Here is a 115,343-nt window from a genome sequence, read left to right as displayed (position 1 = left end):
CAACTGAACTTCCTTCGCCTTGCCATTCTCGGCCTGAGCATCTACCACGCTGCTTTCGTGTGCGAAGCGATCCGCAGTGGTGTCAACACTGTTCCGCTCGGTCAGGCGGAAGCAGCCCGGGCCATCGGGCTCAGCTTCCTGCCGGCGGCCCGCCTGATCATCCTGCCGCAGGCCCTGCGCGGTGCGGTTGCGCCGCTGGGCAACGTGCTGATCGCCCTGACCAAAAACTCGACTGTCGCATTCGCGGGATCGGTGATCGAGTCGTCGAACCTGATGAAGGAGATGATCGAGTTCCGGGGCGACCTGGTGATCCCCATCTTCTTCGTCTTCGCGTTGGGCTTCGTGATCATTGTGGTACCCATCGGTCTTTTGACGACCTGGTTGTCCAGGAGATTGGCGGTGGCACGATGAGCGCGCAACAGGTCCTCTTCGATGCGCCGGGCCCGAAAGGCAAACGCCGCATCCTCATCGGTAACATTGCCGGCGTCCTGCTGGTGGTCGGTCTGCTCGGTTGGCTGGTGTCAGCCCTCGCCGGTCAAGGACAGTTCGAGGCCGCAAAGTGGACCCCGTTCCTCGAAATGCGGACCTGGGAGTTCTTCATCCTGCCAGGACTGCTCAGCACTCTGAAAGCCGCAGCCGTTGCAGTGGTCACGTCGATCCTCTTCGGCCTGCTATTCGGCGTCGGACGCCTGTCCCACATCGCACCGGTCCGCTGGTTCGCCGGTCTCGTGGTCGAATTCCTGCGTGCGGTACCCGTCCTGCTGATGATGATCTTCCTCTGGTTGGGACTGGCCAGAGTGCCGTTCATCGAGGATCCGATCTTCGTGGCGGTCGTGACCGCTCTCACCCTGTACAACGGGTCGGTGATCGCCGAACTGGTCAGGTCGGGGGTGCACGGGCTGCCCAAGGGCCAGCGCGAAGCGGGCATGGCCATCGGCATGACTCCTGGTCAGTCGCTGCGCAGTATCGAAATCCCGCAAGCGTTGTTGGCGATGCTGCCGGCCATGGTCAGCCAGTTCGTGGTCATCCTGAAGGACTCGGCCCTTGGCTACATCATCGGCTACGCGGAGCTACTCCAGTTCTCGCGCCGCCTGGGTGTGGGCGAAGGAAATCTGCTGCAATCCCTGCTGATCGCGGCCTTGATCTTCATCCTGATCAACTTTGCCCTGTCCTCCGCTGCCAACAAGCTCTCCACCCTGCTGAGCTTCAGGACCGGCCGCAAGGTCAAGAAGGCCGAGGACCCCGAGCTGAACGCTGCGGCTTCGGTCAACTAACACGGCCCGGCGCCGCTGGTGGGTCAGACAGCTGCTGGTGACGACCGCTGCTGGTGCCGACATGAGAAGTGCGGCTACGCCCTTGGGTGTAGCCGCACTTTTCTGTGTGACGTTTGGTTGGACCCGCCGGGTCGTCGGTCGAACCGCCCGGCTCGGTGAGCAACCTGGACCGGAGGCGTCAACCTGGGCTTTGGTGCCGGACATGTTCCTCCCCGAGGTCTACTTTCACGCCCCGTGTCCGGCTCGCTCACCGATCCGATTCCGACGCCAGTCCGGACGCCGGTCCCCAATCCTGACGCAGGCCGCCGGTCCCGCCGGCCGCCGGCCTCGGGGCGCGCTAGCCGAGCCAGGCCTTCAGCGCTCGCAAGCACTCGCGGATTTCGCCGGCGCTGACGTGCTCGTTGTCGGAATGCGCCAGCAGCGGGTCGCCGGGGCCGAAGTTCACCGCCGGAATCCCCAGCTCGCTGAAGCGTGCGACGTCGGTCCAGCCGTACTTCGGTTTCGGTTCGGCACCGACCGCGGCCACGAAGTCGGCTGCTGCCGGATGGTGCAGGCCGGGACGGGCTCCCGCTGCGGCGTCGGTGCGCTCGATGTCGTAGCCAGCCAGCACGGCTCTGACGTAGGCTTCGGCGTCGTCGGGTGATTTATCCGGCGCGAACCGGTAGTTGACCTCGATCACGGTCCGGTCCGGAATAACATTTCCCGCGGTCCCACCCTTGATCATCACCGCGTTGAGGCTCTCCCGGTAGGCCAACCCGTCCACGTCAACGGTGAGCGGTTCGTGGTCACGAAGCCGGGCCAGTATGTCGGCGGCCGCATGAATGGCGTTCTCGCCCATCCAGGCGCGCGCCGAGTGCGCGGCCGTGCCAGTGGTGGTGACGTTGAACCGGGCGGTACCGTTGCAGCCGCCCTCCACCGTGCCGTCGGTGGGTTCCAGGAGCACCGCGAAGTCAGCCGCCAGCCAGTCCGGGAATCTCTCGACCAACCGGCCCAGGCCGCTCAGCGACGCCTCCACTTCCTCATGGTCGTAGAACACATAGGTGATATCCCGGGCGGGTTCGGTGAGGGCAGCGGCAAGCGCCAGCTGAACCGCCACCCCACCCTTCATATCGGTAGCACCGCGACCGTAGAGCACGTCGCCCTCCCACGTGCTGGGCACCGTTCCCCGGGAGCCTGCGACGCCGGGCAGGGGCACCGTGTCCAGGTGGCCAGCCAGGATGACCCGTTCGGCGCGGCCAAGGGAGGTCCGCGCGATGATCGAATCGCCGTCGCGCACTACTTCAAGGTGGGGGCAGTCCCGCAAACCGGTTTCGACTGCATCGGCGAGGGTCTTCTCGTTGCCTGAGACGCTCTCAATGTCGAGGAGCGACGCGGTCAGGAGAGCGACGTCGGCAGAAAGGTCAAGGCTGATGGGGAGGTGTGCGGTCATGGATCCAGCCTATCGCTCGGTAGACTTGAGGCCATGACTGAACGAGCCGCCGCCCCTACACCAGCCGATCCTGGCCCCCGATCAGCCCACGGACTTGGTCTTGCCACAGTCGATGCCGACGGGACTATTCTTGACGTGTGGTTCCCCCGGCCCGAGCTCGGTGCCTCGTCGCAGGAGGATCTGAGGGGTTCCCTCGACGCCTTGGCCGGCACCGATGAGCTGCGCGGTACCCGCCAGAAGGTCATCGAGGTGCACAGCGCCCTCGATGCTCCGCCGAAAGATGCTGCCGACGCCTACCTGCGCCTCCACCTCCTGTCCCACCGCCTGGCGGCGCCGAATACGCTGAACCTCGACGGTGTCTTTGGGCTCCTGGCCAACGTGGTGTGGACCAACTTCGGGCCTTGCCCCGTCCAGGACTTCGAGACCACCCGGTTGCGGCTCCGCGCCCGCGGCACGGTCATTGTGTACGCGGTGGACAAGTTCCCCCGCATGGTGGACTACGTGATGCCTGCCGGTGTTCGGATTGCCGACGCCGACCGGGTTCGGCTGGGTGCCCACCTGGCCGCTGGCACCACGGTGATGCACGAAGGCTTCGTCAACTTCAACGCCGGCACCCTGGGCCAGTCGATGGTCGAGGGACGCATCTCCGCTGGGGTAGTAGTGGGAAACGGTTCGGACATCGGGGGCGGCGCCTCGATCATGGGGACCCTTTCTGGCGGCGGGAAAGAACGCGTCGCCATCGGTGAACGGTGCCTCCTCGGCGCGCAGGCCGGCATCGGAATTTCCCTCGGCGATGACTGCGTTGTCGAGGCGGGCCTCTACATCACGGCGGGCACGAAAGTTACCCTCCCCGACGCGCGAGTGGTTAAGGCTGTTGAGCTCTCCGGCGAGTCCTCCCTGCTCTTCCTCCGCAACTCAGCGACCGGCGTCGTCGAAGCCCGGGAGCGCCGCGGTCACGGAATCGCCTTGAACTCAGTGCTGCACGCCAACTAGGGAACTATGGCGTACAGGAAGGCCGAGGCACGGAAGCGCCGGCGGGTGAAGACAACACTCGTCCTCGTGATCCTGTCGACTGTGCTCTCCGGCGGGATCTACCTGGCGGTCAACCAGGTGGGTTCCTCTGAGGTATTGATCCGGGAACGGTGCACCGCCGTCGTCGGCAATGACACCTACGAACTTGGTCTCGAGCAGGCGGAGAATGCGTCGCTGATCGCCGCGGTGGCCGTGACGCGGGGCCTTCCCGCCCGTGCGGCGTCGATCGCCCTGGCCACAGCGGTGCAGGAGTCAGGCCTGCGCAACCTTGATTACGGTGACCAGGCCGGGCCGGACTCCCGCGGGCTCTTCCAGCAGCGTCCCTCGCAGGGCTGGGGCACCGACGATCAGGTTCAGGACCCGCTCTACGCAGCTGGTGCGTTTTACGACGCGCTGGTGAAGGTGCCGGCCTACCAGTCGCTGCCGATCACTGAGGCGGCGCAGGCAGTGCAGCGCAGTGCGCTTCCTGATGCCTACGCCGACCACGAGGCGGAGGGGCGGGCGTTCGCCTCGGCCCTCACCGGCAACTCCCCCGCGTCCCTGAACTGCGTCCTGCGGGGCGCTGATCAGACCGGCGATCCGGCCTCCGTCCAGTCAGCTGCCGAGCGGGTGTTCGGGCCGCTCGAAGCACCTGTGGTAGACGCCGGGATCCTGTCGTTGGAGGTCACCAGCACCCGCGGCTGGGCCGCCGCGCAGTGGGCAGTCGCCAACGCGAAGGCGCTCCACATCGAGGCGGTGGCCTTTGGCGGGCTGCAGTGGACCAGGGCAGATCACGGCTGGGACGCCGCCGAGACTGCCACCGGCCAGCTGGTCATCCGGCTCGCCGGGGATCCCACAGCACCACCGGCAGTCTAGGCGAGCAGCTCAACGACAGGGCGCACATAGCTGCAAAACGCCTCCTCGTCGTCGGAGAGGTCCTGACTCATGAGCAGCGTGCCGGGCTCGACAAACCACGCCCGCGGCTCACTGAGGGGAAGCTCAACCACCTGCAGCGTGAACGCCCTGGCATCCCGAGCTAGCTCGAGCTCCCGCTCCTGGATCAGCTGCCTGAACGGATCCTGCGGCCTCAACCGCCCGCGACGCCGGGACAACTCCGTGTATTCGGTGATCCGGGCGCTGGACCACTCCATCGCTGAGCCATAGTGGGCGTGCGCGAGGAGCTGCAAGGCGGGCAGCGACTCCAGTTCAGGGAAGTGCGGCGGCGTGGCCTCCGGCGGGGGGTCTTTGCCCAGCAGTTGGCGCCACCACGTTTCCCATTCAATCCGCAGCACCGTCAACCCACCGGCGTCGTTCACCAGCTGACCCGGATCGGCCCGGGGCACCGGTGGGACCACCGTGGAAACCAGCGGGACCCCGACGGCGTCCAGTCCGAAGTCCAACCCGGCGGAGTCCCGCAGATACAGGGAAAACAACATTATCGGCGAAGTGCTCACAACTATCTGCCACCCAGAGTCACCGGAGGGCGTCATCCGCTCAACCTTCCCGTCGAATCCGTCCCGGACTCCCCGGCGCGGGTTCGGCTTACTCCTCAAGGGTAGACCGATCGCCCTCCACCCTCCAGCAGTGGACACCACGAATCCGCCGACAACAAACTAGGCTTGTCCTATGAAAATTCTGGTTACTGGCGGCAGCGGTTACATCGGTTCCCATACGACGCTCGCCCTCCTCGACGCTGGCCACCAGGTGGTAGTGGTCGACAATCTGATGAACTCCTCCGAGATCGCCCTCCACCGCGTGAGGGAGCTGAGTGGGAAGGACCTGACCTTCCACAAGGTCAACCTCCTGGACGAGGTGGCGTTGACGGCCGTGTTCGATACCGAGGCTATCGACGCCGTCGTCCATTTTGCTGGGCTGAAGGCCGTGGGCGAGTCGGTGACCCAGCCGCTGCATTACTACCACAACAACGTGGGCGGCACGTTGAACCTGCTCCGCGTGATGGAGGCGGCCCAGGTGCGGACCCTGGTCTTCAGCTCGTCGGCCACAGTGTACGGTGCCTCCGAAGAGGTGCCGCTGATTGAGAAGATGCCCCTGGATGCTGTCAACCCCTATGGGCGCACCAAGGAACAGATCGAGGACATCCTGACCGATCTCGGTGCCGCCGACGGTCGCTGGAACATTGCCTTGCTCAGGTATTTCAACCCGGTAGGCGCCCATGAATCGGGGCGAATTGGCGAGGACCCCACCGGAGTTCCCAACAACCTGCTCCCCTTCGTCGCGCAGGTGGCGGTGGGTCGCAGGGAGAAGGTCATGGTTTTCGGCCACGACTACCCCACCCCCGATGGCACTGGCATCCGCGACTACATCCACGTGGTCGACCTGGCGGCAGGCCACCTCGCCGCACTGGATTACCTCGCCACCCACGCCGGCGTGCACCGCTGGAACCTGGGCACGGGCAATGGGGCGTCGGTGCTCGAAGTGCTCGCCGCGTTCTCTGCCGCGGCCGGACACGAGGTTCCCTACGAGTTCGCCGACCGCCGACCCGGGGACGCGGCGGTGAGCTACGCGGACCCGTCGGCGGCGCTGGCCGACCTTGGCTGGTCGGCGCACCGGTCGCTGCGGCAGATGTGCGAGGACCACTGGCGCTGGCAAAAGCATAACCCTCAAGGCTACGAGAGCTAAGAAGACGCCCGACGACGACGGCCGGTCGCCCTTCCGCAGGAGACCGGCCGTCGTCGTAGATCAGAGACGCAAGGGGTGCGTTCGGTGCTGCTAGCGCGCTGGGTAGTTGCGTGCGCCCTCGCCGGTGTAGAGCTGCCGAGGGCGACCAATTTTGGTCTGCGGATCCTGCATCATCTCGCGCCACTGGGCAATCCAGCCCGGCAGTCGCCCGATAGCGAAGAGCACTGTGAACATCTTCTCGGGGAAGCCCATCGCCTTGTAGATCAAACCGGTGTAGAAGTCGACATTCGGGTACAACTTCCGTTCGATGAAGTAGTCATCGGCGAGGGCCTTCTCTTCTAGGCGCATCGCGATGTCCAGGAGTTCGTCGTTGCCGCCGAGCTTGCCGAGAATGTCGTGGGCGGTAGCCTTGACGATGGTGGCGCGGGGGTCGTAGTTCTTATAGACGCGGTGCCCGAAGCCCATCAGCTTCACGTTGTCTTCCTTGTTCTTGACCTTCTCCATGAAGTCTTCAGGCTTCATGCCCTTGCCCTTGATGTCGCGGAGCATATTCAGGACCGCCTCGTTCGCCCCGCCGTGCAGCGGCCCGAACAGTGCGTTGATGCCAGCCGAAACCGAAGCAAACATGTTGGCATGTGAACTACCAACCAGACGCACCGTCGACGTGGAGCAATTCTGCTCGTGATCGGCGTGCAGGATGAGCAGCAGGTCGAGGGCTTTGACCATCATCGGATCCAGGTCGTATGGCTCGGCGGGGAGACCGAAGGAGAGCCTGAGGAAGTTCTCCACCAGGTTCATCGAATTGTCTGGGTAGAGCATCGGCTGCCCGATGGATTTTTTGTGCGCGTAGGCGGCGATGACAGGGAGCTTCGCCATCAGGCGGAAGGTGGAGAGTTCCACCTGCTCGTCGTCGAACGGGTCCAGGGAGTCCTGGTAGAACGTGGAGAGCGCCGAGACGGCTGACGACAGCACCGGCATCGGGTGCGCGTCACGGGGGAACCCGCCGAAGAAGCCCTTGAGCTCCTCGTGCAACAGGGTGTGGCGGCGGATCCGGCCGTCGAAGGATGCCAGTTCGGCGGGGGTGGGAAGATTCCCGTAGATCAGCAGGTAGGAGACTTCGAGGAAGCTGGAGTGCTGGGCCAGCTGGTCGATCGGATACCCGCGATAGCGCAGGATGCCCTGGTCGCCGTCAATGTAGGTGATGGCCGACGTGGTGGCGGCGGTGTTCATGAAGCCCGGGTCAAAGGTGACGGCGCCAGTCTGCTTGAGCAGCTTCGACACGTCATAACCATTGTTGCCTTCAGCGGCATTGACCATCGGAAGGCTGAGTTTGCCTCCGTCATAGTGCAACGACGCACCGTTCTGCTCGGTCATTGAACTCTCCTTCAGGAGTGGTGGCATGCATTGGCTGACGTCACTGTCACACATTCAGCTAAAACGCTACCGGTAGGGGCGCCCCGAGCGCTAATCGGAACACCGGGGTCGTCAGGTCGCCGCCTTACCGTGCTGCGGCGAGCCTTTGGACTGCTGCGTCGATACGCTGATCGGTGCCAGTCAACGCCACGCGGATGAAGCCTCGGCCGGCGTCGCCGTAGAACGTCCCGGGTCCCACGATGATCCCGAGCCCCGCGAACCGTTCGACAGTGGTCCAGGTGTCTTCACCGGCTGTGGCCCACAGATACAGGCCAGCCACCGAGTCCTCGATCCGCAGCCCAAAGCCCTGCAGCGCCGGGATCAACCGATCCCGGCGCAACCGGTAGAGGTCCTTTTGGGCTTGCACATGCTCGTCGTCGCTCAATGCGGCGCGCATGGCCTCCTGGACGGGGAACGGGACGATCATTCCAGCGTGTTTGCGGGAGTTGACCATCGTGGCGATTAGAGCAGGATCGCCAGCGGTGAACGCGGCCCGGTAGCCGGCCATGTTGGATTGCTTGCTCAGGGAGTAGACGGCCAGCAGATTGGTGTGGCTGCCGCCATTCACCCGGGGATCCAGCACACTGGGCACCGCTTCGCCGCCGTGCGCGCTATCCCAGTCGTCCCAGCCCAGTTCGGCATAGCATTCGTCCGAGGCGACGACGGCGCCGAGCGCGCGTGCGTCCGCCACGATGATTGAAAGATCGGCCGCAGATAGCACCCGACCCGTCGGATTCGCTGGCGAGTTGACCCAGACCAGGCGGACCCGCGATCGGGTGTCCGCATCGAGGGTGGAGAGGTCATCGGCTGCCACGGCTGTAGCGCCCGCCAGCACCGCACCAATGTCGTAGGTGGGGTAGGCGACGGTGGGGCGGACAACGATGTCGCCCTTCCCCAACCCGAGGAGGGTGGGAAGCCAGGCCACGAGTTCCTTCGATCCGACCGTGGGCAGGATGTCCTTCGGATCCAGACCCGGGACCCCGCGGCGGCGGGCAAACCAGTCGCTGACTGCAGCCCTCAGCTCGTCAGTGCCATGTGTGGTGGGGTACCCCGGGGCGTCCGATGCGGAGGTCAGCGCCCGCTGGATGACGGCCGGGGTGGGGTCAACGGGTGTGCCGATGGAAAGGTTGACGGCGCCGTCGGAATGCTGGTTTGCCAGTGCCACGTACGGCGCCATCGCATCCCAAGGGTAGTCCGGCAGCGCGATACCGAACGGGCGGTTGCCGCCGTGAGCGGTCATGCGTCCTGGTTCTGGGGCGGCAATGCGGCGATGATGGGGTGGTCCTTGCCGATATTGCCGAGCTTCGCGGCACCGCCGGGAGACCCAATGTCGTCGAAGAACTCGACGTTCGCCTTGTAGTACTCGGCCCACTGGTCGGGGGTATCATCCTCGTAGTAGATGGCCTCCACCGGGCACACCGGTTCGCACGCGCCGCAATCGACGCATTCGTCCGGATGGATGTAGAGGGACCGTTCGCCTTCGTAGATGCAATCTACCGGGCATTCCTCGATGCAGGCCTTGTCCTTCAAATCCACGCACGGCTGTGCGATTACGTAGGTCACTTCCCACGCCTTTCCAGTTGGGGCTTCGTTCCGTTTCCAGCTTAACGCAACGACCCGGCGCAGCCGCATCGGGCGGCTGCACTGCCCTATGACCCCTGCCACTGCTGGTCCCGCCCATTACGCTGATCACATGGACTCCCCCGCGCAGCAGTTGATCGCCCTCCCCGTGGGCACACGCGTGGTGGTCCGGTATCGCATCGACGGCGGACTCACCGACGCGCTGGGTGATTTGGTGCAGATCGACCAGCAGAGCTGCACGGTGCGGACCCGCCTCCACGGCGACGTCGTCGTACGCCTGGACCTGGTGACGGCGGCCAAACCGGTCCCTCCCCCGCCCCCGCGGCGGCCTCGGCGGTTCTAAGTCCCCGCTCCTGCTCACGCCCCTGCCCCTGCTCCTGCTCCCGCCCCTGCTGCGGCCCGGCGGCGGCGCAATTTCCCACTGGGAGCACCCCGTCATTGGGATTGTCTAGAGGATCCCAGCCGTCGGGACTGATCGGTGGGAGCGTAGGCGGCGAGTGCCTGTTTAACCAGCCGTAGGAACTCTTCAGGGTGATCGACGAGCAACGGATAGGAGGCATGAAGTATTGGAACACGGCCTATCATCAGGAGGTTCCCGCGACGTCGGTCCTCTTCGAAATCTGCTGACCCGCTATGGAACCGACGCCCGTCGGCCTCGACCCCCAGCACCTTCTCTACCACCAGGTCGATCCGTCCGACCCCCTTGATGTAGACCTGCGACTGAAAGCTGTACCCGGCACGCCGAAGGTGGTACTTGGCGACCGTTTCCAAAATTGATTGGGAAAATGGGTCAATCTGATCAATAAGTCTTCGCAGGGAAACGTCCCTTCGACCGGCTGCCCGTTGTCGAAGTGCAGGGATACTTACGGCGTCCAGCATCACAGCAGATTCGACAATGCAGAGAGCATCCAGCTCGGGTAGACAGCGCATGCACTGCACACAGATGTCCAAAACCGTGAGCGGTTTTGCTGAGCGGTGGACCCTGAACCCACCGTCCAGCCCGTTGCCGTGGTCGACGCTGACATGAATCAAGGCCGGTGGACGGAGAATCCACAGCCCGCGGTGCTTCGCTGCGCTGATACAGGCCAGATCGGCGCCAGCGCGCAGTGCGGTCAGGAGAGACTGGTTTGCGTTGGGGAGGCAGTAGACACCCCGGCATGGCTTCGCCAATCGGCCGGCTGCTAGTGCCGCGCTCAGCTGGTGAGCACTCACGCCGTTGGACACCAGGTCCTTGCGGCGGGCAACACCACCGAGGGAAGTCAGCAGGCTAAAAAGGTCCATAGGTGATATCGTGCCCGAGTGCTGATGCCCGATACCTGTTAATCGTGCGGATGTGGACAATTCCACGCGACAATCCCACCAGCCGCGACCAGCCAGTGGGATTGTCTGGACTATCCCACTGGGAGCACCCCGCCACTGGGACCAAGCGACACAGGCGTGGGCGTGGGTCACTGGGCAACTTTGTCGGGGAGCTTCTTCATTCCCAGGAAACCGCCCCCCAGCACCGGAATGGACGCCACGACAGTGCCCACGACTCCGATCCACATGGTGGGGATGACGCCGATCTGCCCGCCCAGCACTCCGGCCAGAAGCCCAGCAATGGGCATGACACCCCAGACCACGAAACGGATGGACGCGTTCATCCGGCCAAGTAGCCGCGGTGGGCAGACCCGCTGACGCATGCTGACCTGCATGATGTTGTACGCCAGGACGCAAAAGGTCATCCCTGATTCACCGACGATCAGCAAAGCGAGGGCGGTAGGCTTCGACGGCGCGAGCGCAGCCAACGGGACCAGCACCAGGAACGCACTGCCGGCCAGCGACGCCAAGGGGATGATGGTGCCTTCGCCGATCCGCCCGGCGATCCAGGGAGTGGCCAGGGCGCCGAGGAAACCTCCCACTGCAGCAACGGACAGAATCAGGCCCAGCGCCACAGCGCCCAGGCCAAGATCCCGCAGGATCAGCAGCGGCAGCAGGGTAAAGACAAGCGACGCGAAGAAATTGACCCCGGCCGTGCATGCCGCGACCCGCCGAATCAGCTGGTGCCGCCACACGAAGGCTAAGCCTTCCTTGATTTCGACGGCGAGTGGGCGCCGGTCCGCAACGGGCGACCGCTGCTCCCGGTCCTGGGTCCTGGCAAGGAACACCGCCGACACCAGGTAACCCGCCGACTGACCAATGACCAGCAGCGGCGCGCTGACGATCTGCAGCAACCCACCGCCCAGCGCCGGCCCACCCAGGCGGGAAATCTGGGCGGTGGATTCCAGCTTGGAGTTGGCACTGGGCACCTGGTCGCTGTTCACCAGCACGGGAACGTAACTCTGGTACGCCACATCGAAGAAGACAGTTGCGACGCCGACGACGCCGGCCACCACACACAGGTGCCAGATGGTGAGGGTATCCGTCCACCAGAGAAGGGGTATGGCGAGCATCGCCACCATCCGCGCCAGGTCCGCCCCGATCATCACCCGGCGTTTGAGCCACCGGTCCACCCAGGCGCCGGCCGGTAACCCGACCAGCAGGAAGGCTGCGGTGCCGCTGGCGTTAAGCACTCCGACCTCGAATTCGGATGCGCCCAGCAGGAGAACGGCTATGACAGGGAGGGCCAGATGACCCAACTGGGTCCCGAATTGGCTGATGGCCTGCCCGGCCCAGAATCGGAGAAAGTTCCCGTCACGAAGCAGGGAGGGCGGTGGGGATACAAGCTCGGTGGTCACCGTCACAGTTTGCGGGTAGTGATTGATTACTGTCAATCACTACCCGGGTCTGACGTATCATCTAAGGATGGATACTGATGAGGATGTACAGGCGCGCGGCCGGGCGCTGAGCTCTCCCGTTCGGTTGCGAATCCTCAGGTTGTGCCTGCATAAAGGCAGAACAAACAAGGAGATCGCTGAGCTCCTCGACCTCAACCCGGCCACTGCCCTGCACCATGTGAGGACGCTCCTCGCGACAGGGTTTCTCGCCGCCGAAGAGGCCCGCACCGGAAACCGAGGAGCCAAGGAGATCCCCTACCGGGCGACCGGCCTATCCTGGCGCAGCCGGATCCCGAATGCCGCGCCGGTACTGGTGGAGACCTTCCTGCAGGAAATCGACGGGCTGAACCCGTCCGATATTGATGTGTGGCGGCTCGGGCTCCGCCTCAACGATACGAACCGTTCCGAAATGATGCGTCGGATCCGCGAGATCCTCGAGGAATACGCGATCCGCGATTCGGACACCGACGGCACCGCAACGTCCATCATGCTGGCTCACCATCTGGACCGCGGCGCGGACTAATCAAGCGCAACTTAGCGCAGCGCGGGGTAGGTACCCCGGGGCTAGGTAACCCGGGCTAGGTAGTGCGCGCGGCCCGCCGGGGACGTAGTACCCACCAGGACACCATGGATGCGAGCATCGTCACGATCGCCAGGCCAAACACCCAGATGCTTCCCGCAATGGCGACGGGCAGCAGCGGGGTCATCCCTAGATCGGTGAGCACCAGCTGCTGGTCCTCACTGGCGGCGAACAATCCGACCACCAGATAGGCAACCCCACCCACGGCTGGGCTGAGATACACATTCCGGGCCCACAGAGCGGCGAAAACCGCTGCACTCCCGGCCAGCAGTACTGCTGCTGCGGCCCCGACCGGAAGCGTGGCCCCGGGCAGCTCCCACACCTGGCTATGTAACGCCGTACCAAGGATGGCCACCGCCAGGCCCAGCACCACGGACATCGCGAGGGCCCACCACAGGGAAACCCTATGGTGGGGGGCCACACCGTAGCCGATGCGGGCCCTCGCCGAGGCCTCCCCCGGATCGCCGACGACGACGGCAGGGCGCCGAGCGTCGTCGTCAGTCAGTTCCGGCGGAGTGTTCTGCACGACTGTCGAAGACTAGACGCGAGCCCGTGAACGAGCCGCGCGCATCCGCTCGTTGGCGTCCAGGATCAGCTTGCGGATCCTGATCGACTCAGGGGTGACCTCGACGCACTCGTCTTCGCGCGCGAATTCCAGCGATTCCTCAAGGGTGAGCTTGCGGGGAGGGGTCAGGTTCTCGAAGGTGTCCGAGGAAGCCGCGCGCATGTTGGTGAGCTTCTTTTCCTTAGTGATGTTCACGTCCATGTCGTCGGCGCGCGAGTTCTCGCCAACAATCATCCCCTGATACACCTCGGAGGTTGGCTCAACGAAGAAGGACCCACGTTCCTGCAGGTTGATCATCGCGAATGGGGTGACGACTCCGGCGCGGTCAGCGATCATCGAGCCGTTGGTGCGGTACTCGATGTCCCCGGCCCAAGGCTCGTAGCCCTCAGAGTAGGACGCTGCAATGCCGGCACCGCGGGTGTCGGTGAGGAACTTGGTGCGGAAACCGATCAGGCCGCGGGCGGGAACGATGAATTCCATCCGAACCCAGCCGGTGCCGTGGTTGGACATGTTGGTCATCCGGCCCTTGCGGGTCGCGAGGATCTGGGTGACAGCACCCAGGTATTCCTCGGGCACGTCGATGGTCATGTGCTCCATCGGCTCGTGCACCTTGCCGTCGACCATGCGGGTCACCACCTGTGGCTTGCCGACCGTCAGTTCGAAGCCTTCACGGCGCATCTGCTCGACCAGGATGGCGAGTGCAAGCTCGCCACGACCCTGGACTTCCCAGGCGTCAGGACGCTCGGTGGCGAGGACCTTCAGGGACACGTTACCGATCAGTTCACGGTCCAGGCGATCCTTCACCTGGCGGGCGGTGACCTTCGCACCCTTGACCCGGCCTGCGAGGGGCGAGGTGTTGATACCGATGGTGACCGAGATGGCAGGGTCATCGACGGTGATCAGCGGCAGCGGCTGAGGGTTGTCGATGTCAGTCAGGGTCTCACCGATGGTGATGTCTTCGATGCCTGCGACGGCGACGATCTCGCCAGGTCCGGCCGAGTCGGTCGGTACACGGTCGAGGGCGCGGGTGGCCAGCAGTTCGGTGATCTTGACGGACTTCAGTTCGCCGTTCTGGCGGGCCCAGGCGACGGTCTGGCCTTTGCGCAGGGTGCCGTTGAAGATACGCAGCAGGGCGAGACGGCCCAGGAACGGGGAGGCGTCAAGGTTTGTGACGTGGGCCTGCAGCACGCCGTCCGGGTTGTACCGGGGTGCTGGGATGTGCTCGAGGATGGTCTGGAACAGTGGCTCAAGGTTGTCGTTCGAGGGAACGGTGCCGTCGGCGGGCTGCTCGAGGGAGGCTGCCCCTTCGCGGGCTGCGGCGTACACGACTGGCACATTGAGGACCGAATCGAGGTCAAGGTCAGGCACTTCGTCGGCGAGGTCCGAGGCGAGGCCCAACAGGAGGTCCATGGATTCGCTGACCACTTCGTCGATCCGCGAGTCGGGGCGGTCGGTCTTGTTGACCAGCAGCACCACGGGGAGCTTCGCTGCCAGGGCCTTACGGAGCACGAAACGGGTCTGGGGCAGTGGGCCCTCTGAGGCATCCACAAGCAGGACAACGCCGTCGACCATGGAAAGACCGCGTTCCACTTCGCCGCCGAAGTCGGCGTGGCCCGGAGTGTCGATCACGTTGATGGTGATGGTCTCACCTTTGGCGGAGGGTCCGTCGTAGAACACGGTGGTGTTCTTGGCGAGGATGGTAATGCCCTTTTCGCGCTCAAGGTCACCGGAGTCCATGACCCGGTCCGCCACGTCGCCGTGGGCGGCGAAGGAATTGGTCTGCCGGAGCATGGCATCAACCAGGGTGGTCTTTCCGTGGTCAACGTGGGCCACGATGGCAACGTTGCGGAGGTCGCTGCGAACAGCTGTGTTGCCTGTGGTTTCAGACATGCGTAATGGCTCAATTCAGTAATCTTGAGGGGAATCTAGCGTTATGAGGACGGCGCCTGCTTGTACCAGTCTAAGCTCTGAGGAAAAAATGGCCTAACGCGGGGCGCATATCGGGTCAGAAACGTCGCTGGCAACGGGCCTGAGGACAACGCACGACGGCGACCCACCCCCAAGGGGGTGAACCGCCGTCGCACTCACTCTCGATGGTGCTAGGGCTTCTTCGAGCGGGAAAGCTTCCAGCGTCGGGGCGAGCTGGTACCCGTTGATCCGGCGGCCTCCACCAGATGGTAGTCCTCCAGCTGATCCTGGATCTGCTGGTCCACCCGGTCGGACATGTGCTCGTTGACCTGGTCGGTCACCTGATCGGCAACAGCAAGGCGCGCCTGGCGCCGCTGGGCGCGCAGGAACTGCTGGTGCTCCTCGTGGAAGGCCTTCGCCGTGGCCACGCACATGAAGATCATCACCACACTGAACGGCAGTGCGGTCAGGATGGCGGCGGTCTGGATCGAGGCCAGCCCGTCATCACCCACCAGGAGCAAGGCGATCGCGACCGCGGCGGCAGCCAGAGCCCAGAAGGCCCGAACCCAGTTCTTGGGGTCGGGGTGCCCTCCCGTGGAAATCATGCTCATCACCAGCGCACCGGAGTCCGCCGAGGTGATGAAGAAGATTGCGATCAGGATAATCGCGCCAATCAGCAGGACCGGACCGCCCGGCAGCTCCGTAAGGAGCCCGAAGAGTGCATTGTTGGTGTCCACCGCACCGTCTTCGCCGACCAGACCACCGTTGCCGAAGAGCTCGCGGTAGAGGGCAGATCCGCCCAGGACCGAGAACCAGAGGAAGGTGAGCAGGGTGGGAACCAGCAGGACACCTGCAACGAATTCGCGGACCGTGCGGCCCTTGGAGATGCGAGCAATGAAGATGCCGACGAAGGGGGCCCAGGATATCCACCAGCCCCAGTAGAAGGTGGTCCAGGCGGACTGCCAGGCTTCGCCGTCGGCCCCGGCGAAGGCAAGGGTATCGAAGGTCAGGCCCACCACGTTCTGCAGGTAGTTGCCGATTGACTGAACGAATTCACGTAGCAGGAACAGCGTGGGGCCCGTGAACAGGATAACGAGCAGCAGCACGCCGGCCAGAACCAGGTTGGTGTTGGACAGCCATTTCATGCCTTTGCCCACGCCGGAGATGACCGATACGAGGGTCAGTGCGGTGATGCAGAGGATCAGACCGATCTGGGTGAACTTGGTTGCCTCCATAATGTTGGCGGTATCCAGCCCGGCCGACATCTGCAGCACGCCGAGTCCCAGCGAGGTGGCGACGCCGAAGAGTGTGCCAACCAGGGCGATGACGTCAATAGCATCGCCCCATTTGCCCTTGACCTTGTCGCCCAGGAGCGGCTCAAGTGTCCAGCGGATGGAGATGGGTCGACCTCGCCGATGCACCGCGTAGGCGATGGAGAGGCCGACCACCACATAGATGCTCCAGGCGTGCAGGCCCCAGTGGAGGAAGGTCTGGGTCAGGGCTTGCTGCGCGAGCTCGACGCCGGTTCCCTCGGTGCCCGGTGGGGGCGACGCGAAGTGGTTCAGAGGCTCCGCGACGCCCCAGAAGACCAGACCAATGCCCATTCCAGCGGCGAAGAGCAACGAGAACCAGGACATCATCGAGAACTCGGGGCGATCGTCGTCCTTGCCGAGGCGGATATCGCCGAAGCGACTCAACCCGACCCAGAGGGAGAACACCACGAACATCGCGACGATTGCCACGTAATACCAGCCGAAGCTGCTGATGACATTGGTCTGGATGCTGCCGAAGACCTCGGCTGCTGTGGAGGGGAAAATGAGTGCGAAGCCCACGAACACCACGATGAGCGCCGCGGCGGGGATAAACACGTTCTTCGCTAGTTTGGAGGGCGCGACCGGTTTTCCTTCCGTGGGGTGGCCGTCCGGCTCACCGGGTGGACTGTCGGTTGCCGGATTTCCGGACCTGAGGGACATTCGGTTAACTCCTCAAAAATTTCGATTTAGTTCAAATTAGCTATTGACACTCCGTCGAAATAGCAGTAAGACATGTTCCAGTTTACAGAGATGGGTCTCCAATTGCTAAGGAAGTCCTTAAACCGCAAACGACGGCGACCAGCCCCGGTAAGGGGACGGGTCGCCGTCGTCGGCTGATTGCGGCGCTGTACTACTCTGCTGACGCGAGCAGTTTCGCCCGTAGCTCGCGGCGCTCCCGCTGCTTCTCAGGGTTGGGTAGTGGGACGGCTGCGAGCAGCCGTTGGGTGTAGGGATCCTGCGGTCGGCGGAGGATCTGATCCCTGGTGCCCTGCTCCACGATTTTGCCGCGGCGCATGACACAGATCCTGTCGGACATGAGGTCGACGACGGCGAGGTCATGGGTGACGAACAGGCAGGCGAATCCGAGTTCCAGCTGCAGATTTTTCAGCAGTTCCAGCACCGTGGCCTGGACTGATACGTCGAGAGCCGAGGTCGGCTCATCGGCCACCAGGAGTTTGGGCTTCAGGGACAGCGCCCGGGCGATACCGACGCGCTGTTTCTGGCCGCCCGAGAGCTCGTGCGGGTACCGGTTGCGGTAGGCACGCGGGAGTTCGACCTGGTCCAGGAGCGTCTCGATGCGCTTCTGCAGATCGGCTCCCTTCGCAACCTTCGCGAGGAACATCGGCTCGCCAATGCTTTCGCCCAGGGGCAGCCGGGGGTTCAGTGATGAGGACGGGTCCTGGAAAACCATTCCCACGTTCCGGCGCAGCTCAAAGAGCTCCTTGCGGGTGGCATTCGAGATTTCCTTGCCGGTCACGGTCAGGGATCCTTCGGCAACCGGCAGCAGACCCACGGCGGCGCGGCCGATCGTCGTCTTGCCCGAGCCGGATTCACCAACCAACCCGAGGATCTCACCGGGATAAATGGCGAGGTTCGCCCCTTCAACTGCGCGGAAAGCCGGCACCCGGCCCTGCTTCGGGTACTCGATGGCAACATCGGTGAGCTGCAGGACCGCCGCGCCCCGGCTGGTATCAGCAGCACGTTCAGCCTCCTCCAGCTTCGCCTGGTTACTGCGCTCGCGCCGCATGAGCTCGTCGTGGTTGACCGCCCGGAGCTCGGTCTGTGTAGCGGCGGCCAGCGCCGCGGTGATGTCCACCTCTTCGGCGTCGTCACCACCCTGACCCAGATGGGGTACCGCTGCGAGCAGTTTCCGGGTGTACTCGTGCTGGGGGTGGTGGAAGATCTGCTCGGCCGTCCCCGCCTCAACGATTCTGCCCTTGCTCATCACCACGATGTGGTCGGCGAGGTCGGCGACCACTCCCATATCGTGGGTGATCAGCACGATCGCGCTGTTGAGTTTGCTGCGCAGGTTCCGCATCAGGTCAAGAATCTCGGCCTGCACCGTCACGTCAAGCGCCGTCGTCGGTTCGTCTGCGATCAGTAACTTTGGATCGCAGGAAAGCGACTGGGCGATCATCGCGCGCTGTCGCTGTCCGCCGGAGAGCTGATGTGGGTAGGACTTGAAGGCCTTGTCCGGGTCCGGGAGTTCGACCATGTCCAAGAGTTTCAACGCCCGCTCTTTGGCTTCCTGTGGCGAAATTTCGTTGTGCAGGCGGATCGTTTCGACGATCTGGAACCCAATGGTGTAGACCGGGTTCATCGCCGTCATCGGTTCCTGGAAAATGACCGCAACATCCCGGCCACGGATCTGGCGCAGCTTGCTTCCGGTCAGGCCGAGGATTTCCTTGCCGTTGAGCTTGACGCTGCCGGTCGTGCGGCTGTTTTCGGGCAGCAGCCCCAGGAGCGACATGGAACTGGCGCTCTTGCCGGAGCCGGATTCGCCCACGATGGCAAGGACCTCGCCGGCCCTGACCTCATAGTTGAGGTCAATGGCCGCTGGCACCCAGACCTTGTCGACGCCATAGTCAACGCCCAAGCCCTTGACTTGGAGCACAGGAACGTCGCTCCGTGGTGTCCGCCCTGAATCCGAATTCTCGATGACGCCGTTGGTCATGATTCTGCTTTCCTTCCGCCCGTGGCCTGCCACATTGTGGTGATTAGTGAACTGGCAAGGGATCCTGAAACTATATGGGTATGAGTAGCCCGAGCAATGCAGCCAACCCAGTCGTTTTCACGCCGCGGTTTGGCAAGTGGTTTGCGGGACTGACCTGGGTACTTGCCGCGATTGGCATTGTTTTGTCTGTGGTTGGCGACGGTGTTGAGGGTCTTCTCTCTGCCTGGCCGTTGCTGGCCCTGGCCTACTTCGGCTGGCTGCTGTTTTGGTACCCCTCGGTGGTGATCGACGACGACGCCGTCACCCTCAACAACCCGCTCCGATCCGTTTCCGTGCCGTGGACGGCGTTGATTCACGTCGACACAAAGTTCGCCCTGACGTTGGTCACCGTTCGCGGTAGCCACACGGCCTGGGCCGCGCCCGCGCCCGGCGTGTGGGGCACTCACCGCGGCAAACCTGAGCATGTCCAGGGCCTCCCCGAATCCAGCTATGGTCCTGCCCAGTCCATCCGGCCCGGAGATCTGAAGAACACCGATTCCGGCGCCGCAGCATTTCTGGTGCGAACCCACTGGGCCTCGCTGATTGAGGACAACCTGCTGGATGTTGACGCTACCGAAACCACCGCGGTCTCCACACGTTTTCACTGGCTCGCCATCGGCTGCGCAGTTGTCCTGGTCGCGGCGAATGTGATCGCCTTCTCCGTGGTCTAGCCGGTGAGTGCGGCGCCGTGGCTCCGCGCTCACCGGTTCGACCCTGCGTCCCGGCACTCTAGGCCTCGGGGCGGTTGGGGTCGGAGATGTCGCCGGAGTGCACTGCCTTCTTGGCGTTGAACTTCTTCTGGCGGGGGTCAAACGCATCCCGAAGGCCGTCGCCGATGAAGTTGATCGAAAGACAGATGAGGATGATAAACAGTCCCGGCCACCAGAACAGCCACGGCCGGGTATTGAACGCCTGCTGGTTGTCGCTGATCAGACTGCCCAGCGAGATGTCGGGCGCCCTGACACCGAGCCCGAGGAAGGAGAGAGCGGATTCCAGCAGGATCGCTGACGCCATCACCAGGGTGGTGTTGACAATGATCACTCCTACAGCGTTGGGCAGGATGTGCTTGAAGATGATCCGGGTATCCGATGCTCCGGCGATCCGGGCAGCGTCAACGAATTCACGTTCACGCAGGGACAGAAACTCGCCGCGCACCAGGCGGGCGAGACCGGTCCAGATGATCAGCCCGACGAAGACGCCCAGCAGGATCACCCCGGCGCTGCCCCCCAGCACATTCCGCAGGAACGTGCCGCTGCCGGTGAGGTTGTTGCCGACGCTACCCAGCACAGCGGCCAGGATGATCAGGGGGATGACAATGATGACGTCAGTGAAGCGCATCAGGACTGCTTCAACCCAGCCGCGAAAGTACCCTGACACTCCGCCGATGATGACGCCGAGGATACCGCCGAGGATACCGATGATGAACATAATCAGCAGGGAGAGCTGAGTGCCTCGCATGGTCATAGCAAAGAGGTCACGACCGACACGGTCCTGGCCGAAGGGATGATCCCCGAAGTCGAACGGCAACACCCAGGTGGGCGACCCGGTCGGCGTCGCCAACGGCGGGGTGTCCGTATAACTCCACTTCCACCAACCCGGAATTCCGGCATAGCCGATCGAACTGAACGCCAGGATGACGACGAGCACGAAAATGACCATGCTGACGACGGCGGCCGTGTTCCCGAAGAAACGCTTCCGGACGATCTGCCCCTGGCTGAGGCCGACTGACCCGTCTTTGGATTTCTCTGGCCTTACTTCTGCTGCGGTGCTCATGCTTTCACCCTCACTCGTGGGTCGAGTACCGAGTAGGCCAGGTCCGCAACGAGGTTGAAGACCAGGGCCAGCATGCCGGTAATCAGGAAGACTCCCATGATGGGATTCGGATCGACGCTACGGAGCGCGCCGACAAATAGTTGTCCCATGCCGCTGAAGGCAAAGACCTGCTCGGTGATGATCGCGCCGCCAATCAGTCCCCCGATGTCGAAGGCGACGAGGGTAGCCAAGGGGATCAGTGCGTTCCGGAAGGCATGGCGCATGACCACGGTCCGCTCCCCCAGACCCTTGGCGCGAGCCGTACGGATGTAGTCCTGGTTCATGATCTCGAGCATGGACGATCGCGAGTAGCGGCTATAGCCCGCCAGCGAGATGAGCATCAGCGCGATTGTCGGCAGCAGGAGGTGGGTAAACGTGTCGATCCCCATGATCCAGAAATCGCCATCAAGGTTGGGAGTTGACGAACCGAGGGTGGCAATTGGCCTGCCACGGATCCTGTTGTTGTCTGAGTACAGGGGCCAGGACTGCATGAACCGGTCGAGCAGGATGGTGAATCCCATAAGAAACGCGGTCAGTCCGCCCGCGGTCATGCTCTGCCTGCGGTCGTAGCCGCCCATGAAGTAGCCCACAGCAACGCCGACCAGCACTGTTGCGACGGCGAGCAGGACGATCATCAGCGGCGTCGCAAGGTCTAGCAGCGGCTGCACGGCGAAATAGGCGATCAGGCCGATACCCACGGTGATCAGCGCCGAGTAAAGAGCCTTTCGATTCTTCAATCCGGCAGTCAGCAGTGTGACCCCATAGGCGATTCCGACGCCCGCGATGACAATGACCACAGGTCCGAAGCCGGGTTCCAGGAACCAACCAGTGAGGTCGAGGAAGAACAGTATCGCCGCTGCGAAACCAAACCCTGCCGCCGCCGCGGTGAGTCGATTTTTTAGGGTTCCCCGGGCTATCAGGTACCAGATGAAGGCACTGATCAAACTGGTGATGATGATCGCGGTCAACGGGATGCTGGGATCCGCAAGGAAGGTGTTGAAGCCGATGGCCCCGTACTCCTTCAGCAGCACGGCTACCCAGAAGATGGGGAGGGAGAAGAAGAGGAACGCCATGAAAGTCACACCGTAGTCGAGCCCGCTGTACTGGCGCAGGGCGGTGATGATGCCTAGCGAGATGCCGATCAGGATGGCCAGGACTGTTGCGCCGGTGACCAACAGGATGGTTTGACCCATGGCCTGGCTGAGAAGTTGGGTCACTTCAATGCCAGCGATACTGCTGCCGAGGTCGCAGGTTGCAGCAAAGGGGATAAGGCAGCTCGCGGCTCCACCCAGCCACTCGAAGTACCGGATAGGGGCGGGGACATCCAGGCTGAGGAGGTCTGTCCGCAGTTGAATGAGTGTTTCCTTGTTTGGGACGTTGCTTTCACGCAGATCAGCCAGGGGATCGCCCGAGACTGCCGTGAGCAGGTACACGATAAAGGAAGCGCCCAACAGGATGAGCACGGCGGCAATCAAGCGCCGGACGATGTAGGTCACCATAGTTTTATAACCTCAATGTTACGGTTCCGGGGATCACCCGGCGTTGTGGCAAAAGTGTAATGCACCTAACAGCCAGCGGATATTTGGGAGATCCCAATCGCTTTATTCTGGGGTGCGAATCAGAGATTGTCTGGGCGCCAGAAAGCGCTGGAGCCAATATTCCGGCCCCAGCGCTTTCGTGGCTGGCGCATTAGGTCGTAGGTAGTCCTGAGTTACTCAGCGACGGTCCATTCCCAGAAGTTCCACCAGATGCCCTCTTGAGTCGGGCTGAAGCCCGGGCCCTCGATGGTGTCTGATGCTGCGCTGATGCCGATGGACTGGAATAACGGCAGGCCGTAGCCGGTCTCGAATAAGCGGGTGTCAACGATGGTCTGAAGCTCCTGCTGTTCAGCTTCGTCGGTGGTGATGATCAACTCGTCCATGGCGGCCTGCGCCTCTTCATCGCAGAAGCCGTTGAAGTTGGAAGCGGAGTCACAACCATACAACTGGGGGACGCCGGTTACTCCGACCCCGGTGCTCACCCAGCCGAAGATCGTTGCATCGTAGGTTCCGGTACCTAGAGCTGAACCCCACTCGTTGCCGGGAAGTCCACCATCAATGACCTTGAAACCAGCCTGCGTGGCGCTCTCGGCGATCAGGGTGTAGGCATCAACGCGGTTCGGGTTCTCGGTGTTGTACATGATGCGTACTTCTGGGGTGGCGCCGTCGAGCAGTTCCATGGCTCCTTCAACGTCAACCTCGTCGTACTCAGCGGAGCCGTTTTCTGGGACTGCCGCCTCGTAGCCAGGGGTGCCGACGTCGAAGATGTTCGAATTCCGGTGGTCGGCCTCTGGGTCGAGCGCGGCGATGGTCGATTCGATAATCGCGTCACGTGGGATCGTCTTCATGAACGCCTTGCGGACGTTCTCGTCGGCGAAGACCCCGGAGTAGTTAAGGTCGAGGTGATCGAACGAGAGCTCGTCGCCTTCGAATATATTGATTCCCTCGATGGCCTCAAGCGAGGTCAGGGTGTCGGCCGACGCCTGCGGCTGGATGACGTCGACGTCACCATTCTGCAGACCCTGGACCTGTGCCGTGGCGTCACCGATGTATCGGATCGTGATCTCATCGAGCTGGGTTTCAGGGCCCCAGGCGTAATCTTCGTTCTTGACGAGGGTCATCGACTGGTCGGGAGTCATTGAGTCAACAATGTAGGGTCCGCTGGACAAGTACATCGCAGGATCGTCAGGAAGCGTTGTGGTGTCGAATCCGGTGTTCCAGATGTCGGCCACAGCCTGGATTTCGGGGCGATCCTGGGGATCCTCGGGATCGCCTTCCGGAGTGCTCTGGATTAGTTCGATCAGTGCGGCTTCGTCGGCCAGGCCAGCCTGGGTTGCCACGACGTGGGCTGGGGTATCCAGAATGCCATAGGCAATCTCCCAGTCGGCGTAGGGCTCCGTGTATTCGATGGTGATGGACATACCGTCTTCACTCAGCTCGGGGAGGAGTGAAAGATCGAGTCCGGCAGTACTAGCCGCCGAGAAGTACGTGGTACCGGTGGTTTCGTCTTCCTCGCCCCCTTCAACCGGTGCTTCATCGTCAAAGTACCCGGAACTGATGGCCCAGGAGAGCATCAAATCGCCACCATTGATGGGCTCACCGTCAGACCAGGCAACACCTTCGTTAACCGTATAGGTGACCGTCAAGGGATCTTCGGAAACAATCTCGTACGTTCCGAAGTCCTCGTTCCGGATCACTTCGAGCTGGTCATCGATGTAGTAGAAACCCGACTTGGTGAGGTAGCTGACCTTGCCGTTGATGTCTACGTTGCCAGTGGCACTGTCGGAGTTAAACGAGGTAAAGGGGTTCACCTCGGCTACGCTGACGATTCCACCAGAGGCGCCTGCATCGCCGCTCGCATCTGGGTCAGTATTGCCGTCGCCACTGTCAGTGCTGGCGCAGGCGCTGAGTGCGAGCGCAGCAATTGCCGCGACTCCCACAGCTTTGGAAGTACGTCCGAAACGCATTCCGCCTCCTATTTCATGTTCTAGGAAAGAGCCCAATGTGGTTTACAGAGAGCTGGCACGCCAACCTTCGTAGAGTGGCGTGCCTCACATGTGTAGAAGCCTAGGGGCTAATTGTTACAGGCAGGGGACGTGGAGCCCATCGCAACCGTGTTGTTACCGAGATGCAACCAAATTCATTTCCAGCTTCCGCACAGGCTTCTCCCAGCCCCAAAGACGCCGTGCTGTTTGGCCTCCTCGGCACGGCCCAGCCACTCTGCCGGCGGTTAACCGTTCGCCGGCGTCCATAGGGCCCCACTGCTCAGCGCCAGGAATGTCACCTCTGGTCCACCACTGCGTCCGGTACACCTTGCCTTCGAAGGTCACACGACGTCCGTCGGTGTAGACCTCGTCTTTGCGCCATACGACGGGTTCTGCGGCAGCAGCCTCCTCGGCCGATAGAGAGGGTGCGGCAGTCGGAGCGGTTGACGCCGTTGCTTCCGGCGCCGTCATGCCGGATTCCGTAGCTGTTCCGCCTGGTGCCTTCGTCGCGGTGCTCGGTGGCTGGATCGCGGGCTCAGTCATCACCCGGTCGCGGGCCGGGCCTTCGGGGGTATCGCGCAGCTGATCGGACAACACGGCGAAGAGGGAGCCGTCCAGGTTCCCGGCGAGGTCCCACCACATTCCGCCACCGAGCCCCTTTTCCACAATGTAGTCGCTCTTCAGGCGCACGGTTTCGGGGTTGTCGTAGCTCCACCACTGATCGCCGTCGAACCGCCAGGCCACCCCAAGGGTCGGATCAGTAAACTCCTCGCCGACCTCGAGCAATTCGTCGTAGTCCTCGAGGCCTGGCTCTTCACCACCCGGCGCGGGTCCCGAGGCTCTACTCCACGGCTCCGCTGAGGTAGCACCCAGCCAGCCCCTGCCGAAGGCCGCGAGACCAAGCCCAAGCTGTGCGGGATCGATTCCGGCATCGAGATAGGCACTCACAGTCCGGTCGACCGAGAAACTTTCGCCCTCCTCGCGTGGATCTTCCGGGTCGCCGAAGAGGTTGCCCTGGTGGCCGGTGAGGCCCGGCTCCCACGTTCCCCACAAGTCGTAGCCCTGGATGTTTCCGAAGTCGAGGTACTCAAACAGTGCGGGGTCGTTCCAGCCGCCGGCTTCGATGACCACCGGATTTGCGGGAAGGAAGGCGCTCAGAGAGTAGGAGGCTCCGGTGCTGGCGCCGTGGGTGTCGAGTTGCTCCCGGAACTCCTGCAGCAGGAGACGGAAGTTCTCGGCGTCGTTCTCGGCGTCCACACCGTTTCCCTCAAGCCCTTTGTCGGTACCCGGCCACTCCCAATCGATGTCGATGCCGTCGAAGATACCGGCCGCAGCCCCGTCCCCTCCCCTGCCCTCGATCACCGGAAGGTTTCCCTTGATATACAGGTCGATGCAGGACGCGACGAGCGCCTTGCGGGATTCGTCGGTTGCCGCGGCGCGGGAAAAGTTCTTCGACCAGGTCCACCCGCCGATGGAGATCACCGCTCGCAGCCCCGGGTTGGCTGCCTTCAGCTGCCGGAGCTGGTTGAAGGATCCGGCCAGCGGCTGCTCCGCTGTGTCGGCGATGCCGGCGATGGAGCCGGCGGCGTCGTAGGCCATGCCGTAGTCAGCCCAGGCGTCGGAAGCGCCGTCGGAGCCGTCCGGACCACTTCCCTGGGCCTGGTTCGCCTCGAAACACGTCAGCGTCTCGTGGTGGATGTTGCCGAAGGCGTAGTTGATGTGGCTCAGGTTTCGAGCAGCGCCCGAATCCTGAAGAGTCTTCATAGAGTACTGACGCCCATAGACTCCCCACTGGGGGAAGTAGCCAACGCTGCGGTAACCGTTGATGCTGGCTGGAGTGGTGGCGGGATCGCCGGAACTCGTCTCCCCCGACGAGTCCTGGACGGAACAGGAAGCGATGCCGCTGATTCCCAGCAGGGCCACTACGGTCACGACGCCGATCCGCAACAGACGCGGGCGCACTCGTTTCATTCTTCCCTCCGGCATGGACGCGAACACCGGCAGACAGCGGCTCCTCTAGGCTACGGTAGAACGCTTGCCCAGACGTTGAAGCGTGTTCCTACGCCAAGGACTCGCCCGGAAGAGAGAGACCTGTTGAACAAGAAGCTCATAAAACTGATCCCACTGCTCGTCATTGCTATTGGCATTCTGGTGTCGGCGGGACTGTATACGGCGCTTATAACCACCAACTGCGGCACCGGCGGCGTCGCGGAACTCATCAATGATTTCCGGGATTTCCACAGTCAAGACGGATGCTGAGCCGGCGCAACCTCTCCCCCCGACTCGCGGTCTCACTCTGCTGACAGCGACTGGATATATCTGCCAATCACCGGTAGATCGACGATCATCGTGTCGCAGACCGCGCCGTAGTCAGTTCCCTCGTAGTGATGCGCCAGGCGGTCCCGCATCCGCTTGATCAATGACCATGGCACTTCGGGATGCCGGTCGGTCGTGGCGTCGCTCAAACGAGCCACATTCTCGCCAATCTTAATGATCAGTGACTCTGCCGCCATGCCCGGAACGTTGTCGGGGTCCCCGAGGTACCACTCGTCGCCGCGTGCCACGATACTCGCGCCGACGCCACCCAGTCGGATGATCTCCCGCAGCGCTGCGTCATCCCAATTATTCATACCGCGACAGCCGTCGCGGAGATCTCATGATCGGCACGCAGAACGCCGTCCGTCACCACATCGACCTCGACGCCTAGCTGTATTGACCTGAGAGGTTGGTATAACTAGCCGTCCAAGGACTTCCGGGGCCAGTGAAGTGCCATGCCCCCGGTGCACCCCATTCGTGTCCCAAATTGTATGCGGCACTTAGCAGGGTGCGAGGACCCGCACGAACGGGCCTATCAACGCGTCACCCAAGAGCAATAGGGTCTTGCACGGCCTTCACTCCAAGGATCTTTGCGGACTGCCAGGTCACGACGAGATCCCTCTGGTGAGGGCGGCGTCGAACAGCGTTCGAGCGACCTGCTCGGCCTTCCCCGTCGCCGCGGCACCGACCGGCTTCGCCTCGTAGCGGTCTTGGTTGCGAGCACGTCGCAGACGGTCGAACTCTCGTGCCGCCCTGTCCGCCGGAGGTGTGTCTAGAACCGCGCGCAAATATCGGCCGAGCGCCTCGTGCTGGCCGGGCCCATTGATGGTCCGGAAGCCGTAGGCCGCAAGCAATGCCTCGCCCGTGTCGTGACAGGCGTCGTAGGCAATGCCGTATCTGACGACGACACTGGTGAGCAGCGGCAGTTGGTTCAGGCGCTCTTCGGCCTGACGAAGAAACGCGGCCGCACGCGCGAAGTCCGCGGGCACGACGTCGAGACGTCGCGCCTCGACCAACGCGAGGACCGTAGCCTGCTGGACGCGGGTGAGCGGATTCAGCGCCACGGCAGTTCCCCGATCACGGCGACCATCGAGCCGCGGCGCACGTTGTCGAGGAAGGCGGAGGGCGCGGCGAACTCCTCAGGAGTGAGGATCGTCGGGTTCACGGGACGGTGCACCGCGGCCTCGGTCCGGGCGCACGCCTCGTACACCGCTTCCACGTTGGGCTCACCGAGCACCATGACGTCGATATCGTGCGGTGCGGGACCGGTTTCTCCTCGCATCCGCGCGGCGAAAGAGCCATAGAGGAACGCCGACTCGATCCCATCGATACGGGAGAACTCCTCGGCAAGGATCACCACGGGGCCGGTCGCGACCATGAGGATCTTGCGCAACGGGTCCACCAGCGGGCTCTCGTGGTTGGCGCGGATGAGCCTCGTGCGGCCCACATATCTCTCGCTCAGGATGCCTGCGTCCGCCAGCCGCGCCACCTCGCGGTGCGCGGTCGGGTAGGCCAGGCTGGCCCGATTGGCCAGATCGGTGACGCTCAGTTCGTCGCCAGTAAGCAACAACGTGGAGAGCATGCGGGCTTGTCCGTCCGACCGGAAGATCGGAGCGAGAAGCGGCGCCTCTGTTCTCATATAATGGATATTATCCTCCATTATATTGATCGTCAACGTCTCGGCGCCAAGTCTTCGTTCGGAACGCCGGTCTCGCCGTCCAGCGAGTGCTTCCCCGGCCGACTTGTCAGCTCGCCACGCATCGGATCGCGGACGTCGTCGTGCTGCGAACGCGTATCGCAGAGAACGCTTGGGCCTCGCGGTCTCACTCTGCTGAGAGCGGCTGGATGTATCTGCCAATCACCGGCAGGTCAACGACCATCGTGTCCCAGACCGCACCGTAGTCAGTTCCCTCGTAGTGATGCGCCAGGCGGTCCCGCATCCGCTTGATCAATGACCATGGCACTTCGGGATGCCGGTCGGTCGTGGCGTCGCTCAAACGAGCCACATTCTCGCCAATCCTAATGATCAGTGACTCTGCCGCCATGCCCGGAACGTAGTCGGGGTCCCCGAAATACCACTCGTCGCCGCTTACCACGATACTCGCGCCGACGCCACCCAGTCGGATGATCTCCCGCAGCGCTGCGTCATCCCAATTATTCATACCGCGACAGCCGTCGCGGAGATCTCATGATCGGCACGCAGAACGCCGTCCGTCACCACATCGACCTCAACACCGAGCAACTCGCTCGCGTCAGCAGCGAACGCCACGACCGTAAGCAACCCGGTGCCGGGCGATCGGGTGACCAAGATGTCCAGATCGCTGCCGTAACTGTCTGTGCCGCGCGCCGCCGAGCCGAAGACACGGAGATTGTCGAAGCCATACCGGCCCGCGAGGCTCACAAGGTCGGCACGGCGCGCAGCGAGCGCATCATGAGGCAGCGGCGGTCCGGAGGCGCTCAAGCATCTTGACCTAGACGCTGCGCCGCCCTGCCTCATAGGCGGCAACATTCGGCTGAGCAACCCCGGATCGTCGGGCAAGCTCTGCCTGGCTGAGGCCGGCAGCCTCTCGAAGCGCTCGAACTGGATTCACCATGATCGAATTATCTCGCATGATATGACTCTAGCGACAGCTAGACCGATTTGGACGCAACCGGTCACCTGAGCGCAGCCATCACCCTGAGAGTCACGAACAAGCACTTCGGTCCGGCTATCGCCCTCGTTCGTTCGGGCCCATCATTGCTCTCGCCCCCACGAGATTGATTTGCATTCTGTCCCCGAGCTCCACGCGTCACCATTGCTTGCAGCGTCGGGAAGTCCACTTGGCTTAGACAGTGAACCGGAATCAACTAGACATTAAATCTAAACTCCACCACGTCGCCGTCGGCCATGACGTACTCCTTACCCTCAATCCGGACCTTGCCTCGGGACTTGGCCTCGGCCATCGACCCGGCGTCGACGAGGTCGGAGAAGGAGACCACCTCGGCTTTGATGAAGCCGCGCTGGAAGTCGGTGTGGATGACACCGGCCGCCTCCGGTGCGGTGGCCCCCTTGGTGATGGTCCAGGCCCTGGTCTCTTTGGGCCCCGCTGTCAGATAGGTCTGCAGTCCCAGGGTGTGGAAGCCGACGTGCGCCAGCTGATCGAGTCCGGATTCGCTCTGCCCATTCATCTCGAGCATTTCGCGGGCTTCCTCCTCGTCGAGCTCCACGAGATCGGATTCAAGCTTGGCGTCGAGGAAAATGCAATCAGCGGGGGCAACAAGGTCGCGGAGCTCGGCCTGGCGTTTCTCGTTGCCCAGCACCGAGTCGTCGGCGTTGAAGACGTAGATGAAGGGCTTCGCGGTGAGTAGGCTCAGCTCCCGAAGGTGCTCCATTTCCAGTTTGTCGCTGGCCACTGAGGCGAAAATGGTGTCACCGCGTTCGAGCACCGACTGTGCCGCAACCATGGCGGCCAGCTGCGCAGGTTCGCGCTTCTTGATCTTGACTTCCTTCTCAACCCTGGGAATTGCTTTCTCAAGGGTCTGGAGGTCAGCGAGGATCAGTTCCGTGTTGATGGTTTCCATATCGGAGCGGGCATCGACCTTGCCGTCGACGTGGATGACGTCCGGATCGTCGAAGACCCGGATGACCTGGGCGATGGCCTCAGCCTCGCGGATGTTTGCCAGGAACTGGTTGCCCAGCCCCTCCCCCTCCGACGCACCCTTGACGATCCCGGCGATGTCCACAAACGAAACAGTCGCTGGCAGGATCCGCTGCGACCCGAAAATCCCGGCCAGCTGCCCCAGCCTGGCATCAGGCAGGCTGACCACCCCCACATTGGGTTCAATGGTCGCGAACGGATAGTTAGCCGCGAGCACGTTGTTGCGAGTGAGCGCATTAAAGAGAGTTGATTTGCCGACGTTGGGCAGTCCGACGATGCCGATAGTAAGAGCCACGGGAATAGAGTCTACCGTTTACCCCCGCTTCCACCGCGCCGCCGGCGGTCAACCAAAATGTCGGTGGGGACTGACATGGTGGTGCCATGGACGGATTCATTGTGGTTGTGGTTATTTTGGCAGTTCTCATTGGTGGCATTCTTGGTGCTGCGGGCATGGCGTGGACTGCACGGCCGAGAGTTCAGCGCCTGACTGAAGAACTGGACGACGTCGGCGAACGGCTGGGCAGCGCCAGCGCAGCGTTGGCCACCGCCTCAGCAGAGAATCGGCTGCTCGGGACGCAGAATCGCGAGCTCACGAATCGCTCAGCTGGTGACCAGTCGGTGCTGCGCGCCCTTGCTCCGGTCGCGGACAAGCTGAATCATCTGCAATCCCAGGTCGGGATACTGGAACGCGATCGGGTTGAGCAGTTCGGACAGCTTGCCGAGCAGCTACGCGAGGCACGGCACTCCGACGCGCAGCTTCTGTCCACCACGCATTCGCTTACCGCTGCGCTGCGGAGCAACAGTGCACGTGGACAATGGGGCGAGGTGCAGTTGCGGCGGGTCGTCGAGGCGGCCGGGATGCTGCCTCGCGTCGATTTTCTTGAGCAGGCCACCATCACGCTCAACACGGGCGCCAAGGAGACGTCCGCCCGGCCGGACATGGTCGTGCAACTACCGGGAGGGAAGCAGTTGGTGGTGGACGCGAAGGTGCCGTTGGCTGCCTTCCTCGACGCTCAGGAACTCCCCGAGGGACCCGAACAGGCGGAAAGCGGTGCCCTCAACCGGCGGGAGGCGTTGCTGCAGCAACACGCCAAGGCCCTGCGGGCCCACATCGATGCGCTGGCCCGGAAAAGGTACTGGCAGGGCGTCGACAACACCCCCGAGCTGGTGGTGTGCTTCATCCCCGTGGAGTCGGTGCTGTCCTCGGCCCTGCGCGCCGACCCGGGGCTCCTCGACTACGCCTTCACCCGCAACGTTGCCCTGGCATCGCCGGTGTCCCTCCTGACCATTCTCAAAGGTGCGGCCTACAGCTGGCGCCAGGATGTCCTGACCGAGAACGCCAAGGAGCTATTCGAGCTGTCCCGGCAACTTTATGACCGGCTCGGCACCATGGGGGAGCACGTGACGAAGCTGGGGAACTCTCTCAAGACCTCAGTGGAGAAATACAACTCGTTCGTCGGGACGCTGGAATCCAGGGTCTTGCCGACAGCCCGGCGGATCAACGAGTTCGACTCCGCGTCGCTTGCCTCGGCTCACCCGTCTGAGAAGTCAAGCCAGCTGCGCGTGCCGCCGGTGGAGTCAACCCCCCGGCTGCTCAGCGCGGCCGAGCTGCTTGACCAGGAAGACGAGGATTCCGACGACGACCGGCGCAGCGCCTGAGCTGACGGTCGACGTCGTAATCAGCCGTCTGTCAGCTCTGGGGGCGGGGGCCCCTACCCCCGACGCCGCTGGTGGAGTCCCCCATGGCTTTCAACGCGGCACGGATTTCCTTGGGCAGGGAAAAAATGATGTCTTCCTCCGCCGTCACCACCTCCTCGACGTCGCCGTACCCGTAGTCGGCGAGGAGGCGGAGCACATCCTGGACCAGGTTCTCGGGAACCGACGCACCAGAAGTCACGCCAATCGTTGCGACACCTTCGAACCAGCTCTCGTCCACCTCGTTGGCGAAATCGACCCGGTACGAGGCTTTGGCGCCGTATTCGAGCGCCACCTCGACCAACCGAACGGAGTTGGATGAGTTGGCCGACCCCACAACGATCACCAGGTCGGAACTTGGAGAGATCTTTTTGATCGCTGCCTGGCGGTTGGACGTGGCGTAACAAATATCGTCGCTCGGCGGGTCCTGCAGGGTAGGGAAGCGTTCCTTGAGAAGGTTGACCGTCAACATCGTTTCATCCACACTGAGCGTCGTTTGCGACAGCCAGATCACTCTGTCAGGATCACGCACCGTCACCTTGTCCACGTCCTCGGGACCGTTGACGATTTGGATGTGCTCGGGCGCTTCACCGGCGGTCCCTTCGACTTCCTCGTGGCCTTCGTGGCCGATCAGGAGAATGTCGAAGTCGTCCCTCGCGAACCGGACTGCTTCCTTGTGGACCTTGGTGACCAGTGGGCAGGTAGCGTCGATGGTCCTCAGGCCGCGGTCCGCTGCGGACTGGATAACTGCCGGTGACACGCCGTGAGCCGAGAAGACCACGAGGGCACCCTCGGGTACTTCGTCATTTTCCTCGACGAAGATTGCTCCTTTTTCCTCCAGCGTGGTGACCACATGAAGGTTGTGGACAATCTGCTTGCGCACGTACACGGGAGCACCGTAATGCTCCAGCGCCTTCTCGACGGCAATCACTGCCCGGTCCACCCCGGCACAATAGCCGCGGGGAGCGGCGAGCAGAACCTTACGCCCACCGAGGACGGGCTGCGCTGCGTTAATCTCCGCGGGCGAGCGCCGCCTTCGAGGCACAGAAGGCATGGGCACTGAAACTGCTGTGCTGGTCATCCTCCAATGCTAACGGCTGGAAGCCGTGCACCCCGAGGCGTCCGATGGCGATCCGCTCAGAGCTAAGCTGCCCTCGTCCTCAGTCCGCCACCCACGAGCCGTGCGGCGATGCCGATCACCAGCAGTACCACCCCGGCGCCGACCACGGCCAGACTGAGCGGCTCCCCGTTCGCCATCGACCTGGCCACCAGACCATTCTGAAAAAGCCCGGAAATTGAATCGTCGGGGCTTACGCTTCCCGCCCGCAGCCGATCCAGAATGTCAGGCAACGCCCGGACGCCAGCCCAATACAGCCCACCAAGCGCTACCGTCCCGAGACCGAGGAGGGCAAGGGTAGTGCCGCGCCGTCGCGCGAGTACCAGCGAGAGCAGGGCACTCACCCCTGCCCCGATCGCCAGCATCGGCCACAGGCCGGCGACCGCGGTCAGTTGGCCCAGGGATTCCTGGTGCGCCGGCGACCCGATCTCCACGAGGGTCTGTTCCGGCGCTGGTACTTCCACACCAAACCCCGAGCCCACCTCCTGAATGACGAGTGCAACCACCGGCGCGAGGTCAAGCCTCAGCGGCTGAGGCGACTGCACCCCCGTGGAGAGGGTGGCATCAGTGGGGAAGCTCAGGTCGTGGGACAGGCGCAGCGTCTCGTCCCACGCTGCGGGATAGTCGGGCAGCGCTGCAACGTTAGCTGCTGCATCAGCTATCAGCGGCTCAACAATTCCTACAACTGCTGGAGGAAGGCCAGCACTCGCTGTTGCTTCGGCAGCCAACGCCGAGGTCAGCTGGCCCTGAAAATTAGGATCAGCTCCGAGCGGCCCCGCCAATTCGACGAAACCTCCCACCTCGACAATATTTCTGTCGATCCAGGCGCCCGGTAGGGCAACCCCGGCCAGCACGAGTGCAATCAGCGCAAAGAACGCTGAACCAAATGTCCGCATAGTTAGTCCCCGACTCATTGTGAAAGAAGTATCGATTATGCCCTCACCCACTGGACTATTCCTCCACATTGGACCCGTGTGGACCCAGCGGGGGGCGCAAGCTGATAAACATTAAGGGAACACGGCGAGCTCGCGACGCCGTGTTCCCACCACAAGTTGGGAGTGTCACCTGATGAACGACGACGGCGCAGCGCAGCCACGCCACGCGCCCACCGGTGGGCACATGCAGGATCAGGACCCGGTCGCAGCGGACCAGGCCCAGCCCACCACGCTTCCGGCCACTGCTGCCGAAACGACCGCTGAGCGCCCCTGGCCACTTCACCTCCTCTCCGAGAAGCTGAAGGCCCATCTTGAGCGCGCCCCCGCCGCCTGGGTGGAGGGTCAGGTCATCGAGGTGAACCGCAGATCCACTATGTGTTTCGTGACGCTGCGTGATGTTGATGCCGAGGTCTCGCTGCCATTGACGATCCGAGCCAGCGTGCTTTCCCGCCTTGAGCTTCCCCTTGAGCATGGTTCTCGGGTGGTCGCCCAGCTGAAGCCCGACTTCTGGCTCAAAACCGGACGCCTGTCCATGCAGGCCTGGCAGGTCCGGCAGGTGGGTCTGGGAGACCTGCTGGCGCGCATCGAACGGCTGCGACAGTCCCTCGCCGCCGAGGGATTGTTCGCCGCACGGCTGCGCAAGCCCCTGCCACTCCTCCCCCACCGGATCGGATTAATCACCGGACGGGATTCCGACGCCATGAAAGACGTCCTCCGCAATGCCAGTCTCCGCTGGCCGGCAGTTGAGTTCGAGATCCGGGAAGTGGCGGTGCAGGGAGTGGGCTGCGTGGGCCAGGTGACAGCGGCTCTGGCCGAACTGGACGCCCTGCCCACGGTCGACGTCATCATCATCACCCGTGGCGGCGGCTCGCTGGAGGACCTGCTGCCGTTCAGCAGCGAAGAGATGGTTCGTGCTGTCGCCGCTGCGCGTACCCCCGTGGTCAGCGCCATCGGGCATGAGGCAGACCGGCCCTTGATCGATGAGGCGGCTGACCTCCGGGCGTCCACCCCCACCGATGCCGCCAAGCGGGTAGTCCCCGACGTCGCTGAGGAGCTCCAGCGGATCCGGCAGTCCCGCGGGCAGTTGTCGCGGGCCGTCGGCACCCTCATCTCGCGGGAAACGGAGCGCCTGACCCAGCTGCGCTCCCGGCCCGTGCTGTCACAGCCGGAGGGAATGGTGTCGGTACGGGTGGACGACGTCGAACGGTTGAGGGGGCGTACGCGCCTCGCCGTCACATCGGCGGTCGCCCGCGACGTCGACCGGGTGCACCACCTGCGCACCCAGATCCGGTCGTTGTCGCCCCAAAACACCCTCGACCGCGGGTACGCGGTCGTCCAGTTGGAGGGCGGCTCCATTGCCCGGGACGCCGCCGACGCACCGGCTGGGGCGCTCCTGAAGATCCGCTTGGCACGCGGGGAACTCGCCGCCACGGCGCTCGCTGCCACTTACGACGCCAGGTCCACCCACCCAAAGGAAAACCCATGAGCCAGCCCACCGCACCCATGACCGGAGATCAGGCAGCAGAACAGGACGTCAGCGGGCTGTCCTACGAGCAGGCGCGGGAGCAACTGCTCTCGGTGGTCAGCCAACTCGAAGCCGGCGGCGTGACCCTGGAACGTTCCCTGGCCCTGTGGGAACGCGGTGAAGCGCTGGCAGACCACTGCGAATCGTGGCTGGAGGGCGCCAAAAAGCGTCTCGCCGCGGCGCGTGACAAAGCCGAACAGACCGGCTGACCCTCTCAGAGAGCGGTCAGGACTGGGCCAGCCTTGCTCTTTCGGCCTCGACGTCGAAAGCCGCTGGCGGCCAACTGAGCTGCATGTCCTGGAGCGCGTCGATGATCAGCTGTTGCACAGCGATGCGGGCGTACCATTTTCGGTCCGCTGGGACTACATACCACGGCGCGTCAGTGGTCGCAGTGCGTTCGATAGCCAGCTGGTAGGCCGTCTGGTATTCGGCCCACAGTTCGCGCTCGTCGAGGTCGCCGGTGTTGTACTTCCAGTGCTTGTCCTCACGCTCAAGCCGGTCGGTCAGCCGTTTCTTCTGCTCCTCCGGGCTGATATGGAGCATGACCTTGATGATGCGGGTTCCTGCGGCAACCAGGGACGCTTCGAAGTCGCGGATGGCGCCGTACCGTTCCTCGATCACCGCTGGCTCGGCGAGTCCGCGCACGCGCTGGATGAGGACATCCTCGTAATGGGACCGGTCGAAGACACCGATCATCCCAGCCCTGGGGAGTTGCTTCTTGATGCGCCAGAGGAAATCGTGGCGTTTCTCGGCAGCAGTGGGTGCCTTAAACGCGTAATGCTTGACGCCCTGTGGATCGACCGCGCCGACCACATGGTGGACGATCCCACCTTTTCCCGCAGTATCCATCGCCTGCAGAACCACCAACAGCGAAATCTCGCTGCCAAACCTGCTTTCGGCAAACAGTTTCGTCTGCAGTTCCGAGAGCTGGGCGCGTTCCTCGGCCAGCTTGATCTGGCCCATCTTCTTGCCCCCCGAAAAGCCGGGGGTCGACCGGGGCTGGATCGACGCGAGATCTACATCCGGCCCAGCGAGCAGTGCCTCGGTGGGGCTGGTGGTGAATGCTGAAGTAGACGGCATGGTGTCCTTCCAGGGGCGCTTTAGGGCTTGTAGGTGCTGAGGAATTCGGCGAGCCTACCGATGGCGTCCTCAAGGTCGTCGACGTTGGGCAGGGTAACCATCCGGAAATGGTCAGGGTTGATCCAGTTGAAGGCCCTGCCGTGGGAGATCAGGATCTTCTGCTGCTTCAGCAAGTCGAGGGCAAACTGCTCGTCGTCCTTGATCGGGTACATGTCCGGGTCGAGACGGGGGAACAGGTACAGTGCTCCCTGCGCCAGTTCGCAGCTCACCCCCGGAATCTCGTTCAACAGCTCGTGGGCCCTGTCCCGCTGCTGTTTCAGCCGACCCCCGGGCAGGATCAAATCGTTGATACTCTGGTGCCCGCCCAACGCCGTCTGGATCGCGTGCTGGGCCGGAACATTGGCGCACAACCTCATATTGGCCAGCAGGTTGATTCCCTCGATGTAATCAGCTGCCTGGTGCTTGGGTCCGGTGATGGCCATCCAGCCACTTCGGAATCCAGCGATCCGGTAAGCCTTCGACAGCCCACTGTAAGTGAGGCACAGGACGTCGTCCCCGGTGACAGTTGCCGCGTTGATGTGCACAGCGTCGTCGTACAGGATCTTCTCGTAGATTTCGTCGGCGAAGATGATGAGACCGTGCTCGCGGGCCAGGTTCACCATGCCGTCAATGATGGATCGGGGATAGACAGCACCCGTGGGGTTATTGGGGTTGATGAGCACAATACCCTTGGTGCGGCTGGTGATCTTGGCCGCGAGATCCTCCAGGTCGGGCCACCAATGGTTGTCCTCATCGCACAGATAGTGCACGGCAGTGCCACCGGCCAGGGACACCGACGCCGTCCACAGCGGGTAGTCCGGCGCCGGGACCAACACCTCGTCGCCGTTGTTCAACAGGGCCTGCAGGGAGAGGGTTATCAGCTCGCTGACCCCGTTGCCGAGGTAGACGTCGTCGACACCCATGTGGGTGAGACCCCGGCCCTGGTAGTACTGCACCACAGCGGTCCTGGCGGAAAAGATCCCGCGGGAATCACTGTACCCCTGGGCCTTGGGTAGGTGGCGGATCATATCCACCAGAATGGCTTCGGGAGCCTCGAACCCGAACGGTGCGGGATTGCCGATGTTCAGTTTCAGGATCCGGTGCCCCTCCGCCTCCATGAACTTGGCGTGATCGAGCAGCGGCCCCCTGATGTCGTAGAGAACGTTTCGGAGCTTGGTTGACTGCTTGAATTCTGCCATTTACACAGGATGCCACAGCCGGGCGGCGGGAGAGGTGATTGGCGCCCAGCCGCACGCCGCCGCCCGCTTTCGTTACGGCTACCGGAGACGCTCTGGATCACCGCAACACGGACAGTCTGGGCATCAACACCTGACGACGGTGGGGCGATCCCGCCGGTGAAGTGAGAGCTGATCCGCCCGGTAAAGCCGTACTGTTGGAGTATCTCCACTGCTGATCCTTAGTGGTGATTCCCCATCACCAGGGCAATGTCGACCAGTCCCACCCGGTCAAGGTCCGGCAGCTCAGCGAGGTCAACCCAGGCAGCCCGGTCGGTGGATCCGTTGGCCTCGTGGCGGAGGAAACCTTGGACAGTGTGCGCCCGATAGACAACCCGCAAGGCGTGCAGGGGCCGAGTGGAATCGCTTAGCCGCTCGGACGCTGGGATGTGCAGGCTGTCGATTCCCAGCAGTTCATCGAGGTCTGCGGTGTACCCGGTTTCCTCGAAAATCTCCCGGACCGCCGCGGCGGGCGCATCCTCGCCGAGTTCGAGTCCGCCCCCGGGGAGCGTCCAGCCGGTAGCACCCGATTCGTTCCAGTGCGCCAGGAGGATCTTGCCGTCGTTGATGATCAGCCCGTAGGCTCCGACCCTTGTGTCCCAGGCAGCAGTCATGGCGCCTAGTCTAGCCAGCCGGCCAGGCAGCCGGAACCCAGGCTTGACCTGGCACCGGAAAAGTTAACTACTTAACGGTATGGATCTTCGACAATCGACAGTCTTCAAGCTCCACCGGGCGACAATCTTGGTGAATAAGGTGTCGGATGAATACCTCGCCGCCCACCACGGAATCCGCTATGCACCCTTCCTGGTCTTGCTTGCCGTCCGCATCGCCGGCCCCTCCCCACAGCAGGCTATCGCCCGGTCGCTCGACGTGAGCCGGGCCTCGGTCACCCAACGCGTCCATCAGCTGAAGCGGCTTGGTCTGGTGGATGTCACGATTAGCGCCCAGGATCAGCGGGCCAACGTGGTCGCACTGACGATCCCCGGCCGACGCCTGACCGATGCTGCCTGGCATGGTTTGGAAGCAACACTGGACGGCGTCGACGATGGTGTCGACGACGCCGGACTCAGGCGCCAGCTCGACCTTCTGATTGCCAACTGCACGGCGGCGCTCGATGACCAAGCCAACTAAGCAAAGGATCCGCTGATGTTCCCCTCTCCCATCATCGTCGCACCCATGGCCGGCGGGGCATCCACCCCGGCACTGGTAACCGCGGCGGCGCGGGCCGGCGGCCTCGGCTTCCTGGCTGCCGGGTACAAATCGGCGGACGGCATGCGCTCGGAGATTGCCGCGGTCCGGGCCGGCGGCTTACCGTTCGGGGTCAATCTCTTCGTGCCGGGCCCTCCGGCCAGCAACAGTGAAGAGCTATTGGCCTACCGGGACACCCTGAGCGCGCTCGCGGACCACTATGGGGTGGCCCTCCCCGAGCCCCGCTACGACGACGACGCCTGGGACTCCAAGATCGACTCACTGCTGGCCGAGCCGGTGCCCTTCGTGGGCCTGACATTCGGCCTTCCGGACCGCTCGGTGATTAGGGCGCTCCAGGACCGTGGCACGGTGGTGATCGCGACAGTGACCCGCCTTCGGGAGCTTCTTATCGCCCAGGACCACGCGGTGGACGCCGCCGTCATCCAGCATGACTCGGCAGGGGGTCATAGCGCCGTGTTCGACGCCGGCGCTGCGGCGGGCGGATCCGCCGTCGACGCCGCAGCCCTGACGGCCGACCTCATTCCGCACGCGACCGTCCCGCTCATAGCTGCGGGCGGATTGACTGGTGGCACAGATATCCGGCGGGTGCTCGCGGCCGGGGCCACCGCGGTGCAGTTGGGCACGCTGTTTGTGCGCACGCATGAAAGCGGCGCCCGTCAGGCGCATAAGGATGCACTCGGGTCTCCGGCCTTCACCCGGACCGTGATGACCCGGGCGTTCAGTGGTCGTCCGGCACGGGGCCTGGAGAACCGATTCATCAGGGAGCACCGCGATGCCCCGCTGGGATACCCCGAGCTGCACCACGTGACGGCGCCCCTGCGGGCCGCGGCGGCTGCGATGAGCGATCCCGGTGGCATGGCGCTGTGGGCGGGCACCGGGTATCGCGCTGCCTCCTCGATCGGGGCAGCCGATCTGGTTGGCCTCCTGTTGACTGGTCTGGACCGCTAGGGTGGAGGTCAACCGCCGTCGTTCACAAGGAAGTGGCTTGCCCATGGCCGAAGACGCCGCACCCGAGTCACTTGCCCCCGCCGCGCGGGGAAGAGACGCCCTGGTGCTCGATCAAACCGACCAGCAGATTTTGAGGGAACTGGTCGCTGACGCCAGGATGACCAACGCGCAACTTGCCGAACGGATCGGAGTAGCCCCCTCCACCGCCCTCCTGCGGACCCGGGCCCTGGTGGAGCGAGGCGTCATCAGCGGGTACCATGCACAGCTCGACTTCGCGGCGGTAGGCCGGGCAGTGCAGGCGATGGTCTCGGTACAGCTCAAGGGCCACAACCGCGAAGAGATTGATCGGTTCACGGCGCGTGTTCCGAATCTGCCCGAGGTGGTGTCCACCTTCCATGTCGCAGGATCGGTGGACTATCTGTTGCATCTCGCCGTGCCCAGCACCGATGTCCTCAGGGACTGGGTCCTGGATCATTTGACAACCGATCCGGTCGTGGGACACACCGAGACCACCCTCGTGTTCAATCACTTGCCCGGCAACACCGGGGTGCTTCCATAACCGACTGTCTACGCAGCGCCCACCGCGGAGGAACCGCTCGTGCGGCGCAGGCTTACCGCCGACAGCGTCAGTGCCGCGAGCGCTATCAGGGCGGCGAATCCTGTCACCGAATGATCGAGTCCCCACACCTGCGCCGCCACTCCCAGGCCAACTACCGGGAGGGCGCTTCCCAGATAGGTCAGGACATACAGGGTGCTGATGATCTGGGCGTGCTGCGATGCCTCCACCTGCAGGGATACCTCGTTGAAGACCACCCGAAACGCCACGCCCTGACCCGCGCCAGCGGCGAGGCACACCAGTACCAGGAGCGGCACGCTGTTGAGGGCGCCGGCTACTGGGATCAGCGCGACCGCCACGCCCAGCAACCCCAGCCCCCACCCCACGACGTGCCGACCCTGGATCCTCATCAATTGACTGAGCGCTGACGCGGTCAGGACCAGAGCCGCCAACAATCCGATCAACGGGCGGGAATCGACCCCGGCTAGTGAGGCAAAGTAGGTGGGAGCAAGGCTGAGAGTGAATCCAAAGACGGCGAAGCTGAGAAACCCTACCGCTGAGGCGGTCCAGAAGGCCCGCCTCGCTGCCCTCGATACCGCTGGACGGCGTGGTCTCAACACGCTGAGCCGGGAAACCTCAGTGGCGGAGTGGATGGCCGGCCGGGCCTTCAGCGTCAGGAGGGGAATCAGGAGCACCAGCAGCACTGCCGAATACAGGGCGAAGGGTGTACGTGTGGGGTCCGGCAGGAGGGACAGCAGACCCCCAATGACGGGGCCTGCTGCCACACCGCCAGCTGAGGCCAGGAGCGTGAACCGGGAGGCCCAGTCCGGCCGATGCGGCAGTAGGTCACGCAGCGCAGCCGAACTGGCCCCCGTAGCCAAAGCCACCGATGCACCCTGCAGGCAGCGTCCCAGCACGAGTGTGGGTAACGAGGAAGCGGCACCGAAAACGCTGGCACCAGCAAACCCGATCAGGATGGCGAGCACCAGGGCAGCGCGCCGACCGACATGATCCGACCAGTGACCCACCAGGAGTAGCCCAACCACTAGCGTGACTACATAGGCAGAAAAGGCCACGGTGACCTCCAGCGGCGAAATCCCGAGTTCGAGCTGCAGCAGTGGGTAAAGCGGAGTTGCAAGGTTCGCACCGATCAACAGCGTCGAGATCACCACCGCGGCAAGTACAAGCCGGCTCCTCACCGACGCATCCCAGCCCCAGCGCGCCCGGTCGGACGGCTTCATCCGCAGCTCGCTGAGCACACTCACGCTGACTCCAGACAGTAGAACAAACAGCACATATCCCCTACATTCTGGAACCTGACGGATCATTGGGGAAATCTGAGGCAGTAAACTTGGATGTAATTGTCAATTTCCGGCCGTGATGTTGAAGGGAAGTGCTCGCAATGAGCAAATTGGACCGCGTCGACATCCGGCTCCTCCTGGAGCTGGTCCGCGATCCGCGGGCTCAGATCGGTGAACTCAGCGACCACCTTGGGGTGGCCCGCAACACCGCCCAGTCGCGCATTCGACGGCTGCTCCGCTCCGGGACGCTCCGGTCGGGCGGCAGGGAACTCGATCTTGAGGCCCTCAACTACGACGTCGCCGCTTTCGTGACCATTGAGGTGGCACACCGCGAGCTCGACGGCGTCATAGCGGGCCTGCGCCGCCTCCATCAGGTGCTTGAGGTGCATGAGATTTCGGGGAGGGGCGATATCTGGTGCCGGGTGACAGCAACTGACACCCCCCACCTGCAATCAGCGCTGCGATCAATTCTTCGCATCAAGGGTGTCATCCGGACCGAAACGGTCCTAGCATTGCACGAGCACATCCCGTATCGGACTGAACCCCTGCTGCGGACCCTCGCCGAGGAACCGTAGCTTCGGCCCAGCTCTCATGTGCGTCTCATCTATTGGGAGGATACTGGGACAATGAAGTCCTCAGTGCTCCCCGCCTGGTTGGTAGGTGTGGTCTGCGCTGGCGGCTTGATGGCTGCTGGCGCCGGGCTGGTCGGCTCCCTGAACGATCCCGTTCCCGAAGACCTGGGATCGTCGGTGGTCGAAATCACCCCTTCCACCCCGCGACCTGCGCCAACCACCCAGACGCAGACATCGTCACCGTCCCAGTCGCCATCGCCGTCGGGCACCGCAGGAGCAGAGGACGACGGCACTGAGCCCGATCCGGTTCCGCCACCAACATCAGACGCCCCCGCACCCCCGGAGGTCGTGCCGGCCCCACTCCCCGTTCCCGGCGGCGGTGATGACGGCCCCAACGAGCTCCTGGATGGCGGAGGCCTCGACGACAGCTGGGATGACAGTGGCGGGGTCGACGGCGGTGGTGGCGACGGCGACGGTGGCGACGACGGCGACGGTGGCGACGACGACGACGGTGGCGACGACGACGGTGGTGGCGACGGGGATGACTAGGCCGTCGAATAGCCCGGGCTCGGACGTGCTTCGACCTTCCCCCCGCAACCGCCATAATCAGTCACCCCAGAGTCCGGCCGGTCTGCCGCGACCCCCATCCGAGGCTCTTAGCCGGACCCTTGCCAAGGGGATAGATCAGCCGCCGACACCCGGGCACGGGGACACCGCGGCACCCCCTCCACAACGGGGGCGACGCACCTGGGCCCGGATCATCTCAGCACTGCGGGGCTATTGGACGGTCAGAACCCGCGTACTTGGGGCGGTGCTCGCGTTGTCTGCCCTGGGGTTGCTGGTGGCGGGGTCCGCTGCGTACGCGCTGCAGCGCAGCGATATCAACGCCGACATGGACGACTCGCTGGAACGCAACTTTCTCGAGTTCGAATCCCTCCTCGATACCGGCATTGACCCGACCACGCGAGAAGACTTTACCGAGGCTGAAGAGCTCATCTTCATTGCCATGCAGCGCACCCTCCCATCGCCCACCGAAGGCATGCTGGGGATGCGGAACGGTGGAGCGGTGCTGCTGGCCAACCCTGCAGTGCAGCTTCGGTTGGAAGATGATCAGGAACTGGTCGACTACGTGGCAACACAGGCGGACCTGTCACGGGTGAGTGTCTCAAGCATTTCGACGGCGGAGACCACCTACCGTGCGTTAATCGTCCCCATCCAGTTGTCGGCTGATTCCTCCCCCAGCCAGTATGTCCTGGCCTTCGATGCGAGGGCCGAGCACGGGCAACTCAACCAGACCTTCGCAACCTTCGCCCTGATCAGTTTCGGAACGCTGGTCTTCATTGGTGTGGTTGGCTGGCTGTTGGTCGGCAACCTTCTCCTGCCGATCCGGCTGCTGCGTGACACTGCCCAACGCATCGGGGATTCGGACCTGTCCGAACGGATACCCGTGTCGGGCAATGACGACCTGTCGGACCTCACTCGGACCGTTAACGCCATGCTGGAACGGCTGGAAGGATCTTTCACGTCACAGCGCCAACTGCTCGACGACGTCGGCCACGAACTGCGAACACCCATCACCATCGTGCAGGGACACCTCGAGTTACAGGACTCCGACGATCCCGCCGACGTCGCCATGGTGCGCGGGATCGCGTTGGATGAGTTGGATCGGATGCGACTCCTGGTGCATGATCTGGTCACCCTCGCCGGCATCACCCGGCCCGGGTTTGTGCGGCAGGAGCAGGTGGCTGTCGGGCGTTTGACCGACGAGATCCTGGATAAGGCGCGCCCGCTGGGATCCCGTCGCTGGACCATCGATGCCCGGGCCGAATCCTCCTGCCTGCTCGACTCCCGACGGATTACCCAGGCGTGGTTGCAGCTTGTGGTCAACGCCGTGAAATTCTCGGATGCCGGATCAACCATTGCGGTGGGCTCACGACTGGACTACAACGGGCTGGCACTCTGGGTACGGGATGAGGGAATCGGAGTTCCGGCGGAGGATCAAAAGCGCATTTTCGAACGGTTCGCGCGGGGCGCGCACGGCCGCCGTACCGAAGGTTCAGGCCTTGGTCTGACGATTGTCAGTGCCATTGTCGGCGCCCACGGTGGTACGGTTCGCCTGGAATCCGCCCGCGGCGCCGGGTCCACCTTCACCATGGTGCTGCCGCTCGATCAGCGGGCGGCAGACAAATCAGAGGAAGTAAGAGATTGAGCCAGATCCTAATTGTCGAGGATGAGGACCGCATCAGTTCGTTTGTTGCGAAAGGACTCCGGTCAGCAGGATACGCGCCAACTGTCGCCGACAACGGGAGAGATGGCTATCACCTTGCCCAGACCGGGGATTTTGAGCTGATCGTGCTCGACCTGGGATTACCCGATCAGGATGGGTTCACCGTGTTGCGGCGCCTGAGGGAATCCAGGAACACCACCCCGGTCATTATTCTGTCCGCAAGGAGCTCAATCGACGACACCGTTGCGGGACTGGAGGGTGGCGCCGACGACTACATGGCCAAACCATTCCGGTTTGAGGAATTGCTCGCCCGGGTACGCCTTCGGCTGCGCCAGGAGACGACCACCGCCGACAGTTCGGTGTTGACCCATCAGGACCTGCAGCTCGATCTCAGGACCCGTCGCGCCGCGGTCGGCGGCAAGGAAGTCGACCTGTCGGCACGCGAGTTTTCCCTCGCCGAGGCATTTCTCCGCAATCCTGGCCAGGTGCTGAGCCGCGAACAGCTGCTCTCCCGAGTCTGGGGCTACGATTTCGATCCGGGTTCCAACGTGGTGGACGTGTATGTTCGCTATCTTCGGAACAAGCTCGGTGCGCAACGCTTTACGACTGTCCGCGGGATGGGATACCGGCTCACCTCGGACGAGTCCTGAAGGGTCCCTAACGCGGGAACAGCGGCGGCGGGACCAGACACGCTGGGGCCGCCGCCGCCAACACCACTTCCCTGCGCCTCACAGGTCGGTGGTGTTGGAACTCCGGAATGCTAGGGGAACACCCCGGAGTCCCGGCCAAGGGAGCTGGTTCCACACACCGTGGACCAGCCCTGTGATCGAGTCAGCCTCCGCTTGAGGCGCTGGGGGCAGACACGCCGCTGGAACCCGAATCGGCTGCGCCTCCTGCCCCGTCCGAGGGGGGAACCGGTGCTGGGGCCGGAACCACTACCGGTGCTGGGGCTGGTCCTGGGACTGGTATGGGGACCTGGACGGGCGCTGGTGCTGGGACCGGCGCTGGTCCCAGCGCTGGTGCTGGGACCGGCGCTGGTGCTGGCGTTGGTGACATCGTGGGTGGCACCGATGACGCGCTGTCGGCGGTTGGCGCCGGAGCTTCTGGAGAGCGAGGCGAGGGAGATGGCGATGGCGAGGGGTCAGGGTCCGCACTATCTAGGATGGTGGCTTCGCTGCCGGCGCCGTCGCCGGGCTGACGATCCTCGCGGGACACCGCATCGCCGCCAGATTTACCGACGTCGGTTCGGTTAATGCTGGAGCCAAGGTCCATGGGGTCGTGCGTACTGTCAGCAACTGCGACTCCCAGACCGAGTGCCATCACGCTCAGGGAGCCGGTGGCGATCCAGATGTTTCGCTTTTGCATGGTTAGGTCCTTTCACAGTCCGCGGTGAGGCTATGCACATCACTGTGCACGGCGATTGTGAGACGGAAAGGAGCTGATCATGAGAGACCTCTCACAATTGGTCAGCGGTGAAGCACGAGCGCTTGATCGGCGAGGCTTTCGGCAATGGCGAGTCGTTGCAGCGCATCGCTCTGCCAGGAGTTTGGGTCCCGAGCCGTCGCCCGATGCTTTGCCCCAGCCACGAGGGTCAGCGCCACCCCGGCGGCGCGGCCCCGGAGCGCCGCAGGATGTACTTCCTGATCGAAGACCGCCAGGAAGCGATTCAGCGTCTGAGGGATATGGGTGTAGCGACTATCCACCGCGGGCAGGACCGCCAGGTGCCCGACAAAGCAGGCCAGATCATCCACCAGGTGTCCCGGGCCAAGGGCATCGACGTCGAGCAGTCCTGAGACAGTGTCGCCGGTGATGAGGAGATTCGCCTCGTAGAAGTCTCCGTGGGAGGGAACCCGTGGACCGGCGTCGACCTCTGCCACCAACCGGTGCACCCTTGTGGCAAGGGCCGAGATCCTCGACTGTTCACCGGGCAGCACGGCTGCGGCTCCTCTGGCGTAGTCCTTGACACGGACAGCCCACGCCGGGCGGTCCGGGAGGTGCATCGCTCCCGCGGGGAGATTCTGCAGCAGATTTACGAGAGTTCGGGGCTGGAGCGATTGCGCGCCGTCGCTCATCAGTAGTTCAGCCAGCAGCGTGCCTGCCGCCGGGTGCATCGCCAAGACGTCTTGGGCGGGCACCTCGATCAGTGCTGGCGCTGGGATGCCCGCGTCGATGAGCAGCCGGTGGCGTTTGGCGAGGTGGGCACCCTGTCCACTTCTGAGCACCTTGAGGTAGCGGCGCTCGCCTCCGAAATCAGCAATCAGGACTGCCCGTCGGAGCGGCCGGTAACTGACTGTCGCGAGGTCGGGTACTGTCGCGGCTGAGCGGCCCGTAACCTGCACGCCGGCAAAGAGCGTGCTTCCGACTGAGGCGGCATCGCAAGCCCAGGACAGTCCTGGCAGCAGCGGGTCGTTGGGGTGCTCCCACACGGTGAGAGTGGTGGCACCGTCGGGGCTGCTGAGCTGGACCGTTGCCGGGGTGTTGGCCGGCAACGCGGCAGTGCTGATGCACAGGAACTCAGTGGCGACGAGTCCACCTTTTGCTTCGATCTGGACCTGGTAGATGCCGGTTGCTCCGGCCCCGGGACGGTGGTGGATCTGGACGAGGGACCAGCTGGTGGGCTGCTTGCCGAGCGTTGCCAGAGCGAGTCGCAGCGGTTCGGCGGCGCCATCGCCTTCCAGTAGGCGCAGTTGCGCGGCTTCGGCCCCGGGATCGGGTGTCGAGGGCCTAGGCCCGGCGACGCTGCAGGACGTCATCAAGGTTCATCCTGCCGGTGGCGGGATGGGCGATAGCGCTGCTGCCCGATGAATGGTCTGCGCCGTCGACAACTGGTGGAGTGGCCCCCTGCTTGAGGGAAGTCTTCGACTGGGCTTTAGGGGCCTCGGGAAGTTCAAGAGGTGCTGGAGCCTGGCGTTCAACTTTCGCTGCCGCGACGTACATCGGTTTGGGGACCTCGACCGGCTGCCATGGTGTCCCCGTCGGCGGGGCTCCGGTCCCGGCGTCCGCGACAGGTGATCCGGTGGATGACGGGTCGGCGCCCGCAGCGACGGCGAGGGCCGCCTGGCGCAGTTCGGTGGCGGTGAGGTTTGATGCTGCGGGGGCCGTCCGCTTGGCGGCTGCAGCATCGCCGTCGACTGGGTCCGGCCTCTCGGCGTCAAAGAGGTTAGTCTCGCGGCGCGGCGCCTGAGCGACGCTGCTGGTGCGGGGGGTATCGGAACGCGCTGACATCGCGTCGGCGAAGGCGGCCTCGACCTTGCGACGCCGGTCCCGGATGGCGAGGAAGCGAAGACCCGCTACGGCGAGCAGGAAGACGAGAAAGGCCGCAGCAGGCAGGATCCAGGGGACAAGGGAGAGCACCGCGAGAGGCGTGCAGATCACTGCTGCCAGCACCGCAATTGCGCCCACGAGTGCGACCGCTGTGCGGTCACGCCTGATACTGAACAGGGGTCGCTCCCCCTGACTGGCGACGGATGTTCCGGCCGTCCGGGTGTGGGAGGTTTCGTTGCTGTATGCGGACATTTCCATGATGCTCCCCTGAGAGACTCGACTCTCGGCTGTTGCGGGCGGTACTAGGTCAGAGGTGGCAGCCAGCTCGACCAGCAGTGCTGGCCTGCGGATACGCAGAACGTAGGGGGCAACCCAGATCAGCCAGAGACCGACGATCGCGGCAAGCACCACCGAGCTGTTCATAGAGAAGTCCACGTCTAAAACGGTAGGTCGTTGACCCTGCTCAGGAGAGTATTGCCGGGGGTGTGTCGTCGCCGGGTTGGTGCACACCCGGTTCGCTGCGACCTGATGGTTGGTGCTCCTGCCACCGAGCCAGCACTCCTTCGGGTACCTCGTCATGAGTCAGCGCGAAGGTTCGGTGATCGGCCCACTGCCCGGCGATGTGCAGATAGCTCCGGCGTAGGCCCTCATCCCGGAACCCGAGCTTCTCGACCACCCGGAGACTGGCCGCATTCTCTGGCCGGATGTTGATTTCCATCCTGTGCAGACCGAGGCTTTGGAAGCAGTAGTCGGTGACCAGAGCGACGGCGGTCGGAGCGATCCCCCGGCCGGCGCACTGGCGATCCACCCAGTAACCGAGCGTCGCGTTCATCGCCGATCCCCAGACGATTGTCGAGACCGTCAATTGGCCGACGATCGCCGTCTCGCGGTGGTAGGGGCTGCGTTCAGTGATGAGAAACGGAAGGCTTGTGGCGTCCCGTGCCTGCCGCCTGAGTGACCGCACCATTTCCGGGTAACTCGGCAGGTAGCCCCCCGGCGCAGGGTTGGATGCCTCCCAGGGAGCCAACCAATCGGCGTTGCGCTGCCGTACGGCCGACCACGCTTTCTTGTCCCGAAGACGGACCGGCCGGAGCACCAGGTCACCAGTCTCCAGGGTCACCGGCCAGGTGAATTGCCCGCTCATTGACTTGGGCTAATGGTCCAGGGAGTTGGTGAAGCTCTTCAGCCACGTCTGAAGGTCTGGCCCCAGGTCCTCGCGCTCCGAGGCCAGTGTGACCACTGCCTTGATGTAGCTCAGCTTGTCGCCGGTGTCGTAGCGCCGTCCGCGGAACACCACGCCATAAACACCCGATCCCTCGCCGTCCGCAGCGGCGAGTGTCTGCAGCGCGTCAGTCAACTGGATTTCTCCGCCACGGCCCGGCCCCGTGGTTTCCAGGACGCCGAAAACCCTCGGGTGCAACACATACCGGCCGATGACAGCAAGGTTGGACGGCGCCTCGTCGACGGCTGGCTTCTCAACCAACTCCCTGACCCGGACGTAGTCCTCGCCATCAATAGCGGAGATGTCAGCGCAGCCGTAGGCGCTGATTTGATCCGGTTCAACCTCGATCAAGGCAATCACCGATCCCCCGGTCTTTTCCTGCACCTCGATCATGGTCTGCAGCAGCACATCGCGCTCATCTATGAGGTCATCGCCCAGCAGGACCGCGAACGGCTCCTTGCCGACGTGCAGCTTCGCCCGGAGCACAGCGTGTCCAAGACCCTTCGGGTCGCCCTGGCGCAGGTAGTGAATATCCCCGAGTTCGGAGGGGTATCGCACGGCCGCCAGCTTCTCAAGATCACCCTTGGCCTCAAGCGTCTGTTCGATGAAGGGCACCCTGTCGAAGTGGTCCTCGAGGGACCTCTTGTTTCGACCGGTGATCATGAGGATGTCGGTCATGCCAGCGTTGACAGCCTCCTCGACCACATACTGGATGGCTGGCTTGTCCACTACCGGGAGCATCTCTTTGGGCATCGCCTTCGTGGCGGGAAGAAAGCGCGTGCCAAGTCCCGCAGCGGGGATGACAGCCTTGTTCACTCGTGAGGTCATGACACCACCCTACATAATGGCAGCGTCCTGACAGCGCCACATACCCGCGGGCATCACGGGCGTGGTGGGCGTCGGTAAAGTGGAGGGGTATGGAACCCACCACCCCTGCGGAGCTCAAGGAAGCTGCCCGGCACCGCTTCCGCGCCGCACGTCAGACGATGTCCCGGGAAGACCGCGCGCTCTCCACCACCGGTCTGCAGCGCCGGGTGTCTGAATGGTTGCTGCACCAACCGGCCACAGCAACCGAAGGCCCGGTGGCCGCCTATCTGTCGGTGGACCCGGAACCCGGGACACTTGCGCTGCTTGACACGCTCACACGGAAAGGATTGGACGTCGTTGTGCCGATCTGCGAGCCGGACTATCAACTTTCCTGGTGCAGGTGGCGCAGCGGGGTCGAACTGCACCCGAGCCCCCGTGCCCCCCTGCTTGAACCGGTTGGTCAGCGATTCCACTATGCCGAACTGCTCGATAGCCATGGCGGGTTCACTCTGGTCCTGGTGCCGGGTCTCGCTGTCGACCGCAGCGGTACCCGGCTCGGCCAGGGCGGAGGCTACTATGACCGGTTCCTTACTCAACTGCGGTCAGCCGTCCCGGACGTCCCGGCAGCGGCGTATCTGTATGAGCATGAACTGTTGCCGGAACGGTCTCTGGCCGCCACGGCGCTGGACATGCCGCTCGCCGGCGTCTTCACCCCGTCGGCGTTCCACCGGATCGGGCCAGGCGATGCGGCGGTGTAGACTTGGCACTCGGGACCCTAGAGTGCCAGCCGATACCGGTTTGGGTGATCAAGCCCCCAACGAAACTTAGCTCGTCCAGGAGGATTCCTTTGCCTACATACGCATACGCCTGTAGAGACTGCGACCACGCTTTCGACATCCACCAGGCCTTCGCGGATGACTCGCTGACCGTGTGCCCGTCGTGCGATGGCTCGCTGCGCAAGAAGTTCAACAGCGTGGGGGTGGTGTTCAAGGGCTCAGGGTTCTACCGCAACGATTCCCGCGATAGCAAAAAATCGGTTGAGGTGGGGGCCAGCGGCTCCGCCGCAACCACCTCAACGTCGTCCGGCTCCTCCACCGGGGGGTCCGACGGCGGAAGCAGCAACTCGACTGCTACCAAGGATTCTGCCCCTGTGGCGAAGAAACCGGCGCCGACCACAAAGACCACCGCCGCCGCCAGCTAGGACTCCTCCTGCACCGCGACGGGTCATCCGGCGTGTTATCCACATAGCTTTCCCGGTTCCGCCGGGGTCTCCACCGATGTCCTAACCTGGATGGATGGCACCCGGAACGGCTCCCCAGCGGCAAGCATGGGCCCACCACTTCATCCGCCGGTTTGTGTTTCGCAACCGCCGGCTTTTAGCGGCCCTGCTGTTGTGCCTAGCCGCGGCGCTCACGGTCGAGGCGTTGATCCCGCCTGAGCAGACGCGGGTAACGGTGGTTGCGGCGGCGGCAGATCTGCCGGTCGGCACAGTCCTGACGGCCGGCGACCTGGCCACGCTGAACCTTCCGCCGGAGGCCGTCCCCTCCACGTCCTTCGCCGATCCCGGCGCTGTCGTCGGGGAACAGCTTGCCGTCCCCCTGCTCCGCGATACAGTCCTCGCACCGACGTTCTTTGTAGGATCCGGGCTCCTCACCGGCGCCCCCGCCGGGACGGTGGCCGTGCCAGTGCGTCCGGCCGATCAGTCGACAGTTCAGTTACTCTCCCCGGGCCAGTACGTGGACGTCGTCCTCAGTTCGGGGAACGGTTTTGAGGTTCCAGCGACGGCAACTGTGATCGCCCGCGGGTTGCCGGTGCTGTGGACCTCAACTTCGGTGAAGGCCCGCGCCCCGGAGCCCTGGCCCGGCGACGCCAACGGTGAGGGACTGGTGGTGCTGGCCGCCGATCCGACCCACGCGGCCACCCTGGCCGGGTCGTCCAGCAACGGCCAGGTTCACCTGGTGTTGACGGGCCCTCCACCTGAGTCGGTGCTGCCTTGAGTCGGTGCTGCCCCGCTCAGCCTCAACCCCGGAATGGACTTTTCAATCCCAGTGCGGAGGACGCTGATCCTTCAACCACGCTTCATGGGAATCGTCAGTCTCCCCCCAGGAGCGCGCCTCATCCTCTGCGGCGTGTTTGGGGAGAACTCCGTCAGAGGAGGCCGATCCAGCACCGCCCGCCACCGTAGTCCCTTCGTCCGCCGGGCGAGGCGACCCCTTACCCGCCTGTGAGATCTCGCTCATGGTCATCCTGCTCTCTGAGTGCCGGCCGCTCCCCGACACCTCGGCGAGGCCCAAGTAGCTGCCGATCAGGTCAGCGGACCCGTTAGGGTCAGTGAACACTTCGATGGTCCAGAGGGGCATGTACCGCCAGCCCATCCGTTCAAGCAGTTGGGGGCGGAGCCTGCTGCGCTCCCGGACGGTCATGTTTCGGTACCGCTCCGTTCCGTCCGATTCGATGGCCATTGGCGGCGGCTGCGAACCGGAGTCTGCTGCGGTGTGCGACGGTCCGGCGAGCGATGCAGCACCCGCCCCCCCCGTGGCAACAATGTCGAGGACGCCGTCGTAGTGGTCGAACACCTGGGCGCCCCGATCGCGGAGCCGGTTCACCAGGTCGCCGACCAGCGGGTCGTCGTTCACTACCTGTGCGCCTTGCTCCGGCTCGGGCGAAGCGTCTCCGATCGGGTCACCGCTTGGCTCGCCAAGCTCACGCTCAAGCAACCCGTAGAAGTCCAGGGCACCGTTTTCAAGCCTGGTCGGGTCCAGATCTGTGGGCAGGAAACAGGTCACCACCTGGAGTTGGTGGCGTGCCCGGGTCATGGCTGTGACAAAACGACCCCGACCGTCGGGACCGGATAGTTGACCGAAGTTGTGCAGTGCCCTGCCGTGCGGGGTCCTGCCGAACCCCAACGAGAAGATCACGCAATCCCGGGTGAGACCTGCGGCGCGTTCCACGGGCACTACCCGGAAAGACTCCCTGCCGGGAGCGAAAAAGTCGGCAGCCCACGGCAGATCCGCCATTCGCTGTCTGATGGCCTGGCCCACGCGCCCTGCATGGCCGGAACTCGCGGTCACGACGGCCAACGAGTTGCTGGGACGACGGCGGATATGTTCAAACACCAGTTCTACGACGCGGCTGACCTCGGCGGCGACGCTTTCCACGCCGGCCTGATCAGCCGTGGGCATCCCGGTGCCGTCTGGCAGATAGTCAACGGTGAGAGCCCGCCCAGCGCCGGTCACTTCGGCGCCATGCGGGAGGCGTGAGAGCCTGCCGTCGTAGAAGGTATCGCTGAGATATCCGGTCAGGGCCTTGTCGACCCCGCGGTACACCACGCTCAGTGCAATGGTCGGGAGGGTGGTAGAGAGCGCGGAGTAGGCGCTGGTCAGCCGGTCAGCGCCTACTCCGGGTTCGGCTCCCGCACCCACGCTGAAGCTCTGGGGACCGCCGAGCCGGTCATCCCCGAAGGCGATGATCTGGCTTCCCCGCGCCAGTGCCGGAACAACTGACTGAAGGGAGATGGATTCGGCGTCGAGGACTATGACCGCGTCGAATGTCTTGGCGGCCGGCAACACCATGGGCAGCATGAGTGGGCTGGCGGCCCAGACCGGCATCAGCGCTGTCACAAGATCGTCGTCTTGTGCGCTGAGGCCCGCGAGGTCAAGCGTCCCGGTCCGGAGCAACTCCTTCAATTTCCCGGCTTCTGCTGGGCGCGCGGCCAGCGCGGTGCGCCACCGTTCAGCGAGGGCGAACCGAAGCCGGCCGGGGCCGGAAGCGATATGCGCGTTGTCGGCGAGACGGTAATCCGCCTCCAGCCGGCGAAGGCTTCCGCCGTCAGACATTGCAAGGTAATCGTCGCCGCTGATCATGGCGTCGAGCGCCGATTGCCACCACGCGAGTTCCAGTTCGGATCCGACCTGCCGGGCTTCCACCTCGCGGCTCGCCAGGTCGTCGAGCAATTCACCCAGCCCGTGCTCCCGCATCTCGTCGAGGAGGAGCGTGCGCTCCGGGAGGGTGGCGAGGGTCTGCTTATCCTTGGCGAGCTCGGCCAGGCGGTAACCAAGGTCGTCCAGCGGCATGTCAGCGAGATCGACATGACCGGGCGTGGTGGAGAGCACCTGCGTGAGCTCGTCCAGCTCGCGCCGGATCTTGCGGTGGAAGCTGTTGATTTCGGCGAGACCGGTAGGAACCGCGGGATGCCGTTCGGTAGTCGCGTAGCGGGTCCACAGTGTCCGCTGGTGTTGGACTTCCACCAGGGAGGTGTGCAGGTCGGCTATGTGCACTCCCGGGCGCACATATTCCTTGGCTACCCGGCGCAGCCGTGAGCGGGTCATTGAGCTCATCTCGATGGCTCGTTCGCGGCGCCAGGACGATGACGCGGTGGCGGTGATGAGGTCGGTGACTGGCCGGTCAAAGATATCCGGTGTGAACTTGTCGAGGCTGGCCCGGACCGCGGCGAGGAGTTCCAACTGTTCACCCCACTCGGTGAACGAGCCGCCAAGACTGATCTGGGAGTGATCGGCCACGCGTAGCACTTTGTCGCGGAGCAACGGAATGTCACGGGCGAGGTCGACGGCCAGCTTGTGCGCGCGTTCGGTTTCCTTGCGGTTCAGCAGTTTCGCCCCGTACCAGGGGCTATCGACGGCTGAAGCACTGAAACTGCCGAGCTCGGCCGCCCTGCGGAGCCTGCCCGTGAGTTCGGCACGGTCGGGGATGCTGTCCATCACGCTGCGCAGCAGACGCACAGTAGTTGCCGGCGCCGGGTTCAACGAGGTCAGCTCGGCGAGGGACTGCATTGCCTGGTACGGAGAGCAGCCCCAACGGCTTCGCACGTTGTGCAGCGACTTCACATGATCCTGCAATTGGTGTCGGTGGTCGACGAGGGTCTGATGCAGACCGTCCAGCTCAGGCCGGGTTGCCTTCTCATTCCGCACGATCGCGCGGATCAGTTGATCCTTCAGTTGCTGTTCGTTGATGTTGGCGTTGAGCTGTAGGACCAGCGACCCGAGGTTGAGCGTGTCAAGTTCCTGCACCACTTCGTTGAGGGTGCCGCGACGCTCCGCCACGACCAGCACGCTTTTGCCCTGCTCGGTTAGTGCTGCAATTGCGTTCAGGGCCGTCTGGGTCTGTCCCGAGCCGGGCGGAGCTGACACCACCAGGGAGTGTCCGTGGGTAATGTGGTCCAGCACCCGCTGCTGTGCGGAGTCGGTGTCCCTGATCAACAGCTCTTCGGCTGGGTGGCGTTCGTCGATTGGGGTCCCGGTGTCAGGGCTATCGAGGGCCCTGGGCGCAGTTTGCCCGTCCTTGGCCGCATCCATCAGCGCTGCCAGGACCGGGTGGTCAGGGCGAATGGCAGGGTCATCGGCAATGTCGGCAAGATCGGCGAAAGTGGACACCAATAGGTGGTGCTCGATCGCCATCCCCCGCACCCCCTCGGTGAGCGCGCGTAGCCGGTCGAGGACTGGCAGTGGATCAAACCTGGCGGTGCCGTAGGCGAGTTTGGCTACCGTCTCGGCGTCGATGGTCACGCCTTGGGCCGTGCGCAGGTGACGCACCAGGGCAGGGTTGAACCGGGCGTGCTCGGTGAGCTGGAGCTCGTAGTCATCCTGGGACGTGTGCACCGTCAGTGACACGGCGGTCAGGAGCACAGGCGCAGTCAACGATTCTGTCCTGCCGTCGTCGTCGACGCTACGCCACGCGGCGGTTCCTGCCGCCAGGTACCCGACGTCGATACCCCGCTCGGTGCCGAGCTCGTAGATCTTCGCCCGGAGCACGCGGGCGGCCTTCATCGCTGCCGCGTACTGGCCCGGGTCGCGGAGCAGCGTGGACAGGCGGGTTCGGCGGCCAGCGAGCAGTTGGGCCAGACCCGAGGGGTGAGCATGGGTGAGATCAATGTTGCTGGACGCAGCCGCCGAGAAGTGGAGCAGGGTGTCAGTGCCTGCGTGAGTGCCAAGCTGCTTGAGCCACGGCAACAGGAAGTTCCCAGCGGAATCTCCGGGATCCTGCACTGACACGGTGGTCTCCTTTTCTGCGGTTATTTTCGACGGTCTCGACCAGAGGGGCATGTCTTCCAAGCTATCCGACAAGGGGCGTCCGGACGGGGCCGCAACACCGGGAACGGGTAAATACCCATCCCGACCGCGACCACGGCCCAACTACTCCCACTCGATGGTTCCGGGCGGTTTGCTGGTGATGTCCAGGACCACCCGGTTCACTCCCTCAACCTCATTCGTGATCCGGTTGGAAATCCGGGCCAGCAGGTCGTACGGCAGACGCGACCAGTCGGCGGTCATTGCGTCCTCGCTTGAGACGGGGCGCAACACTATCGGGTGGCCGTAGGTACGACCGTCGCCCTGCACCCCGACGCTGCGGACATCAGCCAACAGGACGACCGGCATCTGCCAGACGTCGTCATCCAGACCCGCGGCGGTCAGCTCGGCCCGCGCGATGGCGTCGGCCCGCCGCAGCAGGTCCAGCCGCTCCTGGGTGACGTCGCCAACGATCCTGATTCCCAGGCCAGGGCCAGGGAACGGCTGCCGGCCAACAATTTCAGCGGGAAGCCCCAACTGCGCTCCGACCGCTCGGACCTCGTCCTTGAACAGCGCACGGAGGGGTTCCACCAGTTCAAACTGCAGGTCCTCGGGGAGCCCACCGACGTTGTGGTGGCTTTTGATGTTCGCGGCTCCCTCGCCTCCGCCGGATTCGACGACGTCGGGGTAGAGCGTTCCCTGCACCAGGAACCTGATCTTTTCGCCGTGAGCCTGCGCCTGGGCGATGATCGCCCGTTCGGCTTCTTCGAACGCGCGAATGAACTCGCGGCCGATAATCTTGCGCTTGGTTTCCGGGTCGCTGACCCCGGCGAGCGCGTCGAGGAAACGCCTCTGTTCGTTGGCTACGTAGAGGTTCACGCCGGTAGCTGCGACGAAGTCGCGCTCCACCTGCTCTGCTTCACCGTCGCGCAGGAGGCCGTGGTCTACGAAAACACAGGTCAACTGGTCTCCCACCGCACGCTGTACCAGCGCGGCCGCGACGGCGGAATCCACACCCCCGGAGAGCCCGCAGATTACACGGGCGTCGCCTACCTGCTCCCTGATGCGTTCCACCTGTTCCTCGACGATGTTGCCGGTCGTCCAGTTAGCGTCGAGACCCGCGCCCTTGAAAAGGAAGTTCTCCAGCACCTGCTGGCCATGCGTTGAATGCCTTACCTCGGGGTGCCATTGCACTCCGTAGAGGCGCCGGTCCTCGTCGGCGAACGCAGCCACCGGGGCTCCCGCGGTGCTCGCCAGCACCTCGAATCCTTCGGGGGCTGACTGCACGCTGTCCCCGTGGCTCATCCAGGCGTTTTGATGCTCAGGGATGCCGTCGAGCAATGACCCGCTGGCCCCGGTCGCTGCAACGTCGGTCGAACCGTACTCACGGAGCCCGGTTTTTGCGACCGTGCCGCCCAGGGCGGAGGCCATCGCCTGGAAGCCGTAACAGATCCCCAACACTGGCACGCCAGCCGCGAACAACCCGGGATCGACCCGTGGAGCCCCATCGGCGTAGACGCTTGATGGGCCGCCGGACAGGATGATCGCCACCGGATCCTTCGCCAGGAGCGCTGCGGTGTCCAGCGTGTGAGGAACCACTTCCGAGTACACGTCGGCGTCACGGACACGGCGGGCAATCAACTGGGCGTACTGGGCGCCGTAGTCCACCACCAGCACCGGCCGGTGGCTGGTCTCGGAGCTCTCGTCGGCGGAGTCAATGGTGGAGTCGGCAGCGCCTGAAATTCCGGGTCCGGGTGCGGGAATAGTCACCCGTCAACAATAGTCGCCGTCGACCCCCGACCGCACATTGCGACGACCCCACGACTCCTAGTACCGGGAGGCGGCTTCGGGATGGGCGGCGAGTTCACTGTCAACCCGATGATGGATCCGGCGTTCAACGATGAAGGACAGCAGCGGAACCACCCCACCGAGTGCCATCAGCAGGAACTGTTTGAACGGCCAGCGCATCATCTGCCACAGCCGGAAGTCGGCAATCAGGTACACCACGTACATCCAGCCGTGCACAATCAGGACGGTGGTGGAAAAGTTGAATCCCGCGGCGGTATCCGAGAATTCCTTGTCGGTCAGCGAGAGCAGCCCTTCGGGGCCCCCGACCATGATGTGGGACTGCATTCCGTAAGCTGCAATCATTTCCACGACCACCAGCAGCAGCATGACGCCGGTGGCATACGCCAGCACCTTGTAGAACGTCACCGCCGAGAGGATCTGGGCGTGGGTGCCGCCGAACCGCCGCTTGGGTGTCTTGGCGGTACCGGGGCCGCCGCCTGCTGGCCGGTTGACGTCGGGGGTGCTCACTGTCGTACCTCATTCTCGGTTGGTTGGTGCTCGAGAGCGGCCGCATCCTCTGCCGCTTCCAGGGTGCGACGGTGATCGTCGGCTACCAGGCGCCACCACAGGAAGAAGGCAAACCCGGCGAACACAAACCACTCGACCGCGTAGAAAATGTTTAGCCAGTTCAGTGGGGTGTCCTGAGGTTGCGGACCTACGGTGACAGCCTCCAGCGGTGCCTGTGGGACACGTTCCGCTCCGTCGACGGTCGTGACTGATGACACCACGAACCCGGCGTAGATGGCCCGGTCCCAGCGGTTGGTGAGTTCCGCCGTCGCAAGCATCGGGACCTGACCCGCCACTGGTCGTTCAGCGATCGGGCCCTCGGCGGGTAGCAAACGCCCCACCACAACTCCGGGTCCCGCAAGGTCGGGTACCTCGTTGGCTGCAGCGGCGTCCTGGACCCAGCCGTGCACCACCGGTATCACTGTCTGGTCGTCGCGACCGGCCGCCGGGTTGGCGGGCGCGCCGTCGACGGCGAATGCCGAGACCAGCCAGAACCCCCGCCGATCCCCCTGTAGCCGGTTCTGGACCAGCACGGCCGTATCCGCAAGGAATTCGCCGTCCATGGTGACCCTTTGGTCGGCGACCGGCGCGGTCATCGGAACGCCGGGGCTGAAGACATCAATCAGCGGGCGCACCTGTTCGGTGGTACTCGTTGGTGGCGGCGCGTCGCCAGTCGAACTGGAGAACTGCCATTGGCTCAAAAGCACAAAGACTGCCGCAATCACCATGGCGAGGATCAACGAGAGGATCCAACGGAGTTTCAGCGCGGTTTTGAGCACCTCTCAACGGTACTTCGTCACCCTGTAGAAAACCGAATGCCCGGGTGAATCAGCAGGAACGCCCTTCATCACAACACAGTGATTGGGAAATGTCTATCACTTAGCCCAAAAGGGGCTAGGATGATTGATCGTGCGCTCCTATCCCTATCCAGACCCTGGATCTCCCGACCTCAGATCCCCCTCCCGCTATCTGCTGTGGCTGGCATCGAAGCAGAAAGCCACCCTGCTTGCCGGGGTGCTGTTCGGCACCGTCTGGATGGTCTCCCAGGCGGTCATGCCCTATGTCCTGGGCCGGGCCATCGACGAGGGGGTGGTGTCGGGAAACTTCGACCGCCTACTCCTCTGGGTGGGGGTCCTGATCGGTTTGACCATCCTGCAGGCAGTAGCCGGGACCCTTGAGCACCGCACGGCCATCAGCGGGTGGATGCAGGCCGCCTTCCTCTCGATCCGGCTGATCGGGTACAAAATCACCCGCACCGGCGACGCACTGCCGAGGAAGCTTTCCACCGGCGAAGTGGTTTCCACTGCCGCATCGGATGCCACCCGGCTCGGCGAAATCTACGCGGTGTCGGCACGGCTCGCAGGCTCGATCGTGGCCTGGCTGGTGGTGTGCGTGCTCATCGCGCAGACCTCCCTGCCGCTCGGGATCATCGTCCTCGTCGGCGTCCCCGCCTGCTGCGGACTGCTCCTCTTTGTGGTCCGCCCCCTGCAGGCCCGCCAACGCGAGCAACGTGAGGCGTCAGGCAAGATGACCGCTGTCGGAGCCGACACCGTGGCAGGGCTGCGGGTACTGCGGGGTATCGGCGGCGAGCACATCTTCGTGAACCGCTACCGGGAACGGTCAGTCAAAACCAGGGATTCCGGGATCCGGGTTGCCTACTCGCTTGCCGATCTTGAAGCCTCCCAGGTGTTCATCGCGGGCGCCTTCAGCGTCCTGTTCACCTGGGTGGGCGCGAACCTGGCACTGTCCGGCGAGATCGGACCCGGCCAGCTCGTGGCGCTCTACGGCTACTCAATTTTCCTGATGACGCCGATTCGAGCGGCGGCCGACAGCGTGGCCCGCTTCATCAGGGCCCACGTCGGCGCCCGGAAGATCATCGCCGTCCTCGTCGTCAAGCCTGACGTAACCGACCAGGAGACCGCCCTCCCTGCCCCTCCCCCCGGTTCGCCCCTGCATGACGCCCGCACCGGCGTCGTGATCCGCCCCGGCCGGATGACAGCGGTCGTTTCGGTGGACACCGCGGCGTCGGCCGATCTCGCCACCAGGCTGGGCCGCTTCGAGGATCAGGTGCTTGAGCTCGCCGAGGTCCGCTGGGGCGCCGAACCGCTGCAAAACATCGCCCTGCAGGACATCCGCCGTCGGATCGTGGTCAGCGAGGCGAACCCGCAGTTATTCACCGGTTCCCTCCGCTCCCAGCTGGATCCGCAGTCACAGCATGACGACTCAAGCATCCTCGCAGCATTGGATGCCTCCAGCGCACTAGACATCCTTGACGGTGTTGACGACGGCCTCGACCATGAGGTCACCGAGCGCGGCAGGGGCTTCTCCGGTGGACAACGCCAGCGCCTCGTTCTCACCCGGGCACTCCTGACCGGCGCTGAGACGCTGGTCCTGATCGAACCGACCAGCGCCGTCGACGCCCACACCGAGTCACGGATCGCTGCCCGACTGAAGGGCATCCGCGGCGGGCCCGATCAGACCACAGTGGTGGTCACAGCCAGCCCCCTCATGCTCGGCGTGATGGACCATGTGGTGTACCTCGAGGATGGCCGCGTCGCCGCCGAAGGAACGCACCACGACCTGCTGTCCAGCCACCCCGCCTACCGAAACGTGGTTATCCGAAGTGAGTGAAACAGCTGTCAACACCGATGCGTCGGGGAAACTTCCCGTCGCCGAGCCCGCCCAGGTCCGCACCGAGGCCGCGCGCCTGATCAGGCACCACCGGGGCGGGCTCTCCCGCGTCGTCGCCCTGTACATCGGTTCGGCGATCGCCGGCTTAGTGGGCCCGGTGCTGCTGGGGCGGGTCGTGGACGCCGTCGTCGACGGAACCACCTCCGACTACATCGCGGCCATTTCCATGATCATGCTCGCGTTCTTGATCGTTCAGGCAGTCCTGCGGCGCCTGGCGGTCCGGGCCGGCATGGTGTTCGGGGAAACGGTTTTCGCCGAACTGCGCGAGGACTTCATGGAACAGGTCACCTCGCTGCCCCTGTCGACGGTGGAGCAGGCGGGAACGGGTGACCTGGTGTCCCGCACCACCAACGACGTCGACGCCGTCTCCCACACGGTACGCTTCGGTGTCCCCCAGGTAGTGGTGTCCGTCGTCACCATCCTGCTCACCATCGGGGCGGCGGTCATCACCTCACCGGTAACCGCGCTGGCACTTCTGGTCGGGCTGCCCGTGCTGTATCCAGTGACCCGGTGGTACCTCAAGCGCAGCTCGGCCGGGTATCAGAAGGAGCGGGAAACCTATGCCGTCGTGAACGGTTCCATCACTGAGACCATCGAGGGCGCACGGACCGTCGACGCCCTGGGCCTTGGCGCACTGCGCCGCGACCGCATCGACGGAGCCCTGAGCGGTAGCTACCGCGCCGAACGGTACACCTTGTGGCTGCGTACAGTTCTTTTCCCGGCCGCGGACTTCGCCTTCTGGCTGCCCGTCGCCGGGGTGCTGCTCTGGGGCGGCTGGCTCGCATCGCTCGACGTGGTCACACCCGGTGTCGTGGCAACCGTCGCCCTGTTCGCGGTCCGCCTCATCGACCCGGTGGATCTGTTGATCATGTGGACCGACGAGATTCAGGTAGGGGCCGCGTCGCTGGCGCGTATCGTCGGGATCAAGGAGGTGCAGCCGGATCGGCACGCCACCGATCACGAACCATTGAACGAGGACATCCTGGTCTCCAAGGCACGGTACGCCTACCGGCCCGGACACGACGTGTTGCATGGTGTTGATCTGGAGCTCCGCCGCGGTGAGCGGCTGGCAATGGTCGGTCCGTCGGGCGCGGGCAAGTCGACGCTGGGACGGCTCATCGCCGGGATTCACCCGCCGACCGCTGGCGCAGTCACCGTGGGAGATGTACCCCTGGTAGACCGCCCCCTCAACGCACTGCGCCGCGAGGTGGCGCTCGTCACCCAGGAGCACCACGTTTTTGTCGGCTCGTTGGCGGACAACATCCGTCTGGGCAAGGATGACGCGACGGAGGCCGAGCTTGAGCAGGCACTCGACGACGTCGGTGCGCTCGGCTGGGCCCGCGCCCTGCCGCTTGGCCTCGAGACCGAGGTCGGATCGGGAGCTCACGAGCTGACGCCGGCCCAGGCGCAGGAACTGGCCCTGGCGCGCCTGGTCCTCGCCGACCCGCACACCCTCGTACTGGATGAGGCGACCTCGCTCATCGACCCGCAGGCGGCCCGTGACCTGGAGCGGTCGCTCAATGCGGTCCTGGCGGGCAGGACCGTCGTCGCGATCGCGCACCGGTTGCACACTGCCCATGACGCCGACCGAGTGGCGGTCGTCGAGAACGGCAGGATCACCGAGCTGGGCTCGCACGACGAACTGCTGGCCCTGGACGGCTCCTATGCGGCGCTGTGGAAGTCGTGGCGCTCGGAATAGTCCACGGAAGAGGGCAGAACGTGGATCCGAGCCGGGATCGAGAACAAAATTCGCTGCTGAGCGGGTCTGGTGCCGGTCTCTGGGTGAGCAACCTGGACCGGCGGGGTCAGCCTAGACGAGCGGGAGGGAAAGGTCGCCCACCGATGTCTAGTTCCCTCACCGATTCCGCGACAACGCCGGCGACAACCGCGGCGGAGCCCTCAGTGGTCGAAGAAGACGAGGGTCGAGTTGATCAGTTCGGCTATCACTTCAGTGTCGTTGGCTCGCCGCAGCGACTCCCTGAAGTTTTCCTTGAAGAGTGAGCGTGCCAGGGTGGCCAACACCTCGAGGTGTTCGGAAAAGGATTGCGATGGGGTGGCGATGAGCAGGATGAGGGTGGCCGGACCGTCGACAGCGCCGAAGTCGAGGCTGTGACCGTACTTGGTGACGCCCACCGCGATGCTGGTCTGGGTGACGTAGTCGCTGCGCGCGTGCGGCAGCCCGACCCCGCCCGGCAAGCCAGTAGCCATCTGGTGTTCCCGGGAGTTGACCTGGGTCAGGAACCCTTCGAGCTGCGAAATCCGTCCATTCTCGAAAAGTCTCGTGGCAAGCTGCGCTGCCGCCTCTTCCTTGTTGGCGGCGACCATTTCGAGGATCACCAGTCCAGGGATAGTCAGTTTGGCGTCGTTGTATTCAAGAGAACGCTCGGTCACGGTAGACCTCTCGCGGGTTGCGTTGGACAGGCGGCGCGGCGTCCGAACCGCTGTCCTAGCTTAGCGGCACAATATCTTCGACTCCCATCCGGGCGTTGTCGGCCAGGATGTCGTCGGGCTGCTCCTGGCTCAGTCGCTCGGCTTCCACGCGGGCCAGGTAGTGCTTGACCTCGCGGTCAACCTGCTCATCACTCCATTCGAGGAAGGGTGCCATCAGGGCGGCGACGGCTGGGGCGGCGGACACCCCACGATCCCAGGACTCGATGGAGATCCTCGTGCGGCGGGTGAGCACGTCGTCAATATGCCGTGCGCTCTCGTGGGTGACCGCGTACACTACCTCGGCGCCCAGATAGTCGTCTGCCCCGGGCAGCGGCTCGCCGAGGGCGCGATCTTCACGGATCAAGGCGAGGATGTCTTCGGCGTGGCTTCCGTAGCGCTGCAGGAGGTGCTCAACCCTGGCCACATGGACGCCCGAGCGCTCTGCCATCCTGGCCCGCTTGTTCCAGGCAGCCTTGTACCCCTCGGCTCCCAGCAGGGGAACGGTCTCGGTGCAGCTCGCGGGGACCCGCTCGTCGAGTGCCCTGGTCGCCTCATCGACCGCGTCCTTGGCCATCACCCGGTAAGTGGTCCATTTGCCGCCAGCCACTACCACCAGGCCGGGGACGGGGTGCGCCACGACATGCTCGCGGGAGAGCTTGGCGGTGGAGTCGCTCTCGCCTGCCAGCAGCGGCCGGAGCCCCGCGTAGACGCCTTCAACGTCCTCTCGGGTGAGCGGGCGTCGCAGCACTTTGTTGACGTGCTCAAGGATGTAGTCAATGTCCTTGGAGGACGCTGCCGGGTGGGCTTTGTCTAGATCCCAGTCGGTGTCGGTGGTCCCGATGATCCAGTGCCGCCCCCAGGGGATGACGAACAGGACCGATTTTTCGGTGCGCAGGATCAGGCCGACGGTGGACTGGAAGCGGTCCCGTGGAACCACCAGGTGGATACCCTTTGACGCCCTGACCTTCATCTGGCCACGGTCGGTGACCATGGCCTGCGTTTCGTCAGTCCAGACGCCCGTCGCGTTGATGACCTGTTTGGCGCGGATTTCGAACTGCTCGCCGGTTTCCTGGTCTTTCACGCGGGCACCGACTACGCGCTCGCCCTCCCTGAGGAAGTCGACGACGGTTACCCGATTGGCCACCTTGGCGCCGTAGTGCCCTGCGGTGCGCACCATGTTGACCACGTACCGCGCGTCGTCGACCTGAGCGTCGTAATAGCGGATCGAGCCCACCATGGCGTCGTCCTTCAGGCTCGGAGCTGCCCTCAGGGTGCCACGACGGGATAGGTGCTTATGCATGGGCACCCCCCGGGAGTTGCCGGAGGTCAAGCCCATCGTGTCGTACAACAGGATCCCTGCGCCGACGTAGGGGCGTTCGAAGAAACGCCTGGTCAGCGGATAAAGGAACGGCACCGGTCGGACGAGGTGCGGGGCAATCCGCTGAATCAGTAGGCCGCGTTCCTTCAGCGCCTCCTGCACCAGGGCAAAGTCGAGCATCTCAAGGTACCGCAGGCCACCGTGGATTAGCTTCGAGGATCGCGACGATGTACCGGAGGCCCAGTCTCGGGCCTCAACCATCCCCACGTCGAGTCCGCGCGTCACGGCGTCGAGCGCTGACCCGGCACCAACGACGCCGCCTCCGACAATCAGGATATCCAGTTCCTGGCCGGACTCCGCGGTGGCTTTTAACGCTGTAATCGCATCTTCACGGTTCTTGGGGCTCAGTACACCTGATGACATGGCGGCGATCCTTCGTCGGGTTCGATACTACGTTCCCCCACCTTAGCAATCAGCCGTTGGAAAGGTAGGGGGAAAGGACTACTTCCACCCGCTGAAACTCTTTCAGATCCGAGTAACCGGTGGTGGCCATGGCCCGGCGCAAGGCGCCGATCACATTGGAGGTGCCGTTGGTGTGGTGGGAGGGGCCCCACAGCACCTCCTTGAGCGGACCCACCGTGCCAATATTCACCCGGTCTCCCCGGGGCAGCTCATCGTGGTGGGCTTCCTGCCCCCAGTGCCAGCCCTTACCGGGAGCCTCCTCGGCCCGGGCAAGTGCGGAACCGAGCATGACGGCGTCGGCTCCCATGGCGATGGCTTTGACGATGTCGCCGCTGGCGCCCATTCCGCCGTCGGCAATCACATGCACGTAGCGGCCGCCCGATTCGTCCATGTAGTCACGTCGGGCTGCTGCCACGTCGGAGATGGCGGAGGCGAGGGGCGAATGAATGCCCAGGGCGCGGCGCGTCGTCGTCGTCGCTCCCCCGCCGAATCCGACCAACACCCCGGCGGCACCGGTGCGCATCAGGTGGAGCGCGGGGGTGTACCCGGCGGCCCCGCCGACAATGACTGGGACATCGAGTTCGTAGATGAACTGTTTGAGGTTCAACGGCTGATCGTTTTTGGAGACGTGCTCGGCCGAGACCGTGGTGCCGCGGATCACGAAGATGTCGACTCCCGCGGCTAGCACGGTCTTGTAGAACTCCTGGGTGCGCTGCGGTGTCAGCGACCCTGCCACAGTGACGCCCGCCTCCCGGATTTCGGCGAGTCTGCTGGTGATCAGTCCCTCCTGAATGGGGGCGCTGTAGATTTCCTGCATCCGGCGGGTAGCAGCCGGACTGAAGTTTTCGGTGCTGAGACCCGCAATCTCGTCCAGCACAGGCTGCGGGTCCTCATACCTGGTCCACAGTCCCTCAAGGTTGAGGACCCCGAGACCGCCGAGGCGGCCCATGGCAATGGCGGTCGCCGGCGACATGGCGGAGTCCATTGGCGCCGCGATGACTGGCATCTCGAACTGGTACGCGTCAATCTGCCACTGCACCGACACGTCATACGGGTCGCGGGTGCGGCGGGACGGGACCACCGCCACATCGTCGAGCGAATATGCCCGCCGTCCGCGCTTGCCTCGGCCAATTTCTATCTCGTTAGTCACTCCTCAAGGCTATCCCAGGGCGGCATGCAAAGAGTCCCTTAGTTCCGGTAAGCGCCCTGAAGGTGATAAGCGTGCTTTCCTTTTTGGCCCCAAGGGGACTAGGGTTGATGGCGTCCGGGACACAGGAGCTGGCACGGTCCCGGTCCATCGATCTCCACCACCAAAGGAAGTGTCGACATGCAGGATCTGGAGCAGTGGCCCACCGGAAGGTTGTTGACCACCGCGGCACGCTTAGTCGACCACGCCTGGAACGCGGGCCTGGTAGATCTCGGCCTCACCCACGCTGGCTACACCGCGTTACGCGTGCTGGAAGATCACGGTCCGATCAACCAGACACGGCTTGCCCAACTGATCCGCGTCCAGAACCAGACCATGGGCAAAACTATTGAGAAGCTCCAGACGACTGGGTATGTCCACCGGGTGCGGGGAGAGCTGGATCAGCGAATCCAGCTGGTCTCGGTGTCCGATGCTGGCAAGAACGCTCTGGCCAGCGCGCAGACGATCGAGCAATCGCTGATCCTCGGCGGCGGGCTTCTGTCAGAAACCCTGCGCGCTGAACTACGGAATTTGATTGAAGAGCTGGGCGCCGGACGCAATAGCGGACATCGGACCGCTGGCTGACTACAGCTCGCCTTTCAACGTAGACTGCCCTGTGCGAGAGAGTTTCGAACACAATTGTCGAAAGGTACGGGCGATGGGCGATAAGAGCAGGCTTTCACCGGAGCAGTCATTTCCGGCAGACTTGGCACCCCTGGAGGACAGCCAGGTGGAGATTCTCAACAGCAAGGTCAACCGCCAGCTGGATCTCGAGTACATCGAGGACCAGGAGGTTGATCCCGAAACCGAATCCCGCTATGAGGAGCTCAAGGCTGAACTCGACTACCGGGCGGGCGAGGACAGCCAGCCACCGGTCGACGGACGGGACGCCCTCAAGTCATCGGCTCAGGAGCCGAAGGACAAGGCCTCGGCCTAAGTCCCCCGAGCCCGGCCCGGCGACCGGGCCGGGCAGGCCGGTCATCGGGAGCCCGCCGCGGGGGTTTTACTTGCTGCCGTAGTTAGGCGCCTCGACGGTCATTTGGATGTCGTGGGGGTGGGATTCCTTCAGACCGGCCGAAGTGATCCGGACAAACTTGCCCTTGGCCTTCAACTCACCGATGGTACGGGCCCCGGTGTAGAACATGGTCTGCCGCAGCCCACCGACCAACTGGTAGGCCACCGATGCCAGCGGACCCCGGTAGGCGACCCGACCCTCGACGCCCTCGGGAATCAGCTTGTCGTCGCCGATGACGTCCGCCTGGAAGTAGCGGTCCTTGGAGTAGGAGGTGTTCTTGCCCCGGGTCTGCATGGCGCCCAGCGATCCCATGCCGCGATAGGTTTTGTATTGCTTGCCGTTGACGAAGATCAATTCGCCAGGGGCTTCCGCGGAGCCGGCGAGGAGAGAACCCAGCATGACGGTGTCGGCTCCAGCGACCAGCGCTTTGCCGATGTCACCCGAGTACTGGAGGCCGCCGTCGGCGATTACCGGGACGCCGGCAGGGATTGCGGCTTTGGCCGACTCGTAGATGGCGGTGACCTGTGGCACTCCGACACCTGCAACGACGCGGGTGGTACAGATGGATCCTGGTCCAACGCCCACCTTGATCCCGTCGGCGCCGGCGTCGATCAGCGCCTGTGCGCCCTCACGGGTCGCTGCCTGGCCGCCAATGATGTCGACGTGGGCGAGTGATCGTTCGGCTTTGAGCCGGGCCACCATGTCGAGGACGCCGGCGCTGTGGCCGTTGGCCGTGTCGACGAAGAGTGCGTCGACGCCGGCATCGACCAGGGCCATCGCGCGCTCCCAGCCGTCGCCGAAGAAGCCAATCGCCGCTCCGACCCGCAGGCGGCCTTCGTCGTCCTTGGTGGACAGGGGATACTGCTCGGCTTTTGTAAAGTCCTTGACCGTTATGAGGCCGCGGAGGACGCCGTCGGTGTCCACCAATGGAAGCTTCTCAATCTTGTTTTTGGCCAGTAGACCGATCGCGTCCTCGCCGCTGATCCCCACCTGCCCGGTGATGAGCGGCATGGGGGTCATGACGGCGCGGACCAGCCGGTGTGGCCATTCGTGTTCGGAGACGAACCGGGTGTCCCGGTTCGTGACGATCCCCAGCAGCCGGCCGTCGTCGTCAATCACTGGCAGACCGGAGACCCGGTAGTGTCCGCATAGCTCGTCGAGTTCGGCCAGGGTGGCGTCGGGGCCGATGGTGACCGGGTGGGTGATCATGCCGGATTCGCTGCGCTTGACCCGGTCCACCTGCTCGGCCTGATCCTGGATGGAGAGGTTGCGGTGGATGACGCCGAGGCCGCCCTGCCTGGCCATCGCGACGGCCATTCGGGCTTCGGTGACCGTGTCCATGGCGGAGGACAATAAGGGTGTCTGGACGGTGATGCGCTTGGAAACCCGCGAGCTGGTGTCGGCTTCCGACGGAATCACGTCGGTGAGGCCGGGCAGGAGCAGGACGTCGTCGTACGTCAGCCCAACGAATCCGAAGGGGTCGTGGGTTTCGTCACGCTGGGACGGATGGCTCACTACGTCGCCTCTTTCTCAGATGGTCTTTCGGCGGCAGCTGGCCGAGGGATGGTCGGACTGCCAGACTCTCATCCTAAAACGATTGCAGGGTGCACCCTATTCCGAGGGCGTGGGGTTGGACACACCCGCGGACCTCAAGGAGCGGACCGCCAAACCTGCTGGGCGAGCCGCGGTACGGTCGAGGACGGACTCACCCGCGGTGGCGCGAGGCAAAACCGGACACCGTCGATATGTTCGCGTATGACAGCACCCCCGGTCCGCGGACCGGGGGTGCTGTCATACGCTAGCCGTACAAGTACCTGTGGAGGACTAGTGGCTGTGACCCTCGTTGTCGTCGGCCTCGGGCTTCTCGACCACCAGTGTTTCGGTGGTGAGAATTAGAGCCGCGATGGACGCCGCGTTCCGCAGGGCGGAGCGGGTGACCTTGACGGGGTCGATGATCCCGGCGTCGACCAGGTTCTCGTACTCGCCGGTGAGGGCGTTGAAGCCGTGTCCTGGCTCAAGCTCCTCCACCCGGTGCACCACGACGTAGCCTTCGTGGCCAGCATTCTCGGCGATCCAGCGCAGTGGCTGGGCCAATGCGCGGCGGACCAGGTTGATCGCAGTTGCCGCATCGCCCTCGAGGGCGAGGACTGATGCGTCGGTGTCCAGTGCCTTGGAGGCGTGGATCAGCGCGGCGCCGCCACCGGCGACGATGCCCTCGTCGAGAGCGGCACGTGTCGCTGACACGGCGTCCTCGATCCGGTGCTTCTTTTCCTTGAGCTCAACCTCAGTGGCTGCGCCCACCTTGATGACTCCGATGCCGCCGGCCAGCTTGGCCAGGCGTTCCTGAAGTTTCTCGCGGTCCCAATCAGAATCGGTGCGCTCAACTTCGGCACGGATCTGGGCCACGCGGTCGGCAACATCGGACTCGCTGCCGATGCCGTCAACAATGGTGGTGGTGTCCTTCGTGACGGTGATCCGGCGTGCCGAACCCAGCACCTCAAGACCCACCTGGTCCAGCTTGAGGCCGAGATCAGGAGAAACTACCTGAGCACCGGTCAGCGTGGCGATGTCCTGCAGCATGGCCTTGCGGCGGTCGCCGAAGCCCGGCGCCTTGACGGCGACGACGTTCAGCGTGCCGCGGATCTTGTTCACCACGAGGGTGGAGAGCGCCTCGCCGTCGATGTCCTCGGCGATGATGAACAGTGGCTTGCCCGCCTGCAGCGCCTTCTCCAGCAGCGGGAGGAATTCCTGCAGCGAGGAGATCTTGCCGGAGTTGATCAGGATCAGGGCGTCTTCAAGCACTGCTTCCTGGCGCTCGGCGTCGGTGATGAAGTAGGGGCTGAGGAAGCCCTTGTCGAACTGCATGCCCTCCGTGAGGACCAGTTCGGTCTGCGTGCTGGAGGACTCTTCGATGGTGATGACGCCATCCTTGCCGACCTTCTCGAAGGCTTCAGCGATGAGCTCGCCGACCTCCGAGCTCTGGGCTGAGATGGAAGCAACGCTGGCGGTCTGCTGACCGACAACTTCGCGGGCGTTCTCCAGCAGGCGGGCTGCTACTGCCTCGATGGCGACCTCGATGCCGCGCTTGAGCTGCGAAGGGGCAGCACCTGCGGCGACGTTCCGGAGACCCTCGGACACCAGGGCCTGCGCCAGGACAGTGGCGGTGGTGGTGCCGTCACCGGCAATGTCGTTGGTCTTGGTGGCAACTTCCTTGGCGAACTGCGCCCCCAGGTTCTCGAACGGGTCGTCCAGTTCGATCTCACGGGCGATGGTCACGCCGTCGTTGGTGATCGTGGGGGCGCCCCACTTTTTGTCCAGCACGACGTTGCGGCCGCGGGGGCCGAGCGTCACCTTGACGGTGTCAGCTAGCTTGTTGACTCCCGCTTCCAGTGCGCGGCGTGCAGCGTCATCAAACTTCAACTGCTTTGCCATGATGTGGTTCCTCTTCCATTGTGCAAATCCTGCATGTGCAATACCTGGTACAGCCGGTGGTCTTGGGTGGGTCTTCACGCACCGACAAGAGAACCCCGGCCTGTGCGGCCGGGGTTCTCTTGGGGAAACTACTTAACGACGATCGCCAGCACGTCGCGGGCGGAGAGTACGAGGTACTCCTCGCCGGCATGCTTGACTTCGGTTCCGCCGTACTTGGAGTAAATGACGATGTCGCCTTCGGCTACATCGACAGGTACGCGGTTTCCGTTGTCGTCAACACGGCCCGGGCCCACTGCAACAACTTCGCCCTCCTGGGGCTTTTCCTTGGCAGTATCCGGGATCACCAGACCCGAGGCAGTGGTCTGCTCGGCTTCCAGTGGGCGAACAACAATACGATCCTCAAGAGGCTTAATAGAGACCGACACTCGGACCTCTCCTTCGCTTGGGTGACAAATGGAATCAAGGCCTTCGGTTAGCGCTGACCGTCGTCGCGGTGCCGGCTCACGCTTCCTGAAGGAATTAGCACCCTCATGGTGAGAGTGCCAAGTCTGACCTTATGCATTGGTTAGCACTCGGTCAAGGCGAGTGCTAGATTGCGCTCGCAGCACAGCTTGCTCTTGCACCGTTACCTAGGGTTCACGTCGCGGATGATCGCCGCCCGGCCCAGCCCTGCGGCTATTCCGACAACGACGGCTAGAATCGCCGGGAGCGCAGCGCCCGTCCCGGGTAGCAGCATTGCCGTTGTGGCAGCGGCCAGACCGGCGAACACCAGTGCGAAGGCTGCCACGTGGAGCCACTGGTTGGGCACCTGCTTCGGCCGCCGTCGAGCCCTGGCTTGTCTCCATACCGCTGCCGCAGAATGGCGACGTGGTCGGGTCGCCCGTACCGGCGCTGGTCCTCCTGGAAGTCCATGGTCGAACACTATCCCTTCCAGCGTCCCCGCCCGTGAAAACTGCCACTCAAGGTTAAGTTATCGCCTCGAAGACCGCCACCGTCCGCGCAGGGACGGTAAAGACACCGTCTGCATCGGCTGTTGCCTGGCGGATTGTTTCGTCGCTCCCATCGGCTTGCACGGTGTGCAACGTGAATCCCTGGCCTATCGCCGCAGGGACTTGCTGCACAGCGCTTTCGTCGGAGGCGTTGAATACCACCACGATGCCAGTGCGCTCGGGATCGAGGTCCGGACCGGCGGTGTCGTCGAGGTGCATCACGATCACCCCGGGTGCCTGATCTGGGCCGGTTCCGGGAAAGGAGAGCTTCTGCTGGACAAGATCCGCCGTACCCAGGCTGAAGAGAGGGCTGCTCTGGCGGATGCGCAGCAGTTCCTGTGCCTGTGTGCGAGCCAATTCGATGTCAGCGGGTGAGGGCTTGAGGGTCGGATCGGCGAGCAGCGGCCGCATGAAGTCATACTTGTCCTCATTGTCGGTGCGCGGAGGCAGCCCGCGTCCGAAACCGTTGTCCGTACCCGTGTGATCCAGGACGTTGAACCAGTCGCCGGAGTCGTAGCTGTTGCGGTCCAGGGACTTGCTCCTTAGCGCCTCTCCTCCTGCATGCCAGAAGGACACCCCCTGTCCCAGCGCTGTTGTCGAAAGGGCCAACGTTTGCATCCGGACCCGATCAGCCATGGGCGTGTCGACCGGCATCTTGAAGGCGAGGGCATCGAAGAGGGTCTCGTTGTCGTGTGCCTCCACGTAGGTGATGGCTTCCTGCGGGTCGGCGGTATATCCAGTGGGAGAGCCGTTGTAGTCGATGTCTGCCCCAGTGACCTCATCGCCGAACCGGTCAGTAAAGGAATAGTCCTTGAGGTTGCCAGTTAGGCCCACCCGGATCTGGTCCTGAGACTGGAGCAGTCGTGCGCGTTGTTCCTCCTCGGTCCCGTTCACCTCGATGCCATTCGGGTCGGTCAGCAGCCCCGACGCAAAGCCTTGGACCCGTGGATCCTCGTCAAACGGACCTCCACCTCGCACCGCGTCACGGAGACGGTCGTTGAAGGTTCCGATGCCGGTACCGGCCATGTTGGCCTGCGTGGCCTGCTCGAAGCGGGCGTTATCTGCGACCTCCCCGAAGTTCCAGCCCTCGCCGTAGAGGTAGATCGACTTACCGTCGATACCGTCGCGTTTAAGAGTCAGTTTATCCAGCGCCGCGCGGACGTCGAGGAGGTTCTGCTTCGAATGGTGCCCCATCAGGTCGAATCGGAATCCGTCCAGCTTGTAGGTCCGTGCGAGCGTCACGATGGAGTCGATCATCAGCTTGCCCATCATGGTGTTTTCGGTTGCCGTGTTGGGGCAGCAGGTCGAGGTTTCGACGGCGCCCGACTCAGGATTGAGTCGGTGGTAGTAGCCCGGAACGATGCGATCGAGATTGTTCGTTGCCGCTTGGCCCGCGCCAGCCGTGTGGTTGTAGACAACGTCCTGGACGACACGCAGTCCGGATTCGTTGAGCGAGGCGACCATGCCGCGAAACTCGCGGATGCGAGTAGCATCCTCGGGATTTGTTGAGTAGGAGCCCTCCGGCGTCGTGTAGTGCAGCGGGTCGTAGCCCCAGTTGAAACCGTCCTGCCCGGCGACCGCCGAGACGCACTCCTGCTGCTCCGTGCTGTCCGGTGCGTAGGACACGAGGTCACACGCGGGTTCGGCCTGCAAAGACCTGTCCTCTTCGACGGTGCCGATGTCGTTAACGGGCAGAAGGTGAACAGCGTTCAGCCCGCTGTTGGCGAGCTCGGAGAGGTTCTTCATGCCGTCGCTGTCCTGTCGTGAGAAGGCAGCATAGGTTCCGCGCTCAGCCTCGGGCACGGTGGTGTCGCCAATTGAGAAGTCCCGTACGTGGAGTTCATAGACGCTCAACTGCTCGGGGCGCTCAAGGACGGGCTTCGCGAGCCGGTTCCAGTCAGCTGGTAGGAGGGCCGGATCCGCGAGGTCAACGAAGAGGGACCGCTCCGAGTTCGTGGACAGGCCCACGCTGTAGGGGTCGGTCACCAGGTTGTGCTCGACGGTGCCGGTTTCGGGCACGAAGACCTCGACGTCGTACAGGTAGTACGCGTCCTTCCAGTCCTTTTCACCCCTGACGCTCCAGATGCCGTTCTTGTCCTGCCGGAGGGCGCGAGTGGCGATGGGATCCCCGCCCGAGCCCTCGCGGAAGACCTGCACTGAGACGCTGCGCGCTGTCGGCGCCCAGAGATCGAGTTGCGGCTTCGTACCCTTCCAGGTGAGCCCGAGCTCTTTGCGGGAGGCGCCCGAATAGAGGTCATCGAGCACGCCGGGTACCTGGACACCGGTGACCGCCAGCACGGTGCCGTCGGGCGACACCGCCGCCAGGAGCAGCTGCCCTTTCAGCAGGTTGCCTGCGTTCCGGGCATCCTTCCGGCCGAGCTTGAAAGTGTCGAGATCCCTCAGGTGCGGATACCGGGCCGCGAGATCGGCCGGCAATGCGTCGCCACTGCGCTCAACCGCGAGGTACGCCCCGCCCGTGACGCCATCGTCCTCGACGGCGAGGCCGCCGTCGGGCGCCGTGTACAGCCTGTACTGCGTCTCGGCGGGCAGATCAACATCCCAGACGAGGGTGTCCTCGGCGAGCCAGTGGCTGGCCATCCCGGCCGTGGGTGCCTGCGGTACGTCGCTGGAGATGACATGCGTCCGATGGTCGTAGGTGAAAGTCACCGGCCCACCCGCGGTCTGCACGGCTAAGTTTGCGCCACCAGCTGCACCGTCGGCACCGTAATTCTCTCCCCAGGAGTCATTCAGCGCCACCTTGTACTCATAGGAGCCGGCGGGAACATCGAAGGTTGCTGCCCAGATATCGGGCGATCCATCCACGGGTACAAGTCGTGTTGCCGCGCATTCGGGCTGCCAGTCGCCAGGACAGCCGAGCTCGGATTGCAGGGAGCCGACGAGCCCGACGGCGCCCGGTACCTCTGTGTGGTCGGCCAGCGCGGGGGCCGACATGAGTGCGGCAAGGAGCGGTGCGGTCAGGATGACGGCGGCTAGTCGGGCTCGGCGCTTCGAGAAGGGCCTGCTGCCTGTCGAGACCGGGCCCGTGGTGTCTGTGGGAATCATGGTAGTCCTTCCCGACCGAGCGTCGCTGCCGGGTCGGACTGAGGAGGGGTGGGTACCTCGATCCTAAAGACGGCTACCCCTGGCCGTCAACGAAATGACGCAACTTTCACGAAAACTTTCTTCCGGATGATGGGTGTGCATTAGATTGGAGCCATGACTTCCGAGACGCATAACATTCGGCCGCGACTGGATGACGTCGCCCGTACCGCCGGCGTCAGCGTCCCCACTGTCTCACGCGTTCTCAATGGGAAGGGTGGCGCCTCCCAGGAAACTCGGCAAGCCGTCCTTACTGCGATGGACAGCCTTGGGTATGAGCGGCCGGTCAGGACGGCCGGGCGCTCGAAAGGGCAGATCGGCGTCGTCGTACCGGACCTCGTGAACCCGATCTTCCCCGCTTTCGCCGGGGCTATTGCTGCCCTGCTGGCACCCAATGACTACATTCCAGCCCTGTGCACCTTGCCGGGCGGCGGCATCACCGAGGATGAGTACGTGGCACTCATGCTCGATCAGGGCGTGAGCGGCATTATCTTCGTGTGTGCGGCACACTCTGACGGCCGAGCGGGAGTGGAGCGCTATCGGCGGTTGCGTGGTCGTGTTCCTTTCGTACTGGTGAACGGAGCCCGGCCGGAGATCGATGCGCCGTCTGTCTCAAACGACGATGCCACGGCCATCCGGACCGCGGTCGGTCACCTCGTGGCGCAGGGCCATCAACGCATCGGCTTCGCGACCGGATCCGACCGTTTCATCCCGAGCCGCCGCAAGATGGACGGGTTCCGCTCCGGGCTCGTCGACTTCCTCGGCGAGGACGACACGGACTCGCATGTGGCCTCCAGCATGTTCACCATCGAGGGCGGACAGAGTGCGGTGAACGAACTCATCGACAGCGGTCATACGGGCATCGTGTGTGCCTCGGACGTCATGGCCCTCGGAGCTATGCGGGCCGCACAGACGCGTGGGCTTCACGTACCCGAGGACATCTCGGTGATCGGATTCGATGACTCGCCGCTCATGGCTTTCACTAACCCACCGCTGACTACCCTGCGGCAAAATGTCGCCGCAATGGCAGAGGCCGCCGTCCATGCACTGGTTACTGAACTCGCCGGTGACCGGGTCACACGCACAGACATGCTGTTTCAGGCCGATCTCATCGTGCGCGGCTCCACCGGCGCAGGGCCCGCCGTCCGCAGGACCTCCTAGCCCGAACTCCAGAGTGGAGCCTTCCGTTCCGGCCCGCGCCTACTGCGTACTTGCGGCACCACTCAGGCCGCCGCGGATGCGCCCAGCCTCCGCCGAACCCGAAGAAGTGCCTTTCGTCGTCCACGGCACCGTGGCGTTGCATTCGTCCCGGGCCAACACCTGGATCGGGTGAGCCTGCGGGGCGACACCGGGCAACCCCACAGTCCGTGGTTTCAGCCTCGTCACTCCCTCCTGCTCACCGAAGGCCTAGTCTCACTGGGCATGACCGTGCATGCCCACTGAAAGCTGCCTCCTGCGGAGCAGCCGCGCTTCGACGCCGTGAGACTCCGCCCGTTAGACTGGGTAGCTGGCCATCAATGGCCCTCCCGTCATCTTTCGAAAGCAGTTTCGTGACCCAGCAGGTACAGGCTTCCACCCGGAGCCACAGCGGCATCGTCCAGGAGGCCTCCCGACGTCGGACGTTTGCCGTCATCTCTCACCCCGACGCCGGTAAGTCGACGCTGACCGAGGCGCTCGCCCTGCACGCCCGGGTGATTGGGACGGCTGGCGCCACCAATGGCAAGGAGAACCGCCGGGAAACTGTCTCCGACTGGATGCAGATGGAAAAGGACCGCGGCATTTCCATCAGTTCCACGGCGTTGCAGTTTTCCTACCGCGACACCGTGATCAACCTGCTGGACACTCCTGGCCACTCGGACTTCTCCGAGGACACCTACCGTGTGCTCGCCGCAGTGGACTGCGCGGTGATGCTGATCGACGCCGCCAAGGGCCTGGAAACCCAGACCATGAAACTGTTCGAGGTCTGCCGGCAGCGCAACATCCCGATCATTACCGTGATCAACAAGTGGGATCGGCCGGGCTTGGATACCCTCGCACTGATGGATGAGATCACCGAACGTACCGGGCTGATCCCCATGCCCCTGACGTGGGCCGTCGGCATTGCCGGGGATTTCCGCGGTGTCTGGGACCTGCAGCGTGATGAATTTGTCCGGTTTACCCGCAAGAACGCTGGCGCCTCCCTTGCCATTGAGGAGCACCTCACGCCCGCCGAGGCACTGGCCGAGGAAGGCGAGGCCTGGACCGACGCGCTGGATGAAGCGTCACTGGTGATCGAATCGAACCAGCCGTTTGACAAAGAAAGTTTCCACGCCGGAACCGGCACCCCCGTCCTGTTCTCGTCGGCCGTCCTGAACTTCGGTGTCCAGCACATCCTCGATACCCTGGTCGATCTGGCGCCCGCCGCTGCGCCCCGGAAGGACATCAATGGAGACGCCCGCCCCGTGGATGCACCGTTCTCCGGCTTCGTCTTCAAGGTGCAGGCAGGAATGAACCGTGCCCACCGCGACCATGTTGCGTTCATCAGGGTGTGCTCGGGCGTCTTCGAGCGCGGCATGGTGGTCACCCACGCCAACTCGGGCAAAACCTTCGCCACGAAGTACGCCCAGCAGCTGTTCGGCCGCGAACGGGAGGTAATCGACGAAGCCTGGCCGGGCGACGTCGTCGGGCTGGTCAATGCGTCGGCCCTGCGGATGGGTGACAGCCTCTACGTCGAGGAGCCGGTGGAGTTTCCCCCGATCCCGCTCTTCAGCCCCGAGCACTTCCGGGTGGCCCGGTCCAAGGACCCCAGCCGGTTCAAGCAGTTCCGGCGTGGGATCGAGCAGCTCGGCCATGAGGGCATCATCCAGGTGCTCCGTTCGGACCTCCGCGGCGATCAGGCACCGGTGCTGGCCGCCGTGGGCCCTATGCAGTTTGAGGTGGTCGCGGACCGGATGGAGCACGATTTCAGCGCCCCCATGCGGATGGAGCCCCTGCAGTACTCGCTGGCACGCCTCACCACCCACGACGCGCAAACGGCCCTGAGCGCGATCCGCGGCACCGAGGTGCTGATCCGGTCCGACGGCGAGTACCTCGCCCTGTTCAACGACATCTGGGCGCTCCGCCGGGTAGAGAAAAACTCCCCGGAGATCACCCTGAGCACAATCGGCACGGACGCCGGGGATGCCCGGGGCTACTGAGATGGCCGGCCCGGCTGCCTCCGCTGGCCCGGACCTGATTGCGGCCCTGCTGACACCCGCCGGCTGGGATCTCCTCAATTCGCTGGAGCCCTACAACGAGGCAGACTCCCTCCGGCTCGGTACCGCCCTGCGGCGGGCGGGGCACGATCCCGTGGTCATCTCTGCCGCGCTCACCCAGTCCCGGCTTCGTGCCAAGGCGGAGGCAAAGTTTGGGCCGTTCGCCGCCCGCATGCTGTTCACTGCCGCCGGTCTGGAGCAGGCCACCCGCCTGGGGGTGGCGGCCCGTCACGCCGAACGGTATGTCACCGCCGACCTGACGCGGGTCGCAGACCTGGGCTGCGGGATCGGCGCGGACGCGATCGCGCTGGCGAGCCTGGACCGCGAGGTGACAGCCGTGGAGATTGACGAGACCACCGCTGCTGCCGCCACCATGAATCTGATGCCCTGGCCCAACGCCACGGTGGTGGGCGGCGACGCTGAATCCTTCGACCTCACCGGGTACGACGGCGTTTGGCTGGATCCAGCCCGCCGGACCACCTCCAGTTCGGGCACCACCCGGCTCTTCGACCCCGAGGCATTCTCCCCTCCCCTGTCGTTTGTCGAGAGGCTCGCGGATAGCGGCACCCCGGTCGGCGTGAAGCTTGGGCCGGGGATCCCGCACGCCGCCGTGCCGGCCAGCTGCGAGGCGCAGTGGGTCTCGGTGGACGGCGACGTCACCGAGGTGACTCTCTGGTTCAACTCCCTCAAACGGCCCGACGTGCGCCGTTCCGCGCTGGTGATCAGCTCCCACGGGGCCGCCGAGCTCACCAGTGCAGTAAATTTTGGCGACGAGATCCACCCTCCGGTCGGCGCACCGGAGGGTTTCCTGTACGAACCGGATGGTGCGGTGATCCGCGCGGGGCTAGTGGCCGACGTCGTACACCAGTTGGGAGGGCATCTGCTGGATCCGCGGATCGCCTACATTTGCGCGCCGCAGTTGCAGGACACCCCGTTTGCCCGCGCCTACAAGGTGGTCGGCGTGATGCCGTACAACGTCAAGGCCCTGAAAACCTGGGTGCGCGAGAACGGGATCGGCGTGCTGGATATTAAGAAGCGCGGGACGTCGGTCACGCCGGAGGAGCTGCGCCGGCAACTGCTGGCGGGTTCGGGCAAAACCAGGAAAACCCCGGGAAAGAAGAAGGCCACGCTGGTGCTGACCCGGATCGGCGAGGACCGGGTGGCGATCGTCGTCGAGCCGGTGAGCGGCTAGTACGCCCCTTTCGCCGTTTTGGTGAGGCCCGCCTACCGGGTGTCGCGCGTCGTCGTCCCTACCGGGTGTCGCGCGTCGTCGTCCTCGTTTTGGTGAGGAACCTGGGTATCCGTGGGCAATATGTCCCACCCGAATGTCGAGGCTGACCCCTCCGGTCCAGGTTGCTCACCAAAACAGGCGGTATTCGGGAGCAACTGGCGCGCCATTCCACCAAAAAGTGTCGGTGCCGGATGGAATAGTCAGGCCATGGAAACGAACACTCCCCGTATCGCTATCATCTTGCGAACCTTCCGTGAGGACGTCAGTATGGGCCGGAGCCACTACGTTGGCGCTCGGTACTATCGGGTGATGGCACACCTGTGTGGTTACCTTGAGACGGTCGACGCCACCGCGGTGCTGGGCCCCGAATCCGGAACCCTACTCGCGGCCGAGCGCGAAATACACCCCCGCGGAGCCTTTCTCCGGCTATTCACTGCCCATGATCTGGTCCACTGCCTGCCCGGCTTCCTCGCGAGCCCCTGGCTGATGACGGATCCTGCGGATGTGCGCACCCAGATCAGCCTCACCGACCGGCTACTGCGTTGGGTTAGGCGCCGCTATCCGGACGATATGTATTACTGCGAGTGCGGAATCCACGAATGTACCGTGGCGATCGAACGCGCCCGGGCCGAGCGACGCTGACCCCCAATGGCTAGCTCCCGCTCAGGCCGAGCCCCGCCACATCACCGACGTCTCCAGCACTTCCGCGGGGCTCGGCAGTCCCCTGATCTGGGCCAACACCAACTCTGCGGCACGCTTGCCCAGAAGGTCCGCTGGCTGCCTGACTGTCGAGAGCTGTGGCCTGCACCGCAGGGCCCAACTACTGTCGTCGAAGCCGACAATCCCCACCTCGGCCGGGACGTTTCGACCGCTTTCCTGCAAGGCCGTCATCGCACCAGCCGCCACTGCATCGGACGCAGCAAACACGCCGTCCAGATCTGGACGGCGCCTTAACAGCTCCTGCATTCCCTCCAGCCCAAACCCGTACGTGTACAGCGGGTATTCCACCACCAGCCCGGGATCGAACAGGTGCCCCATCGCTGTCTTGAACCCGGCGAGCCGATCCTGGCCGGAGTCACGGTCAAGCGCGCAGGCGATCATGCCTACCCGGGTGCGTCCGGTGCCCAGCAGCCGGGCGGTAATGGCCTCGGCTGCCGCTGCGTTATCGATTGCGACATACGGGATGTCCGGGATCCCCGGTGGGTGCCCGACGAAAGCCGCCGGCACACCAAGATTCTTGACCGCGAGGGCGATCGGGTCCGACGCTCGCGCCGACACGATCACCGCGCCGTCCACCAGGCCACCCTGAAGGTAGTCGGCAACCCTACGGCTGTCGCGTTCGGAGTCGATAATGAGGGAGACTAGCTGGTAGTCGGCTGCCGACAGGACCGCATTGGCGCCCAACAGGATCGACCCGATATTGGGGTCCTCGAACAACAGCGAGTGAGGTTCATGGATGATTAGTCCGATGGCCCCGGATTCCTGCCGGACCAGGTTCCTGGCTACCGAGTTCCGCACATAACCGACCCGCAGGATCGCCTCCTCCACGGCGAGTTTCGCGTCCTCGGACACATAGCGTTCCCCATTGACCACCCGCGACACCGTTCCCCGGGACAGCCCGGCCGCTGACGCAACATCATTGATGGTTGCCCTGCGGATGCGCGTGCGGGTTGAGTCCATACCTGTACTTTAGCCGAGCATTTGCCTGCCCTCACGGGCGCCCTGCGTCAGCTGCGTACCTGCGGCCCGGTAATTTCGTTGACAAGCAAATGTGACATGCCTTACTCTGGGAACGTTCACAGAAAAAACTCGATGGCGAGCTTTGCCGAGTCTGGGAGCGTTCACAGAACGCCTCGGACACCCCGGCCGCCCTCGGAACAATCATTCATGAATGACGACGAGGAGCCGGGTTGAATTCGAGCACCACCAGCATCACTGACCTCTCGGGTACCGGAGATCTGGTCTACGGCTGCGACTACAACCCTGAGCAATGGGATCCCGCCGTGTGGCCCGAGGACATCCGGTTGATGAAGGAGGCGGGTGTCAACCTCGCCGCCATCAATATCTTCGGCTGGGCCGAGCTGGAACCCGCCGACGGCGTCGTGAGGTTTGACCGGCTGGACGAGATCATCGCGTTGCTTCACGCCAACGGTATTTCCGTCAATCTGGGGACCGGCACTGCCTCCCCTCCCCCCTGGCTGACGGCCCTGCACCCGGAAATCCTTCCGCAAATGGCCGACGGCACCCGACGGTGGCCCGGCGGACGCCAGGCGTGGTGCCCCAGCTCGCCGGTGTTCCGGGAGTTCGCACTCCGGCTGGTAGAGCTCGTGGCGCAACGGTACGGCAGCCACCCCGCAGTCGCCGTATGGCACGTCTCCAACGAACTGGGCTGCCACAATGCCCTGTGTTATTGCGACACCTCAGCCGCCGCGTTCCGCACCTGGCTGGAAGACCGCTACACCACCGTTGAGGAGCTCAACCGGGCCTGGGGGACCTCTTTTTGGAGCCAGCGCTATTCGGACTGGGCTCACATCCTCCCCCCACGGGCCACCATCTCGGCCCTCAACCCCACTCAGGAACTTGATTTCCAACGATTCAGTTCCGACGCGTTGCTTGACTACTACCGGGCCGAAGCCGCAGTGATCCGAACCCACAGTTCCATCCCCATCACCACCAACTTCATGGTTACCGCCCACATCCGCAACCAGGACTACTGGACCTGGGCTCCGGAGATGGATGTCATAGCCAACGACCACTACCTCGACCATCGGCTCAACGTACCCCTGGCCGAGCTGGCATTCGCCGCCGATACCACCCGCGGGCTCGCCCAGGGCCGACCGTGGCTGCTGATGGAACACTCCACCGGTGCCGTGAACTGGCAACCCCGCAACATTGCCAAGGGCCCTGGCGAAATGATCCGCCACTCGCTCAGCCACCTAGCCCGCGGCGCCGACGGCCTCTGCTTCTTCCAGTGGCGCGCGTCGCTGCAGGGCAGCGAGAAATTCCACTCAGCGATGCTCCCCCACGCTGGCACCGACTCGCAGACGTGGCGCGACGTCGTCGGCCTTGGCGCATCACTCCGAAAGCTGCGCGAACTGGCGGGAACCACGGTGCAGGCCGAGGTGGCGCTCGTTTTCAGCTGGGAGGCGTGGTGGGCCCACGACCAGGAGTCACACCCGTCCGGTGACGTCGGCTACATCGACCAGGTACATGCTGCCTACACGGCACTGTGGGACGCCGGACTCACTGTCGACGTCGTGGCCCCCGGCGCTCCCCTCTCCCACTACAAGCTGGTGGTGGTTCCTAACCTGTATCTGATCCGCGATGAGCATGCCGCAGTCATCACGGATTTCGTCGACGACGGCGGGTCCGCCTTCATCACTTTCTTCACCGGCATCGTCGACGAGAACGAAAGGGTACGCCCCGGAGGGTACCCGGGGGCATTCAGGGACCTGTTGGGCATCCGCTCAGAAGAATTTTTCCCCCTCGACCCGGCGCATCCACTCACGCTCGACAACGGATCACCCGCCACCCTCTGGTCCGAGGCGCTCCGTCTCACGACGGCCGACGCCATCCTGAGCTACGCCACCGGCACCCACCGGGGCATGCCGGCCGTGACCCGCAACCACTTCGGCGCCGGCGAGGCCTGGTACGCCGCGACGGTGCTGGACGGCGGCGTACTCAAGGACCTGTTGCTGCGCGCCGCGGTGACCGCCGGCGTCGCGCTCCCCGATATTCAGTCGGGTCTCGAGTCAGTCACCCGGCGCGGCAACGGCCACGAATATGTCTTCCTGATCAACCACACCACCGAGGACCGCAAGCACCGGGTCAGCGGTCTGGAACTGCTGACTGCCGAGGCCGTGGCTGGCGTCGTCGTCGTTCCCGCCGGCGCAGTCCGCGTTGTTCGCACCACCCCAGAAATTTCCGACACCCACGGCCCAGCCCAGGGCCGGAAGGATGCAGGCCATGACAGTCACTAGCACTCCGGCCGAGGTACCGAAGGCGCCTCAGGTTGCGAGGAAGAACCGTTCATCGGGGGCGCAGCGCCGCGCCGTCGCCCTGTTCATTGCGCCGTTCGGGCTCCTCTTTCTCGCCTTCTACGCCGTTCCAATCGTCTACGCGATAGTGCAGTCGCTGCTCACCGTGGAGCGCGAGGGGACGTTCGGTGCGCCCCGCCAGGTTTTCGGCGGCCTCGTGCAGTACGAGCAGGTCTTCCAGGACAGCGCATTCTGGGCCTCGGTGGGCCGGGTGATGCTGTTCGGCGCCGTGCAGGTGCCCATCATGCTGGGACTCGCGCTGTTGTTCGCCCTGCTGCTGGACTCACCCCTGCTGAAGGGAAAGAAATTCTTCCGCCTGGCGTTCTTCGCACCCTATGCGGTTCCCGGAGTGATTGCAGCCATCATGTGGGGATTCCTGTACTCGCCGTCGCTCTCGCCCTTCGGCGCGGTGACATCGAACATCGACTTCCTGTCGGCGAACCTCGTACTCTGGGCCATCGCCAACATTGTGACCTGGGTGTACGTCGGGTACAACATGCTCATCATCTATGCGTCGCTGCTGGCGATCCCCACCGAAATCTATGAGGCCGCGCGGCTCGACGGCGCAAGTAATATCCAGATCGCCTGGCGCATCAAGATCCCCCTGGTGATCCCGGCGATCATCCTGACGGCGGTCTTTTCGATCATCGGCACCCTTCAGCTGCTCGCAGAGCCGCAGACGCTGCGTAGCTTCAGCTCCGCGATCAACAGCACCTTCACGCCGAACCTTGCCGTCTACACGACCGCGTCAGTGCCGAACTACAATCTCGCCGCAGCCTTCTCGGTGGTCCTTGCACTCGCCACGTTCATCCTCTCCTTCGTCTTCCTGAAGTCGACCCAGCGGAAGGTTACCCAGTGATGTCTTCCCCAGTCACCGCCCCCAAACGCCCACGCGGCGGAGGATCCACGACGCGCAGCAGGGACGATCGCGCGCGCGGCCCCCGGCAGGGCATCATGTCCCGCAGCGCGGCGATGCTCATCATGGGTGTCTTCACCCTCTACTTCCTCACCCCCATCTGGTGGCTCCTCACCACGTCAACGAAAACCGGCGGCGAAATCACGTCGACCGCCCCGCTGTGGTTCACTGCAAGCTCGTTGGGGACGTTCTTCGACAACCTGGGACGGCTTTTCACCTACGACGACGGGCTGTTCGGCCGGTGGCTCGTGAACTCGGCTATCTATGCGGGAATCGGAGCCCTGATCGGCACCGTGATAGCCGCGATGTGCGGGTACGCGCTCGCCAAGTACGAGTTCAAGGGACGCGAGGCGATCTTCAACATCGTACTGAGCGGCGTCCTCGTACCCGCGACTGCCCTGGCCCTCCCGCTCTTCCTGATCTTCAGTCAGGCCAACCTGACGAACACCATGTGGGCAGTGTTCTTACCGAGCTTGGTCAGCCCGTTTGGCGTCTACCTGGCGCGCATCTATGCAGCAGCCAGCGTCCCCGGGGAGTTGCTCGAAGCGGCGAGGTTGGACGGATCGGGTGAGATCCGTACCTTCTTCACGGTGTCCACCCGCCTGATGGCTCCCGCCCTCGTCACCATCTTCCTGTTCCAGTTCGTGGCGATCTGGAACAACTTCTTCCTCCCGCTCATCATGCTCCGCGATCAGGCTCTCTTCCCTGTCACCCTGGGCCTCTACGCGTGGAACAGCCAGATCAGCCAGATCCCTGAACTGCGGTCCCTGGTGATCATTGGAGCCCTCGTCTCGATCGTCCCGCTGATCATCGCGTTCCTCGCACTCCAACGTTTCTGGAGCAGCGGGCTCGGCGCAGGCGGCGTCAAGTAGTCCACAGATTTTCACAATCACCACCACCTGGTGCAGGAGCATCCGCTCCCGCACTGCACTACCACCGATAGGAAAGACAATGCGCGCGCAATACGGAAAAGTCACCGCGGCCTTTGCCATCTCTGCGCTGGCTCTCACCGGCTGTTCAGCCGGTGAGGACAGCCCGGGAGGAGGAACCGAGGCGGCACCCTGCGAGGCCTCCGACGGGCCGGTCGAGCTGACCTTCACCACCTGGGTTCCGGGAATGGACCAGGTCGTTGAACTGTGGAACGAAGAGAACACCGACATTCAGGTCACCGTGCAGACTGGTCCCAACGGAAACTCCGGAACCTATCAGAACTTCTTCAACCAGATCCAGGCCGGCAACGCACCCGACCTGGGCCAGATCGAATACGACGCGCTCCCGAACTTCCGCGTCCAGGACGGGCTGGAGAACATCGCCGAGTGCGCGGGCGTCACGGAAGCTAAGAACCAGTTTGTTGACTGGACCTGGGGGCAGACCACGTTCGGCGAGGAGGGCTCTGTGTACGCCATCCCGCAGGACAGCGGGCCCATGGCCATGTACTACCGGGCCGATCTCTTCGAGGAGGCTGGCATTGAGGTTCCGACCACCTGGGAGGAATATGCAGTCGCTGCCGAGCAGATCAAGGCGGAGGGCTCCTACATCACCAACTTCCCCAAGACTGACGTCAACTGGTTCGCTGGCATGGTCTGGCAGAACGGCGGCCAATGGTTCGCCAACGACGGCGAGAGCTGGGACGTCAATCTGACCAGCCCCGAGTCCGAGGAAGTCGCGACCTACTGGCAGGACCTGCTATCCGAGGACCTCGTGTCAACCCTCCCGTCCTTCTCCGATGAGTGGAACGCGTCGTTCAACGAGGGTCAGCAGTGGACCTGGGTCTCGGCAGTGTGGGGTGCGACTACCCTCTCCGACGGCGCACCTGACACCGCGGGCAAGTGGGCTGTTGCCCCCATGCCGCAGTGGGAAGCAGGTGGGGAGACCGCCGGCAACTGGGGCGGCTCCTCCACTGCGGTACTGAAAGGCTCGGAGCACCCGGCCGAGGCAGCGGAGTTCGCGTTGTGGCTCAACACCGATCCCGAAGCACTTGCCCTCGCTAACGAGCTCGGCGGACTGTACCCGGCGGCGAAGTCGGCGACCGAACTTGAGGCCTTCGCCGGTGGCGTCGAATTCTACGACGGACAGCCGATCTACGACATCTTTGCCGAAGCATCAGCGAATGTTGACCCCGACTTCATCTGGGGCCCAACCATGACCCAGACCTACACCGATGTCTCTGACGGCTTCGGTGCAGCGATCGGCGGCTCCGGCACGCTGATGGATGCGCTGACTGAAGGCCAGCAGCAGACCATCGACGCTCTGAAAGCCCAGTCCATCCCGGTCGCAGAATAGTAGCTGGCTAACCCTCCTGCAGCACCGAATCTCGGGGCCGGCTGAGTGCAGAAACCCGGCAGTCACCCGAGCCAGGGTCTGCCGGGCGTCGGCGTCGGAAATAGTCGGGTCGCCGTCACCGAAAATGGACCGGTAGGCACCGAACTGGCTGTGTTCCATTCCCTCGATTTCGACCATGTCGGCATCGACCACCGCTGCCGCGAGCCGCTCCCGCACCACCGCGGTGGGAACAATCTCGTCCTTGCTCCCGGTCACCGCCAGCACCTCAAGCCCCGGCGTATCATCCAGCACAACATCATTTTCGGGGAAGGCCGCCCACAGCAGTAACCCCTCGAAATCCGGGTGGGCGTCAGCATAACGCGCCGCTGTGATCCCGCCGAGTGAGTGGCCGCCAATCCACCAGGTCTCCACGGCCGGTTCGGCGCCAATGATGTCCCGCGCCGCGTCGTCCCGGAGCGAGGCAAAGCCGAACGGCATCTCGGCAAGGTACACGGCTATCCCCGTGGCTTCGACGATCGGCGCCCAGGAGGGCAGGTAGGCCTCGGCGACGGTGCGCGCCCCAGGGTAGAAAATCATCCCGGTCTCCGCCGGGCCGCCGGCCGGCAGGAGCGCGATGTAGCCCTCCCGGTCAATCACCCGCACCGCCGGGTCGCCCCGTACCGCCGCCACCTCGGCCTCCTTGACGGGCGACGGCGTCAGCAGGACCGCTGCGGCGGTGCCGAGCACGACGACGATCCCCAGCAGTGTAGTGAGCAGCACCCGACGCAGCCGTCCGCGCTTCGGCCGGCGCACTGGGGTGGACATGGTTCAAGACTACGCTCGAACCAGTTGGCTGCTGCCGGGCCGCATCAGCATCCGGTCCCTGCGGCGTATCCGGCCGCCTCGACCGGCAATCGTCCGGGTGCCGGCGCATCGCCTGTCAGAACGTCGAGGACGGCGGCGAACGCCCCCGGCGTGTCTCCGTAGGCAGCAATCTTCACTGGTGCGTCCACGGCCTCCAACCACCAGGGTGCATCAAGAGCGACGGCAATCTCGGCCGGCGCCGCACCGCTGCTGCCGCCGACCAGGGACACTGTCGTCCCTCCTGCTCCGACGGTGACACCCCGTTCCCCTGCGGCATCGGTGAAGCGCTGCCTGTCGGTTTCCGTTCCGCCAATCAGCGAGGCGGTGCCGTTCAACAGGTCCCCTTCACACTGCCCGGTGAGCATGGTAATCGCCGCTGCGGAGGCTACGGCGCTGGCCCCCGCCTGCTCCCCCGGCGCTGCGGTCACCGCCGCGGTTGCGAGCTCTGCCTGCCACAGCATCAGTGTGACCACCCGGGTGGCGGCCTCGGCCAGCCGCGCGCCGGGAAGGCTACCGTCGTCGATGGCCGCGACGATTCCCGCGTGGGCGGCGTAGGTGTCGGTGGGCATCAGGAGCAAGTCGGCCCCTGCGGCGAGGGCCCGAGGGGCTGCCTGCCCACCGGGGTAGAGCTGTTCCACTGCTGCCATGTTCAACGCGTCGGTGACCACCACTCCGTCGAAACCCAACCCGCGCAGCGCCTCATAGTTGGGAGCTGACACCGACGACGGCACCCCCGGGTCAAGCGCCTCCACGGCAATATGGCCCATCATCATGACAGGCACGCCAGACTCGACCGCCGCTGTGAAGGGCGCCCAGTCGCGGGTCTGAAGATCCTGGAGGGTAGCTGTCTGCACGGGGAGTTCGAGGTGGGAGTCGGCCGGCACTGAACCGTGCCCGGGGAAGTGCTTCGCGCTGGGTAACACTCCCGCTTCCAGCATCCCGGCCACCGCAGCGGACCCCAGCTCGCCGACCAGGGTCGGATCATCCGCATAGGCGCGCGCGCCGATCGTCGGGTCGCTCGCTCCCGTAGTGACGTCTACCGACGGCGCATGGTTCATGGTGAAGCCGAGTCCTGCCAACTCAGAGTTCATCGCCGTCATCGACGACCCAACGAGTGCCGGATCGCCCGCAGCGCCGTAGGTCATCGGCGTCGGCCAGGCGGTGAGGGGCCCACGGAGCCGGGCGACCTGCCCGCCTTCCTGATCCACGGAGATGACTGCCGGCCAGGTCCTACCGTCCTCTGCTACTGCCGCGGCCAGAGACTCGGTCACTGCCGCCATTGCCACGGGATCCACCGCACCGTCGGCGGAGAGCGGCACGTTGTCGCCCATGATGATGCTGCCCGCCAGGTGAAGGTCCCTGATCGCCTGTTCCTGGCCTGCAGTGTCCGTGCCCGCGTAGAACCCGACGATCACCTGCCCGGCCCGCTCCTGGGTGCTCATGCTGGCCACGGCCGCGGCGGCGTCGTCGTAGTTCTGCGTACTGGGACCCCAGGGCAACGAGTCGGTGGTCGTCGACGACGCTGACGGTTCAGGTGACGGTTCAGGCGACGCCGACGGCGTTGGGCCGGTCTCGGTGGTGGGGGCGCCGCCACCGTTTCCGGCGGGGGTGCAGCCCGCCACGAGCAGGAGCGTGACAACGGCCAATCGTGCCTGGCGTAAGCCCCGGCGGCGTGCCTGGTTCCCAGTGTTCGCCCGGTGGGCTGCGCTTTTCACTGTATCGATGCTACTCCTGCTCTAATATTGGGACAGTTCTCTTCCGCGGATGACGTGATATCGAGGCAGAATTTTCCAGCAGTCCGGTACCGGTCAGGAGCCAGCCCATGAAGATCGAATTCGCACAGTCAGCACAGTCCACGCTCGGCGTGGAATGGGAGCTGGCCCTGGTGGATCGTTACAACGGCGAGCTGGTGTCGGTGGCCGATCAGGTCCTCCGCGGGGTGGCGGCGAACCACCCCGAGCTGCAGGAGGACGAGGAGCACCCACACATCAAGCAGGAGCTGCTCCTGAACACGGTCGAGTTGGTGACGGGGATCTGCCACACGGTGGCCGACGCGAAGGCTGACCTATCCCGTTCCCTGGCGGCCGTCCGCGAGGTCACCGACCCGATGGGCGTTGAGCTCTTCTCTGCCGGGTCGCACCCGTTCAGCGTGCCCCGCTCCCAGCCGGTGACCGATAAGGAGCGCTACTACAAACTGATCGACCGCACCCAGTGGTGGGGCCAGCAGATGGTCATCTACGGGGTCCACGTACATGTGGGGCTCGACCACCGCGACAAGGCGATGCCCGTGCTCGACGGCCTCGTGAACTATGTGCCGCATTTCCAGGCCCTGTCGGCGTCGTCGCCGTTCTGGGCGGGAGAGGACACCGGCTACGCGTCGCAGCGCGCCCTGATGTTCCAGCAGCTGCCCACCGCCGGGTTGCCTTTCCAGTTCCCCAATTGGAGCGAGTACGAGTTTTATGTGCAGGACATGTTCACCACCGGAGTGATCGACGCGGTGAACGAGATCCGCTGGGATGTGCGCCCGGTCGGAAACCTGGGAACCATCGAGATGCGGGTGTGCGACGGGTTGTCCACCCTCAAGGACGTCGGAGCGATTGCTGCCCTGACCCAATGCCTGGTCGACGAATTCTCGACCACCCTCGACAACGGCGGGACCATCCCCACCATGCCGCCCTGGCATGTGCAGGAGAACAAGTGGCGGGCCGCCCGCTATGGGATGGAAGCGATCATCATCCTCGACGCCAAGGGCAACGAGCAGCTGGTCACGGAGCATCTGGTGGAGGTGCTCGACCGGCTGCAGCCGGTGGCGAAGAAGTTGGGCTGCGTTGAGGAGCTCGGTGACGTGGAGAAGATCCTCGCCCGCGGCGCCGGCTATCAGCGTCAGCGCCGGGTCGCGGCCGAGCACGGCGGCGACCTCAGCGCCGTCGTCCTCGACATGGTCGCGCAGCTCCGCCACTAGCCCCCGCCATCCCTTGGATCGAGTCAACTCGATCCAAGGGATTTAGGTGTACACGCTGGTGACGGGCAGCGACGAGTCGGTCGCGAAGCGCAGCCCGGTGGGTTCCCCGCCGTTCATCACGATCTGCGCCCCGAGCGCCGCCACCATTGCGCCGTTGTCAGTGCACAACGATAGGGGCGGGACCGTCAGGGTGATTCCCGCGGACGCGCACCGTTGGGCGGTCAGGGTCCGCAGCCGCGAGTTGGCGGCCACCCCGCCCCCGAGCAGCAGGTTGGTGATCGCGTGTTCGCGGCATGCCAGCACCGCCTTGGAGGTAATCACGTCGACGACGGCCTCCTGGAACGAGGCGGCGATGTCGGCGACCGGGAGGTCGACGCCGTCGGCTTCGTACTGCTCCACGCACCGGGCGACAGCAGTTTTCAGGCCACTGAACGAAAAATCGTACCGGTGCGGTCCGGGCTGCCCGGCCGTCCCCAGGTATTTGGGCTGGGTCAGCCCCCGCGGGAAGCGGATCGCCTTCGGGTTTCCCTCCGCGGCGAGGCGGTCGATCGCCGGGCCGCCCGGGTAGCCGAGGCCGAGGATGCGGGCCACCTTGTCGTAGGCTTCACCGGCGGCGTCGTCGATGGTGCACCCCAACAGCTCGACGTCGGAGGCGAGGTTGTTGACCCGCAGGATCTCCGTGTGACCACCCGAAACCAGCAGGGCACCAAGATTCGGCGGCAGACCGTGTGGGAACGCCGAGCCCAACACTCCCACCCCGACGTGGGCCACCAGATGGTTCACGGCGTACAGGGGCTTTCCGGTGGCAAGCGCCAGCGCCTTCGCCGCGGACACCCCCACCATCAGCGCACCGGACAGCCCCGGGCCGGAGGTCACCGCGATGGCATCGATCTCCGCCAGCGTGACGCCGGCGTCGGCGAGCGCCTGCCGCAGGGTCGGCACGAAAGCGTCAAGGTGTGCCCGGGAAGCGATCTCCGGAATCACACCCCCAAACCGGACATGTTCGTCCATTGACGAGGACACCGTGTTGGTGAGCAGCTGCGTCCCCCGGACAATCCCGACGCCGGTTTCGTCACAGGATGATTCGATGCCGAGGACCAGCGGCTGATCACGGTTCACAGGATCAACCTCATCACCCAGGCATCGACGCCGTCGCGGTAGTACTTGCGCCGGGTATGGATGTGCTCAAATCCGGTCAGGGTATACAGTTTTTGCGCCCGGGGGTTGTCGGCCCGCACCTCCAGCAGCACCTCGGTGGCGCCGCGGTTGCGGGCCTCGGCGAGCAGTTCGGTCAGCATCGCCGTGCCGATGCCCTTCCCCTCGCACTCGGGGAGGACGCCGATCGTCTGGATATCAGCTGTCGTGTCCACGCACATCACTCCGGCGTAGCCCACCAGCCTGCCCTCGCTCTCGGCAAGAAGATAACGGCGTGTTTCGGTCTGGGACACCTCGTCGAGGAACATCTCCAGCGGCCAGGCGTCGATGGGGAACAGCTCCAACTCGAGCCGTGCCACAGCCGGGACGTCCTGCAGTAGCAGGTCACGCAGTGAAAAGCTCATGCCGTAGCCCGCTTCCGGGGGCCGGGAACCCGCGCATCGGACTCCCTCAAATACAGCGGTGTCGTATCCAGCAGTTGGCGCCCGGCGGCGAGCCTGCGGTACGCCGAGCGTCCCAGCGCCGCCGCCGACGGGTGGACATCGGTGAATCCCTCCACCCCGGCCAGCGCCTCAGGGTACAGTCCGGCGCCTTTCCCATAGGCGGGGAGGTCAGGGAGCGACGTCGGTACTCCCACCTGCGGGCCCGCCACCAGGTCAGGAACGCCGCCGTCTGCGCGGTACCGAGCCCAGTAGACCTCCTTCCGCCGGGCGTCAGTGGTCACCAGGAACTCACCGGACACGGCGTGTGCTGCCGCATCCTCGGCGATCGAGTCGAGACTCATCACGCCGTGCAGCGGCACCTCCCAGACGTAGGCGAGGGTCCTGGCGGTGGCCAGCCCGGCCCGCAGACCGGTGAAGGGCCCCGGCCCCACACCCACCACAATGGCGTCGAGATCGGCTCCGGAGATTCCCGCGTCAGCCAGCAGGTCAGCGACAGCGGGTGCCAGCACCTCCGCGTGGGTCCGGGTGTCGTCGGTGGCAAAACTCCCGCCGACGACGCCGTCACGCACCAGGGCAGCACTCGCCGCGGCGGAGGTATCGAGGGACAAAATCAGCATCCTGCCAGCCTAATCCAGTGCCTCTACGGCTGGCGGTGTATTCGCCCAGCGCGGACCGAACGCGACAAGGAGAACCCGGCGGGGTTCGTCGTCGTCATCGGGGTCAGATGGTGCGCCGGCGCCCGCCGGCCGCTCAAGGTGAATCTCCAGGCGGCTCTCCGCAAGGTGCTCCACTCGCCCGGCGCCCCACTCCACCACCGTGACGCTGGAATCCATGCTGGATTCCAGATCGAGGTCGTCAATGTCGGCGGCAGACTCGAGCCGGTAGGCGTCGGCGTGCACCAGCGCGGGCCCGACCGCGACGGATGGATGGACCCGGACCAGCACAAAGGTCGGTGAAATGATGCCCGGCCGGACGCCGAGGCCCTGGCCCAGGCCCTGGGTGAAGGTGGTTTTCCCCGCCCCGAGGCTGCCGGAGAGGATCAGCAGATCCCCGGCGGCGAGGTCGGTGCCCAGGGCAGTCGCGAACTGCTGCAGCTCGCCCGCCGACTGCACGGTGAAGCTGCGCCTCCACCGCTGAGGGTCGGTGCCGTTACTGGTCTGCACTGGGGGCTGTCCCGTTCAGGTAGGTGCGCGGGACGCGGCCGCTGATCCGCGTCACAATCTCGTAGTTGATCGACCGGCTGGCGTCGGCCCAAGCGTCGGCGCTGGGCTCGTCCGGGCTACCCCCAAACAGGACCGCGGTGTGCCCCAGGAGACTCCGGTCGGTGCCGGCAATCCCGGTGGTCTGCAGGTCGATGACAAACTGGTCCATCGCGATCCTCCCGACCACCGGATATTGGCGGCCGGCCACCAGCACCGGCGCTCCGGTGGCGATTCGGGGGACGCCGTCGGCGTAGCCCACCGGGATCAGGGCCAGGGTGGTGGGCCGGGTGGTGCGGTAGGTGAGGCCGTAGGAGACGCCCTGCCCGGCGGGGACCTCCTTGCAGGATGCTACCGAGGTCACAAACCTCATCGCCGGGCGCAGACCAAGACTGGCCGAACTGTGGCCATGGAACGGCGAGAGCCCATAGATGCCGAGCCCCACCCGCACCAGGTCGAAGTGGGTATCGGGGCGGGACAGGGCGCCGGGGGTGTTGGCGAGGTGCCTGAGTTCGACGTCGACGCCGGCATCCTCGGCCACCGCCACTGCCTCGCGGAAGCGGCGGATCTGGTCATCAGTTTCGTGGCGCTCCGGTTCGTCGGCGACCGCCAGGTGCGAGAAAATGCCGACCACCCGGAGGAGCCCCTCCTCATGCTGCTCCAGCGCACGGCCGACGAACGTGTCCCACTCGTCAGGGGGGCAGCCGTTGCGTCCCAGCCCGGTGTCGATCTTCAGCTGGACCCGCGCGGGCCGTTCCTGCAGCCGGGCTGCCGCCACCACATAGTCCAGCTCCCACCCGGACACGCCGATATCGATGCCATCCCGGATTGCCGCCCCAAAGTCGGACTCGACCGTGTGCAGCCAGGCGAGGATGGGCGCCTCAATACCCGACGCGCGGAGGTCCAGGGCCTCGGAAATGTGGGCAACCCCCAGCCAGGATGCGCCCGATTCGAGGGCCGCCCTGGCCACCTGCTGCGCCCCATGCCCGTAGCCGTCGGCCTTGACCACTGCCATCAGTCGGGCCGGGCTGACGACGTCGGCGATGTGCCTGACGTTGTGGCGGACCGCGTCAAGATCAATCTCGACCCGCCGTTCACCGGCCGGGGGATCAGTTAGGAAACTCACCGCTCTATTCTGTCATTTCCGCGCGGCCGCGCGGCCGGCCGGTTCACAGCCGGACGCACGCGGGCGGGACCACACTGCCGCATCACGCATCCGACTGGCGGGCGATCGTCGCCGAGGCCCGGCGCACGGCTTCCAGCGGCACCCCCGAAACGAGGTGCTCGAGGAAGTCGTAGCGCTTCAGCCACTGCTTGCGCACCTTCTCGCGCGACTCGCTCATCCGGTGCCACCAGTCGGCGATGTCTCCCCACCCGGGTGCGGCGAGGGACCCACCCACTTCCTGCACCGACAGGGCTGCACATAGGTTGGCGAACCGCAACCGGTCGGCCAGAGGGAACCCGGCCAGGTCTCCCATCACAAACGCCGCACCAAAGCAGTCGCCCGCCCCCGTTGGATCGTAGGCTTTCACCGGCAGCGCAGGCACCCATTCCTCTTCACCCGTCAGAGAGTCGATGGCAATGGCCCCTTGCTGCCCCACCGTCACCACTGCCACGGGCACCCGGTCGGCGAGCGCATACAGCGCCGCCCAGGGGTCGTCGGTGCGGGTGTAGGCCATCGCCTCGCTGTCGTTGGGCATGAACGCGTGGAAATACTGCAGGGTGTCCAGTGCACTCCCCGACCACTGCCCGGTGGGGTCCCAGCCCACATCACCAAACAAAAGGGTTCCGTTGGCCCGTGCGGCGAGGGCCCACGGTTCGAGCTCCGGTTCAACACTGACGACGGCGGCCCGGCACCGCGGCGGCGGGTCACCGATCAACTCGGTGGCTGATACCGGGGACGGGTGGCCATGAGTGACCATGGAGCGGTCGCGTTGCACCGACAGGGAGACGGTGACCGGTGAATGCCAGTTCTCGAAGGTCCTCGACCGGGACAGGTCAACGTGCTCCTGATCGCGCAGGATGCCCTTGTTGTAGTCGCCGTAGCCGTCGTCGCCGAAGGCGGCTGATAGCGTGGTGCGCAGCCCGAGGCGGCTCGCCGCGATCGCCTGGTTGGCCACACCGCCGGGGCATGATCCCATCCCGTCGGCCCAGACCTCTGTGCCGGGCGTCGGTAGCTGCCCGAGACCGGTAAAGACAATATCGAGGAAGACCGACCCGCTGAGTAGCAGGTCAAATTCCGGGTCGGACGCGGAGCGGCTGGCAGCCAGAGGATCGAAACGATGCGCGGTACCCATATACGGCACAATACTCTTAGGCTCCCGGCGCGCAGCATCCCTGCGACGCCGGGGTCGCCGTGGTGGGCGCTGAGCGCCGGCACCGGACACACCGACACCGTGGAGGGTTCGTGAAACTGGTCATAGTGGGTGGCGGGGGCTTCCGGGTGCCGCTGGTGTACCGGGCCCTGTCAGCGGGGGAATTCGCCGGGGTGATCGATCAGGTGGTGCTGCACGATTCGGACCCCGCCCGGCTGAGGGCTGTCTCCCGGGTGTTGCAGACCATGCCGCTACCCGCCGGCTCAGACCGCCCCCACCTCGCATCCGCAGCCGATCTCGACGCGGCCCTGGTCGGAGCCGACGTCGTCTTCGCGGCCATCCGCAGCGGGGGCGCCGCGGGACGGGTGCTCGACGAGCGCGTCGCGCTGGATGAGGGCCTGCTGGGTCAGGAGACGGTGGGTGCCGGCGGAATTTCCTACGCCCTGCGGTCCGTACCGCAGATGCTGGCGGTCGCCACATCCATGCAGCGTGTCTGCCCCGACGCCTGGCTGATCAACTTTACTAACCCGGCGGGCATGGTGACCAGGGCCGTCCAGACGGTCCTCGGCGACCGGGCGATCGGGATCTGCGACTCGGCGTCGGGGCTCGTGTCACGGTCCGCCGCTGCAGCGGGTGTTCCCCTGGCAGAGGGTTCGCTCAGCGGCGTCGACTATGTGGGACTGAATCACCTGGGTTGGTTGCGTGGTCTGACGCACGACGGCGTCAACCGGCTCCCCGCGCTGCTGGCCGACCCGCAGCGCCTCGCCTCCTTCGAGGAGGGCAGAGTGTTCGGGCCTGAGCTGCCGAGGCTACTGCGGTCAGTGCCCAACGAGTACCTGTTCTACTACTACTACCATCGTGAGGCGGTGCTGGCTCTTGCCGGCGCCACCGAAACCCGCGGCGTGTTTCTGCACCGCCAGCAGGAAGAATTGTACGCCGAGCTGTTGACGACCCCTGAGCCGTTCGCTGTCTGGGAAGGGGCGCGGTTGGCCCGGGAGGAGGGCTACCTCGCGGAGGCCCGTCCTGAGGCGGAGGAGCGCGACGAGTCCGACCTGGCCGGTGGCGGGTACGAACGGATCGCCCTTGCGGCGATGCGAGCTCTCCTCACGGGTGAGGCCACCGAGTTAATCGTCAACGTGCGCAACGGGGCTGTGCTGCCCGCGTTGCCGGCGGACGCCGTCGTCGAACTTCCCTCCCGTCTGGACCGGACCGGGGCGACACCGCTGCCCACCGGCGCTCTGACCCCGCACCAGCTGGGCTTGATGGCACAGGTGATCGCCGTGGAGGAAGCCGTGGTGCACGCCGCGGTCCACGCCGACCGCGACTCGGCGTTACGGGCGTTCCTGCTGCATCCGCTGATCGACTCCGCCCATGCCGCCTCGCGACTGCTCACAGGGTACGAGCGGGCGTTCCCCGACCTGGCCGCCTCCTGGAAACAGCCGTCCGGGAGCGTCGGAGTTGCGGAAGCTCCGTACTAGAGCTCCCGGAACATGACGTGTAGGCCCACAAAGCCCTCCTGCGGGTGCCTGAACGCGCCGGGAATGGTGGTGAGAATGCGGAAGCCCAACGACGCCCAGAGTCGGACCGCCCGGATGTTCGTTTCCACCACCGCGTTGAACTGCATTGCGCGGTAGCCCTGCTCCCCGGCCTCCGCCAGGACGTGCCGGGCCAGCAGACGACCAACGCCCCGGCCGCCGGCCTCCCCTGCCACCATAAAACTCGCGTTGGCCACGTGAGATCCACCGCCGGCACGGTTCGCGTGCAGCTGAGCCGTCCCAACGACGGCGTCACCCCCTGCGACCCCAGGACCAGTCGCGACGGCAACGTACACGCGCATCGTCGGGTCGGCGGGCGCCAGCCATTCGTCCCGGGCCTGCGCCTCGGCCATGCCGGCATCCCAGCAGTACGTCTCACCGGCACGCAGCACCGGCTCCATGATGGCCCAAAGGGCGGGCCAGTCGGCGTCGGCGGCCGGCCGCACCCCCAGCCCGGCGGCGTCGGACATCGGGTTAGGCGTCGAGCGCCTTGGCCCACAGGTTGATGTCCGATTCGACGGCGAACTCATCGATCGCCGTCAGCTCAGCCTGACTGAAGTCAAGATTCTTCACTGCGGCCAGGCTGTTCTCCAGCTGCGAAACGCTCGACGCGCCGATCAACGCCGAGGTGATGGCACTGCCTTTGGACTGCTCCCTGAGGATCCAGGCGATCGCCAGCTGCGCCAACGACTGCCCACGACCCTGCGCAATGGTGTTGAGCCCGCGCACCCGGCGGAGGTTGTCCTCCGACAGGTGCGCCTCGGAAAGCGACTTATCGGACGCCGCCCGGGACCCCTCCGGGATACCGTCGAGGTAACGGTCGGTCAGCAGCCCCTGGGCCAGGGGCGAGAACGCAATCGATCCGACGCCCTCCTGCTCCAACACCTCAGGAAGGTTGGGGGTCCCGTTCTCCACCCAGCGGTTGAGCATCGAGTAGGAGGGCTGGTGGATCAGCAGCGGCGTACCGAGGTCGCGCAGGATCGCAGCCGCTTCAACAGTCTTCTCCGGCGAGTAGGACGAGATGCCCGCGTAGAGGGCCCGACCCGAGCGCACAGCGGTGTCCAGGGCACCCATCGTCTCTTCCAGCGGGGTGTTGGGGTCCGGCCGGTGGCTGTAGAAGATGTCCACGTAGTCCAGGCCCATCCGGTTCAACGACTGGTCGAGGCTCGCCAGCAGGTACTTGCGGGATCCCCATTCACCGTACGGACCGGGCCACATGTCGTACCCGGCCTTGCTGGAGATGACCAGTTCGTCACGGAACGGCGCGAAATCATCCTTCAGGTGGCGCCCGAAGTTGGTTTCGGCGCTCCCGGCCGCCGGCCCATAGTTGTTCGCCAGATCGAAGTGGGTCACGCCCAGATCGAACGCACGGCGCAGGATGGCTCGTTGCGTTGCGAACGGCTTGTCATCCCCAAAGTTGTGCCACAGGCCAAGCGACACCGCCGGCAACTGCAGGCCGCTGCGGCCCACCCTGCGGTAGGGCATCGAGTCGTAACGGTCATCTGCTGGGTGGTAGGTCATGGTCTCTCCTAGGTCTCGGGCAACATTATGTGGCGTCAGGGTGCGGCGGGCTCAGCTGAGGATGGCCGACCCGCGGGGCGGTAGGGTCAGGCGTCCCGCTTCGAGGACCTCGCCCCGAACGCTCGACAGCAGGACGCGCGCCGCGTGAACGTCGATGGTGCGCTCCTCGTCGGCCAGGTTGACGACGACGACGGTCCCCCCACGCCGGATGGCCAACCACTTCCCGGGCTCACTGAATTCCACCGACACGGCGGTGAAGTCGGGATTCGACAGGTCGGGAATCTCGCGGCGGAGCCGGATCAGGTGTCGGTACAGGTCGAGGAGACGGGCGTGGTCGCCCGTTTCGGCCTCGGCCCAGTCCAGTTTCGCCGACGCGAACGTTGCCGGGTCCTGCGGGTTGGGCACCGTGTCCGCGTCCCATCCCATCCGCTCGAACTCCCGGAGGCGCCCTTCGGCGGTTGCCTTGCCCAATTCCGGTTCGGGGTGGGAAGTGAAGAACGGCCACGGCGTGGAGGCACCGTATTCTTCCCCCATGAACAGCATCGGGGTGAAGGGCCCGGCGAGGTTCAGCACCGCGGACTGGGCAAGGTGCGCGTAGCTCACCGTTGCGCCCATCCGGTCGCCGGCTGCCCGGTTGCCGATCTGGTCGTGGTTCTGGGTGCAGACCACCAGTTGGTGGGCGGAAACCAGGGTCGGATCAATAGGTCGCCCGTGGCTGCGTTCCCTGAAGGACGAGTAGGTTCCGTTGTGGAAGAACCCGTGTTCCATCACCTTGGCCAAGGCTGCCACGGAGTCGAAGTCCTCGTAGTATCCGGTGGTTTCCCCGGTCACGTTGACGTGCACGGCGTGGTGGAAGTCGTCGCTCCACTGCCCGGCGAGACCGTAGCCTCCGGCGGTCCGCGCCGTGATGAGCCGCGGATTGTTCAGATCGGATTCGGCAATCAGGAACAGTGGTTTACCCAGTTCCTTCGCACACCCGTCGGTTTCCTGGGCGAATTCTTCGAGAATGTGAGTGGCCCGCTCGTCGTGCAGGGCATGCACCGCATCCAGACGCAGACCGTCCACGTGGTAGTCGCGGAACCACATGAGGATGTTGTCCAGCAGGTAGCGCCGGACCTCATCGGACAGGGGCCCATCAAGGTTCAGTGAGTCCCCCCACGTGTTGGCTTGACCTTCCGTGAGGTACGGGGCGAACTGACCGAGGTAGTTGCCGCTCGGACCGAGGTGGTTGTGCACCACGTCCTGGATCACTCCGAGGCCCCGCTGGTGCGCAGCATCAACGAACCGCTGGTAGCCGGCGGGTCCGCCATAGGTTTCCTGCACGGCGAACCAGAGGACGCCGTCGTAGCCCCAGTTGTGGGTGCCGTTGAAGGCGTTGACCGGGAGGAGCTCCACATGCTGCACGCCGAGGTCCACGAGGTAGTCAAGCTTCCCAATCGCCGCGTCGAAGGTCCCCTCGGGGGTGAACGTCCCGATGTGCAGTTCGTAGATCACTCCCCCGTTGAGCCCGGGCGAGACCCAGGAGCCGTCCTGCCACGCGTGGGCGGCTGGGTCGAAGGTCTGGGAGAGCCCGTGCACGCCGTCGGGCTGGCGGCGGGATCGCGGATCGGGGATCGGCGTGGTGGCGCCGTCCACCAGGTAGCCGTAATCGGTGCCCGCTGACAGGGGGGCCGCGCCCGCTGTCCACCAGCCACCATCGCCCCGGCTCATGGGTGTGGTGGTCCCGCCCGCGGTCAACGAGAGGCTGGTGGCTTTGGGTGCCCAGACGTCGAACTGGTTCCTCATGATGCGTCCTCCCTGACCAGCAATGCCACTGGGTAGGTCTCGAAGATGGTTCCGGCCGGGACGGGGCCGCCGGAGAATGATGCCCCGGTGATGGCGCAGCTGTACTTGCCCTCCGGCAGGACGACGGCGGTGTCCTGCCAGCCGCCTCGGCGTTCCAGGCCCAGCGGCAGCCGGGTCAGAAGGGTAAGCGCCCCGCCGCGGTCGAAGGCAAAGATGTGCTCCGCTGCCTCACCGGTGGTGGCGACGGCGGTGTACCCGGCGAACAATTCGGGACGGTCGCGGCGCAGCTTTAGCGCCCGCGACACGACCAGGAGCTTCGCCACCGCTGACTCATCAATGGCGGGGAGGGCGCCGAAGGCCAGGTTGACCAGCGCCTGCTTCCGTTCCTCAAAGTCCACCGGCCGGCGGTTGTCCGGGTCCACCAGTGAGTCTTCCCAGAATTCCGAGCCCTGATACACGTCGGGCACGCCCGGCATGGTCAGCTGCAGCAGTTTGGCGCTCAGCGAGTTGGACCAGCCGTAGCCTTTGATTTTTTCCACCAGGGTGGTGACCAGCGTGGTGACCGCCGGGGTGTCGAAGGCGGCGTCGACCGCGGCGTGCATCCGGTCCTCGAAGGCTTCGTTGGGCGCGGTCCAGTGGGTGCTGGAGTCGGCTTCGCGGGAGGCCTTTTCCACGTAGGCGTGGGCCCGGTCGCGGCTCAGCGGCCAGGCGCCGATCATCGCCTGCCAGAGCAGCGAGGAGAACGCCGGGTCGCCCAGCGGTGCGGCGTCGTCGAGCTGGCCGAGCACTGTGGCCCAGTCATCGGCCATCTCGGAGAGCACGCTGATCCGGGCGCGGGTATCTTCGCTGCGTTTGGTGTCGTGGGTACTGAGCGCCGTCATGGACAGCGGGTTGTCCCGCTGGCGCCGCAGCAGCCGGTTGTGCATCTCCACCCGGCCGATCGAGAAGATCGACGGGTCGGCGCCCACCTCGTTGAGGGAGGTCAGCCGGTTGTACCGGTAAAACGCGGTGTCCTCGACACCCTTGGCCATCACCATGCCCGAGGTCTGCTGGAACCGCGTGGCGAGCTCGGTGAGCGTCGCCTCAGGATCAGCCAGGTACGGGTTCAGGAGCCCCTGCAGGGTGGTCAGCGTGGCGGCCAGGTCGGGGCGGTGCACCTGGGCCGCGACGACGGCGTCGTCGAGGTACTCGGCCCCACCGGGAAGGTAGCTCCGGTAGACGGGGAAACACGCCAGTAGTTCGGCGATCGCGTCGGCGGCCTTCTCGGGATCGAGGCCAGCATCGGCTGGAACCAGGCGGGTCAGCCGCAGCACCTCGGACCGGAGGATCCCGTCGGCGATCCCCCGCTTGGTGCCGTGGATCATCGAATGGAAATCCCCGGCCGGAGCGATTCGTTCGAGCGTGGCCTGCCCGGCCGGGTCAACAAACAAGCGGTCAATATCGGCGAGCGCGTCATACCCGGTGGTGCCCTCGGTGGCCCAGTCGGCGGGTAGGGTCTCCCCGGGCTCGAGGATCTTTTCCACCAGGACGTACGCCCCGCCGGTGAGTTCACGCAGCCGGTCAAGGTACCCGGCAGGGTCGGCGAGTCCGTCCGGATGATCGATCCGGAGCCCGTCCACCAGAGACTCCTCAAACCAGCTGCGAATCTCGCTGTGGGACTCATCAAACACCCGGGGCACCTCGACACGCAGGCCCGCCAGGGTATTCACGCCGAAGAAGCGCCGGTAGTTCAGTTCGTTGTCCGCGCGACGCCAGTTCACCAGTTCATAGTGCTGGCGGGCGTGCACGGCCTGGGCTGTATCGCCGGTTTCGTAGCTGCCGTCGGCGATCGGGAAGCGGTGGTCGTAATACCGCAGCTCACCGCCGTCGAGCTCCAGGGCAGCCAGTTCGTCATCGCCGTCGCCCAGGACCGGGAGGCGGATCTTCCCGTCTGCCGCGTCCCAGTCGACGTCGAACGCCTCGGCATAGGGCGAATCCTGCCCGCCCTTGAGCAGCGTGGACCACCAGGGGTTCTGCGCGGGGGTCTGCACCCCCAGGTGGTTCGGCACAATATCCACCAGCACCCCTAGCCCCGCCGCGTGCGCGGCGTCCGAGAGCGCCACAAAGGCGTCCCGTCCGCCGCGCTCGGGGTCAACGGCCGTGGGATCGGTGACGTCGTACCCGTGACCCGACCCCTGTTCTGCAGTCAGCACCGGCGACAGATACACCCAGTCCACGCCGAGGTCCCGCAAATAGGGAACCACCGCCGCGGCAGCCCTGAGGTCAAACTCGGATCGAATCTGCAACCGGTAGGTCGACTTCGGGGTCCTCATGCATGTACTCCTGAACTGGTGCTGGTGGGTCGTTCCTACAACTGCGGTGCCGGTGGGGGTTAGGCGTTACCGGGCTGGTGCGAGTTGGCCAGTGCGGCCAGTGACGCAGCCACCGAGTGATCAAGATCCTCGGTTTCGGCGTGAGCTCGCAACACCACCATCGACTTGGCTTCCAGCGTGATGGCGGCTTCAGCCGGAATGGCGTCCGAATCGGCGAACTTACCGGCAGTATCAATGACCTCGTCCCAGGCCGGAGCGTACTCCTGCTGCGGAAGGGTGAAGTCGACTGGCTCGTCGCTGGCGTTGAAGAGCAGCAGGAAGTTCTGGTCGGTGATGCGCTGTCCGCGGGCGTCACGGCCTGAGATGCCCTGCCCATTCAGGAACACGCCAATGGAACGGCCGAACCCGGTGTCCCAGTCCTCGGGCGCCATCACGGTGCCGTCAGTGCCCAGCCAGACGATGTCCGGCAGCGCCTCGCCCTCCCCGCGTCGGACCGGTCGTCCGTCAAAGAAGCGGCGACGACGGAAGGTTGGGTGCTCCGACCGCAGCCGGTTCACTGCGGCAGTGAATTCGAGCAAGGGCTGGTCCACCTGGTCCCAGTGAATCCAGCTCAGTTCAGAGTCCTGGGCGTACGTGTTGTTGTTGCCCTGCTGGGTGCGTCCCACCTCGTCACCATGCAAGAGCATCGGGACGCCCTGTGACAGCAGGAGGGTTGCGATGAAGTTCCGCTGCTGACGGACCCTGAGCGTGTTGACCTCGGGATCCTCGGTGGGGCCTTCCTCGCCGCAGTTCCAGGACCGGTTGTGGGTTTCGCCGTCGTTGTTGTCTTCACCGTTGGCGTCGTTGTGCTTCTCGTTGTAGGACACGAGGTCGCGGATGGTGAAACCGTCGTGGGCTGTGACGAAGTTGATCGACGCGACCGGGCGGCGTGCCGACTGCTCGTAGAGGTCTGCTGACCCGGTCAGCCGTGAGGCGAACTCGCCCAGGGTCGATGGTTCCCCGCGCCAGAAGTCGCGCACCGTGTCGCGATACTTGCCGTTCCATTCGGTCCACTGTGGTGGGAAGTTGCCCACCTGGTAGCCGCCAGGACCAACATCCCACGGCTCGGCGATGAGCTTGACCTGGGAGACCACTGGGTCCTGCTGCACCAGTTCGAAGAACGCTGACAGGCGGTCGACGTCGTAGAACTCGCGGGCCAGGGTGGACGCCAGGTCGAAGCGGAAACCGTCGACGTGCATTTCGGTGACCCAGTAGCGCAGCGAGTCCATGAGCAGCTGAAGGGAGTGGGGGTTACCCACGTTGAGGGAGTTACCGGTGCCGGTGTAGTCCATGTAGTACTTCTTGTCGTCTTCGACGAGCCGGTAGTACGCAGAGTTGTCGATACCGCGCATCGACAGGGTGGGGCCCATGTGGTTGCCCTCGGCGGTGTGGTTGTAGACGACGTCGAGGATGACTTCGATGCCCGCCAGGTGAAGTTCACGCACCATGGCCTTGAATTCCTGGACCTGTTCGCCGGTGTCACCGGCGGATCCGTAGGTGTTGTGCGGCGCGAAGAAACCGATCGTGTTGTAGCCCCAGTAGTTGGTGAGTCCCTTTTCCTGCAAGGTGCTGTCGTTGACGAACTGGTGCACCGGCATCAGTTCGATGGCGGTGATGCCCAGCTTCTGCAGGTGGGAGATGACGGCCGGATGCGCAACACCGGCGTAGGTGCCGCGCTGGTCCTCGGGAACCTCGGGGTGCAGCTGGGTGAGGCCCTTGACGTGGGCTTCGTAGATGACCGACTGGTGGTAGGGAATGCGCGGTTTCCGGTCGCCGTCCCAGTCGAAGAACGGGTTGACGACGACGCCGAGCATCATGTGGGGTGCCGAGTCGTCGTTGTTGATGGAGTTCTCGTCACCGAAGTTGTAGCCGAAGAGCGCTGGATCCCAGTCCATCTGACCGTGGACGGCCTTGGCGTACGGGTCCAGGAGCAGCTTGTTCGGGTTGCAGCGGTGGCCCTCTTCGGGGGCATTGGGACCGTGGACCCGGTAGCCGTACTTCTGGCCGGGGACAATGTGAGGCAGGTACCCATGCCACACGTAACCGTCCACCTCGTGCAGTTCAACGCGTTCCTCGACGCCATCATCGTCGAGCAGGCAGAGCTCCACCTTGTCAGCGATCTCGCTGTACAACGCAAAGTTGGTGCCGGTGCCGTCATAGGTGGCGCCCAAGGGGTACGCTTCGCCGGGCCAAAGTTCCATGTGTTCTCCTGATGTGGGGATTTCGTAAGGTCGAAAGTGAACGGTCCAGTTACCTTCATAGCGCAACCGAATGACTATTGGGTGAATTATGTCCTGGGCGGGGGGCTGCCGAGCAGGTCCGCGAGGACCGCACCCACGTAGCCCGGCAACCCCGAGACCACCACGGGCCCGAAGCTGGCCGCCCGCCTACCTGCCAGGCCGTGCAGCAGCGCTGCGGCCGCGGCGACGGCCGCCCACTTGTCCTGCACCGGGACGCTGATGCTCTCGATGGCCGAGGCGCCGTTGTTGCCGGGGCCGCCGTTGTCGGCCGAATCGCCGTTGTCGGCCGAATCGCCGGCAAGTGTTGCCACGAGGGCTCCGAGAATGCCGGAGAGCGTGTCCCCTGACCCTGCGGTGGCGAGCCAAGGGGTCGCTTCGGCCTGGCTGAACAGCGTGCCCGACGGCGAGGCCACCACTGTGACGGCGCCTTTCAGCAGCACTGTGGCGCCGGTAAGTACGGCCGCTTGGCGGGCAAAGGCGGCCGGTGCGGCCTCAATGTCATGCCGGGTCACCTTGACCCGGTGGCTGGCCAGCACCGCCTGCAGTTCACCCGCGTGAGGCGTCAGGATCACCTGGGGTCCCAGTCTGCGGGGCAACAGTGGCAGCGCACCGGCGTCGACCACAGTCGGCAGGCCGGAAGCCATGGCGTCACGGGCACGCTTCCGCTGGTCCAGGTCGTCCTCCGCTCCCGGCCCAACCAGCCACGCCTGCACCCGGGAAGCCTTGACCGAATCCTGGGAGCAGACGGCTTCCGGGTGGGTCCTGTTGATCAGGTCGGCGACCGACCGCGGGCCCAGATACCTGACCATGCCCAGCCCGGTGGCCAAAGCGGCGCCGGTGGCCAGCACCGCCGCGCCAGGGTACTTGGCCGATCCGGCCGCGATGCCGAGCACCCCGCGGGTGTACTTGTGGTCGGCGGGACGGGGACGGCGGTACAGTGCGGCGACGTCGGCGGGCTCCAGACGGAACACGTTCGGTTCCGGCAGGGTCGCGTCCAGCCCAATGTCGACCACGGTGACCTGCCCGGCGGCCTGCGCCCCGGGACCCGTGAGTAACCCGGTCTTGAGCGCCCCGAAGGTGACGGTCCGGTCCGCGTGGAGCACCGGTTCATTGAGGACTCCCGTGTCGGCGTCGACACCGCTGGGGAGGTCGCACGCGATGACGACGCCGGTGGCGGCCGCTGCCAGGTCGCGGACGAAGGCGGCGACGGGTTCCCGCAGGGCTCCCGTGCCGCCGATTCCCAGGATGCCGTCGATGATCAGGTCGGCGCCGGCTGTAGACGCCACCAGGCGGTCGGCGGATGCTGGGGTAAGCCGTTCACTCCGCCCACCAGCACGGTGGAATGCGTCGAGTGCCTGCAGGTGGGTGGACACCGAGGTCAGGACTGCTGTGGTACGGACACCCCTGCGTGCCAATCGGGCCGCCGCGAAGAGCGCATCCCCGGCGTTGTTTCCGCTGCCAGCAAGAACGACAGCCGACCGGCCATAGCAGCCGCCGGTGCTCGTGATCAGTTCCGCAGCAGCTGCGGCGGAGAGGCCGTAGGCCGCACGCTGCATCAGGGCGTCGCCGTGACCGGCCGCGAGGAGGGGGGCTTCAGCCGAACGGATCGCGCTGCCCGAATAGGCGATAAGCATACTTAGGAGTCTAACCCGGTGGACGGTGGTGCGGGAGCCACGGGCGCAGCTTCGGCGACCACCATCGCCGTCGCGACCCCTCCGTCATGGCTGAGGGACAAATGCCAACGGTGGACCCCCTTAAGGGTTGCCACCGCCGCGACGGTCCCCTTAACCTCGACCGATGGGCTACCGGCGGCGTCGAGCCCGATCCAGCAGTCCTGCCAGTTCATACCCGCCGGAGCGCCCAACGCCTTGGCCACCGCCTCCTTCGCGGCAAACCGTGCGGCGAGCGAGCGTAGATTCAGCGCCCGCTCCGCCGGCACGAACAACCGCTCACGCAAACCGGGCGTCCGCTCCAACTGTCTGCCGAACCGGTCAACGTCCACCACGTCAACGCCGATGCCCACGATCATCGGCAATTACTCAACCGTGACTGACTTGGCCAGGTTGCGGGGCTGGTCAACATCGTAGCCCTTGGCTGAGGCGAGTTCACAGGCGAAGATCTGCAACGGCACGGTGGTCAACAGCGGCGCCAGCAGGGTAGGAGTCTTCGGCACGTAGAACACGTGCTCCGCGTAGGCCTCGACCGATGCATCGCCTTCCTCGGCAATCACAATGGTGACGGCGCCGCGGGCGCGGATCTCCTGGATGTTCGAGACCACCTTGGCGTGCAGGGAGTCCCTGCCGTTCGGTGAGGGCACCACGACGACGACGGGCTGGCCGTCCTCGATCAACGCGATGGGACCATGCTTGAGCTCGCCGGCAGCAAAGCCTTCGGCATGGATATAGGCAAGCTCCTTCAGCTTCAGGGCACCCTCCATCGCCACGGGGAATCCAACGTGGCGGCCCAGGAAGAGCACCGACTTGGCATCGGCCATCTCGCGGGCCAGCTTCTTGACCTTGTCGGCATTGTCGAGGATGCTCTGGATCTTGGCAGGCATTTCCGCCAGGTCAGCCAGGACGTCGGCAATCTCGTCGCCGAACTTGTTACCCCGCAACTGGGCCAGGTACAGGCCCAGCAGGTAGGCGGCGGTGATCTGCGCCAGGAAGGCTTTCGTGGAGGCGACGGCGATCTCGGGGCCGGCGTGGGTGTAGAGCACCGCGTCGGATTCGCGGGGAATGGTTGACCCGTTGGTGTTACAGATCGCCACCACCTTGGCGCCCTGTTCACGGGCGTACCGCACGGCCATCAGGGTGTCCATTGTTTCCCCGGACTGGGAGATGGCCACCACCAGGGTCTTTTCGTTGACGATGGGATCCCGGTAGCGGAATTCGTGGGACAGCTCCACCTCGGTGGGGATGCGGCACCAGTGCTCGATGGCGTATTTGGCCACCTGACCGGCGTAGGCGGAGGTACCGCAGGCGAGGACAACAATCTTGTCCACCGACCGCAAAATTGTCTCATCGATGCGCAGTTCGTCGAGGATCAGCTTGCCGGCAGCGTCGGAACGCCCGAGCAGCGTCTGCGCGACGGCGTCGGGCTGGTCGTTGATTTCCTTCTCCATAAAGGACGGGTACCCGCCCTTTTCCGCTGCCGCTGCATCCCAGTCGACGTGGAATTCCTTGCCGGTGGCGGGGGCGCCGAAGAAGTCGGTGATGATGACCTCGTCGGGGGTGATGGTGACCACCTGGTCCTGGCCCAGCTCGACGGCGCGGCGGGTGAAGTCGATGAAGCCGGAGACGTCGGAGCCGAGGAAGTTCTCGCCGTCGCCAAGCCCCACAACGAGCGGCGAGTTCCGGCGGGCGGCGACGACGACTCCGGGTGAGTCCTGGTGCACGGCGAGGAGGGTGAAAGCACCCTCCAGCCGTTGGCTGGCCTGGCGCATGGCGTTGGTGAGGGGGTCCGGGTCCCCTGCGGAGGAGAGTTCACGGTAGATGCTGCCCAGCAGTGCGGCTGCCACTTCGGTGTCGGTCTCGGAGAGGAAGGTCTCGCCCTCCTCCAGCAGGGTTGCCTTGAGTTCGGCGAAGTTCTCAATGATGCCATTGTGGATGACGGCCAGCCGCCCGTTGTCGGCGAGGTGCGGGTGGGCGTTAACGTCGTTGGGTGCGCCGTGGGTGGCCCAACGGGTGTGGCCGATCCCGGTCATGGACGTGGGCAGCGGGCTGGCCTCGAGCTCGGCCACCAGGTTGCTGAGCTTGCCTGACTTCTTCCGGGACTCGACACCGTTGGAGGTCAGAACGGCCACCCCGGCGGAATCATAACCGCGGTACTCGAGGCGCCGGAGCCCCTCCATGACCACGTCCAGCGCGCCGTGCGTCGCTGTTGTTCGGTCTGATGACACTGTTGCTCGGCCTACGTAGCCTACGATTCCACACATGGGCTTAAGACTACCGTCAGCCCAGCTCATCGGGTGCAGCGCACCCCTAGATCCGGGCGCCGCACCCGACGAGGGTTCGCATCTGCGGCCGCCACCGGGCACAATTCAGACGGTGAGTGAAACAAATCCCGGGGTGACCGCGGGCAATGGTGCGGAGAGCAACTTCACACCCTTCGTCGAGCTGGACCGCCAGACCTGGGCACGGCTGTCCAACGAGATCTCCTCCCCCTTGGACCTGGAGGACATCCTCCGGTTGCGGGGGTTGGGCGATGAGCTCAACCTCGACGAGGTGCGCGAGGTGTACCTTCCGCTCTCGCGACTCCTGTCCCTCTATGTTGCGGCCGCTGGTGAGCTTCATGCCGCCACCACCACTTTCCTGGGTGAGCAACGCACCCGCACCCCCTTCGTCATCGGTGTGGCCGGCTCGGTGGCAGTCGGCAAATCCACCACGGCCAGGGTGCTTCGTGAGTTGCTGAGCCGCTGGCCGGACACCCCCAACGTGGAATTGGTGACGACGGACGGCTTCCTGTACCCAAATGATGAGCTGGAGCGGCGCGGACTCATGCAGCGCAAAGGTTTCCCCGAATCGTACGACCGGCGTCGCTTGCTGAGGTTTGTCAGCGAAGTCAAGAGCGGCGCCGATGAGGTGCGTGCCCCCTGGTACTCGCACCTGACATACAACATTGTGCCGGACCGCGAGGTGGTGGTGCGGCGCCCCGACGTTCTGATCGTCGAGGGCCTGAACGTGCTGGCCCCTGCCCGGACCCGCGCCGACGGCCGGTCCGGCCTTGCATTGAGCGACTTCTTCGACTTCTCCATCTATGTGGACGCCAAGACGACCCACATCGAGCAGTGGTACGTCCAGCGGTTCCAGTCGCTGCGGACCGGGGCCTTCGCCAACCCGCAGTCATACTTCCACCGGTATGCGTCGCTGACCGACGCCGAGGCACGCGAGACTGCCCTCGGCATCTGGCGGCGGATTAACGAGCCCAACCTGATGGCCAACGTGCTGCCCACCCGAGGGCGGGCCCAGCTGGTGCTGACCAAGGAAGCCGATCATTCAGTGCGGCGAATGCTGCTCCGCAAGACATGACACGCTACGGTCGCCGGTCTGCGCGCCCGCTGCTGGTGAAGTCGGCGGTCTTCGCCGTCGTGCTCGCAGGCGGTACGGCGCTCTCCGGATGCGCCGGACCGGACGCTGGGCCCGCTCCGACCGTTGAGTCCGCGCCGGGCGCCGTGACCCCCAGCAGCGGCAAAGTGCCGGCGCCCGCCCAGCGGTCGCCGTCGTCGGGGGGTCCTGTCGCGGCTGATGCCTACGCGGATCCTACGGCCACGAACGTCGTCGTCAACAAACGCCGGCCCCTCAACCCCATCGACTACGCGCCGCCGGTGCTGGTGCTCCCGGCGGTTCCCCTCGCCACAGACAGCGCCAACGCCATGCTGCGCCCCGAGGCGGCTGAGGCATTGGAGGGGATGTTCGCTGCGGCGGCCGACGACGACGTCGGGCTTACCTTGATCAGCGGCTACCGTTCCTACGCCGTCCAAGCTGACACCTACGACTATTGGGTCAGCATCAACGGCAGTGCTGAGGACGCCGACAACTATTCGGCACGTCCCGGTTTTTCCGAGCACCAGACCGGGCTTGCCCTCGATATCGGCCAGGATGATGGTGCCTGCACCCTCAGGTCATGCTTCGGCGACACGGCGGCCGGAATTTGGGCTGCTGCCAATGCCCCCGCGTTCGGTTTCATCCTCAGGTATCCGGCGGGCCGCCAGGAAACCACAGGGTTTCTTGAGGAGTCCTGGCACTACCGCTTCGTGGGGGCGGAGACCGCCTCGTCCATGCGGGACGGAAAGGTGGAGACACTTGAGGAGTTCGCCGGGCTGCCCGGTGCGCCGGACTACGGCTAGGCAGATATCCTTGGCGCATGCTTAACGGATTTAAGACCTTCATCATGAAAGGCAACGTCGTTGACCTTGCCGTCGCAGTGGTTCTCGGCACGGCGTTCGGCGCCGTTGTCACTGCGCTGGTGGATTCGGTGCTCATGCCGCTGATCTCGGCGCTGGTCGGTTCCCCGAACTTCGACGACTTCGCGAAAGTCACCATCAACGGGAACGACATTCTGTTCGGGGTGCTGCTGACCGCTATCGCCAACTTTCTTCTGGTGGCGGCAGCGATCTACTTCGTCGTCGTGCTTCCACTGAACAAGATGATCGAACGGCGCAACCGAAGCCTCGGCATCGTCGAGGAGGAAGCCGTCGTGGATCCGCAGATCGCACTGCTGACGGAAATCAGGGACAGCCTCGCGACCCGCCCCTGACCGCACCGAAGCGGGGCGGGCAGGGCGCGAATACACCTAGGCCGGGGTGAGAGCCAACCGGAGCTGGACGGTCTCGGCGAGCCGATCAGCGGTGAGCTGAGCGGTTTCCATGTCGGCGGCCTCCACCATCACCCGCACCACCGGCTCGGTGCCGGACGGCCGCAGCAGCACCCGGCCGGACTCCCCCAATGTCTCTTGAGCCTCGAGCACTGCCTGCTGGACGTGCTCGTTGGTGGTGACAGCTCCCTTATCGACGCCCTTGACGTTGATCAGTACCTGAGGGAGCTTGTTCATGATCTGGGACAGCTCTTTGAGCGACCGCCCGGTGCGGGCAACCTGCGCTGCAAGCTGCAGGCCGGTCAGGATGCCATCGCCGGTGGTGGCGTACTTGGCGAAGATGACGTGACCGGACTGCTCGCCGCCGAGGCTGTAGCCGCCGTCGCGCATCCCTTCGAGGACGTACCGGTCTCCGACGCCGGTCTCCCTGAGACTGATCCCTGCCTCCCTCAGCGCAAGTTTCAGGCCGAGGTTACTCATGACTGTTGCTACGAGGGTGCTGTCCTTCAGGGTGCCGGCAGCGTTCATCGCGACCGCCATGATCGCCATGATCTGGTCGCCGTCAACGATGTTCCCCTCGTGGTCGACGGCGAGGCACCGGTCGGCGTCGCCGTCGTGGGCGATGCCCAGATCGGCGCCATGTTCCAGCACCGCGGTCTGAAGGGGACCCAGGTGGGTGGATCCGCAGCCGTCGTTGATGTTGATCCCGTCGGGGTCGGCGCCGATGACCACGATCTCCGCCCCGGCATCGGCGAACACCTGGGGCGAGCAGCCGCTGGCGGCACCGTGGGCGCAGTCCAGCACCACTTTGACGCCGTCGAGACGGTTCGGGAGGGTCTGCAGGAGGTGCACGACGTAGCGGTCTTCGGCGTCGGCGAACCGCTTGATCCGGCCAACATCGGCTCCGATCGGGCGGAGGGCGGGCCGGGTGAGTTCCAGCTCGATGGCGTCTTCGATCCGGTCATCGAGCTTCTTACCGCCCCGCGCGAGGAACTTGATGCCATTGTCCGGCGCCGCGTTGTGGGACGCGGAGATCATGACGCCGAAATCGGCGTCCAGGTCCGCCACCAGGAATGCTGCGGCTGGGGTGGGGAGGACTCCGGCGTCGAACACGTCAACGCCCGCGCCGGCCAGGCCGGCTTCCACGGCTGCCGCAATGAAGTCACCGCTGATGCGGGGGTCCCGCGCGATCACTGCAGTCGGCCGCCTGCCGTCGGTGGTGCTGTGGCCCAAGACCACCGCAGCCGCCTGTGCCAGCCGCATGGCCAGCTCAGGGGTGATCAGTTCATTGGCCAGTCCGCGGACCCCGTCGGTCCCAAATAATCTACTCATCGATGTACATCCTAATTCAGAGAGGATCGATCCCGATCTTAAACACCTAACGCCCGTCCGGTTACCGGACGGGCGTTAGGACCACTGAAGGCCGGGCATCCGAAGTGGAAGCGCCGGTCCACGTGGTTAGCGCTTGGAGTACTGAGGTGCCTTGCGAGCCTTCTTCAGACCAGCCTTCTTACGCTCGATCACTCGTGCGTCGCGGGTCAGGAAGCCAGCCTTCTTGAGGATGGCGCGGTTGTTCTCGCGGTCAATCTCGTTCAGGGTACGAGCGACGCCGAGGCGAAGCGCACCGGCCTGGCCGGATGGGCCGCCACCATGGATACGGGCTACGACGTCGTAGGATCCGAGGAGATCGAGGATCTTGAACGGATCGTTGACTTCCTGCTGGTGCAGCTTGTTGGGGAAGTACTCGGCCAGTTCGCGGCCGTTGACAATCCACTTGCCGGTTCCCGGAACGAGCCGGACCCGTGCAACTGCTTCCTTGCGACGTCCAACGGCTCCGCCGCCGACAGTCAGGGCGGGACGTTCCTTGGCAGCTGCCTCGGTGGTCTCGCCGGTTTCTGAGGTGTAGCTCGTAAGCTCCTCAGTTGGTTCATTCAGCTCTTCAGTGTTCTGAGCCACGGTTCTCCTTGAATTAATTTCTTAGTGTGTGGTGGCCAGGACTACTGGGCGACCTGGGTAATTTCGAAGGTCTTCGGCTGCTGTGCAGCGTGTGGGTGCTCGGCACCGCGGTAAACCTTCAGTTTCCCGATCTGCTGGGCAGCCAGGGAAGTCTTGGGAAGCATGCCTCGAATGGCTTTCTCCACAGCGCGGACTGGGTTCTGTTCCAGCAGCTCTGCGTAGTTGACCGATGAGAGGCCACCCGGGAAACCGGAGTGGCGGTATGCACGCTTCTGCTCGAGCTTGGCGCCGGTGAGGGCAACCTTCTCGGCGTTGATGATGATGACGAAATCGCCCATATCCATATGGGGTGCAAAGGTCGGCTTGTGCTTTCCGCGCAGCAGTGTTGCGGTCTGGCTGGCAAGTCGGCCTAGGACAACGTCGGTGGCGTCAATGACGTGCCACTGGCGGTTGATGTCGCCTGGCTTCGGGGTGTACGTACGCACGGTTTTTGCCTTCGTTTCTTGTTCGGTGACGCCTTCACAACCGGGACATAATCCCCGCGCGAAGGCTCAGCTTATGCATGCGCTACCGGAACTTCAGGTGAGGGCTGAAAGCCAGTGATCCCGGTTATCTCGGCCATTCCCGCGGGCCAGGTGACTCTGCAACCGAGTCGCCACGCGGGCATGGACGTATCGAGGTGGGATACGCACAACGACTACCAAGATTAGCGCGAAATAGCTCCCTAGGTCAAAACCGCCCGGGTCCTGGGTGCTAATCCCTGTGGTGACTGGCGGGCTTTCCCAAACACAGGAGGTGCACTCTCCCGTCTGGAAGATGTTCCCCACGAGTCAGGCGCCGGAGGAACGTCTTTCACTGTAGCGGTTGCGACGACGCGGCGGCGTGGGGCGTTGCCTCAATGGCCCGGCCCTTTGCGTGGGTCCTGTTCCGGGTATGGGCCAAGTTCCGGGTAGGGGTGGTGCGGTGGAGTCGTAGGTGTGGCCGGTGGGGGTGGTGATACGGAAGGTGTGCCGAGAACCTCTGCCTGTGCCTGAGTCGGGTCCTGATCCAGGTCCGGGGCGTGGTTGTGCTGTCCAGCCGGGTTTTTCTTTGGTGTGGTTGCATGCCTCACAGAGCCCCGCCGAATTCGGAATGGAGGTGGGTCCGCCGCGGTGCCAGGGCACGATGTGGTCGTAGTGGCGGATCGGTGCATCACAATACGGGGTGCGGCAGGTATCGTCCCGGACGGTGATGAACCGGCGTTGCGCCCGGGTGAAAAGCCGGGCTTTCGAATCCATGCCCACCAGCTCCCCAGTGCCCGGCGCGGTGTAGAGGCGGCGCACCCACACATCGAAGGCTTCGCGGCCAACACCGGTGGACTCCGAGCGGCCAGAGGAATCAGAGTGGCCACTGGGATCAGCAGGTTCAGTGGGCTGGGTGGGTTCGGGGTTCAGGAGGTCCCGTGCCCAGGAGGACGGGACGATGCCGTAGCCGGGGATCCTGGCGGGTTCGCTGTCGCCTTGGAGCAGGGCCCGGTCGGTGATGATGACCTGCAGTTCGACCCGGGACACACCACCGGGGGTCCCGGTGATCCGTTCGATCAGAGTGTCGGCCATCAGCTGACCCCTAGACCGGGTGTCCCCGCCCGCCCGGGCCGTGTCAGCGTGCCGGGTCAACGCCGCGAAGGCCGCGACGGCGTTCTTCACCGGCAACAACGCGGTCAGGTACGCCATGGAGCCTGTCAAGTTGTTTGTGTAAGCGGGGTGCCTCTGGGTGGTTTTCATAGGTGGGGGTTGATGCGGTCGGGGTAAGCGAGGGCGAGTTGGGCGAGGGCTTGTTTCCA

At 64.6% G+C, this 115,343-nt stretch carries 103 protein-coding genes and 2 pseudogenes (1 of these 105 running past the window's edge); 40 read left to right on the top strand and 65 right to left on the bottom strand.

Features of this window, described 5'->3' with window-relative positions; genetic code table 11:
* Nucleotides 1-411 carry the 3' portion of an amino acid ABC transporter permease gene (locus ACX80G_RS02740; protein WP_459305455.1) on the top strand. The gene continues 264 nt to the left of window position 1, outside the view, so the window shows 411 of its 675 coding nt (coding positions 265-675); its start codon lies off the left edge, out of view; its stop codon occupies nt 409-411.
* Entirely contained in the window at nt 408-1,274 is an 867-nt protein-coding gene (locus ACX80G_RS02735; protein WP_459305454.1) for an amino acid ABC transporter permease, read from the top strand. The genes ACX80G_RS02740 and ACX80G_RS02735 overlap by 4 nt, the downstream gene beginning before the upstream one ends.
* Nucleotides 1,275-1,611: 337 nt before the next feature.
* On the opposite strand, the gene dapE is transcribed toward ACX80G_RS02735, so the two are convergent.
* A complete protein-coding gene (gene dapE / locus ACX80G_RS02730) occupies nt 1,612-2,703 on the bottom strand; it encodes a succinyl-diaminopimelate desuccinylase (protein WP_459305453.1) in 1,092 nt (363 codons plus the stop codon).
* A 33-nt stretch (nt 2,704-2,736) separates the two neighbouring features.
* Between dapE and dapD the strand changes: the two genes are divergently transcribed.
* Complete coding sequence (gene dapD, locus ACX80G_RS02725) at nt 2,737-3,696, top strand: 2,3,4,5-tetrahydropyridine-2,6-dicarboxylate N-succinyltransferase (RefSeq protein WP_459305452.1); 960 nt, start codon at nt 2,737-2,739, stop codon at nt 3,694-3,696.
* 6 nt (nt 3,697-3,702) lie between these two features.
* The gene (locus tag ACX80G_RS02720) at nt 3,703-4,590 is read left to right on the top strand and encodes a hypothetical protein (RefSeq protein WP_459305451.1); all 888 of its coding nucleotides are present in this window, start codon (nt 3,703-3,705) and stop codon (nt 4,588-4,590) included.
* On the opposite strand, the gene ACX80G_RS02715 is transcribed toward ACX80G_RS02720, so the two are convergent.
* The gene (locus tag ACX80G_RS02715; protein ID WP_459305450.1) at nt 4,587-5,168 is read right to left on the bottom strand and encodes a hypothetical protein; all 582 of its coding nucleotides are present in this window, start codon (nt 5,166-5,168) and stop codon (nt 4,587-4,589) included. The two genes, ACX80G_RS02720 and ACX80G_RS02715, sit on opposite strands and share 4 nt — an antisense overlap.
* A gap of 172 nt (nt 5,169-5,340) precedes the next feature.
* Here ACX80G_RS02715 and galE point away from each other — a divergent pair, with 172 nt between their 5' ends.
* Entirely contained in the window at nt 5,341-6,354 is a 1,014-nt protein-coding gene (gene galE / locus ACX80G_RS02710; RefSeq protein ID WP_459305449.1) for a UDP-glucose 4-epimerase GalE, read from the top strand.
* A gap of 90 nt (nt 6,355-6,444) precedes the next feature.
* Here galE and ACX80G_RS02705 read toward each other — a convergent pair whose 3' ends face one another.
* From ACX80G_RS02705 to fdxA, 3 genes are all read right to left on the bottom strand, one after another.
* Entirely contained in the window at nt 6,445-7,728 is a 1,284-nt protein-coding gene (locus tag ACX80G_RS02705; RefSeq protein ID WP_459305448.1) for a citrate synthase, read from the bottom strand.
* Nucleotides 7,729-7,852: 124 nt separating this feature from the next.
* Nucleotides 7,853-9,007, bottom strand: coding sequence for a succinyldiaminopimelate transaminase (dapC, locus tag ACX80G_RS02700; RefSeq protein WP_459305447.1), 1,155 nt, complete (start codon nt 9,005-9,007; stop codon nt 7,853-7,855).
* Nucleotides 9,004-9,330, bottom strand: coding sequence for a ferredoxin (fdxA, locus tag ACX80G_RS02695; protein WP_459257918.1), 327 nt, complete (start codon nt 9,328-9,330; stop codon nt 9,004-9,006). The genes dapC and fdxA overlap by 4 nt, the downstream gene beginning before the upstream one ends.
* Nucleotides 9,331-9,460: 130 nt before the next feature.
* Here fdxA and ACX80G_RS02690 point away from each other — a divergent pair, with 130 nt between their 5' ends.
* A complete protein-coding gene (locus ACX80G_RS02690; protein ID WP_459305446.1) occupies nt 9,461-9,691 on the top strand; it encodes a putative acetyltransferase in 231 nt (76 codons plus the stop codon).
* A gap of 92 nt (nt 9,692-9,783) precedes the next feature.
* Here the strand turns inward: ACX80G_RS02690 and ACX80G_RS02685 are convergent, their stop codons facing one another.
* Both ACX80G_RS02685 and ACX80G_RS02680 read right to left on the bottom strand, forming a co-directional pair.
* Nucleotides 9,784-10,629: a type IV toxin-antitoxin system AbiEi family antitoxin domain-containing protein gene (locus ACX80G_RS02685; protein ID WP_459305445.1), complete on the bottom strand. Its 846-nt coding sequence runs from the start codon at nt 10,627-10,629 to the stop codon at nt 9,784-9,786.
* Between the two features lie 167 nt (nt 10,630-10,796).
* Nucleotides 10,797-12,065, bottom strand: coding sequence for an MFS transporter (locus ACX80G_RS02680; protein WP_459305444.1), 1,269 nt, complete (start codon nt 12,063-12,065; stop codon nt 10,797-10,799).
* 67 nt (nt 12,066-12,132) lie between these two features.
* Here ACX80G_RS02680 and ACX80G_RS02675 point away from each other — a divergent pair, with 67 nt between their 5' ends.
* Nucleotides 12,133-12,627, top strand: a complete 495-nt coding sequence (locus tag ACX80G_RS02675) for an ArsR/SmtB family transcription factor (RefSeq protein ID WP_459305443.1) — start codon at nt 12,133-12,135, stop codon at nt 12,625-12,627.
* A gap of 55 nt (nt 12,628-12,682) precedes the next feature.
* On the opposite strand, the gene ACX80G_RS02670 is transcribed toward ACX80G_RS02675, so the two are convergent.
* The 4 genes from ACX80G_RS02670 to ACX80G_RS02655 all read right to left on the bottom strand — a co-directional run bounded on the left by ACX80G_RS02670 (nt 12,683) and on the right by ACX80G_RS02655 (nt 19,144).
* Complete coding sequence (locus tag ACX80G_RS02670; protein WP_459305442.1) at nt 12,683-13,210, bottom strand: hypothetical protein; 528 nt, start codon at nt 13,208-13,210, stop codon at nt 12,683-12,685.
* A gap of 12 nt (nt 13,211-13,222) precedes the next feature.
* A complete protein-coding gene (gene typA / locus ACX80G_RS02665; protein WP_459305441.1) occupies nt 13,223-15,139 on the bottom strand; it encodes a translational GTPase TypA in 1,917 nt (638 codons plus the stop codon).
* A gap of 209 nt (nt 15,140-15,348) precedes the next feature.
* A complete protein-coding gene (locus tag ACX80G_RS02660) occupies nt 15,349-17,130 on the bottom strand; it encodes a BCCT family transporter (protein ID WP_459305440.1) in 1,782 nt (593 codons plus the stop codon).
* 190 nt (nt 17,131-17,320) lie between these two features.
* The gene (locus tag ACX80G_RS02655) at nt 17,321-19,144 is read right to left on the bottom strand and encodes an ABC transporter ATP-binding protein (RefSeq protein WP_459305439.1); all 1,824 of its coding nucleotides are present in this window, start codon (nt 19,142-19,144) and stop codon (nt 17,321-17,323) included.
* Between the two features lie 80 nt (nt 19,145-19,224).
* Here ACX80G_RS02655 and ACX80G_RS02650 point away from each other — a divergent pair, with 80 nt between their 5' ends.
* Complete coding sequence (locus ACX80G_RS02650; RefSeq protein WP_459305438.1) at nt 19,225-19,854, top strand: PH domain-containing protein; 630 nt, start codon at nt 19,225-19,227, stop codon at nt 19,852-19,854.
* Nucleotides 19,855-19,912: 58 nt separating this feature from the next.
* Here ACX80G_RS02650 and ACX80G_RS02645 read toward each other — a convergent pair whose 3' ends face one another.
* The 4 genes from ACX80G_RS02645 to ACX80G_RS02630 form a co-directional block, all read right to left on the bottom strand.
* Entirely contained in the window at nt 19,913-20,956 is a 1,044-nt protein-coding gene (locus tag ACX80G_RS02645) for an ABC transporter permease (RefSeq protein ID WP_459305437.1), read from the bottom strand.
* A complete protein-coding gene (locus tag ACX80G_RS02640; RefSeq protein ID WP_459305436.1) occupies nt 20,953-22,494 on the bottom strand; it encodes an ABC transporter permease in 1,542 nt (513 codons plus the stop codon). Before ACX80G_RS02640 ends, ACX80G_RS02645 begins: the two co-directional genes overlap by 4 nt.
* Nucleotides 22,495-22,706: 212 nt before the next feature.
* Nucleotides 22,707-24,500, bottom strand: coding sequence for an ABC transporter family substrate-binding protein (locus ACX80G_RS02635; RefSeq protein WP_459305435.1), 1,794 nt, complete (start codon nt 24,498-24,500; stop codon nt 22,707-22,709).
* A gap of 153 nt (nt 24,501-24,653) precedes the next feature.
* On the bottom strand, nt 24,654-26,480 hold the full coding sequence (locus ACX80G_RS02630) for a glycosyl hydrolase family 18 protein (RefSeq protein WP_459305434.1): 1,827 nt from the start codon (nt 26,478-26,480) through the stop codon (nt 24,654-24,656).
* Between the two features lie 132 nt (nt 26,481-26,612).
* Here ACX80G_RS02630 and ACX80G_RS02625 point away from each other — a divergent pair, with 132 nt between their 5' ends.
* Entirely contained in the window at nt 26,613-26,777 is a 165-nt protein-coding gene (locus tag ACX80G_RS02625; protein WP_459305433.1) for a hypothetical protein, read from the top strand.
* A gap of 32 nt (nt 26,778-26,809) precedes the next feature.
* Here ACX80G_RS02625 and ACX80G_RS02620 read toward each other — a convergent pair whose 3' ends face one another.
* The 7 genes from ACX80G_RS02620 to ychF form a co-directional block, all read right to left on the bottom strand.
* Nucleotides 26,810-27,148 (bottom strand): HepT-like ribonuclease domain-containing protein, encoded by a 339-nt coding sequence (locus tag ACX80G_RS02620; RefSeq protein ID WP_459305432.1) that lies wholly within the window; start codon nt 27,146-27,148, stop codon nt 26,810-26,812.
* A gap of 291 nt (nt 27,149-27,439) precedes the next feature.
* Entirely contained in the window at nt 27,440-27,898 is a 459-nt protein-coding gene (locus tag ACX80G_RS02615) for a hypothetical protein (RefSeq protein WP_459305431.1), read from the bottom strand.
* Nucleotides 27,889-28,473 (bottom strand): nucleotidyltransferase domain-containing protein, encoded by a 585-nt coding sequence (locus ACX80G_RS02610; RefSeq protein WP_459305430.1) that lies wholly within the window; start codon nt 28,471-28,473, stop codon nt 27,889-27,891. Before ACX80G_RS02610 ends, ACX80G_RS02615 begins: the two co-directional genes overlap by 10 nt.
* Before the next feature lie 184 nt (nt 28,474-28,657).
* Entirely contained in the window at nt 28,658-28,996 is a 339-nt protein-coding gene (locus ACX80G_RS02605) for a HepT-like ribonuclease domain-containing protein (RefSeq protein ID WP_459305429.1), read from the bottom strand.
* Nucleotides 28,993-29,295 carry a nucleotidyltransferase family protein gene (locus tag ACX80G_RS02600; RefSeq protein ID WP_459305428.1) on the bottom strand — a complete coding sequence of 101 codons (303 nt, stop codon included), beginning with the start codon at nt 29,293-29,295 and terminating at the stop codon, nt 28,993-28,995. Before ACX80G_RS02600 ends, ACX80G_RS02605 begins: the two co-directional genes overlap by 4 nt.
* A gap of 10 nt (nt 29,296-29,305) precedes the next feature.
* The gene (gene relB, locus ACX80G_RS02595) at nt 29,306-29,446 is read right to left on the bottom strand and encodes a type II toxin-antitoxin system RelB family anti-toxin (RefSeq protein ID WP_459305427.1); all 141 of its coding nucleotides are present in this window, start codon (nt 29,444-29,446) and stop codon (nt 29,306-29,308) included.
* Between the two features lie 235 nt (nt 29,447-29,681).
* Nucleotides 29,682-30,767: a redox-regulated ATPase YchF gene (ychF, locus tag ACX80G_RS02590; protein ID WP_459305426.1), complete on the bottom strand. Its 1,086-nt coding sequence runs from the start codon at nt 30,765-30,767 to the stop codon at nt 29,682-29,684.
* Between the two features lie 86 nt (nt 30,768-30,853).
* On the opposite strand from ychF, the gene ACX80G_RS02585 reads away from it, so the two are divergent.
* Nucleotides 30,854-32,131, top strand: coding sequence for a DNA recombination protein RmuC (locus ACX80G_RS02585; protein ID WP_459305425.1), 1,278 nt, complete (start codon nt 30,854-30,856; stop codon nt 32,129-32,131).
* A 31-nt stretch (nt 32,132-32,162) separates the two neighbouring features.
* Here ACX80G_RS02585 and ACX80G_RS02580 read toward each other — a convergent pair whose 3' ends face one another.
* Nucleotides 32,163-33,248: a 4-hydroxy-3-methylbut-2-enyl diphosphate reductase gene (locus ACX80G_RS02580; RefSeq protein WP_459305424.1), complete on the bottom strand. Its 1,086-nt coding sequence runs from the start codon at nt 33,246-33,248 to the stop codon at nt 32,163-32,165.
* Nucleotides 33,249-33,310: 62 nt separating this feature from the next.
* A complete protein-coding gene (locus ACX80G_RS02575; protein WP_459305423.1) occupies nt 33,311-34,180 on the bottom strand; it encodes a hypothetical protein in 870 nt (289 codons plus the stop codon).
* Nucleotides 34,181-34,403: 223 nt separating this feature from the next.
* Between ACX80G_RS02575 and xseA the strand changes: the two genes are divergently transcribed.
* Both xseA and ACX80G_RS02565 read left to right on the top strand, forming a co-directional pair.
* Nucleotides 34,404-35,705: an exodeoxyribonuclease VII large subunit gene (gene xseA, locus ACX80G_RS02570; RefSeq protein WP_459305712.1), complete on the top strand. Its 1,302-nt coding sequence runs from the start codon at nt 34,404-34,406 to the stop codon at nt 35,703-35,705.
* Nucleotides 35,702-35,953 (top strand): exodeoxyribonuclease VII small subunit, encoded by a 252-nt coding sequence (locus ACX80G_RS02565; RefSeq protein ID WP_459305422.1) that lies wholly within the window; start codon nt 35,702-35,704, stop codon nt 35,951-35,953. Before xseA ends, ACX80G_RS02565 begins: the two co-directional genes overlap by 4 nt.
* A 16-nt stretch (nt 35,954-35,969) precedes the next feature.
* On the opposite strand, the gene ACX80G_RS02560 is transcribed toward ACX80G_RS02565, so the two are convergent.
* The 3 genes from ACX80G_RS02560 to ACX80G_RS02550 form a co-directional block, all read right to left on the bottom strand.
* Nucleotides 35,970-36,824: a PPK2 family polyphosphate kinase gene (locus ACX80G_RS02560; protein WP_459305421.1), complete on the bottom strand. Its 855-nt coding sequence runs from the start codon at nt 36,822-36,824 to the stop codon at nt 35,970-35,972.
* 20 nt (nt 36,825-36,844) lie between these two features.
* A complete protein-coding gene (locus tag ACX80G_RS02555) occupies nt 36,845-38,062 on the bottom strand; it encodes a pyridoxal phosphate-dependent aminotransferase (protein ID WP_459305420.1) in 1,218 nt (405 codons plus the stop codon).
* A gap of 218 nt (nt 38,063-38,280) precedes the next feature.
* Nucleotides 38,281-38,712: an NUDIX hydrolase gene (locus ACX80G_RS02550; RefSeq protein ID WP_459305419.1), complete on the bottom strand. Its 432-nt coding sequence runs from the start codon at nt 38,710-38,712 to the stop codon at nt 38,281-38,283.
* Nucleotides 38,713-38,791: 79 nt separating this feature from the next.
* Here ACX80G_RS02550 and ACX80G_RS02545 point away from each other — a divergent pair, with 79 nt between their 5' ends.
* The 3 genes from ACX80G_RS02545 to ACX80G_RS02535 are packed head-to-tail and all read left to right on the top strand — an operon-like array spanning nt 38,792 to nt 40,814.
* Nucleotides 38,792-39,229, top strand: coding sequence for a MarR family winged helix-turn-helix transcriptional regulator (locus ACX80G_RS02545; protein ID WP_459305418.1), 438 nt, complete (start codon nt 38,792-38,794; stop codon nt 39,227-39,229).
* Nucleotides 39,230-39,244: 15 nt separating this feature from the next.
* Entirely contained in the window at nt 39,245-40,255 is a 1,011-nt protein-coding gene (locus ACX80G_RS02540) for a nitronate monooxygenase (RefSeq protein WP_459305417.1), read from the top strand.
* 43 nt (nt 40,256-40,298) lie between these two features.
* Nucleotides 40,299-40,814, top strand: coding sequence for an Lrp/AsnC family transcriptional regulator (locus tag ACX80G_RS02535; protein ID WP_459305710.1), 516 nt, complete (start codon nt 40,299-40,301; stop codon nt 40,812-40,814).
* An 8-nt stretch (nt 40,815-40,822) separates the two neighbouring features.
* Here ACX80G_RS02535 and ACX80G_RS02530 read toward each other — a convergent pair whose 3' ends face one another.
* On the bottom strand, nt 40,823-42,076 hold the full coding sequence (locus ACX80G_RS02530; protein WP_459305416.1) for an MFS transporter: 1,254 nt from the start codon (nt 42,074-42,076) through the stop codon (nt 40,823-40,825).
* Between the two features lie 137 nt (nt 42,077-42,213).
* Here ACX80G_RS02530 and ACX80G_RS02525 point away from each other — a divergent pair, with 137 nt between their 5' ends.
* From ACX80G_RS02525 to ACX80G_RS02505, 5 genes are all read left to right on the top strand, one after another.
* Nucleotides 42,214-42,687, top strand: a complete 474-nt coding sequence (locus tag ACX80G_RS02525) for an Lrp/AsnC family transcriptional regulator (protein ID WP_459305415.1) — start codon at nt 42,214-42,216, stop codon at nt 42,685-42,687.
* A 51-nt stretch (nt 42,688-42,738) separates the two neighbouring features.
* Entirely contained in the window at nt 42,739-43,233 is a 495-nt protein-coding gene (locus ACX80G_RS02520) for a hypothetical protein (protein WP_459305414.1), read from the top strand.
* A complete protein-coding gene (locus tag ACX80G_RS02515; protein WP_459305413.1) occupies nt 43,118-44,893 on the top strand; it encodes an ATP-binding protein in 1,776 nt (591 codons plus the stop codon). Before ACX80G_RS02520 ends, ACX80G_RS02515 begins: the two co-directional genes overlap by 116 nt.
* Entirely contained in the window at nt 44,890-45,561 is a 672-nt protein-coding gene (locus ACX80G_RS02510; RefSeq protein ID WP_459305412.1) for a response regulator transcription factor, read from the top strand. The genes ACX80G_RS02515 and ACX80G_RS02510 overlap by 4 nt, the downstream gene beginning before the upstream one ends.
* A 267-nt stretch (nt 45,562-45,828) precedes the next feature.
* Nucleotides 45,829-46,164, top strand: coding sequence for a hypothetical protein (locus ACX80G_RS02505; protein WP_459305411.1), 336 nt, complete (start codon nt 45,829-45,831; stop codon nt 46,162-46,164).
* 213 nt (nt 46,165-46,377) lie between these two features.
* Here the strand turns inward: ACX80G_RS02505 and ACX80G_RS02500 are convergent, their stop codons facing one another.
* From ACX80G_RS02500 to galU, 4 genes are read right to left on the bottom strand one after another with little or no spacing between them, the layout of a single operon-like run.
* Nucleotides 46,378-47,664, bottom strand: coding sequence for a phosphotransferase (locus tag ACX80G_RS02500; protein WP_459305410.1), 1,287 nt, complete (start codon nt 47,662-47,664; stop codon nt 46,378-46,380).
* The gene (locus ACX80G_RS02495) at nt 47,636-48,610 is read right to left on the bottom strand and encodes a hypothetical protein (RefSeq protein ID WP_459305409.1); all 975 of its coding nucleotides are present in this window, start codon (nt 48,608-48,610) and stop codon (nt 47,636-47,638) included. Before ACX80G_RS02495 ends, ACX80G_RS02500 begins: the two co-directional genes overlap by 29 nt.
* Nucleotides 48,611-48,638: 28 nt before the next feature.
* Nucleotides 48,639-49,319 carry a GNAT family N-acetyltransferase gene (locus ACX80G_RS02490; protein WP_459305408.1) on the bottom strand — a complete coding sequence of 227 codons (681 nt, stop codon included), beginning with the start codon at nt 49,317-49,319 and terminating at the stop codon, nt 48,639-48,641.
* A gap of 9 nt (nt 49,320-49,328) precedes the next feature.
* Nucleotides 49,329-50,225, bottom strand: coding sequence for a UTP--glucose-1-phosphate uridylyltransferase GalU (gene galU / locus ACX80G_RS02485; protein ID WP_459305407.1), 897 nt, complete (start codon nt 50,223-50,225; stop codon nt 49,329-49,331).
* A gap of 89 nt (nt 50,226-50,314) precedes the next feature.
* Between galU and ACX80G_RS02480 the strand changes: the two genes are divergently transcribed.
* From ACX80G_RS02480 to cpaB, 3 genes are all read left to right on the top strand, one after another.
* On the top strand, nt 50,315-50,962 hold the full coding sequence (locus ACX80G_RS02480; RefSeq protein WP_459305406.1) for a 5-formyltetrahydrofolate cyclo-ligase: 648 nt from the start codon (nt 50,315-50,317) through the stop codon (nt 50,960-50,962).
* A gap of 89 nt (nt 50,963-51,051) precedes the next feature.
* Nucleotides 51,052-51,405, top strand: coding sequence for an FmdB family zinc ribbon protein (locus tag ACX80G_RS02475; protein WP_459305405.1), 354 nt, complete (start codon nt 51,052-51,054; stop codon nt 51,403-51,405).
* A 94-nt stretch (nt 51,406-51,499) separates the two neighbouring features.
* Nucleotides 51,500-52,201 carry a Flp pilus assembly protein CpaB gene (cpaB, locus tag ACX80G_RS02470; RefSeq protein ID WP_459305404.1) on the top strand — a complete coding sequence of 234 codons (702 nt, stop codon included), beginning with the start codon at nt 51,500-51,502 and terminating at the stop codon, nt 52,199-52,201.
* Between the two features lie 42 nt (nt 52,202-52,243).
* On the opposite strand, the gene ACX80G_RS02465 is transcribed toward cpaB, so the two are convergent.
* The 4 genes from ACX80G_RS02465 to ACX80G_RS02450 all read right to left on the bottom strand — a co-directional run bounded on the left by ACX80G_RS02465 (nt 52,244) and on the right by ACX80G_RS02450 (nt 59,361).
* Nucleotides 52,244-56,263: a DUF4011 domain-containing protein gene (locus tag ACX80G_RS02465; protein ID WP_459305403.1), complete on the bottom strand. Its 4,020-nt coding sequence runs from the start codon at nt 56,261-56,263 to the stop codon at nt 52,244-52,246.
* Between the two features lie 90 nt (nt 56,264-56,353).
* Nucleotides 56,354-57,904: a glutamine-hydrolyzing GMP synthase gene (gene guaA / locus ACX80G_RS02460; protein WP_459305709.1), complete on the bottom strand. Its 1,551-nt coding sequence runs from the start codon at nt 57,902-57,904 to the stop codon at nt 56,354-56,356.
* Nucleotides 57,905-58,054: 150 nt separating this feature from the next.
* A complete protein-coding gene (locus tag ACX80G_RS02455; protein WP_459305402.1) occupies nt 58,055-58,543 on the bottom strand; it encodes a DUF3817 domain-containing protein in 489 nt (162 codons plus the stop codon).
* A complete protein-coding gene (locus ACX80G_RS02450; protein ID WP_459305401.1) occupies nt 58,540-59,361 on the bottom strand; it encodes an SURF1 family protein in 822 nt (273 codons plus the stop codon). The genes ACX80G_RS02455 and ACX80G_RS02450 overlap by 4 nt, the downstream gene beginning before the upstream one ends.
* 130 nt (nt 59,362-59,491) lie before the next feature.
* Here ACX80G_RS02450 and ACX80G_RS02445 point away from each other — a divergent pair, with 130 nt between their 5' ends.
* A complete protein-coding gene (locus tag ACX80G_RS02445; protein ID WP_459305400.1) occupies nt 59,492-61,213 on the top strand; it encodes an ABC transporter ATP-binding protein in 1,722 nt (573 codons plus the stop codon).
* Entirely contained in the window at nt 61,128-62,972 is a 1,845-nt protein-coding gene (locus tag ACX80G_RS02440; protein ID WP_459305399.1) for an ABC transporter ATP-binding protein, read from the top strand. The genes ACX80G_RS02445 and ACX80G_RS02440 overlap by 86 nt, the downstream gene beginning before the upstream one ends.
* 200 nt (nt 62,973-63,172) lie before the next feature.
* Here the strand turns inward: ACX80G_RS02440 and ACX80G_RS02435 are convergent, their stop codons facing one another.
* From ACX80G_RS02435 to ACX80G_RS02425, 3 genes are read right to left on the bottom strand one after another with little or no spacing between them, the layout of a single operon-like run.
* Nucleotides 63,173-63,664, bottom strand: coding sequence for a PTS sugar transporter subunit IIA (locus ACX80G_RS02435; RefSeq protein ID WP_459305398.1), 492 nt, complete (start codon nt 63,662-63,664; stop codon nt 63,173-63,175).
* Between the two features lie 55 nt (nt 63,665-63,719).
* Nucleotides 63,720-65,444: a glycerol-3-phosphate dehydrogenase/oxidase gene (locus ACX80G_RS02430; protein WP_459305397.1), complete on the bottom strand. Its 1,725-nt coding sequence runs from the start codon at nt 65,442-65,444 to the stop codon at nt 63,720-63,722.
* 49 nt (nt 65,445-65,493) lie between these two features.
* The gene (locus ACX80G_RS02425) at nt 65,494-66,633 is read right to left on the bottom strand and encodes a GuaB3 family IMP dehydrogenase-related protein (RefSeq protein WP_459305396.1); all 1,140 of its coding nucleotides are present in this window, start codon (nt 66,631-66,633) and stop codon (nt 65,494-65,496) included.
* A gap of 177 nt (nt 66,634-66,810) precedes the next feature.
* Here ACX80G_RS02425 and ACX80G_RS02420 point away from each other — a divergent pair, with 177 nt between their 5' ends.
* Both ACX80G_RS02420 and ACX80G_RS02415 read left to right on the top strand, forming a co-directional pair.
* Nucleotides 66,811-67,254 (top strand): MarR family winged helix-turn-helix transcriptional regulator, encoded by a 444-nt coding sequence (locus ACX80G_RS02420; protein WP_459305395.1) that lies wholly within the window; start codon nt 66,811-66,813, stop codon nt 67,252-67,254.
* Nucleotides 67,255-67,327: 73 nt separating this feature from the next.
* Nucleotides 67,328-67,606, top strand: coding sequence for a hypothetical protein (locus ACX80G_RS02415; RefSeq protein ID WP_459305394.1), 279 nt, complete (start codon nt 67,328-67,330; stop codon nt 67,604-67,606).
* 66 nt (nt 67,607-67,672) lie between these two features.
* On the opposite strand, the gene guaB is transcribed toward ACX80G_RS02415, so the two are convergent.
* The 5 genes from guaB to pulA form a co-directional block, all read right to left on the bottom strand.
* Entirely contained in the window at nt 67,673-69,199 is a 1,527-nt protein-coding gene (gene guaB, locus ACX80G_RS02410; protein ID WP_459305393.1) for an IMP dehydrogenase, read from the bottom strand.
* A gap of 309 nt (nt 69,200-69,508) precedes the next feature.
* Complete coding sequence (gene groL / locus ACX80G_RS02405; protein ID WP_459305392.1) at nt 69,509-71,116, bottom strand: chaperonin GroEL; 1,608 nt, start codon at nt 71,114-71,116, stop codon at nt 69,509-69,511.
* A 128-nt stretch (nt 71,117-71,244) separates the two neighbouring features.
* The gene (groES, locus tag ACX80G_RS02400; RefSeq protein ID WP_459305391.1) at nt 71,245-71,541 is read right to left on the bottom strand and encodes a co-chaperone GroES; all 297 of its coding nucleotides are present in this window, start codon (nt 71,539-71,541) and stop codon (nt 71,245-71,247) included.
* 200 nt (nt 71,542-71,741) lie between these two features.
* Nucleotides 71,742-71,924, bottom strand: a complete 183-nt coding sequence (locus ACX80G_RS02395; RefSeq protein WP_459305390.1) for a hypothetical protein — start codon at nt 71,922-71,924, stop codon at nt 71,742-71,744.
* A gap of 157 nt (nt 71,925-72,081) precedes the next feature.
* A complete protein-coding gene (gene pulA / locus ACX80G_RS02390; RefSeq protein WP_459305389.1) occupies nt 72,082-75,168 on the bottom strand; it encodes a pullulanase-type alpha-1,6-glucosidase in 3,087 nt (1,028 codons plus the stop codon).
* 153 nt (nt 75,169-75,321) lie between these two features.
* Here pulA and ACX80G_RS02385 point away from each other — a divergent pair, with 153 nt between their 5' ends.
* The 4 genes from ACX80G_RS02385 to ACX80G_RS02370 all read left to right on the top strand — a co-directional run bounded on the left by ACX80G_RS02385 (nt 75,322) and on the right by ACX80G_RS02370 (nt 80,310).
* The gene (locus ACX80G_RS02385; protein ID WP_459305388.1) at nt 75,322-76,365 is read left to right on the top strand and encodes a LacI family DNA-binding transcriptional regulator; all 1,044 of its coding nucleotides are present in this window, start codon (nt 75,322-75,324) and stop codon (nt 76,363-76,365) included.
* Nucleotides 76,366-76,721: 356 nt separating this feature from the next.
* Nucleotides 76,722-78,380 (top strand): peptide chain release factor 3, encoded by a 1,659-nt coding sequence (locus tag ACX80G_RS02380; protein WP_459305387.1) that lies wholly within the window; start codon nt 76,722-76,724, stop codon nt 78,378-78,380.
* On the top strand, nt 78,364-79,629 hold the full coding sequence (locus ACX80G_RS02375) for a class I SAM-dependent methyltransferase (protein ID WP_459305386.1): 1,266 nt from the start codon (nt 78,364-78,366) through the stop codon (nt 79,627-79,629). The genes ACX80G_RS02380 and ACX80G_RS02375 overlap by 17 nt, the downstream gene beginning before the upstream one ends.
* A gap of 246 nt (nt 79,630-79,875) precedes the next feature.
* Nucleotides 79,876-80,310: a hypothetical protein gene (locus ACX80G_RS02370; RefSeq protein WP_459305385.1), complete on the top strand. Its 435-nt coding sequence runs from the start codon at nt 79,876-79,878 to the stop codon at nt 80,308-80,310.
* Between the two features lie 21 nt (nt 80,311-80,331).
* On the opposite strand, the gene ACX80G_RS02365 is transcribed toward ACX80G_RS02370, so the two are convergent.
* On the bottom strand, nt 80,332-81,348 hold the full coding sequence (locus tag ACX80G_RS02365; protein ID WP_459305384.1) for a LacI family DNA-binding transcriptional regulator: 1,017 nt from the start codon (nt 81,346-81,348) through the stop codon (nt 80,332-80,334).
* Nucleotides 81,349-81,578: 230 nt separating this feature from the next.
* Here ACX80G_RS02365 and ACX80G_RS02360 point away from each other — a divergent pair, with 230 nt between their 5' ends.
* The 4 genes from ACX80G_RS02360 (at nt 81,579) to ACX80G_RS02345 (ending at nt 86,904) form a co-directional block, all read left to right on the top strand.
* Nucleotides 81,579-83,648 (top strand): beta-galactosidase, encoded by a 2,070-nt coding sequence (locus tag ACX80G_RS02360; RefSeq protein WP_459305383.1) that lies wholly within the window; start codon nt 81,579-81,581, stop codon nt 83,646-83,648.
* Complete coding sequence (locus ACX80G_RS02355) at nt 83,635-84,564, top strand: carbohydrate ABC transporter permease (protein WP_459305382.1); 930 nt, start codon at nt 83,635-83,637, stop codon at nt 84,562-84,564. Before ACX80G_RS02360 ends, ACX80G_RS02355 begins: the two co-directional genes overlap by 14 nt.
* 95 nt (nt 84,565-84,659) lie before the next feature.
* Entirely contained in the window at nt 84,660-85,493 is an 834-nt protein-coding gene (locus tag ACX80G_RS02350) for a carbohydrate ABC transporter permease (protein ID WP_459305708.1), read from the top strand.
* A 79-nt stretch (nt 85,494-85,572) separates the two neighbouring features.
* A complete protein-coding gene (locus tag ACX80G_RS02345) occupies nt 85,573-86,904 on the top strand; it encodes an ABC transporter substrate-binding protein (protein WP_459305381.1) in 1,332 nt (443 codons plus the stop codon).
* A gap of 99 nt (nt 86,905-87,003) precedes the next feature.
* Here the strand turns inward: ACX80G_RS02345 and ACX80G_RS02340 are convergent.
* A pseudogene (locus tag ACX80G_RS02340) lies at nt 87,004-87,480 on the bottom strand (alpha/beta hydrolase); the annotation flags it as partial.
* 272 nt (nt 87,481-87,752) lie between these two features.
* Entirely contained in the window at nt 87,753-89,462 is a 1,710-nt protein-coding gene (locus tag ACX80G_RS02335) for a glycoside hydrolase family 3 N-terminal domain-containing protein (RefSeq protein WP_459305380.1), read from the bottom strand.
* Between the two features lie 107 nt (nt 89,463-89,569).
* Here ACX80G_RS02335 and ACX80G_RS02330 point away from each other — a divergent pair, with 107 nt between their 5' ends.
* The gene (locus tag ACX80G_RS02330) at nt 89,570-90,709 is read left to right on the top strand and encodes a glutamate--cysteine ligase (protein WP_459305379.1); all 1,140 of its coding nucleotides are present in this window, start codon (nt 89,570-89,572) and stop codon (nt 90,707-90,709) included.
* Nucleotides 90,710-90,751: 42 nt separating this feature from the next.
* Here ACX80G_RS02330 and tsaD read toward each other — a convergent pair whose 3' ends face one another.
* From tsaD to ACX80G_RS02300, 6 genes are all read right to left on the bottom strand, one after another.
* Nucleotides 90,752-91,828 carry a tRNA (adenosine(37)-N6)-threonylcarbamoyltransferase complex transferase subunit TsaD gene (gene tsaD / locus ACX80G_RS02325; protein WP_459305378.1) on the bottom strand — a complete coding sequence of 359 codons (1,077 nt, stop codon included), beginning with the start codon at nt 91,826-91,828 and terminating at the stop codon, nt 90,752-90,754.
* Entirely contained in the window at nt 91,825-92,268 is a 444-nt protein-coding gene (gene rimI / locus ACX80G_RS02320) for a ribosomal protein S18-alanine N-acetyltransferase (RefSeq protein WP_459305377.1), read from the bottom strand. The genes tsaD and rimI overlap by 4 nt, the downstream gene beginning before the upstream one ends.
* On the bottom strand, nt 92,265-92,924 hold the full coding sequence (tsaB, locus tag ACX80G_RS02315) for a tRNA (adenosine(37)-N6)-threonylcarbamoyltransferase complex dimerization subunit type 1 TsaB (protein ID WP_459305376.1): 660 nt from the start codon (nt 92,922-92,924) through the stop codon (nt 92,265-92,267). Before tsaB ends, rimI begins: the two co-directional genes overlap by 4 nt.
* Before the next feature lie 9 nt (nt 92,925-92,933).
* Nucleotides 92,934-93,470 carry a tRNA (adenosine(37)-N6)-threonylcarbamoyltransferase complex ATPase subunit type 1 TsaE gene (gene tsaE / locus ACX80G_RS02310; RefSeq protein ID WP_459305375.1) on the bottom strand — a complete coding sequence of 179 codons (537 nt, stop codon included), beginning with the start codon at nt 93,468-93,470 and terminating at the stop codon, nt 92,934-92,936.
* Nucleotides 93,457-94,632 (bottom strand): alanine racemase, encoded by a 1,176-nt coding sequence (gene alr, locus ACX80G_RS02305; RefSeq protein ID WP_459305374.1) that lies wholly within the window; start codon nt 94,630-94,632, stop codon nt 93,457-93,459. The genes tsaE and alr overlap by 14 nt, the downstream gene beginning before the upstream one ends.
* A gap of 82 nt (nt 94,633-94,714) precedes the next feature.
* On the bottom strand, nt 94,715-95,803 hold the full coding sequence (locus ACX80G_RS02300) for a carbohydrate kinase family protein (protein WP_459305373.1): 1,089 nt from the start codon (nt 95,801-95,803) through the stop codon (nt 94,715-94,717).
* A gap of 110 nt (nt 95,804-95,913) precedes the next feature.
* Between ACX80G_RS02300 and ACX80G_RS02295 the strand changes: the two genes are divergently transcribed.
* Nucleotides 95,914-97,299, top strand: a complete 1,386-nt coding sequence (locus ACX80G_RS02295; protein WP_459305372.1) for a family 4 glycosyl hydrolase — start codon at nt 95,914-95,916, stop codon at nt 97,297-97,299.
* Here ACX80G_RS02295 and ACX80G_RS02290 read toward each other — a convergent pair.
* The 8 genes from ACX80G_RS02290 to glmS all read right to left on the bottom strand — a co-directional run bounded on the left by ACX80G_RS02290 (nt 97,296) and on the right by glmS (nt 109,187).
* Nucleotides 97,296-97,826 (bottom strand): GNAT family N-acetyltransferase, encoded by a 531-nt coding sequence (locus ACX80G_RS02290; protein ID WP_459305371.1) that lies wholly within the window; start codon nt 97,824-97,826, stop codon nt 97,296-97,298. The two genes, ACX80G_RS02295 and ACX80G_RS02290, sit on opposite strands and share 4 nt — an antisense overlap.
* Before the next feature lie 4 nt (nt 97,827-97,830).
* Nucleotides 97,831-98,877 carry an L-glyceraldehyde 3-phosphate reductase gene (gene mgrA / locus ACX80G_RS02285; RefSeq protein ID WP_459305370.1) on the bottom strand — a complete coding sequence of 349 codons (1,047 nt, stop codon included), beginning with the start codon at nt 98,875-98,877 and terminating at the stop codon, nt 97,831-97,833.
* Between the two features lie 51 nt (nt 98,878-98,928).
* Complete coding sequence (treZ, locus tag ACX80G_RS02280) at nt 98,929-100,662, bottom strand: malto-oligosyltrehalose trehalohydrolase (protein WP_459305369.1); 1,734 nt, start codon at nt 100,660-100,662, stop codon at nt 98,929-98,931.
* Nucleotides 100,659-102,974 (bottom strand): malto-oligosyltrehalose synthase, encoded by a 2,316-nt coding sequence (treY, locus tag ACX80G_RS02275; RefSeq protein ID WP_459305368.1) that lies wholly within the window; start codon nt 102,972-102,974, stop codon nt 100,659-100,661. Before treY ends, treZ begins: the two co-directional genes overlap by 4 nt.
* A gap of 59 nt (nt 102,975-103,033) precedes the next feature.
* A complete protein-coding gene (glgX, locus tag ACX80G_RS02270) occupies nt 103,034-105,214 on the bottom strand; it encodes a glycogen debranching protein GlgX (RefSeq protein WP_459305367.1) in 2,181 nt (726 codons plus the stop codon).
* Between the two features lie 86 nt (nt 105,215-105,300).
* Entirely contained in the window at nt 105,301-106,887 is a 1,587-nt protein-coding gene (locus ACX80G_RS02265; protein ID WP_459305366.1) for an NAD(P)H-hydrate epimerase, read from the bottom strand.
* Between the two features lie 2 nt (nt 106,888-106,889).
* Nucleotides 106,890-107,282, bottom strand: coding sequence for a holo-ACP synthase (locus tag ACX80G_RS02260; RefSeq protein ID WP_459305365.1), 393 nt, complete (start codon nt 107,280-107,282; stop codon nt 106,890-106,892).
* A 6-nt stretch (nt 107,283-107,288) separates the two neighbouring features.
* A complete protein-coding gene (gene glmS / locus ACX80G_RS02255; protein WP_459305364.1) occupies nt 107,289-109,187 on the bottom strand; it encodes a glutamine--fructose-6-phosphate transaminase (isomerizing) in 1,899 nt (632 codons plus the stop codon).
* A gap of 112 nt (nt 109,188-109,299) precedes the next feature.
* Here glmS and coaA point away from each other — a divergent pair, with 112 nt between their 5' ends.
* The 3 genes from coaA to mscL are packed head-to-tail and all read left to right on the top strand — an operon-like array spanning nt 109,300 to nt 111,508.
* Nucleotides 109,300-110,280 carry a type I pantothenate kinase gene (gene coaA / locus ACX80G_RS02250; protein WP_459305363.1) on the top strand — a complete coding sequence of 327 codons (981 nt, stop codon included), beginning with the start codon at nt 109,300-109,302 and terminating at the stop codon, nt 110,278-110,280.
* On the top strand, nt 110,277-111,098 hold the full coding sequence (locus tag ACX80G_RS02245) for a M15 family metallopeptidase (RefSeq protein WP_459305362.1): 822 nt from the start codon (nt 110,277-110,279) through the stop codon (nt 111,096-111,098). The genes coaA and ACX80G_RS02245 overlap by 4 nt, the downstream gene beginning before the upstream one ends.
* Nucleotides 111,099-111,115: 17 nt before the next feature.
* Nucleotides 111,116-111,508 (top strand): large conductance mechanosensitive channel protein MscL, encoded by a 393-nt coding sequence (mscL, locus tag ACX80G_RS02240; protein ID WP_459305361.1) that lies wholly within the window; start codon nt 111,116-111,118, stop codon nt 111,506-111,508.
* A gap of 36 nt (nt 111,509-111,544) precedes the next feature.
* On the opposite strand, the gene glmM is transcribed toward mscL, so the two are convergent.
* The 4 genes and pseudogenes from glmM to ACX80G_RS02220 all read right to left on the bottom strand — a co-directional run.
* Nucleotides 111,545-112,897 (bottom strand): phosphoglucosamine mutase, encoded by a 1,353-nt coding sequence (glmM, locus tag ACX80G_RS02235; RefSeq protein ID WP_459305360.1) that lies wholly within the window; start codon nt 112,895-112,897, stop codon nt 111,545-111,547.
* 126 nt (nt 112,898-113,023) lie between these two features.
* The gene (gene rpsI / locus ACX80G_RS02230) at nt 113,024-113,521 is read right to left on the bottom strand and encodes a 30S ribosomal protein S9 (protein ID WP_459305359.1); all 498 of its coding nucleotides are present in this window, start codon (nt 113,519-113,521) and stop codon (nt 113,024-113,026) included.
* Between the two features lie 41 nt (nt 113,522-113,562).
* Nucleotides 113,563-114,006, bottom strand: a complete 444-nt coding sequence (gene rplM / locus ACX80G_RS02225; RefSeq protein WP_019481538.1) for a 50S ribosomal protein L13 — start codon at nt 114,004-114,006, stop codon at nt 113,563-113,565.
* Between the two features lie 345 nt (nt 114,007-114,351).
* A pseudogene (locus tag ACX80G_RS02220) lies at nt 114,352-115,236 on the bottom strand (HNH endonuclease signature motif containing protein); the annotation flags it as partial.
* Between the last annotated feature and the right edge of the window lie 107 nt (nt 115,237-115,343).

Source organism: Arthrobacter glycogeni (genome assembly GCF_054510815.1).
The sequence above is the reverse complement of the archived record's forward strand: the minus strand, read 5'-3'. Positions and strand labels throughout refer to the sequence as shown.

Bases quoted from the DNA above. Each gene is read 5' to 3' on its own strand.
- ACX80G_RS02735 (WP_459305454.1), top strand. From the start codon at position 408: ATGAGCGCGCAACAGGTCCTCTTCGATGCGCCGGGCCCGAAAGGCAAA.
- dapE (WP_459305453.1), bottom strand. From the start codon at position 2,703: ATGACCGCACACCTCCCCATCAGCCTTGACCTTTCTGCCGACGTCGCT.
- dapD (WP_459305452.1), top strand. From the start codon at position 2,737: ATGACTGAACGAGCCGCCGCCCCTACACCAGCCGATCCTGGCCCCCGA.
- ACX80G_RS02720 (WP_459305451.1), top strand. From the start codon at position 3,703: ATGGCGTACAGGAAGGCCGAGGCACGGAAGCGCCGGCGGGTGAAGACA.
- galE (WP_459305449.1), top strand. From the start codon at position 5,341: ATGAAAATTCTGGTTACTGGCGGCAGCGGTTACATCGGTTCCCATACG.
- ACX80G_RS02705 (WP_459305448.1), bottom strand. From the start codon at position 7,728: ATGACCGAGCAGAACGGTGCGTCGTTGCACTATGACGGAGGCAAACTC.
- dapC (WP_459305447.1), bottom strand. From the start codon at position 9,007: ATGACCGCTCACGGCGGCAACCGCCCGTTCGGTATCGCGCTGCCGGAC.
- ACX80G_RS02690 (WP_459305446.1), top strand. From the start codon at position 9,461: ATGGACTCCCCCGCGCAGCAGTTGATCGCCCTCCCCGTGGGCACACGC.
- ACX80G_RS02685 (WP_459305445.1), bottom strand. From the start codon at position 10,629: ATGGACCTTTTTAGCCTGCTGACTTCCCTCGGTGGTGTTGCCCGCCGC.
- ACX80G_RS02675 (WP_459305443.1), top strand. From the start codon at position 12,133: ATGGATACTGATGAGGATGTACAGGCGCGCGGCCGGGCGCTGAGCTCT.
- typA (WP_459305441.1), bottom strand. From the start codon at position 15,139: ATGTCTGAAACCACAGGCAACACAGCTGTTCGCAGCGACCTCCGCAAC.
- ACX80G_RS02660 (WP_459305440.1), bottom strand. From the start codon at position 17,130: ATGTCCCTCAGGTCCGGAAATCCGGCAACCGACAGTCCACCCGGTGAG.
- ACX80G_RS02655 (WP_459305439.1), bottom strand. From the start codon at position 19,144: ATGACCAACGGCGTCATCGAGAATTCGGATTCAGGGCGGACACCACGG.
- ACX80G_RS02650 (WP_459305438.1), top strand. From the start codon at position 19,225: ATGAGTAGCCCGAGCAATGCAGCCAACCCAGTCGTTTTCACGCCGCGG.
- ACX80G_RS02645 (WP_459305437.1), bottom strand. From the start codon at position 20,956: ATGAGCACCGCAGCAGAAGTAAGGCCAGAGAAATCCAAAGACGGGTCA.
- ACX80G_RS02640 (WP_459305436.1), bottom strand. From the start codon at position 22,494: ATGGTGACCTACATCGTCCGGCGCTTGATTGCCGCCGTGCTCATCCTG.
- ACX80G_RS02635 (WP_459305435.1), bottom strand. From the start codon at position 24,500: ATGCGTTTCGGACGTACTTCCAAAGCTGTGGGAGTCGCGGCAATTGCT.
- ACX80G_RS02620 (WP_459305432.1), bottom strand. From the start codon at position 27,148: ATGAATAATTGGGATGACGCAGCGCTGCGGGAGATCATCCGACTGGGT.
- ACX80G_RS02610 (WP_459305430.1), bottom strand. From the start codon at position 28,473: ATGAGAACAGAGGCGCCGCTTCTCGCTCCGATCTTCCGGTCGGACGGA.
- ACX80G_RS02605 (WP_459305429.1), bottom strand. From the start codon at position 28,996: ATGAATAATTGGGATGACGCAGCGCTGCGGGAGATCATCCGACTGGGT.
- relB (WP_459305427.1), bottom strand. From the start codon at position 29,446: ATGCGAGATAATTCGATCATGGTGAATCCAGTTCGAGCGCTTCGAGAG.
- ACX80G_RS02585 (WP_459305425.1), top strand. From the start codon at position 30,854: ATGGACGGATTCATTGTGGTTGTGGTTATTTTGGCAGTTCTCATTGGT.
- ACX80G_RS02580 (WP_459305424.1), bottom strand. From the start codon at position 33,248: ATGACCAGCACAGCAGTTTCAGTGCCCATGCCTTCTGTGCCTCGAAGG.
- ACX80G_RS02575 (WP_459305423.1), bottom strand. From the start codon at position 34,180: ATGCGGACATTTGGTTCAGCGTTCTTTGCGCTGATTGCACTCGTGCTG.
- xseA (WP_459305712.1), top strand. From the start codon at position 34,404: ATGCAGGATCAGGACCCGGTCGCAGCGGACCAGGCCCAGCCCACCACG.
- ACX80G_RS02565 (WP_459305422.1), top strand. From the start codon at position 35,702: ATGAGCCAGCCCACCGCACCCATGACCGGAGATCAGGCAGCAGAACAG.
- ACX80G_RS02560 (WP_459305421.1), bottom strand. From the start codon at position 36,824: ATGCCGTCTACTTCAGCATTCACCACCAGCCCCACCGAGGCACTGCTC.
- ACX80G_RS02555 (WP_459305420.1), bottom strand. From the start codon at position 38,062: ATGGCAGAATTCAAGCAGTCAACCAAGCTCCGAAACGTTCTCTACGAC.
- ACX80G_RS02550 (WP_459305419.1), bottom strand. From the start codon at position 38,712: ATGACTGCTGCCTGGGACACAAGGGTCGGAGCCTACGGGCTGATCATC.
- ACX80G_RS02545 (WP_459305418.1), top strand. From the start codon at position 38,792: ATGGATCTTCGACAATCGACAGTCTTCAAGCTCCACCGGGCGACAATC.
- ACX80G_RS02540 (WP_459305417.1), top strand. From the start codon at position 39,245: ATGTTCCCCTCTCCCATCATCGTCGCACCCATGGCCGGCGGGGCATCC.
- ACX80G_RS02535 (WP_459305710.1), top strand. From the start codon at position 40,299: ATGGCCGAAGACGCCGCACCCGAGTCACTTGCCCCCGCCGCGCGGGGA.
- ACX80G_RS02525 (WP_459305415.1), top strand. From the start codon at position 42,214: ATGAGCAAATTGGACCGCGTCGACATCCGGCTCCTCCTGGAGCTGGTC.
- ACX80G_RS02520 (WP_459305414.1), top strand. From the start codon at position 42,739: ATGAAGTCCTCAGTGCTCCCCGCCTGGTTGGTAGGTGTGGTCTGCGCT.
- ACX80G_RS02515 (WP_459305413.1), top strand. From the start codon at position 43,118: ATGACAGTGGCGGGGTCGACGGCGGTGGTGGCGACGGCGACGGTGGCG.
- ACX80G_RS02500 (WP_459305410.1), bottom strand. From the start codon at position 47,664: ATGACGTCCTGCAGCGTCGCCGGGCCTAGGCCCTCGACACCCGATCCC.
- ACX80G_RS02490 (WP_459305408.1), bottom strand. From the start codon at position 49,319: ATGAGCGGGCAATTCACCTGGCCGGTGACCCTGGAGACTGGTGACCTG.
- galU (WP_459305407.1), bottom strand. From the start codon at position 50,225: ATGACCTCACGAGTGAACAAGGCTGTCATCCCCGCTGCGGGACTTGGC.
- ACX80G_RS02480 (WP_459305406.1), top strand. From the start codon at position 50,315: ATGGAACCCACCACCCCTGCGGAGCTCAAGGAAGCTGCCCGGCACCGC.
- cpaB (WP_459305404.1), top strand. From the start codon at position 51,500: ATGGCACCCGGAACGGCTCCCCAGCGGCAAGCATGGGCCCACCACTTC.
- ACX80G_RS02465 (WP_459305403.1), bottom strand. From the start codon at position 56,263: ATGCCCCTCTGGTCGAGACCGTCGAAAATAACCGCAGAAAAGGAGACC.
- ACX80G_RS02440 (WP_459305399.1), top strand. From the start codon at position 61,128: ATGGCCGCGTCGCCGCCGAAGGAACGCACCACGACCTGCTGTCCAGCC.
- ACX80G_RS02430 (WP_459305397.1), bottom strand. From the start codon at position 65,444: ATGTCATCAGGTGTACTGAGCCCCAAGAACCGTGAAGATGCGATTACA.
- ACX80G_RS02420 (WP_459305395.1), top strand. From the start codon at position 66,811: ATGCAGGATCTGGAGCAGTGGCCCACCGGAAGGTTGTTGACCACCGCG.
- ACX80G_RS02415 (WP_459305394.1), top strand. From the start codon at position 67,328: ATGGGCGATAAGAGCAGGCTTTCACCGGAGCAGTCATTTCCGGCAGAC.
- groL (WP_459305392.1), bottom strand. From the start codon at position 71,116: ATGGCAAAGCAGTTGAAGTTTGATGACGCTGCACGCCGCGCACTGGAA.
- pulA (WP_459305389.1), bottom strand. From the start codon at position 75,168: ATGATTCCCACAGACACCACGGGCCCGGTCTCGACAGGCAGCAGGCCC.
- ACX80G_RS02385 (WP_459305388.1), top strand. From the start codon at position 75,322: ATGACTTCCGAGACGCATAACATTCGGCCGCGACTGGATGACGTCGCC.
- ACX80G_RS02380 (WP_459305387.1), top strand. From the start codon at position 76,722: ATGGCCCTCCCGTCATCTTTCGAAAGCAGTTTCGTGACCCAGCAGGTA.
- ACX80G_RS02375 (WP_459305386.1), top strand. From the start codon at position 78,364: ATGCCCGGGGCTACTGAGATGGCCGGCCCGGCTGCCTCCGCTGGCCCG.
- ACX80G_RS02370 (WP_459305385.1), top strand. From the start codon at position 79,876: ATGGAAACGAACACTCCCCGTATCGCTATCATCTTGCGAACCTTCCGT.
- ACX80G_RS02365 (WP_459305384.1), bottom strand. From the start codon at position 81,348: ATGGACTCAACCCGCACGCGCATCCGCAGGGCAACCATCAATGATGTT.
- ACX80G_RS02355 (WP_459305382.1), top strand. From the start codon at position 83,635: ATGACAGTCACTAGCACTCCGGCCGAGGTACCGAAGGCGCCTCAGGTT.
- ACX80G_RS02350 (WP_459305708.1), top strand. From the start codon at position 84,660: ATGTCCCGCAGCGCGGCGATGCTCATCATGGGTGTCTTCACCCTCTAC.
- ACX80G_RS02345 (WP_459305381.1), top strand. From the start codon at position 85,573: ATGCGCGCGCAATACGGAAAAGTCACCGCGGCCTTTGCCATCTCTGCG.
- ACX80G_RS02330 (WP_459305379.1), top strand. From the start codon at position 89,570: ATGAAGATCGAATTCGCACAGTCAGCACAGTCCACGCTCGGCGTGGAA.
- rimI (WP_459305377.1), bottom strand. From the start codon at position 92,268: ATGAGCTTTTCACTGCGTGACCTGCTACTGCAGGACGTCCCGGCTGTG.
- tsaB (WP_459305376.1), bottom strand. From the start codon at position 92,924: ATGCTGATTTTGTCCCTCGATACCTCCGCCGCGGCGAGTGCTGCCCTG.
- ACX80G_RS02300 (WP_459305373.1), bottom strand. From the start codon at position 95,803: ATGGGTACCGCGCATCGTTTCGATCCTCTGGCTGCCAGCCGCTCCGCG.
- ACX80G_RS02290 (WP_459305371.1), bottom strand. From the start codon at position 97,826: ATGTCCGACGCCGCCGGGCTGGGGGTGCGGCCGGCCGCCGACGCCGAC.
- mgrA (WP_459305370.1), bottom strand. From the start codon at position 98,877: ATGACCTACCACCCAGCAGATGACCGTTACGACTCGATGCCCTACCGC.
- treZ (WP_459305369.1), bottom strand. From the start codon at position 100,662: ATGAGGAACCAGTTCGACGTCTGGGCACCCAAAGCCACCAGCCTCTCG.
- treY (WP_459305368.1), bottom strand. From the start codon at position 102,974: ATGAGGACCCCGAAGTCGACCTACCGGTTGCAGATTCGATCCGAGTTT.
- glgX (WP_459305367.1), bottom strand. From the start codon at position 105,214: ATGGAACTTTGGCCCGGCGAAGCGTACCCCTTGGGCGCCACCTATGAC.
- ACX80G_RS02265 (WP_459305366.1), bottom strand. From the start codon at position 106,887: ATGCTTATCGCCTATTCGGGCAGCGCGATCCGTTCGGCTGAAGCCCCC.
- ACX80G_RS02260 (WP_459305365.1), bottom strand. From the start codon at position 107,282: ATGATCGTGGGCATCGGCGTTGACGTGGTGGACGTTGACCGGTTCGGC.
- glmS (WP_459305364.1), bottom strand. From the start codon at position 109,187: ATGTGTGGAATCGTAGGCTACGTAGGCCGAGCAACAGTGTCATCAGAC.
- ACX80G_RS02245 (WP_459305362.1), top strand. From the start codon at position 110,277: ATGACACGCTACGGTCGCCGGTCTGCGCGCCCGCTGCTGGTGAAGTCG.
- mscL (WP_459305361.1), top strand. From the start codon at position 111,116: ATGCTTAACGGATTTAAGACCTTCATCATGAAAGGCAACGTCGTTGAC.
- glmM (WP_459305360.1), bottom strand. From the start codon at position 112,897: ATGAGTAGATTATTTGGGACCGACGGGGTCCGCGGACTGGCCAATGAA.